The sequence below is a fragment of the Streptomyces rapamycinicus NRRL 5491 genome (genome assembly GCF_024298965.1).
Taxonomy (GTDB): domain Bacteria; phylum Actinomycetota; class Actinomycetes; order Streptomycetales; family Streptomycetaceae; genus Streptomyces; species Streptomyces rapamycinicus.
In genome coordinates, this window is record NZ_CP085193.1 from 4,690,394 (window position 1) to 4,802,907 (window position 112,514).

The 112,514-nt window shown below is 70.6% G+C and carries 102 protein-coding genes and 4 pseudogenes (2 of these 106 running past the window's edge); 52 read left to right on the plus strand and 54 right to left on the minus strand.

The genetic code is table 11. From position 1 onward, the window contains the following. The 10 genes from LIV37_RS19220 to LIV37_RS19265 all read right to left on the minus strand — a co-directional run. Window positions 1-205: the start of a DEAD/DEAH box helicase gene (locus LIV37_RS19220; protein WP_020868773.1), read on the minus strand. 1,328 nt of this gene lie to the left of the window's left edge; the window shows 205 of its 1,533 coding nt (coding positions 1-205); it begins with the start codon at window positions 203-205; its stop codon lies off the left edge, out of view. Window positions 206-528: 323 nt separating this feature from the next. After that, window positions 529-732 (minus strand): cold-shock protein, encoded by a 204-nt coding sequence (locus tag LIV37_RS19225; RefSeq protein WP_020868774.1) that lies wholly within the window; start codon window positions 730-732, stop codon window positions 529-531. A gap of 416 nt (window positions 733-1,148) precedes the next feature. Next, window positions 1,149-1,487: a MerR family transcriptional regulator gene (locus tag LIV37_RS19230; protein WP_020868775.1), complete on the minus strand. Its 339-nt coding sequence runs from the start codon at window positions 1,485-1,487 to the stop codon at window positions 1,149-1,151. A gap of 878 nt (window positions 1,488-2,365) precedes the next feature. Then, window positions 2,366-5,116, minus strand: coding sequence for a bifunctional YncE/alkaline phosphatase family protein (locus LIV37_RS19235; RefSeq protein WP_020868776.1), 2,751 nt, complete (start codon window positions 5,114-5,116; stop codon window positions 2,366-2,368). Window positions 5,117-5,122: 6 nt separating this feature from the next. After that, the gene (locus tag LIV37_RS19240) at window positions 5,123-6,499 is read right to left on the minus strand and encodes an ABC transporter permease (protein ID WP_020868777.1); all 1,377 of its coding nucleotides are present in this window, start codon (window positions 6,497-6,499) and stop codon (window positions 5,123-5,125) included. Then, window positions 6,496-7,437: an ABC transporter ATP-binding protein gene (locus tag LIV37_RS19245; protein ID WP_020868778.1), complete on the minus strand. Its 942-nt coding sequence runs from the start codon at window positions 7,435-7,437 to the stop codon at window positions 6,496-6,498. The genes LIV37_RS19240 and LIV37_RS19245 overlap by 4 nt, the downstream gene beginning before the upstream one ends. A 161-nt stretch (window positions 7,438-7,598) precedes the next feature. Continuing rightward, on the minus strand, window positions 7,599-9,071 hold the full coding sequence (locus tag LIV37_RS19250; protein ID WP_020868779.1) for a GntP family permease: 1,473 nt from the start codon (window positions 9,069-9,071) through the stop codon (window positions 7,599-7,601). A 178-nt stretch (window positions 9,072-9,249) separates the two neighbouring features. Further along, window positions 9,250-9,663, minus strand: coding sequence for a RidA family protein (locus LIV37_RS19255; RefSeq protein WP_020868780.1), 414 nt, complete (start codon window positions 9,661-9,663; stop codon window positions 9,250-9,252). Further along, entirely contained in the window at window positions 9,660-10,481 is an 822-nt protein-coding gene (locus LIV37_RS19260; protein WP_020868781.1) for an IclR family transcriptional regulator, read from the minus strand. The genes LIV37_RS19255 and LIV37_RS19260 overlap by 4 nt, the downstream gene beginning before the upstream one ends. Beyond that, a complete protein-coding gene (locus tag LIV37_RS19265) occupies window positions 10,478-11,653 on the minus strand; it encodes a sugar kinase (RefSeq protein WP_020868782.1) in 1,176 nt (391 codons plus the stop codon). The genes LIV37_RS19260 and LIV37_RS19265 overlap by 4 nt, the downstream gene beginning before the upstream one ends. Window positions 11,654-11,798: 145 nt before the next feature. Here LIV37_RS19265 and LIV37_RS19270 point away from each other — a divergent pair, with 145 nt between their 5' ends. Then, entirely contained in the window at window positions 11,799-13,088 is a 1,290-nt protein-coding gene (locus tag LIV37_RS19270; RefSeq protein WP_020868783.1) for an alanine racemase, read from the plus strand. 333 nt (window positions 13,089-13,421) lie between these two features. Next, entirely contained in the window at window positions 13,422-15,029 is a 1,608-nt protein-coding gene (locus LIV37_RS19275; RefSeq protein WP_020868784.1) for an N-acyl-D-amino-acid deacylase family protein, read from the plus strand. 29 nt (window positions 15,030-15,058) lie between these two features. On the opposite strand, the gene LIV37_RS19280 is transcribed toward LIV37_RS19275, so the two are convergent. Further along, on the minus strand, window positions 15,059-15,961 hold the full coding sequence (locus tag LIV37_RS19280) for an SDR family NAD(P)-dependent oxidoreductase (protein WP_121824752.1): 903 nt from the start codon (window positions 15,959-15,961) through the stop codon (window positions 15,059-15,061). Between the two features lie 69 nt (window positions 15,962-16,030). Here LIV37_RS19280 and LIV37_RS19285 point away from each other — a divergent pair, with 69 nt between their 5' ends. Next, the gene (locus tag LIV37_RS19285; protein WP_020868786.1) at window positions 16,031-16,711 is read left to right on the plus strand and encodes a TetR/AcrR family transcriptional regulator; all 681 of its coding nucleotides are present in this window, start codon (window positions 16,031-16,033) and stop codon (window positions 16,709-16,711) included. A 22-nt stretch (window positions 16,712-16,733) separates the two neighbouring features. Here LIV37_RS19285 and LIV37_RS19290 read toward each other — a convergent pair whose 3' ends face one another. From LIV37_RS19290 to LIV37_RS19315, 6 genes are all read right to left on the minus strand, one after another. Then, window positions 16,734-17,372, minus strand: coding sequence for a TetR/AcrR family transcriptional regulator (locus LIV37_RS19290; protein ID WP_243146206.1), 639 nt, complete (start codon window positions 17,370-17,372; stop codon window positions 16,734-16,736). Further along, window positions 17,369-19,381: a CocE/NonD family hydrolase gene (locus tag LIV37_RS19295; protein ID WP_020868788.1), complete on the minus strand. Its 2,013-nt coding sequence runs from the start codon at window positions 19,379-19,381 to the stop codon at window positions 17,369-17,371. The genes LIV37_RS19290 and LIV37_RS19295 overlap by 4 nt, the downstream gene beginning before the upstream one ends. Window positions 19,382-19,807: 426 nt before the next feature. Continuing rightward, entirely contained in the window at window positions 19,808-21,670 is a 1,863-nt protein-coding gene (locus LIV37_RS19300; RefSeq protein WP_020868789.1) for an ATP-binding cassette domain-containing protein, read from the minus strand. Next, complete coding sequence (locus LIV37_RS19305) at window positions 21,670-22,584, minus strand: ABC transporter permease (RefSeq protein WP_185057979.1); 915 nt, start codon at window positions 22,582-22,584, stop codon at window positions 21,670-21,672. The genes LIV37_RS19300 and LIV37_RS19305 overlap by 1 nt, the downstream gene beginning before the upstream one ends. Next, window positions 22,581-23,540, minus strand: coding sequence for an ABC transporter permease (locus LIV37_RS19310; RefSeq protein ID WP_020868791.1), 960 nt, complete (start codon window positions 23,538-23,540; stop codon window positions 22,581-22,583). Before LIV37_RS19310 ends, LIV37_RS19305 begins: the two co-directional genes overlap by 4 nt. Beyond that, window positions 23,540-25,168: an ABC transporter substrate-binding protein gene (locus LIV37_RS19315; RefSeq protein ID WP_243146205.1), complete on the minus strand. Its 1,629-nt coding sequence runs from the start codon at window positions 25,166-25,168 to the stop codon at window positions 23,540-23,542. The genes LIV37_RS19310 and LIV37_RS19315 overlap by 1 nt, the downstream gene beginning before the upstream one ends. 289 nt (window positions 25,169-25,457) lie before the next feature. On the opposite strand from LIV37_RS19315, the gene LIV37_RS19320 reads away from it, so the two are divergent. Together LIV37_RS19320 and LIV37_RS19325 are read left to right on the plus strand one after the other, a co-directional pair. Continuing rightward, on the plus strand, window positions 25,458-26,669 hold the full coding sequence (locus LIV37_RS19320; protein ID WP_020868793.1) for a pyridoxal phosphate-dependent aminotransferase: 1,212 nt from the start codon (window positions 25,458-25,460) through the stop codon (window positions 26,667-26,669). A 71-nt stretch (window positions 26,670-26,740) separates the two neighbouring features. After that, window positions 26,741-27,151: an SCO4983 family protein gene (locus LIV37_RS19325; RefSeq protein WP_020868794.1), complete on the plus strand. Its 411-nt coding sequence runs from the start codon at window positions 26,741-26,743 to the stop codon at window positions 27,149-27,151. 143 nt (window positions 27,152-27,294) lie between these two features. Here the strand turns inward: LIV37_RS19325 and LIV37_RS19330 are convergent, their stop codons facing one another. Further along, the gene (locus LIV37_RS19330; protein WP_020868795.1) at window positions 27,295-29,184 is read right to left on the minus strand and encodes a phosphoenolpyruvate carboxykinase (GTP); all 1,890 of its coding nucleotides are present in this window, start codon (window positions 29,182-29,184) and stop codon (window positions 27,295-27,297) included. 254 nt (window positions 29,185-29,438) lie between these two features. Between LIV37_RS19330 and trhA the strand changes: the two genes are divergently transcribed. The 3 genes from trhA to LIV37_RS19345 all read left to right on the plus strand — a co-directional run bounded on the left by trhA (window position 29,439) and on the right by LIV37_RS19345 (window position 32,443). Further along, window positions 29,439-30,140, plus strand: a complete 702-nt coding sequence (trhA, locus tag LIV37_RS19335; RefSeq protein ID WP_121824751.1) for a PAQR family membrane homeostasis protein TrhA — start codon at window positions 29,439-29,441, stop codon at window positions 30,138-30,140. Between the two features lie 102 nt (window positions 30,141-30,242). Beyond that, complete coding sequence (locus tag LIV37_RS19340) at window positions 30,243-31,808, plus strand: MFS transporter (protein WP_020868797.1); 1,566 nt, start codon at window positions 30,243-30,245, stop codon at window positions 31,806-31,808. Further along, window positions 31,805-32,443 (plus strand): TetR/AcrR family transcriptional regulator, encoded by a 639-nt coding sequence (locus LIV37_RS19345; RefSeq protein ID WP_121824750.1) that lies wholly within the window; start codon window positions 31,805-31,807, stop codon window positions 32,441-32,443. The genes LIV37_RS19340 and LIV37_RS19345 overlap by 4 nt, the downstream gene beginning before the upstream one ends. Window positions 32,444-32,986: 543 nt before the next feature. Here the strand turns inward: LIV37_RS19345 and LIV37_RS19350 are convergent. Then, the gene (locus LIV37_RS19350; protein ID WP_020868799.1) at window positions 32,987-35,020 is read right to left on the minus strand and encodes a thioredoxin domain-containing protein; all 2,034 of its coding nucleotides are present in this window, start codon (window positions 35,018-35,020) and stop codon (window positions 32,987-32,989) included. A gap of 249 nt (window positions 35,021-35,269) precedes the next feature. Here LIV37_RS19350 and LIV37_RS19355 point away from each other — a divergent pair, with 249 nt between their 5' ends. The 4 genes from LIV37_RS19355 to LIV37_RS19370 all read left to right on the plus strand — a co-directional run bounded on the left by LIV37_RS19355 (window position 35,270) and on the right by LIV37_RS19370 (window position 41,671). Then, window positions 35,270-36,235, plus strand: coding sequence for a helix-turn-helix domain-containing protein (locus LIV37_RS19355; RefSeq protein WP_020868800.1), 966 nt, complete (start codon window positions 35,270-35,272; stop codon window positions 36,233-36,235). Window positions 36,236-36,507: 272 nt separating this feature from the next. Then, window positions 36,508-37,080 carry a TIGR03086 family metal-binding protein gene (locus LIV37_RS19360; RefSeq protein ID WP_020868801.1) on the plus strand — a complete coding sequence of 191 codons (573 nt, stop codon included), beginning with the start codon at window positions 36,508-36,510 and terminating at the stop codon, window positions 37,078-37,080. A 62-nt stretch (window positions 37,081-37,142) separates the two neighbouring features. Then, window positions 37,143-38,216: a hypothetical protein gene (locus tag LIV37_RS19365; protein ID WP_020868802.1), complete on the plus strand. Its 1,074-nt coding sequence runs from the start codon at window positions 37,143-37,145 to the stop codon at window positions 38,214-38,216. A 176-nt stretch (window positions 38,217-38,392) separates the two neighbouring features. Further along, window positions 38,393-41,671, plus strand: coding sequence for a tetratricopeptide repeat protein (locus LIV37_RS19370; protein WP_020868803.1), 3,279 nt, complete (start codon window positions 38,393-38,395; stop codon window positions 41,669-41,671). A gap of 128 nt (window positions 41,672-41,799) precedes the next feature. Here LIV37_RS19370 and LIV37_RS19375 read toward each other — a convergent pair whose 3' ends face one another. Both LIV37_RS19375 and mca read right to left on the minus strand, forming a co-directional pair. Continuing rightward, window positions 41,800-42,060: an RAMP4 family protein gene (locus LIV37_RS19375; protein ID WP_020868804.1), complete on the minus strand. Its 261-nt coding sequence runs from the start codon at window positions 42,058-42,060 to the stop codon at window positions 41,800-41,802. Between the two features lie 7 nt (window positions 42,061-42,067). Further along, the gene (gene mca, locus LIV37_RS19380; RefSeq protein WP_121824749.1) at window positions 42,068-42,940 is read right to left on the minus strand and encodes a mycothiol conjugate amidase Mca; all 873 of its coding nucleotides are present in this window, start codon (window positions 42,938-42,940) and stop codon (window positions 42,068-42,070) included. 97 nt (window positions 42,941-43,037) lie between these two features. Between mca and LIV37_RS19385 the strand changes: the two genes are divergently transcribed. Together LIV37_RS19385 and greA are read left to right on the plus strand one after the other, a co-directional pair. After that, entirely contained in the window at window positions 43,038-43,442 is a 405-nt protein-coding gene (locus LIV37_RS19385) for a DUF4307 domain-containing protein (protein WP_020868806.1), read from the plus strand. 188 nt (window positions 43,443-43,630) lie between these two features. Next, window positions 43,631-44,128: a transcription elongation factor GreA gene (gene greA, locus LIV37_RS19390; RefSeq protein ID WP_020868807.1), complete on the plus strand. Its 498-nt coding sequence runs from the start codon at window positions 43,631-43,633 to the stop codon at window positions 44,126-44,128. 99 nt (window positions 44,129-44,227) lie between these two features. On the opposite strand, the gene LIV37_RS19395 is transcribed toward greA, so the two are convergent. From LIV37_RS19395 to ilvA, 3 genes are all read right to left on the minus strand, one after another. Continuing rightward, window positions 44,228-45,034, minus strand: a complete 807-nt coding sequence (locus LIV37_RS19395; protein ID WP_020868808.1) for an ABC transporter permease — start codon at window positions 45,032-45,034, stop codon at window positions 44,228-44,230. Continuing rightward, complete coding sequence (locus tag LIV37_RS19400; RefSeq protein WP_121824748.1) at window positions 45,031-45,987, minus strand: ATP-binding cassette domain-containing protein; 957 nt, start codon at window positions 45,985-45,987, stop codon at window positions 45,031-45,033. The genes LIV37_RS19395 and LIV37_RS19400 overlap by 4 nt, the downstream gene beginning before the upstream one ends. Window positions 45,988-46,265: 278 nt before the next feature. After that, window positions 46,266-47,630 carry a threonine ammonia-lyase gene (gene ilvA / locus LIV37_RS19405; protein ID WP_020868810.1) on the minus strand — a complete coding sequence of 455 codons (1,365 nt, stop codon included), beginning with the start codon at window positions 47,628-47,630 and terminating at the stop codon, window positions 46,266-46,268. Window positions 47,631-47,883: 253 nt separating this feature from the next. On the opposite strand from ilvA, the gene LIV37_RS19410 reads away from it, so the two are divergent. The 3 genes from LIV37_RS19410 to LIV37_RS19420 all read left to right on the plus strand — a co-directional run bounded on the left by LIV37_RS19410 (window position 47,884) and on the right by LIV37_RS19420 (window position 49,325). Continuing rightward, window positions 47,884-48,384 carry a MarR family winged helix-turn-helix transcriptional regulator gene (locus tag LIV37_RS19410; RefSeq protein WP_020868811.1) on the plus strand — a complete coding sequence of 167 codons (501 nt, stop codon included), beginning with the start codon at window positions 47,884-47,886 and terminating at the stop codon, window positions 48,382-48,384. A 69-nt stretch (window positions 48,385-48,453) separates the two neighbouring features. Beyond that, window positions 48,454-49,074: a sigma factor-like helix-turn-helix DNA-binding protein gene (locus LIV37_RS19415; protein WP_020868812.1), complete on the plus strand. Its 621-nt coding sequence runs from the start codon at window positions 48,454-48,456 to the stop codon at window positions 49,072-49,074. Further along, the gene (locus LIV37_RS19420; protein ID WP_020868813.1) at window positions 49,071-49,325 is read left to right on the plus strand and encodes a hypothetical protein; all 255 of its coding nucleotides are present in this window, start codon (window positions 49,071-49,073) and stop codon (window positions 49,323-49,325) included. Before LIV37_RS19415 ends, LIV37_RS19420 begins: the two co-directional genes overlap by 4 nt. A gap of 106 nt (window positions 49,326-49,431) precedes the next feature. Here LIV37_RS19420 and LIV37_RS19425 read toward each other — a convergent pair whose 3' ends face one another. Then, the gene (locus LIV37_RS19425) at window positions 49,432-50,595 is read right to left on the minus strand and encodes a cystathionine gamma-synthase (RefSeq protein ID WP_020868814.1); all 1,164 of its coding nucleotides are present in this window, start codon (window positions 50,593-50,595) and stop codon (window positions 49,432-49,434) included. Window positions 50,596-50,715: 120 nt separating this feature from the next. On the opposite strand from LIV37_RS19425, the gene LIV37_RS19430 reads away from it, so the two are divergent. The 5 genes from LIV37_RS19430 (at window position 50,716) to LIV37_RS19450 (ending at window position 55,509) form a co-directional block, all read left to right on the plus strand. Beyond that, on the plus strand, window positions 50,716-51,813 hold the full coding sequence (locus LIV37_RS19430; protein WP_020868815.1) for a hypothetical protein: 1,098 nt from the start codon (window positions 50,716-50,718) through the stop codon (window positions 51,811-51,813). 173 nt (window positions 51,814-51,986) lie between these two features. Further along, a complete protein-coding gene (gene msrA / locus LIV37_RS19435; RefSeq protein ID WP_020868816.1) occupies window positions 51,987-52,646 on the plus strand; it encodes a peptide-methionine (S)-S-oxide reductase MsrA in 660 nt (219 codons plus the stop codon). Between the two features lie 100 nt (window positions 52,647-52,746). Continuing rightward, on the plus strand, window positions 52,747-53,253 hold the full coding sequence (locus LIV37_RS19440) for a hypothetical protein (RefSeq protein WP_148717826.1): 507 nt from the start codon (window positions 52,747-52,749) through the stop codon (window positions 53,251-53,253). 571 nt (window positions 53,254-53,824) lie between these two features. Further along, the gene (locus tag LIV37_RS19445; protein ID WP_251983292.1) at window positions 53,825-55,102 is read left to right on the plus strand and encodes an IS1634 family transposase; all 1,278 of its coding nucleotides are present in this window, start codon (window positions 53,825-53,827) and stop codon (window positions 55,100-55,102) included. Beyond that, window positions 55,099-55,509, plus strand: a complete 411-nt coding sequence (locus LIV37_RS19450; protein WP_243146203.1) for a hypothetical protein — start codon at window positions 55,099-55,101, stop codon at window positions 55,507-55,509. The genes LIV37_RS19445 and LIV37_RS19450 overlap by 4 nt, the downstream gene beginning before the upstream one ends. 283 nt (window positions 55,510-55,792) lie before the next feature. Here the strand turns inward: LIV37_RS19450 and LIV37_RS19455 are convergent, their stop codons facing one another. Continuing rightward, window positions 55,793-57,142: an NsdA family TPR-like regulatory protein gene (locus LIV37_RS19455; RefSeq protein ID WP_121824747.1), complete on the minus strand. Its 1,350-nt coding sequence runs from the start codon at window positions 57,140-57,142 to the stop codon at window positions 55,793-55,795. A gap of 236 nt (window positions 57,143-57,378) precedes the next feature. Here LIV37_RS19455 and LIV37_RS19460 point away from each other — a divergent pair, with 236 nt between their 5' ends. Further along, the gene (locus LIV37_RS19460) at window positions 57,379-57,663 is read left to right on the plus strand and encodes a hypothetical protein (RefSeq protein WP_020868819.1); all 285 of its coding nucleotides are present in this window, start codon (window positions 57,379-57,381) and stop codon (window positions 57,661-57,663) included. Between the two features lie 207 nt (window positions 57,664-57,870). Here the strand turns inward: LIV37_RS19460 and LIV37_RS19465 are convergent, their stop codons facing one another. Then, window positions 57,871-58,998: a transposase domain-containing protein gene (locus tag LIV37_RS19465; RefSeq protein WP_214663621.1), complete on the minus strand. Its 1,128-nt coding sequence runs from the start codon at window positions 58,996-58,998 to the stop codon at window positions 57,871-57,873. Between the two features lie 138 nt (window positions 58,999-59,136). Here LIV37_RS19465 and LIV37_RS19470 point away from each other — a divergent pair. Next, window positions 59,137-59,238: pseudogene (locus LIV37_RS19470) on the plus strand (IS5/IS1182 family transposase); the annotation flags it as partial. 4 nt (window positions 59,239-59,242) lie between these two features. Here LIV37_RS19470 and LIV37_RS19475 read toward each other — a convergent pair. Further along, the gene (locus tag LIV37_RS19475) at window positions 59,243-59,548 is read right to left on the minus strand and encodes a putative quinol monooxygenase (RefSeq protein WP_020868821.1); all 306 of its coding nucleotides are present in this window, start codon (window positions 59,546-59,548) and stop codon (window positions 59,243-59,245) included. 222 nt (window positions 59,549-59,770) lie between these two features. Here LIV37_RS19475 and LIV37_RS19480 point away from each other — a divergent pair, with 222 nt between their 5' ends. Then, window positions 59,771-61,204, plus strand: a complete 1,434-nt coding sequence (locus tag LIV37_RS19480; RefSeq protein ID WP_214663622.1) for an IS1380 family transposase — start codon at window positions 59,771-59,773, stop codon at window positions 61,202-61,204. Between the two features lie 233 nt (window positions 61,205-61,437). Beyond that, a pseudogene (locus tag LIV37_RS52610) lies at window positions 61,438-62,126 on the plus strand (replication initiator). Between the two features lie 215 nt (window positions 62,127-62,341). Here LIV37_RS52610 and LIV37_RS19490 read toward each other — a convergent pair. Then, the gene (locus LIV37_RS19490) at window positions 62,342-63,829 is read right to left on the minus strand and encodes a recombinase family protein (RefSeq protein WP_020868823.1); all 1,488 of its coding nucleotides are present in this window, start codon (window positions 63,827-63,829) and stop codon (window positions 62,342-62,344) included. A gap of 42 nt (window positions 63,830-63,871) precedes the next feature. On the opposite strand from LIV37_RS19490, the pseudogene LIV37_RS19495 reads away from it, so the two are divergent. The 3 genes and pseudogenes from LIV37_RS19495 to LIV37_RS52095 all read left to right on the plus strand — a co-directional run. Further along, a pseudogene (locus tag LIV37_RS19495) lies at window positions 63,872-64,003 on the plus strand (peptide-methionine (S)-S-oxide reductase MsrA); the annotation flags it as partial. Window positions 64,004-64,302: 299 nt separating this feature from the next. After that, window positions 64,303-64,656, plus strand: coding sequence for a DUF6247 family protein (locus LIV37_RS19500; protein WP_020868824.1), 354 nt, complete (start codon window positions 64,303-64,305; stop codon window positions 64,654-64,656). After that, on the plus strand, window positions 64,653-64,796 hold the full coding sequence (locus tag LIV37_RS52095; protein ID WP_020868825.1) for a hypothetical protein: 144 nt from the start codon (window positions 64,653-64,655) through the stop codon (window positions 64,794-64,796). The genes LIV37_RS19500 and LIV37_RS52095 overlap by 4 nt, the downstream gene beginning before the upstream one ends. Window positions 64,797-65,164: 368 nt before the next feature. On the opposite strand, the gene LIV37_RS19510 is transcribed toward LIV37_RS52095, so the two are convergent. Next, complete coding sequence (locus tag LIV37_RS19510; protein WP_020868827.1) at window positions 65,165-65,704, minus strand: DUF2231 domain-containing protein; 540 nt, start codon at window positions 65,702-65,704, stop codon at window positions 65,165-65,167. Between the two features lie 501 nt (window positions 65,705-66,205). Between LIV37_RS19510 and LIV37_RS51775 the strand changes: the two genes are divergently transcribed. After that, a complete protein-coding gene (locus LIV37_RS51775; RefSeq protein WP_274596673.1) occupies window positions 66,206-66,331 on the plus strand; it encodes a hypothetical protein in 126 nt (41 codons plus the stop codon). A gap of 293 nt (window positions 66,332-66,624) precedes the next feature. Here the strand turns inward: LIV37_RS51775 and fxsT are convergent, their stop codons facing one another. From fxsT to LIV37_RS19525, 3 genes are all read right to left on the minus strand, one after another. Continuing rightward, on the minus strand, window positions 66,625-69,018 hold the full coding sequence (fxsT, locus tag LIV37_RS19515; RefSeq protein WP_121824745.1) for an FxSxx-COOH system tetratricopeptide repeat protein: 2,394 nt from the start codon (window positions 69,016-69,018) through the stop codon (window positions 66,625-66,627). Between the two features lie 10 nt (window positions 69,019-69,028). Next, window positions 69,029-69,457, minus strand: a complete 429-nt coding sequence (locus tag LIV37_RS19520) for a hypothetical protein (RefSeq protein WP_020868829.1) — start codon at window positions 69,455-69,457, stop codon at window positions 69,029-69,031. A gap of 419 nt (window positions 69,458-69,876) precedes the next feature. Next, window positions 69,877-70,290: a RidA family protein gene (locus tag LIV37_RS19525; protein WP_020868830.1), complete on the minus strand. Its 414-nt coding sequence runs from the start codon at window positions 70,288-70,290 to the stop codon at window positions 69,877-69,879. Window positions 70,291-70,399: 109 nt separating this feature from the next. On the opposite strand from LIV37_RS19525, the gene LIV37_RS19530 reads away from it, so the two are divergent. The 3 genes from LIV37_RS19530 to LIV37_RS19540 all read left to right on the plus strand — a co-directional run bounded on the left by LIV37_RS19530 (window position 70,400) and on the right by LIV37_RS19540 (window position 74,155). Beyond that, window positions 70,400-71,812 carry a PP2C family protein-serine/threonine phosphatase gene (locus LIV37_RS19530; RefSeq protein ID WP_020868831.1) on the plus strand — a complete coding sequence of 471 codons (1,413 nt, stop codon included), beginning with the start codon at window positions 70,400-70,402 and terminating at the stop codon, window positions 71,810-71,812. Next, window positions 71,809-72,942 (plus strand): cobalamin B12-binding domain-containing protein, encoded by a 1,134-nt coding sequence (locus LIV37_RS19535; protein WP_020868832.1) that lies wholly within the window; start codon window positions 71,809-71,811, stop codon window positions 72,940-72,942. The genes LIV37_RS19530 and LIV37_RS19535 overlap by 4 nt, the downstream gene beginning before the upstream one ends. Window positions 72,943-73,561: 619 nt before the next feature. Beyond that, on the plus strand, window positions 73,562-74,155 hold the full coding sequence (locus tag LIV37_RS19540; protein WP_020868834.1) for a DUF4291 domain-containing protein: 594 nt from the start codon (window positions 73,562-73,564) through the stop codon (window positions 74,153-74,155). A gap of 38 nt (window positions 74,156-74,193) precedes the next feature. Here the strand turns inward: LIV37_RS19540 and LIV37_RS19545 are convergent, their stop codons facing one another. Further along, on the minus strand, window positions 74,194-74,892 hold the full coding sequence (locus LIV37_RS19545; RefSeq protein ID WP_020868835.1) for an SDR family NAD(P)-dependent oxidoreductase: 699 nt from the start codon (window positions 74,890-74,892) through the stop codon (window positions 74,194-74,196). Between the two features lie 90 nt (window positions 74,893-74,982). Between LIV37_RS19545 and LIV37_RS19550 the strand changes: the two genes are divergently transcribed. After that, window positions 74,983-75,861, plus strand: a complete 879-nt coding sequence (locus LIV37_RS19550; RefSeq protein WP_121824744.1) for a helix-turn-helix transcriptional regulator — start codon at window positions 74,983-74,985, stop codon at window positions 75,859-75,861. A gap of 78 nt (window positions 75,862-75,939) precedes the next feature. Here the strand turns inward: LIV37_RS19550 and LIV37_RS19555 are convergent, their stop codons facing one another. The 4 genes from LIV37_RS19555 to LIV37_RS19570 all read right to left on the minus strand — a co-directional run bounded on the left by LIV37_RS19555 (window position 75,940) and on the right by LIV37_RS19570 (window position 78,379). Continuing rightward, complete coding sequence (locus LIV37_RS19555; protein ID WP_020868837.1) at window positions 75,940-76,326, minus strand: nuclear transport factor 2 family protein; 387 nt, start codon at window positions 76,324-76,326, stop codon at window positions 75,940-75,942. Between the two features lie 166 nt (window positions 76,327-76,492). Further along, complete coding sequence (locus LIV37_RS19560; RefSeq protein ID WP_020868838.1) at window positions 76,493-77,245, minus strand: SDR family NAD(P)-dependent oxidoreductase; 753 nt, start codon at window positions 77,243-77,245, stop codon at window positions 76,493-76,495. A 91-nt stretch (window positions 77,246-77,336) separates the two neighbouring features. Beyond that, the gene (locus LIV37_RS19565) at window positions 77,337-77,768 is read right to left on the minus strand and encodes an Rrf2 family transcriptional regulator (RefSeq protein WP_121825373.1); all 432 of its coding nucleotides are present in this window, start codon (window positions 77,766-77,768) and stop codon (window positions 77,337-77,339) included. A 173-nt stretch (window positions 77,769-77,941) separates the two neighbouring features. Continuing rightward, window positions 77,942-78,379 (minus strand): nuclear transport factor 2 family protein, encoded by a 438-nt coding sequence (locus LIV37_RS19570; RefSeq protein ID WP_020868840.1) that lies wholly within the window; start codon window positions 78,377-78,379, stop codon window positions 77,942-77,944. A 135-nt stretch (window positions 78,380-78,514) separates the two neighbouring features. On the opposite strand from LIV37_RS19570, the gene LIV37_RS19575 reads away from it, so the two are divergent. Both LIV37_RS19575 and LIV37_RS19580 read left to right on the plus strand, forming a co-directional pair. Then, window positions 78,515-79,084 (plus strand): PadR family transcriptional regulator, encoded by a 570-nt coding sequence (locus LIV37_RS19575; RefSeq protein ID WP_020868842.1) that lies wholly within the window; start codon window positions 78,515-78,517, stop codon window positions 79,082-79,084. Further along, window positions 79,071-79,901, plus strand: a complete 831-nt coding sequence (locus tag LIV37_RS19580; protein WP_020868843.1) for an SGNH/GDSL hydrolase family protein — start codon at window positions 79,071-79,073, stop codon at window positions 79,899-79,901. Before LIV37_RS19575 ends, LIV37_RS19580 begins: the two co-directional genes overlap by 14 nt. Before the next feature lie 103 nt (window positions 79,902-80,004). Here LIV37_RS19580 and LIV37_RS19585 read toward each other — a convergent pair whose 3' ends face one another. Then, complete coding sequence (locus LIV37_RS19585) at window positions 80,005-81,201, minus strand: vanadium-dependent haloperoxidase (RefSeq protein WP_020868844.1); 1,197 nt, start codon at window positions 81,199-81,201, stop codon at window positions 80,005-80,007. A gap of 504 nt (window positions 81,202-81,705) precedes the next feature. Between LIV37_RS19585 and LIV37_RS19590 the strand changes: the two genes are divergently transcribed. Beyond that, window positions 81,706-83,205, plus strand: a complete 1,500-nt coding sequence (locus tag LIV37_RS19590; protein WP_020868845.1) for an FAD-binding oxidoreductase — start codon at window positions 81,706-81,708, stop codon at window positions 83,203-83,205. Window positions 83,206-83,343: 138 nt separating this feature from the next. Here LIV37_RS19590 and LIV37_RS19595 read toward each other — a convergent pair whose 3' ends face one another. Then, window positions 83,344-84,156, minus strand: coding sequence for a class I SAM-dependent methyltransferase (locus tag LIV37_RS19595; RefSeq protein WP_020868846.1), 813 nt, complete (start codon window positions 84,154-84,156; stop codon window positions 83,344-83,346). Between the two features lie 123 nt (window positions 84,157-84,279). Here LIV37_RS19595 and LIV37_RS19600 point away from each other — a divergent pair, with 123 nt between their 5' ends. After that, window positions 84,280-84,873, plus strand: coding sequence for a TetR/AcrR family transcriptional regulator (locus LIV37_RS19600; RefSeq protein WP_121824743.1), 594 nt, complete (start codon window positions 84,280-84,282; stop codon window positions 84,871-84,873). A gap of 113 nt (window positions 84,874-84,986) precedes the next feature. Continuing rightward, window positions 84,987-85,760: a vWA domain-containing protein gene (locus LIV37_RS19605; RefSeq protein ID WP_020868848.1), complete on the plus strand. Its 774-nt coding sequence runs from the start codon at window positions 84,987-84,989 to the stop codon at window positions 85,758-85,760. A gap of 54 nt (window positions 85,761-85,814) precedes the next feature. Here the strand turns inward: LIV37_RS19605 and LIV37_RS19610 are convergent, their stop codons facing one another. After that, complete coding sequence (locus tag LIV37_RS19610) at window positions 85,815-87,170, minus strand: hypothetical protein (protein WP_148717824.1); 1,356 nt, start codon at window positions 87,168-87,170, stop codon at window positions 85,815-85,817. Between the two features lie 223 nt (window positions 87,171-87,393). Between LIV37_RS19610 and LIV37_RS19615 the strand changes: the two genes are divergently transcribed. Next, the gene (locus LIV37_RS19615) at window positions 87,394-87,684 is read left to right on the plus strand and encodes a hypothetical protein (protein WP_020868851.1); all 291 of its coding nucleotides are present in this window, start codon (window positions 87,394-87,396) and stop codon (window positions 87,682-87,684) included. On the opposite strand, the gene LIV37_RS19620 is transcribed toward LIV37_RS19615, so the two are convergent. Beyond that, on the minus strand, window positions 87,685-88,590 hold the full coding sequence (locus LIV37_RS19620; protein WP_020868852.1) for a LysR family transcriptional regulator: 906 nt from the start codon (window positions 88,588-88,590) through the stop codon (window positions 87,685-87,687). 71 nt (window positions 88,591-88,661) lie between these two features. On the opposite strand from LIV37_RS19620, the gene LIV37_RS19625 reads away from it, so the two are divergent. After that, the gene (locus LIV37_RS19625) at window positions 88,662-88,934 is read left to right on the plus strand and encodes a CBU_0592 family membrane protein (RefSeq protein WP_020868853.1); all 273 of its coding nucleotides are present in this window, start codon (window positions 88,662-88,664) and stop codon (window positions 88,932-88,934) included. A 13-nt stretch (window positions 88,935-88,947) separates the two neighbouring features. Here LIV37_RS19625 and LIV37_RS19630 read toward each other — a convergent pair whose 3' ends face one another. Together LIV37_RS19630 and LIV37_RS19635 are read right to left on the minus strand one after the other, a co-directional pair. Further along, window positions 88,948-90,195, minus strand: coding sequence for a cytochrome P450 (locus tag LIV37_RS19630; protein ID WP_121824742.1), 1,248 nt, complete (start codon window positions 90,193-90,195; stop codon window positions 88,948-88,950). Between the two features lie 76 nt (window positions 90,196-90,271). Continuing rightward, window positions 90,272-90,511, minus strand: a complete 240-nt coding sequence (locus LIV37_RS19635; protein WP_020868855.1) for a hypothetical protein — start codon at window positions 90,509-90,511, stop codon at window positions 90,272-90,274. Here LIV37_RS19635 and LIV37_RS19640 point away from each other — a divergent pair. Next, the gene (locus LIV37_RS19640; protein ID WP_020868856.1) at window positions 90,510-90,914 is read left to right on the plus strand and encodes a hypothetical protein; all 405 of its coding nucleotides are present in this window, start codon (window positions 90,510-90,512) and stop codon (window positions 90,912-90,914) included. The two genes, LIV37_RS19635 and LIV37_RS19640, sit on opposite strands and share 2 nt — an antisense overlap. On the opposite strand, the gene LIV37_RS19645 is transcribed toward LIV37_RS19640, so the two are convergent. Then, entirely contained in the window at window positions 90,897-91,778 is an 882-nt protein-coding gene (locus tag LIV37_RS19645; RefSeq protein ID WP_020868857.1) for a class I SAM-dependent methyltransferase, read from the minus strand. The two genes, LIV37_RS19640 and LIV37_RS19645, sit on opposite strands and share 18 nt — an antisense overlap. A 47-nt stretch (window positions 91,779-91,825) precedes the next feature. Between LIV37_RS19645 and LIV37_RS19650 the strand changes: the two are divergent. Further along, a pseudogene (locus tag LIV37_RS19650) lies at window positions 91,826-92,410 on the plus strand (helix-turn-helix domain-containing protein). Between the two features lie 64 nt (window positions 92,411-92,474). Here LIV37_RS19650 and LIV37_RS19655 read toward each other — a convergent pair. From LIV37_RS19655 to LIV37_RS19670, 4 genes are all read right to left on the minus strand, one after another. Next, window positions 92,475-93,092, minus strand: a complete 618-nt coding sequence (locus LIV37_RS19655; RefSeq protein WP_121824741.1) for a GTP-binding protein — start codon at window positions 93,090-93,092, stop codon at window positions 92,475-92,477. Beyond that, window positions 93,040-93,453 carry a DUF742 domain-containing protein gene (locus LIV37_RS19660; RefSeq protein ID WP_121825371.1) on the minus strand — a complete coding sequence of 138 codons (414 nt, stop codon included), beginning with the start codon at window positions 93,451-93,453 and terminating at the stop codon, window positions 93,040-93,042. Before LIV37_RS19660 ends, LIV37_RS19655 begins: the two co-directional genes overlap by 53 nt. A 190-nt stretch (window positions 93,454-93,643) precedes the next feature. Next, on the minus strand, window positions 93,644-94,114 hold the full coding sequence (locus tag LIV37_RS19665) for a roadblock/LC7 domain-containing protein (protein ID WP_020868862.1): 471 nt from the start codon (window positions 94,112-94,114) through the stop codon (window positions 93,644-93,646). Then, on the minus strand, window positions 94,095-96,701 hold the full coding sequence (locus LIV37_RS19670) for an ATP-binding protein (RefSeq protein WP_121824740.1): 2,607 nt from the start codon (window positions 96,699-96,701) through the stop codon (window positions 94,095-94,097). The genes LIV37_RS19665 and LIV37_RS19670 overlap by 20 nt, the downstream gene beginning before the upstream one ends. Before the next feature lie 530 nt (window positions 96,702-97,231). Between LIV37_RS19670 and LIV37_RS19675 the strand changes: the two genes are divergently transcribed. Continuing rightward, window positions 97,232-98,371, plus strand: a complete 1,140-nt coding sequence (locus tag LIV37_RS19675; RefSeq protein ID WP_020868864.1) for a substrate-binding domain-containing protein — start codon at window positions 97,232-97,234, stop codon at window positions 98,369-98,371. Window positions 98,372-98,464: 93 nt separating this feature from the next. Here LIV37_RS19675 and LIV37_RS51780 read toward each other — a convergent pair whose 3' ends face one another. Further along, window positions 98,465-99,292 carry a calcium-binding protein gene (locus LIV37_RS51780; RefSeq protein ID WP_020868865.1) on the minus strand — a complete coding sequence of 276 codons (828 nt, stop codon included), beginning with the start codon at window positions 99,290-99,292 and terminating at the stop codon, window positions 98,465-98,467. Window positions 99,293-99,777: 485 nt separating this feature from the next. On the opposite strand from LIV37_RS51780, the gene LIV37_RS19690 reads away from it, so the two are divergent. Beyond that, on the plus strand, window positions 99,778-100,368 hold the full coding sequence (locus LIV37_RS19690; protein ID WP_148717823.1) for a hypothetical protein: 591 nt from the start codon (window positions 99,778-99,780) through the stop codon (window positions 100,366-100,368). Between the two features lie 25 nt (window positions 100,369-100,393). Here LIV37_RS19690 and LIV37_RS19695 read toward each other — a convergent pair whose 3' ends face one another. The 3 genes from LIV37_RS19695 to LIV37_RS19705 all read right to left on the minus strand — a co-directional run bounded on the left by LIV37_RS19695 (window position 100,394) and on the right by LIV37_RS19705 (window position 102,873). Then, window positions 100,394-101,569, minus strand: coding sequence for an RNA polymerase sigma factor (locus LIV37_RS19695; protein WP_121825370.1), 1,176 nt, complete (start codon window positions 101,567-101,569; stop codon window positions 100,394-100,396). Between the two features lie 5 nt (window positions 101,570-101,574). Further along, a complete protein-coding gene (locus LIV37_RS19700) occupies window positions 101,575-101,994 on the minus strand; it encodes a YciI family protein (RefSeq protein ID WP_020868868.1) in 420 nt (139 codons plus the stop codon). A 63-nt stretch (window positions 101,995-102,057) separates the two neighbouring features. Beyond that, window positions 102,058-102,873, minus strand: a complete 816-nt coding sequence (locus LIV37_RS19705; RefSeq protein ID WP_020868869.1) for a FadR/GntR family transcriptional regulator — start codon at window positions 102,871-102,873, stop codon at window positions 102,058-102,060. Window positions 102,874-103,280: 407 nt separating this feature from the next. Between LIV37_RS19705 and LIV37_RS19710 the strand changes: the two genes are divergently transcribed. The 6 genes from LIV37_RS19710 (at window position 103,281) to LIV37_RS19735 (ending at window position 110,950) form a co-directional block, all read left to right on the plus strand. After that, a complete protein-coding gene (locus LIV37_RS19710; protein WP_020868870.1) occupies window positions 103,281-104,867 on the plus strand; it encodes an ABC transporter substrate-binding protein in 1,587 nt (528 codons plus the stop codon). After that, a complete protein-coding gene (locus tag LIV37_RS19715; RefSeq protein WP_020868871.1) occupies window positions 104,867-105,817 on the plus strand; it encodes an ABC transporter permease in 951 nt (316 codons plus the stop codon). The genes LIV37_RS19710 and LIV37_RS19715 overlap by 1 nt, the downstream gene beginning before the upstream one ends. Window positions 105,818-105,926: 109 nt before the next feature. Further along, window positions 105,927-106,757, plus strand: a complete 831-nt coding sequence (locus tag LIV37_RS19720; RefSeq protein WP_121825368.1) for an ABC transporter permease — start codon at window positions 105,927-105,929, stop codon at window positions 106,755-106,757. Then, window positions 106,754-107,944 (plus strand): ABC transporter ATP-binding protein, encoded by a 1,191-nt coding sequence (locus tag LIV37_RS19725; protein ID WP_020868873.1) that lies wholly within the window; start codon window positions 106,754-106,756, stop codon window positions 107,942-107,944. Before LIV37_RS19720 ends, LIV37_RS19725 begins: the two co-directional genes overlap by 4 nt. Continuing rightward, window positions 107,941-108,996, plus strand: coding sequence for an ABC transporter ATP-binding protein (locus LIV37_RS19730; protein WP_020868874.1), 1,056 nt, complete (start codon window positions 107,941-107,943; stop codon window positions 108,994-108,996). The genes LIV37_RS19725 and LIV37_RS19730 overlap by 4 nt, the downstream gene beginning before the upstream one ends. An 88-nt stretch (window positions 108,997-109,084) precedes the next feature. After that, window positions 109,085-110,950, plus strand: coding sequence for a gamma-glutamyltransferase family protein (locus LIV37_RS19735; RefSeq protein WP_020868875.1), 1,866 nt, complete (start codon window positions 109,085-109,087; stop codon window positions 110,948-110,950). A 354-nt stretch (window positions 110,951-111,304) separates the two neighbouring features. On the opposite strand, the gene LIV37_RS19740 is transcribed toward LIV37_RS19735, so the two are convergent. Further along, window positions 111,305-111,667 (minus strand): DUF1330 domain-containing protein, encoded by a 363-nt coding sequence (locus tag LIV37_RS19740; protein WP_020868876.1) that lies wholly within the window; start codon window positions 111,665-111,667, stop codon window positions 111,305-111,307. Between the two features lie 333 nt (window positions 111,668-112,000). Here LIV37_RS19740 and LIV37_RS19745 point away from each other — a divergent pair, with 333 nt between their 5' ends. Beyond that, a protein-coding gene (locus LIV37_RS19745; protein WP_020868878.1) for a PucR family transcriptional regulator crosses the window boundary here: on the plus strand, window positions 112,001-112,514 show its beginning. Its footprint extends 1,031 nt past the window's final position; the window shows 514 of its 1,545 coding nt (coding positions 1-514); the start codon lies at window positions 112,001-112,003; its stop codon lies beyond the right edge, outside the window.

A 112,514-nucleotide genomic window follows, 5' to 3' on the forward strand; every position in this document is an offset into this window, starting at 1 on the left:
GGGCGAACTCGCCCGAGGCCGCGGCGGACCGCCGACCGTGGCCACCCGAGCGGCTCGGGCCACCGGAGCGGCTCGGCCGCCCTGATCGGCTCGGGACGGGCGAGCCGAAGCGACTGCCCCGGCCCGAACCGGTGCCGGAGTTGAAAGCGGGGCCGCTGGTGCGGCGGGTCCGGGAGGTGCGGTGGTTCGTACGTGTGGGGTTCATTTGAGAACCTTCCTTGATACGGCACGTATCAAGGAATTCCCGCAGCGGAAGTGCAGCGCGGGGAATCACGAGAACGGGCCGAAATGAAATGCGAAAGCGAAGACGCCATGCGGTGAATCCGCTGTGGGACGCAGGTGATGAAATGGGTGACGTAATATCGGGGTGAGATGCCGGACGTCGATGGGTGCGGCCCGGGAGGGCGTGCCCCCTGGAGAAGAGCTGGGCGCGTTTCTGTCCCACAGGAGGCATCACTGAGGGAAATCCCGTAGCTGGGGCCCGCACCCCGAGGGATGCGGGCCCCAGCTACGAAGTGCGCGTCAGCGTCAGGCGGGCACGATGTTCTCGGCCGTCGGGCCCTTCTGGCCCGGGGCGATGTCGAAGGTGACCTTCTGCCCTTCGAGCAACTCGCGGAAGCCCTGGGCAGCGATGTTCGAGAAGTGGGCGAACACGTCAGGACCTCCACCGTCCTGCTCGATGAAGCCGAAGCCCTTGGCCGCGTTGAACCACTTCACAGTGCCAGACGCCATGTCATATCTCCTTGTGGGGCAGTACGCCGGCACCCGCAATCCACGGATACCGGGTCGCCGCGATGATGCCCCGACCGGAGAAAAACCGGAAATACAAAACGCTTCCCGCAGCTAAATGCTGGCGTGAGCGTTGAAGTTTTTGGGAACCACAACTGCAACTGAGATCGACAGTAGCATGCGGTAGTGGCCCGTGCACGGCCGATGGAGCAAATCCGTTCGCTGCGATAAACACGCTGTCCGCGCGACATATTTAACCCTCGTCTCGCGGCAATAGATATTGACCCACACGCGACACAGTGTTCCAGCAAGAGCGGTCGTCACATACGGCTCGGTGGGCGCGACTACTGCGGCGGCGCCCTCCTCCGCCCGGGGGCCGGCCCGCGGTATGCTCCGCGCGCAGGCGGGACTGGGCCACCTCAGCCTGCGGTCGTCGGGTTCTCTGAAGCGGCGGCGTGGCGGTATTCGGCGTTGATGCGCTGGGCTTCTTCGAGCTGGTCTTCGAGGATGACGATGCGGCAGGCGGCCTCGATGGGGGTGCCCTGGTCGACGAGCTCCCGGGCGCGGGCGGCGATGCGCAGCTGGTAGCGGGAGTAGCGGCGGTGGCCGCCCTCGGAACGCAGCGGGGTGATGAGGCGGGCTTCGCCGACGGCGCGGAGAAAGCCCTGCGTGGTGCCGAGCATTTCGGCGGCCCGGCCCATCGTGTAGGCGGGATAGTCGTCGTCGTCGAGACGGTCGAACGATTCGCCTGCTGTCATTTGCACCTCTCTGTGGAACGGGTGGAGGGGCCCGGGTGCCATATGGCACCCGGGCCCCGAAGGAACTGCTACACCATCTGCCGGCCCTGGTACTGCGCCGGCCTTCTGTGTCCGCTGACCCGACCTGGAAGTCGTCGGGGCTGCGGGGATCGCGGTTGCTTGACCGGAGACCACCTCACTATCGATGTCCTGCGGTACCCGGGCTCAAGACTCCGCCCGGGCGATCCTGATGGCGCCTGGCTCCTCCGTTCTTCCCTCTGGGATCAATCACTTGCCTACTACTGTCCTGCGCATTGCTCGGTGGCCTGTCACAGCACCACTCTTCGGCAGCCAGCCCCGTTGCCCGTCCTGCGTTTGCTCTGGCTTAGAACCCCGCTGCCGAACCTCCCGGTGCGCGCGTCCGCAGCCGACGCCTTCACCGAGGTGCTGCTCACTTAACTTCACTGCTGAGTACTGCTACTGCGTGAACTGCGGTACTGCTCGCGGCGGCCCCTGATCACTGCGGGCCACCTGGTCCGGCCGCCAGTCCCGTCGCCGTCCTGCAACAACCGTGGCTTCGAAACTCCACCGCCGCACCGTCCTGCGTACTGCAACTGCGGTTGACGCTGCCCGGCAGTTCGTGTCTCCGGGCCCTGCTGTCTCTCTGGCTACGAGAGAAACCATAACCAAGCCACCGCCCAATGTCTACTCCAGCCAGGACAGATTTTCGTGACCCAGGTGGAGAGATAGTCGGCACAGGCCACGGGACGGGTACCCGGCGGTCCCGCTACGGCCAGGCGCGGCGCCGGCCTCGTCGCAGAGGGTGCGGGCCACCACGTAGGTGGCCCCTGACCGGCGACGATGCCGGCCAGGGGCCACCCGATACGTGAGAGCCCGCGTCAGCCGTCGTTCTCCGCCGACGGGATGTAGGCCCCCGGCACGTCCTGAGGAGCGTAGATCTTCTTCTCACCCGGGTAGGGCTTCGCCCAGTTGTGTGTCTCGTACCAGGTGAGGTGGTTCATCTGGGCGGGGGGAGCGTAGTCCGGAACGGCGTGGGGACCGGTCAGCCGCTGCTTCGACTTCCACTGGTCCCATTCGGCGGCGACATCCTTCATGTCCGCCGGCACCGAGGCCGACGGCACGGCCGCTGCCTTCAGGCTCTGCGCCGCGGGGGTGTCCAGACCACAGGACGGCGCGGTCTTCACACCGTCGGTCAGCGAGGTCCGGTTGGGCAGCGCCTTGAACGGCGTGAAGTCCGGGCGTTGGGTGAACGCCGAGGCCATCGGGGTGGCCGCGGTGTCCTTCTGGTTCATCGGCTGGATCCCGAGGATCTGCTCGATGGTCCGGATCATATTGATCTGCGAGTAGTAGTGGCTGTCCACCGTGGAGTGCCTGGCCCAGGGGCTGATGATCTGGACCGGGGCACGGTGGCCGTCGACGTGGTCGAGACCCGCCTGGGAGTCGTCCTCGACGACGAAGATCGCCGAGTCCTTCCAGTACTTGCTGTGCGAGATCTTGTCGACGATCTGGCCCACGGCGAGGTCGTTGTCGGCGACCTGGGAGGCAGGGCTCACCGGGCCACCGGTGTGGTCGCTGGAGAGCCAGAACATGTTCAGGTTCGCCGGACCGTTCTTCTCGAAGTCCTTCTTCCAGATCTGTGCCCGGTAGATGTCCGGGACGCTGGTGTCGAACTTCGGGAAGCCGTGCACCGACACGTCGTTGAGCGAAGGGATCGGCGAGGTCGAGTTCAGCGGGTAGTCGGTGTCCTGACCGGTCGCCGCCATGTTCTTGCTGTCGCAGTACAGGTTCTGCCAGCTGGCGCCCGACGGCTTGGTCAGGAACTGCTGGAACTCACCGAAGTTCCGGACGGACTTTCGGGCCGCCTGCGCACCGGTCCAGATGAAGCCGGTCTTCTGGTGGCCGAGGGCGTCGTCCTCGGTGTCGTAGCTGCGGGTGTACTCACCGGCCGAGGACTCGGTGTACTCCGGGTTGTCCGACTGCATCAGCCAGTTGTGGCCCTCGGCGGAGTTGGTGCCAATGTCGTACGTGTTGTCGAACAGACCGAACTGCTTGGCCAGGGCGTGCTGGTTCGGCGTGACGTTCTCGCCGAACTCGGTCAGCGACGGGTCACCGTTGCCCTGCGGCATGTCACCGAAGACCTGGTCGTAGGTCCGGTTCTCCTTGACGAGCAGGAAGACGTGCTTGATCGTCGAGGGGTCGCCGAGCTTGACCGGGACCGGCACCGGCTTGGCCGGGGTGCCGTCGGTCTTCTTGAGGGACTCGCCGTTCCAGCCGTTCTGCTTGAAGACCTTGCCGGTGTAGGACCTGATCACGCTGTCGTCGGGCAGCGTGAACTTCTGCAGGCTCGACGTCGTGTCGTGGGTGCCGTGACCGCCGGTGGCCTTACGGCGGGCGTCGATGCCGCGGGTGTTGGAGACGTACACCTCGTTGCCGGAGGTGGTGATCTCCGAGGGGAAGTAGTCCGTGGGGAGCAGGCCGACGTAACTGACCGGCTCCTGCGCGGAGGTGTACTTGTAGACGGCGACGGCGTTGGCGCGGCCGAGGGTCACCAGCAGATGGCCGTCGTCGGTGAGGGTCACCGCGTCGGGCTCGTAGCCCACCTTGGCCTTGGCCCACGGCTGGGTGGAGATGGTCTGGACGACCTTGTCCTTCGCCGTGTCGATGACCGACACGTTGTTGTCGGCGGTGTTGGTGACGAACACCGCGCCGTTCTTGGCGTACACGGCGGTTGGGTGCAGACCGACCTCGATGCCGGCGACCGCGGCGTCCTGGTTCGCCAGGTCGATGACGCTGACCGTGCCGCTGGTGGTGGCGGCGGTCTTCTGGTCGGCGAGTACCTGCGTGCCGTACGAGTTGATCGTGGGATCGCCGGGCTTGGCCGGGCGACCGCCCTCGTTGCTCACGTAGAGCTTGTCGCCGACGACGACCATGCCGCGCGGGGCGTTGCCCACGTTCCAGCTCCGCTGGATGGTCCCGGTCGCGGCGTCGATGGCGACGACCCGGTTCTGGCCGTTGACCGCGGAGTACGCGGTCTTGCCGTCGGCCGAGAACGCCGCCGCGCCCACCAGGGCGTGCTTGGACCCCTGCGCCGGGATGCTGACGGTCCTCGGGCTGGAGACGCCGCCGTCCGCGTTCACGGTGAACACGGTGTAGCCGTCGGGCTGGCCCAGCCACAGCTGCTTGCCGTCGGGCGAGTACGTCGGGCCTTCCTGGCCCACGTTGTTGCCGCTGATGCGGGGGTTCGACGACGCGGCGTTGCTGACGAGCTGTTGCGTCTTCCAGTTCTTCAGGTCCACGATGGCCAGGGCCGCGCCACCGTCGGTGACCGAGGCAGCCATGTGCGTGCCGTCCGGGCTGACCGAGGACGACATGATCTTGCCCTGGTTGATGACAAGACGGTCGCCGTACGGGGCGATGTACTGGTTGCTGGAGACGACCTGGCCATCCTTGGTGACCTGACCGACCTGGTCCGTGCCGAACTGCTGGGTCTGCCCGAGCGCCGTGCCGGCGGCTACGAGGGCGACAGCGGTGGTGCCCGCCGTCAACAGCGGTATCCGGCGGCCGATGCGTCTGCTGATGAGGCTGATCCGAGCTTCCTCGACGAGTTTGCGGCGGCGAGTTACCTGCATTGAGGGTTATCCCTTCGAGGTGGTGTCGAGCAGTTCGACGTTGCCGTCGAACTGCCACAGCGGGTTCGGTGCGTCCCCATCGGGGGTCCGCACCAGGAAGTAGCCGTTCACTTCCTTCGGTCCATCGCCATCGGCCATGAACCGCCCGTCCGGAGTGACATCGAGTTGGTAGATGGCTTGTCCGGTGGCCTCGACGCCGGGAAGATGCCAGGTCACGACGCAGCGCCAGTCATTGCCCGGGCCTTCCGCCGCGACCCTGGTGCTTCCCTTGTCGCACGACGCCGTGGCCTTCAACCGGTCCTCGGTGACGGCGGGCCGGTTGAGCTGGTCGGTCTGCATGCGGTACAGGTGCGCGAACGCCGTGGCGAGCGAGCGCTGCACCTTGTCCTGCTCGATCCCGGAGCCCGTCGCCGAGGTCGTCGCGGCGACGACCGCGAACGACGCGGCGGCCACCCCGACGAGCGGCAGGACTCCGACGGTGATCGCGCGGCGGCCCGAGCCGTCGTGGGCCAGGTCGGTGAAGTCGCGCCGTACGAAGAGCACATACGCCAGCGCCGTCGCGACCACGGCCCAGAGGAGGCTGACAACGATGCCGATCAGCAGCGGGCCGAGTTGCCGGGGGCTGGTGAACAGACCGTTCCAGGAGATGAGGGCGTAGCTCGGCAGGGCGACGCGCACGGCCACCGGGAGCGGCAGCATCTGGGCGACCGCCATCGCGAGCGAGACGAGCACGGGCACCAGCAGCCCCATCGGGGACCGTCCCAGCGTGACCGACCCGAGGAGGCCGAGTGCGGCGAGCGCCAGGGTCGGGGCGAGGACAGAGACCCAGGAGAGCAGGACCGAGATGGCGGCGTCCGACGGTGCCAGGAGGTGGCCGTCGAGACCGACCAGCGGCTGGTCGCCGACCGCGAGGAGGCCGCCGACGGCGCTGGAGACCGCGAGCCCGGCCACGAGCAGCAGCAGGACGGCGAGACTGGCCACCGCCTTCGCCACGAAGATCCGCCGGGGCGAGCGGACCGCGACGAGCAGGTGGCGCCAGGTGCCGAGCCGGTCCTCGGAGGCGAACACATCACCGGCCACGACTGAGGTCAGCAGCGGGAGCGCCCAGGTCCCCGCGAAACCGAGCATCACCAGCGGCGCGGCCCATCCGGAGGCGAGCATCCAGCGCCCGAAGAGGGTGTCGACGGGAAGCGTGCTCTGCTGGCTCACCCCGGTGACGAAGAGGGCGGGGGCGATCCAGCAGGCGAGGACCAGCAGGCGGATCCGCCACTGGGAGACGAGCTTGACGAGTTCGAAGCGACAGGCGCGGGTGACGGGGACGCGACGGCCCCCGGTCACCTGCTCGGGTTCCGGTTGACGGCGCTGCGTGGGGGTCGCGGTCATCCGCCCGCCTCCTGCCGCTCGGTGAGGGCGAGAAACGCGGCTTCGAGCGGCGACACCACGGGAGTGAGCTCGCGCGGCGCGACGCCCCCCTCCACGAGCCGCACCACGAGTTGGTCGAGGGCGGGCACCAGGGCGCGTACGACGAGCGGTTCGGCATCCTGCCGTACCCCGGCGTCGTCGACGACCTGGATCCCCGGCGCGTCGTCCGCCAGCCGGCGCGCGGCCCGCGGGTCGGAGGTGAGGAGCCGGTAATCGAGTTCACGGTTCTCGGTGGCCAGCTTGGACAGCGGGCCGGAGAAGACGACGCGTCCGGCGGCGAGGATGGTCACCTCGGAGCACAGCGCCTCGAGGTCGTCCATGTTGTGGCTGGAGAGCACGACGGCGGTTCCGTCGGCCGCGAGCCGGCCCAGGACACCGTGCACGTGCTTCTTGCCCGCCGGGTCGAGGCCGTTGGACGGTTCGTCGAGCACGAGCAGCCGGGGCTTGGTCAGCAGGGCGGCGGCGAGCCCGAGGCGCTGGCGCATGCCGAGGGAGAAGCCGCGGGTACGGTCGTCGGCGACGTCGGTGAGACCGACCTCGGCGAGTACGTCGTCGATCCCCGCCGTGCGCGCGTCGTGGCCGCGGAGCGCGGCCAGCGCGGCGAGGTTCTGCCGTGCGGTGAGCGAGGGGTAGAGGGCGGGGCCGTCCACGAAGCCGGCGACACCGTCGGGAGCGTCGAGTGCCCGCTCGACCGGTGCACCCAGGACGTCCAGGCGACCGCCGTCGGGCACCGCGAGCCCCAGCAGAAGGCCGAGCAACGTCGTCTTTCCGGCGCCGTTCGGTCCGACCAGGCCGTGGATCTGACCCTGCGTTACATCGAGATCGATGCCGTCCAGGGCGACGACATCACCGAAGCTCTTCGTGACACCGCGAGCCCGGATTGCGCGGAGTTCTTCCATGGGTCCCTTCCTTCAAATGCCTCAAGGACCCTATGGATTGATCATGCCGAACAAAGGGATGGAGAGTTGAATGTATGTAGAACAATCTAGAGGCGACGGCCCCCGAATCCCGGCGGTTTCCGCCGGGATTCGGGGGCCGTCGCCATGCGGGGCGCAGTCCGCTAGATGACGATGCTCAGCAGGGCCGCCACCACGAAACCGGCCACCGACAGCACCGTCTCCAGCACCGTCCAGGACTTCAGCGTGTCGCTCTCGGTGATGCCGAAGTACTTCGCCACCATCCAGAAGCCGCCGTCGTTCACATGCGAGGCGAAGATCGAGCCCGCCGAGATGGACATGATGACCAGCGCCAGATGGGCCTGCGAGTAGTCGCCCTCGGAGAGCATCGGGGTGACGATGCCCGCCGTCGTGACGATCGCGACCGTCGCCGAGCCCTGGGCCACCCGGAGCACCACCGAGATCAGCCAGGCCAGCACGATGACCGGCAGGCCCGCGCTGTCGAAGGCGTCGGCCAGGGCCTGGGCGACACCGCTGCCCTTGAGGACCGCGCCGAAGACGCCGCCCGCGCCGACCACCAGGAGGATGTTGCCCACGGGCTTGAGGGAGGCGGTGGAGACGGTCTCCAGGGACTTGCGGGACCAGCCGCGCCGGATGCCCAGCAGGTAGTAGGCGAGGAGCAGGGCGATCGTCAGCGCCACGAAGGGGTGGCCGAAGAATTCGATGACCGAGCGGCCGGTGCTCGGGTCCAGCGCCACGGAGGAGAACGTGGCGCAGAGGATCAGCACGAGCGGGGTACCGATGATCGCGAGCACCGTGGCCACCGAGACCGGCTGCTCGGCCGGGGTGGCGCCGGAGGCGCGCTGCTGGGCCGCGACCGCCTCCCGGGACTCCTCGGCCGCCTCGACCATGTCCTGCGGTACGGGCACGAAGATGCGCTTGCCGATCCAGGCGGCGTAGCCCCACGCGGCCAGCACCGACGGGATGCCCACGATGACGCCCATCAGGATGACCCAGCCCAGGTCGACGTGGAGCAGTCCGGCCGCGGCCACCGGGCCGGGGTGCGGCGGCAGGAAGGCGTGGGTCATGGACAGGCCCGCGAGCAGCGGCATCGCGTACAGCAGGATCGACTTGCCGCTGCGCTTGGCGGCCGCGTAGACGATCGGCGCGAGGACGAAGATGCCGACGTCGAAGAAGACGGGTATGCCGAAGATCAGGCCGGTGAGCCCCATCGCGAGCGGCGCCCGCTTCTCCCCGAAGAGGGCGAGCAGCCGGGCGCTGAGCGCCTCCGCGCCGCCGGAGACCTCGAGGATCGCGCCGAGCATGGTGCCCAGGCCGATGATGATGGCTATGTGGCCGAGGATGCCGCCCATACCGGATTCGATGAGCGAGACGGCGTCGGACTTCTGGACCGTGCCGAAGAGTTCGGTGACCGAGAGACCGGCGGCCAGACCGACCGCGATGGAGACGCCGAGCAGCGCCACGAAGGGCTGCAGCCGGACCTTGATGATCAGGTAGAGCAGAAGGGCGATGCCGAGGGCGGCGACGGTCAGCAGACCGGCGGTGCCGTGGATGAGGGCGAGCAGACCACCGGTGTGCGGTGGGGTCTCGGCAGCGGGAGCGGCCGCGAGCAGCATGGGGAACTCCGGGATGTGGGTAGGGGGTATCGCCGCACGGCGGGGGGCCGCGCGCTGGGAAAACCTGGGTGCGGGTGATCAGGGCTCGAGCTTCCGGCGACGGGGACGGTGAGGACGAGTCAGGGGTGGAACCCGCGGCGGGCGGGAGGTGCTCCCGCCCGCCGCGGGGCTTTCGGGGTCAGCCCAGGACGGCGAGGGCGTCGATCTCGACGAGCAGACCGGCCGGGAGGCCGACGTAGACCGTCGTACGGGCGGCCGGGGCCTCCTTGAGGTCGGCGAAGAACTCGTTGTAGATCTCGTTGAGTTCGGCGAAGTGGCCGGTGTCGGTGAGGTAGATCCGCACCATCACCACGTCCTCCCAGCTCGCGCCGCCCTCCTCCAGCACGGACTGCACATTGCGCAGGGTCTGGAGGGTCTGCTCGCGCAGGGTCGGCCCGACGGGGGTGGGGGCCTGGCCCGGGACGGCGGGGCCGAAGCCGACCTGACCGGCGACCTGGAGGATGTTGCCCTTCTTCACGCCGTGGGAGAACTTGGCGGGCGGGGCGGTGTGCGTGGCCGGGGTGATCGCGGTCTTCTGGATCTTCTCGGTCATGAGGAGGTCTCCTCGGCTTTCTTATCGGGTGTTTCCGCTGTTACTTGGGAGGGGTTCTGCGAGGCGTGGGACACCGGGGCGCCGCCCGAGTACTCCCGGCTGATCTCCTCCGCCGTGCGGCGCACCAGCGGCAGCAGGGAGAGGAGTTCCTCGGCGCTGACGACGACGTTCGGCGCCGACACCGAGCAGGCGGCGACGACCCGTCCGTCCGCTCCCCGGATCGGTGCCCCGACGCAGTTGATCGACTCCTCGTGGCCGCCGAAGTCGGTGGCCCAGCCCTGGTCGCGCACGGTCGCCAGTTCCTTGAGGAACGCGGCGGCGTTCGGCGTCGAACGGGACGTGTACGCGGGGTAGCTGAGCCGCTCGGCCAGGGTCCGCCGCTCGGCCTCGGGCAGATCGGCCAGCAGCAGCTTGGCCACGGCGGCCACGGTGATGGCCACGGGCTTGCCGATCCGCGAGTACATCCGCACCGGGTAGCGGCTCTCCACCTTGTCGATGTAGAGCACCTCGTTCTCCTCGTACACCGCGAGGTGGACGGTGTGCCCGCACCGTTCGTTGAGCGCCACCAGATGGGGGTGGGCGATCTCGCGGACGTCGAGGTTCTCTACCGCCTCCTGCGCGAGCGCGAAGAGGCGGGCGCCGAGGCGGTAGCGCTGGTCCTGCTGGCGGTAGACCATGCCGTGCTCATGGAGGGTGCGCAGCAGCCGCAGCGCGGTCGACTTGTGCACGCCCAGCCGCGTGGCGACCTGCTCCAGATTGGCCGGCCCCTCCGCCAGCAGCGGCAGGATGCTCAGCGCTCGGTCGACGGTCTGGCTCATGAGTCGGGTACCTCCACCGCTGCGGTCTCGGCCCACTTTTCGGCGGGACTCGGCAGATCTGTCCAGCCGGGGCCGAATCGCAGTGTGCCCCACCGCGCGGCATCGAGTGCCACCAGGTGGTCGGCGTGCTCACGGGAGGGCGGGCTGCCGAGGTCGCCGGGGACGGTGAGGGCGGCGGCGGCCATGAGGTGGCCGTGGCGCAGCCGTTCGGCGACGGGCAGTCCGCGCAGGGTGCCGGAGAGGAAACCGGCGGCGAAGGCGTCACCCGCGCCGACGGGGGCGACGACGTCGACGCGCGGGGCGGGTTCGAAGGTGACGATGTCCGTGCCCGTGCCGGTGCCCTCGTCCGGGCGGCGGGCGTAGGCGGTGGCCCCCGCGCCGCCCTGCTTGACGACCAGCACCTCCGGCTCGGGCAGCGCGGCCCGTATGGCCTCCGGGCCGCGCACTCCCCAGACCGCCTCGGCCTCGTCCTCGCCGACGAAGACGACGTCGCAGCGGCGGGCGAGGTCGAGCAGGACGGCGGGGCCGCTCTCGCCGTCGGCCCCCTCTTCCTCGTTCCTCTGCCAGAGCGAGACCCGGTAGTTGAGGTCGAAGGAGACGAGGGGACGGCCCGGGGCGCGGGCGGTCAGCTCGCGCATCAGCGCCCGGCAGTCGCCGGAGAGGGCCGGGGTGATCCCGGTCAGATGGAGCACCCGGCCGGACCAGGCCCGCTCCCGGGGGATGAGCGCGGGGGACATGGCCGCGGCGGCGGATCCGGCCCGGTAGTAGAGCACCTCGGCGAGCGGTTCCGAGACGGCGCCGCCGCCGTCCCCGTCAACCGTCTCGGAGCCGACGGCACGCTCCCCCGCCGTACGGAAGTAGATCCCGGTGGGGCGGCGCGGATCGCGCTGGACGTACGCCGTGTCCACACCGGTGGCCGCGATCTCCCGTACCAGGTGCTCGCCGAAGCCGTCCGTACCCACTCGGCTGATCCAGCGCGCGCTGTGCCCGGCGCGGGCCAGGCCACAGGCGACATTGGACTCGGCGCCGCCGATGCCCCGGGCGAACGAGGGGACATCCGACAGCCGGCCCGGACGGGACGGCACGAAGGTCACCATCGACTCGCCGAGACATACGACGTCGACGACAACAGCGACGCCGTCGGCGGCCTCGGCGCTGGGGAGAGGGGACACGGTTGGTCTCGCTCCTCGTGGGTGGACGGATGGGGGTCAGCCACACACCGTTGACCCGGTGCTGGGCGGGATGTTAGACAGCGCTAAGCGTTATGCGCAATGAACGTTGCAGAGATTGCAACCGGAATCGTTATGGAGGCGCTCCATGGCCACCGACCACCGCGACCAGGCCGTCGCCGCCCTCGCGCGGGAACGCGTCGACCACCGCTTCAAGGGGCTGCCGCCGAACGCCGAGGGCCTTACGGTCGGCGAGCTCGCCGCCGAGCGGCGCTCCCTGTTCACCGGTGGCTTCACCACGCCCGTACTGGCGCTGTCGGCCGAGGCCCTGGAGCACAACCTGGTGGCGATGGAGCGCTACTCCGCCGCCCACGGGCTCGCCTTCGCCCCGCACGGCAAGACCTCCCTGGCCCCACAGCTCTTCGAGCGCCAGCTCGCACACGGGGCCTGGGGCATCACCGCGGCCGTCCCCACCCAGGTGCGGATCTACCGGGCCTTCGGCATCCAGCGGATCTTCCTCGCCAACGAGGTCGTCGACGCCGCCGCCCTCCACTGGCTCGCGGCCGAACTCGACGCCGACCCCGAATTCCGCTTCATCGCCTACGTCGACTCGGTGCGCGGCGTGGAGCTGATGGACGCCGCCCTGCGGGAAGCGGGCGCGCGACGGCCGGTCGATGTGGTCGTCGAACTGGGCGGCGGCGAGGGAGCGCGCACCGGGGTCCGCACGGAGGCGGAGTGCGCGGCGGTCGCCGACGCGGTCGCGGCCGCCGGGCCCCTGCGGCTGGTCGGGGTCGCCGGATACGAGGGCGAGGTGCCGAAGCCGGACGGCGAGCGGGTACGGGCGTGGCTGCGCCGCCTCACCGCACTGGCGGCGGACTTCGACGCGGCGGGCCGCTTCGAGGACGTGGACGAGGTGGTCGTCAGCGCGGGCGGCAGCGCCTGGTTCGACGCGGTGGCGGACGTCTTCGCGGAGCTGCCCACGCTGTCGCGCCCGGTGCTGAAGCTGCTGCGCTCGGGCGCGTACGTCTCCCACGACGACGGCCACTACCGGCACATCACCCCCTTCAACCGCGTCCCGGAGGAGGGCGAACTGCACCCGGCCTTCCGCCTGTGGGCCCAGGTCGTCTCGCGCCCCGAACCCGGCCAGGCCTTCCTCAACGCGGGCAAGCGGGACGCGGCCTACGACCTGGACATGCCCGAACCCCAACTCATCCGCTCCGCCCGGGACACCACCACCCGCCCCGCCACGGGCCTCACCATCACCGCCCTCTCCGACCAGCACGCCTGGGTCTCGGTCGCGGACGACACGACCCTGGAGGTAGGCGACTGGGTGGCCATGGGCCTCTCCCACCCCTGCACCAGCTTCGACAAGTGGCAACTGATCCCGGTAGCGGAGTCGGACGGCACGGTCACGGACTACATCCGCACCTTCTTCTAACCCACCCGCCCTTCCCCGGGGCTCCACTCCGAACCCCGCCGGTGGCCACCCCCGGACCCCCGTGGGGTCCCTGCCCACCAGGATCTCGCCCCGGGGCAGGAGCCCGGAGGGCGCCGGACAATGGGCGCCCGGCAGGGCCCGGGCGCAGGGCACTCGGCTCACGGGCCGCTGGGCCCGGGGCTGGGGTGGGGGTGCGAGGGTTGCGGGCCGCTAGGCCTGTGGCGGGGTGGCGGTGCGGGGGACCCAGAGGGTCCCCCGCACAAGTAAGGGCGGGTGGGTGGGGAAACGGAAAGCGCGCCCCAGGCGCGGTCGGCAGGAGGAGAGGGCAACCCCATGGAGCTGGTCATTCGCGGTGCGGACGTCATCGACGGCACCGGGCAGGCCCGGTATCGGGCAGACGTGGCCGTCGACGGCGGCCGGATCGCCGCCATCGTGCCCGAGGGGCGTGGGGCGCGCCCCACCGCCCACCGCATGGTGGAGGCCGACGGCCTCGCCCTCTCCCCCGGCTTCATCGACATGCACGCCCACAGCGACTTGGCCCTGCTCCGCGACCCCGACCACTCCGCGAAGGCCGCCCAGGGCGTGACCCTGGAGGTCATCGGCCAGGACGGGCTCTCGTACGCGCCCGTGGACGACCGCACGCTCGCCCAGATCCGTACCGCCATCACCGGCTGGAACGGCGACGGCTCGGACATCGACTTCACCTGGCGCACCGTCGGCGAGTTCCTGGACCGCCTCGACCACGGCTTCGACGGCCAGGGCATCGCGGTCAACGCCGCGTACCTCATCCCCCAGGGCACCGTCCGCATGCTCGCACTCGGCTGGGAGGACCGCGATGCGACGCCCGCCGAGGTCGAGCGGATGAAGGCGCTGGTGGCGGAGGGTCTTGAGCAGGGGGCGGTCGGCCTGTCCTCCGGGCTCACCTACACCCCCGGGATGTACGCCTCCGACGCCGAACTCACCGAGCTGTGCCGGGTCGTGGCCGCGTACGGCGGCTACTACTGCCCGCACCACCGCTCGTACGGCGCCGGCGCCCTGCGCGCCTACGAGGAGATGGTGGCTCTCAGCCGGGAGGCTAGCTGTGCGCTGCACCTCGCCCACGCCACCATGAACTTCGACCTCAACAAGGGCCGCGCCCCCGAGCTGCTCACCCTCCTGAACGCCGCGATCGCCGACGGCGCCGACATCACCCTCGACACCTACCCCTACCTCCCCGGCTGCACCACGCTCGCCGCGATGCTGCCGAGCTGGGCGGCCGAGGGCGGCCCGGACGCGGCCCTCGCGCGGCTGCGCGACGACGCAGAGGCCGAGCGCATCCGGCACGTCATGGAGGTAGAGGGGGCGGACGGCTGCCACGGGGTGCCGATCAACTGGGACACCATCGAGATCTCCGGTGTGAACGACCCGGCCCTCACCGAATACGTCGGGAAGACGGTCGCCGCGAGCGCCCGCGAGCGAGCCGAGGCCCCCTGGGTCACCGCCCGCCGCCTCCTCCTGGACGACCACCTCGGCCCGACGATCCTCCAGCACGTCGGGCACGAGGAGAACGTTCAGGCGATCATGAAACACCCCGCCCACACCGGCGGCAGCGACGGCATCCTGAACGGCGCCAAGCCGCACCCCCGCGCATACGGCACCTTCCCCCAGTACCTGGGCCGCTACGTTCGTGAGCTGGGCGTTCTCACCCTGGAGGAGTGCGTGGCCCACCTCACCGCCCGCCCCGCGGCCCGCCTCCGCCTCCCCGACCGGGGCCGGATCCGCGAGGGCTACCGCGCGGATCTCGTCCTCTTCGACCCGGAGACGGTCGCGGCGGGCTCGACGTTCGAGGCCCCGCGCACCCTGCCGACCGGCATCCCCCACGTCCTCATCGACGGCCGTTTCGTCATCGAGGACGGGCGGCGGACGGACGTCCTCGCGGGGCGCGCGATCCGCCGCGCGTAGCGCACCAGACCGTTGGGCGGCCGAGACCGTCAGGCGGCCACACCCTCGGCCGCGCCCCCGGCCGGAAGCTCCGCCGGGTACGGCTCGCCGAAGTCGGCCGAGCGGCTGACCTGCTCCCAGGCGGCCGCCTCGGCGAGCTGGCTCCGGGAGTAGTCCCGCGCCATGGTCGTCGCGTTCACGCCCAGCGGGAGATGGCTCGGGACCTCGCCACGGTGGACGGTCCGTACGATGATCTCGGCGGCGCGCCGAGGGTCCCCGGCCGCCCCGTCCGTGCTCTGCCGCACCCGCCGGTTCATCTCCCCGACGGTCGCGTCGTAGGCGTCGGGGATCGGGTGGACCGTCATGGAGGAACCGGCCCAGTCGGTGGCGAAACCGCTCGGCTCGACGACCATGACGCGCACGCCGAGCGGCGCGGTCTCCGCGGCGAGGACCCGGCTGAAGCCGTCCACCGCGAACTTGGCCGCCTGGTAGGAGGCGATGCCCGGTGATCCGCCGACCCGCCCGCCGATCGAGGAGATCTGCACGACGGTGCCGGTTCCCTGCTGCCGCAGGACGGGGAGCACGGCCTTGGTGACGTGGTAGACGCCCCAGAAGTTCGTCTCGAACTGGGCGCGGAAGTCCTCGTCGTCCGAGGTCTCGATGGGCGCCACATTCGCGTACCCCGCGTTGTTCACGAGCACGTCGACGCGCCCGAAGCGGGCGCGCGCCGCCTCCACGGCCTCGCGCGCCGCCTCGGGGCGGGTGACGTCCAGTGCGAGGGGGTGGATGCGGTCGCCGTACTCCCGATACGCCTCCGCGAGCGCCTCGGGGCGCCGGGCGGTGGCCACGACGCGGTCACCGGCCTCGAGGGCGGCGGTGACCAGGGCGCGGCCGAGACCGCGCGACGAACCGGTGATGAACCAGACCTGTGAACCCATAACCTTTGAACTCATACCGTTAGTACAACACCGTTCTCTTATTTACGCAACACCGTTCCGTTAAAAGTTCCTATGATGTCCGGCATGACTACGCCTGCCTTCCAACGTGCGCGCAGTGCCCAGGCCAAGCAGGCGCGGGAAGAGGCGATCCTGGACGCGGCCCGTGCCCTCGCCCGCGAGCGCGGGGTCCGGGACGTCACCCTCACCGACATCGCCGGGGCCGTGGGGATGCACAAGTCGGCCCTGCTGCGCTACTTCGAGACGCGGGAGCAGATCTTCCTCAGGCTCACCGCGGAGGGCTGGCGGCAGTGGTCCGCCGAGCTGCGCGGCGATCTTGAACGCCGGACGCACACCACGGCCCCGGAGATCGCCGAGGCCGTCGCCGCCACGCTGGCGGCCCGGCCGATGTTCTGCGACCTGCTGGCCCAGGCGCCCATGAACCTCGAACGCAATGTGTCGATCGACTCGGTGCGCGACTTCAAACTGGTGACGTTCGAGGAGATCGGGCTGATCGGCGACGAGCTGCGACGGCTGCTCGGACTGACCGAGCTCCAGACCGTCGACCTCGTCGCCACGGCGACCAGCCTGGCCGGGGCGCTCCGGCAGATGGCCGCCCCCGGCCCGCGCCTGCGGGAGCTCTACGAGACCGACCCCCGCCTCGGCCACGCGATCGTCGAGGTGGAACCCCGCCTGCGCCGCGTCCTCACCGCGTTCCTCAGCGGCCTCGACGCGGAGCCCTCGGCGACGGGCTCAAGCGGCGCCTAGCGCGCACCGGGACGTTCCCGCCTCAGCCCCGCAGTTCCGCGTCCACGAAGCGCCGCAGGTGGCGGCGGGCGTCGGTCACGCTCAGGGCCGGGACCTGGCGGAGGCGGCGCAGGGCGAGGCCGTCGGACAGGGCGGAGAAGCGGAGGGCGAAGTCGGCCGGGTCGTCGCAGTGGAACTCGCCCTCGGTCCGGCCCCGTTCCACCAGGGCCCGGATCTCGCCGTGCCAGTTCTCGTACCGTTCGGCCTGGCCACGGGCGAAGGTCTGGTCCCGTTCGCCCGCGTTCCAGTAGTCGAACCACATCCGCCAGTGCCGGTCCGTGTCCTCCGTGAAGAGCGCGTCGATGAGCAGCCGCAGCCCCTCCGCGCCGCTGGTGGCCTGCCCGGCGGCGTCGCTCAGCGCGGCGTAGTAGCGCTCTATGTGCAGCACCATCGCCTCGGAGAGGACTTCCTGCACGCTCTCGAAGTGGTACGTGACCGTGCCGACCGACACCCCGGCCGCGGCCGCCACCTCGCGCACCCCCACCGCCTTGGTGCCGCGCTCGGCGATGAGCGGCACCGCGGCCTCCACGATCAGCCGGCGGCGCACCTCGGTGGGCTGCCGGGTGCGGGCGGACGCGGCGACGGCGCGGCGCGGTGGGCGGCGTTCGGATCGGGACGTCACGCGGACGTCCTCGGCGTGGTGCGGTGCCATGCGCGCGTGGCCACTGTCTCTCCGTTCGCCCGTGCCTCGATGCTGCTGTCCATGATGAATTCCTCCGCCGTGGCCCGCAGTTCCATGGCGGTGACGACTTCCGCCTGCCAGTCCCCGCGCCGCAGCCGGATGGTCCACCGAGAGCTTGCCACGGCCGACAGCGGATCGCCGGAGCGGATGCGGTAAGTCTCGCGGGCGCTCTCCTCGTAGCGCAGTCCGTCCGGATAGGTGCGGGAGCCGCCGTAGTTCGGGTCCACCTCCAGCACCCACTCGCCCGTGGCGACGTCATGGGTGACGGTGCGTTCGGGGCGGGGTTCGGCGGGCGGGTCGACGGTCACGGGGAGCGGCGGGGCCTGCTCGGGCTCCTCGAAGGTGATCGGCGGGCGGCCCGCGTCGGCGCCCGGATCCCGTACGGGCAGCAGCAGCGCGCTCCGACCGGGCCGTACGGTCAGTTGGCCGCGTTCGCCGTGCGGCCAGACCCACGGCCAGTACGCGTCGGAGACGGCGACCCTGACGCGGTGGCCGGGCGGGAAGGCGTAGCCGGTCCCGTTCAGCTCGAACTCGACGTCCTCGTATGTCCCCGGCTCCCACTCCACGGGCCGCTCCCGGCCGTGCCGGGACATCAGGTTGAGCACGCCGCGGGTGACCAGGGTGGAGGAGCCGTCGGGGGCCACGTCGCAGACGCGCGCGATGACATGGGCACGCGGGGTGGCGCTGTCCAGCCGCAGCCGTACGCGGGGGCGGCCCAGGATCTCCACCCGCTCGGTGAGCGGCGCCGAGTCGAAGCAGACCGAACGGCCGTCCTCCGCCCGCTGGTCGGGCGGCAGATCCGTGGCGTTGCCGAAGGGGAAGAAGCGGCCCGCGTCCAGCCCGGTGTGCGGCGGCGAGCGCACGATCACCGGCTCGTCGGCCGGGCCGCCGAGGGGACGTTCGTCCCAGCTGACGGACGGCGACGGCCAGGTGCCCTCGCCGACCCATCGGCCCGGCATCGTCTCGTACGAGGTGGCGGGCGGTACGGGGTCGTTGATCCAGGCGCGGAGCCTCGGCTCGTCCAGCACACCGGTCGGCTCGTCCTTGAGCCAGTGGTCCCACCAGCGCAGGGTCTCCTGGAGGAAGCCGATCGCCGGGCCCGGCGGCAGCCCCCGGTCGGGGTACTGGTGCGACCAGGGGCCGATCAGCCCCCGTACGGGCGCGTCGAGGCGCTCCAGCAGACGCAGCACGGTGTCCCGGTACGGATCGGCCCAGCCGCCGACCGCGAGCACGGCGGCCTCGATCGCGCCGTAGTCCTCGCAGACGCTGCCGTGCCGCCAGTAGTCGTCCCGCTCCTGGTGGGCGAGCCAGGTGTGCAGATACGGCTCCAGCGCGTCGAGCCGCTCCCGCCACATCGGCAGCCAGCGGTCCTCGCCGACGGAGGTGGGGTGCGGGGGGCGGGCCGTGAACGCGAGCATGGTCCCGGCCCACGCGAGCATGTCGATGCCGAGGACGGCGCCGCCGGTGTAGTGGACGTCGTTGTCGTAACGGTCGTCCGTGGAGCAGACGGTGACGATCGCCTTCAGCGGGGCGGGGCGCAGGGCGGCGATCTGGAGCGAGTTGAAGCCGCCCCAGGAGATGCCGAACATGCCCACCTTGCCGGTGCACCAGGGCTGCGCGGCCAGCCAGTTCACGACGTCGACGCCGTCGGCGAGCTCGGTCGCCGTGTACTCGTCGAGCATCACGCCCTCCGAGTCCCCGCTGCCGCGCAGATCGACCCGTACGGAGGCGTAGCCGTGCCCGGCGTACCAGGGGTGACGCTGCGCGTCGCGCGGGGCGGTCCAGTCGCTCTTGCGGTACGGAAGGTATTCGAGCAGGGCGGGGACGGGGGCGGTCTCGGCGTCCGCCGGGCGCCAGATGCGTGCGTGCAGCCGCGTCTGCCCGTCCCGGGTGGGGATCCACGCGTCCTCGACGCATACCTCGCGGTCGAACGTCTCGCGGTACTTCACGTATCTCCTCTACCTGGTGTTGTGGTGGGGGTGGGGGTGCGCGCGCGGGTGCGGGTGCGAGTACGGGTACGGGTACGGGTGCGGGTGCGCCTGCGGCGGGCGACTCCCCCACCCCGCCCCTCCCCGAACCCGGAGGCGCCGCCCCCGGCCCCCGCTCCTCAATCGCCGGAGGGGCTTGGTCTGCCCCTTCCCGAACCATGGGCTCCGCCCCTGGGCCCCGCTCCTCAATCGCCGGAGGGGCTTGCGGGTTGTGGGCAATCGTTCCGCCGAGGGGGCGCCTCCCAGCGGTAGCTGGGGGAGGGACGGGCGGGCACAACCCGGCCACCGGCGTGCAGGCGGCGGCGATACCTCGGGGGGCAGCTCTTGGGGCGGAGCCCCAGCGGGGGCCGGGGCTGGGCCCCGGTTCGGGAAGGGGCGGGGTGGGGGCTAAGCATCCGCCGACCGCCACCTGCGCACCCGGTGGCCACCGCCCAGGTCGTCCCAGACGCCGTCCGGTTCGGCGCCGTCCTGCCAGGCGTCGGCCGCCTCGACGACGGCCTCGGCATCCGGGTCGGGTTCGAGGGCCGCGGCTATCAGTTGGCGGGTGTAGGGGTGGCCCGGAGCCGCGAAGACCGCGTCCGTCGGGCCCTCCTCCACCACCACCCCGTGCCGCAGCACCACCACCCGGTCCGCGATCCCCCGCACCACCGCCAGGTCGTGGCTGATGAACAGGCAGGCCAGCTCACGCTCCCGGCGCAGGTCGTCCAGCAGGCGCAACACATCGGCCTGTACGGACACGTCCAGCGCCGTCGTGATCTCGTCCGCGATCAGCAGATCGGGCTCACCGGCCAGCGCCCGGGCGATGCCGATGCGCTGGCGCTGGCCGCCGGACAGCTGGGCGGGGAGCCGGTCGGCGAAGTCGGGGTCGAGGCGGACGTCGGCGATCAGCTGACGGGCGCGCGACGCCGCCTCGCCCCGGGACCCGGCCGTACCGAAGAAGCGCAGCGGCCGCCGTACGGCATCGCCCACCGAGCGCCGAGGGTTGAGCGAGGTGTCGGCGTTCTGGAAGACGAGCTGGACGGTGCGGCGCAGGGCGAGCGGGCGCCGCCGCGCGGGGGCGCCCAGGTCCCCGTCGCGACCGGACGAGCCGCCGGGCAGGCCACCTGACGGGCCACCGGACCCGTCACCTGACGAACCGCCGGGCGGGACACCGGACCCGTCACCTGACGAACCGCCGGAAGAACCGCCGACCGAGCCACCCGACCCGCCGCCCCCGCACGCGGCCCTCATCGTTCCGCCCGACGGCTCCCGCAGCCCCGCCAGCGACCACGCGATCGTCGACTTACCGCTCCCCGACTCCCCCACCAGCGCCAGCACCTCACCGCGCCGCACGCTGAAGGACACCCCGTCCACGGCGCGGCTGGCCCCGTAGTCGATCGTCACCTCTCGTACGTCGACCACGTCCACCGCGCCCACTGAGTCCGCCCTCGGCCGGATCTCCCGCGTACCGTCCTCGCCCACCACCGCGAGCCCCGCGTCCGCGATGCGCGGGACGCTGGCCAGCAGTCGGCGGGTGTACGGGTCGGCGGGGGCGGCGAAGAGCCGTCGGGTGGGGGCGGCCTCGACGACCCGCCCGGCGTTCAGCACGCACACCTCGTCGGCCATCCGCGCGACCACGCCCAGGTCATGGCTGACCAGGACGGCGGCGAGGCCGAGTTCCTCGCGGAGGGCGCTGATCAGGTCCAGCACTCCGCGCTGGGTGATCACATCGAGACCCGTCGTGGGCTCGTCCAGTACGAGCACCTTGGGCCGGGCCGCGATCGCCATGGCGATGGCGACACGCTGCTGCTGCCCGCCGGAGAGTTCGTGCGGATAGCGGCGGGCGAGCTCGCGCGGGTTCGGCAGCCGCACCTGCTCCAACAGGTCGGTGACGGGCACCTCGCCACCCGCCTCCGCGATCTGCCGTCCGATCCGCATGGACGGCGTCAGGGCGTGGCCCGCGTTCTGCGCGACCATCGCGACCGTGCCGCCGCGCAGCCGCCGCAACTCCCGCGCGGTCAGCGCGAAGACGTCCTCGCCGTCCACCGCGACGCGCCCACCCGTGATCCGGGAGCCGTGCCGCAGATGCCCAAGAAGCGTCGCGGCGACCGTCGACTTGCCGCTGCCGGACTCGCCGACCAGGGCCAGCGTCCGGCCGGGGCTCACCTCCAGCGACACCTCCTGGACGACGGGCACCTCGCGCCCGCCCGAGCGGTACGCCACGGACAGCTCGTCCACCGACACGATGGGGGCCTTCGGCGACGTGGTCATCAGACGCCCTCCCTGATCCGGTCCACGCCCCACGCCTTCGACAGGCCGTCGGCCGCGAGGTTGAGCCCGACCACCATCGTGGCCAGGCCGATGATCGGCGCGAGGCTGGCCATCGGCACCACGGTGATCGCGGTGCGGTTCTCCGAGACCATCAGCCCCCAGTCGGGAGTGGGCGGATCCGCGCCGAAGCCGAGGAACGACAGCGAGGAGATCAGCAGCACCACCCACGACGCCCGCATCGCGAACTCGACGCACACCACATCGCTGATGTTGGGCAGCACCTCGCGCCGCAGAATCGCCCAGGTGCTCTCGCCCCGGGCCCGCGCCGCGGTGACGTAGTCCTGGGGTACGACGGTGAGCGCGGCACCCCGCACCACCCGCACCACCTGGGGTACGCAGACGACGGCGATGGCCAGCACGATGACCGAGGACCCGGTGCCCAGCGCGGTGACGATCACCAGCAGGACGAGGATCGCGGGGATGGACAGCACCGCGTCCAGGACGCGCATGACCACATCGTCCAGCCAGCCGCCGCGCAGCGCGGCCGCACAGCCGAGGACGGTGCCGATGGCGATGGTGATGAGGGTCGCGGTGACGGAGACGCCGAGCGCGTACCGCCCGCCGTACAGCACCCGGGTCAGCACATCGCGCCCGTACTGGTCGGTGCCCGCCCAGTGGTCGGCGCTCGGCCCGAGCAGCGCGTGCGAGGCGTCGCCGGTGGTGGGGTGGTACGGGGTGAGCAGCGGGGCGAGCAGCGCGACCACCACGTGAACGGCGACGATCGCGAGCCCGATGACGGCCGGGCGGGAGGAGCGCACCGTGCGCCAGGTGCGGGCGGCGAAGCCGGGCCGTACGGGCGCCGGGCCCGCGGCGGCTGCCGGGACCGCGCCCACAGGCTCCTTCACAGAGCTCATCGGATCCTCCCTCCTCGGGTGCGGAGCTTGGGGTTGAGGGCCATGGACCCGAGGTCGGCGGCGAGGTTGCAGACGACGTAGACGACCGCGCTGATGAGGGCGATGGCCTGGATGACCGGCAGATCGCGGTTCTGGACGGAGGTGAGCATCAGCTTCCCGATGCCGGGGTAGTTGAAGACGTTCTCGACCACGGCGACGCCGCCCACCAGCCAGGCCACATTGAGCGCGATGACGTGCAGCGTGGGCAGCAGGGCGCTGGGCAGCGCGTGCCGGGTGACCACGCGCCAGGTGGTCAGCCCCTTGAGCCGGGCCGTGGTGACGTATTCGCTGGCCATGACGTCGATCACCGAGGTACGGGCCATCCGCACGATGTACGCGGCCATGACGATCGCGAGCGAGGCGGCGGGCAGCCACACCGCCGGGAGCAACTGTCCGAACCCGGCCCCCGGCCCGTACAGCACCACGGCGGGGAGCACCGGCACGGTGACGGAGAAGGCGAGCACCAGCACCGTGGCCACGACGAATTCGGGGACGCTCATCCCGACCAGGCTGACCGTGGAGATCAGATGGTCGGGCCAGCGGTCGCGGTAGAGCCCGGCCACGACGCCGAGGACGACGGAGCCGGTGACCGCGAAGAGGACGGTGACGACGGCGATCATGGCGGAGTTGCCGAGGTACTGGGCGACCTCGCCGCCCACGGGCTTGGTGGTGACCAGTGAGGTGCCGAAGTCGCCGTGCAGGGCGCCCTTGATCCAGTCGGCGTAGCGCTCCCAGGCGGGCTGGTCGAGGCCCATCTGCTTGCGCAGCGCGGCGACCGCGTCGGGGGTGGCGTCCCTGCCGAGCACCTGCGTGGCGACATCGCCGGGCAGCGCCTGGACGGCCAGGAAGACCATGACCGAGGAGAGCAGCAGGGTGCCGAGCGCGGCGATCACGCGGCGGAGGAGGAAAGAGAACATCACGCCCCCTTCAGCCCGATGTGCAGATAGTCGAACTCGAAGCCGTGCTCGGCGTAACCGCGCACCTTCCGGGAGATCCCGACGAGCCGGTCGGCGAACATCGGGGTGATCGCCCCGCCCCGCTCGACGACGAGCGTCTGCGCCTGTCCGTACAGCTCGCGGCGGCGGCCCTCGTCGATCTCCCGGCGGGCCCGGTCGAGCAGCGCGTCGAACTCCTTGTCCGACCAGGCGGTCTCGTTGTACGAGGAGCCGCCGCGGAAGACCTGGTTGAGCAGCTGGTCGACGGGGCGCCCGGTGTACCAGTAGGTGGCCATGAGCGGCTTCTTCATCCAGATCTGGGTGTAGTACGAATCCGCGGCCGCGGTCTTGACCCGGATCCGGATGCCCGCGCGCCCGGCCGACTCCTGGTAGGCGAGGGCCATGGGCGTGAAGATCGGGTCGTACGAGGAGGTGTAGAGGTCCACCGCAAGCCGCTCGTGCCCGGCCCGTTTCAGCAGGTGGCGGGCCTTCTCGGGGTCGTGGGCGGGGTGGGTGGCGATATGGGCGGGGTCGTTCGGCGGGACGGGGTTGTCCCAGCCGGCCGTGCCCGCGCCCTGGAGGGCGGCCTTCAGGATGTGCGCGGGGTCGTAGGCGAGCTTCATCGCCTGCCGCACCCGCGGATCGGTGAAGGGCTTCTCGGTGGTGAGCATCGGCAGCACGTACCACTGGGCGTTCTCGGCGCGGGCGATGGTGGCGCGGTCGGAGGCGGCGACGACCCGGGCGGTGGCGAAGTCGAGATTGGTCTGGGAGAGCAGATCGACCTGCCCGGCGAGCAGGGCGTTGGAGCGGGCCTGCATATCGGCCACGGTGTAGAAGTCGATCGTGTCCAGGACCGGGCGCCCGGCCCAGTGGTCGGCGTAGGCGGTGACCCGGCCGGGCCCGGCGGCGGTGAAGGAGACGAGCCGGAAGGGGCCGGTGCCGATGCCGGTGCGGCCGATGGAGCCGGCGCTGCCCTCGGGGACGACGTAGCAGTTGTAGTGGGTGAGCAGGCTGGGGAACTCGGCGTGCGGGCTCTTCAGGGGGACGACGAGGGTGTGGGCGTCGGGGGTGCGCAACCGCCCCGGGTCGACCAGCGGGGACAGCACGGGGGCCTGCGGGGACGCGGTCGCCTTGTCGAGGATGTGGCGCAGGGTGTAGGCGGCGTCGGCGGAGGTGAAGGCGCGGCCGTCGTGGAAGGTGACGCCGCGGCGCAGCCGGAAGGTCCAGGTGGAGGCCTTGGCGTCGGGCTCCCAGGACTCGGCGAGGTCGGGGGCCACGGTGCCGTCGGGCGCGATCCGCACGAGGCGGTTGTAGAGCGCGCCGAGGTATTCGTACGCGGACAGCGCGCTCGCGGGGTCGAGGGTCTCCGCGTCGGAGGCGGGCGGCCGGGCGATGCGCAGGGTGCCACCGCGGTCGGGCCGCCCGGCCGGGCCCCGGGTGGGCACGGCCCTCGACGGGGAGGCGGAGGCGGCTCCCGAGCAGCCGGTCAGCGCGGCGGAGCCGCCGAGCGCGGCGACGGCCGCCGCGGCGGTGGTGAGCACCGACCGCCGCGGTATCCCGGCCCCGCCGGGGGCTGGGCGGTGGGAGATCTCGGGCATCAACGGGGACATGAACGAGGGCACCCTTCCCTTATTCGTTCAGCGGAACGATTGGGTGAAGTGCGTGAACGATAACCAGGCAACCCGTTCGGGCCAACCCTTCTTTCGCGGAAATTAACGCCAGAAACAGAGTCGTTATCCGGCGCGGAGCGCGGTGCGGGGCGCGACGCGAAGCCCGGTGCGGCGTACGGATCCCGGGCGGCGCGCGGGGTCGCGGCCCCACCGCCCTGCGCCCCCGTACACCGTCCACGTGGCGAAAAACACCGAGCGGCCCCGGATACACCGCCGTAAGGTGGCCGACATGCAGGTGATCCAGTCCACGAAGCTCGCCAACGTCTGCTACGAAATCCGTGGCCCGGTGCTCGAGGAGGCGATGCGGCTGGAGGCGGCAGGACACCGCATCCTCAAGCTCAACACCGGAAATCCGGCGACCTTCGGCTTCGAATGCCCCCCGGAGATCCTCGAGGACATGCTCCGGAACCTCGGCGACGCCCACGGCTACGGCGACGCCAAGGGACTGCTGTCCGCGCGGCGCGCGGTGATGCAGCACTACCAGACCCAGGGCATCGACCTCGACGTCGAGGACATCTTCCTCGGCAACGGCGTCTCGGAGCTGATCCAGATGTCGATGCAGGGGCTGCTGGACGACGGGGACGAGGTCCTCGTCCCCGCCCCCGACTATCCGCTGTGGACCGCCGCGGTCTCGCTCGCCGGGGGCACCGCCGTCCACTACCGCTGCGACGAGCAGTCGGACTGGCTGCCGGACCTCGCCGACATCGAGCGCAAGGTCACCGACCGCACCAAGGCGCTCGTCATCATCAACCCGAACAACCCCACGGGCGCCGTCTACGGCGAGGAGATCCTGCGCGGCCTCACCGACATCGCCCGCCGCCACCAGCTGATCGTCTGCTCCGACGAGATCTACGACAAGATCCTCTACGACGACGCCACCCACACCCCGACCACCGCCGTCGCCCCGGACCTGCTGACCCTCACCTTCAACGGGCTCTCCAAGGCGTACCGGGTGGCGGGCTACCGCAGCGGCTGGCTCGCGGTCTGCGGCCCGAAGTCGCACGCCGCCAGCTATCTGGAGGGGCTGACCATCCTGGCCAATATGCGGCTGTGCGCCAATATGCCGGCGCAGCACGCGGTGGCCACGGCGCTCGGCGGCCGCCAGTCGATCAACGACCTGGTGCTCCCCGGCGGCCGGCTGGTGGAGCAGCGGGACACGGCGTACGACCTGCTGACCCAGATCCCGGGCGTCACCTGCGTGAAGCCCAAGGGCGCGCTGTACGCGTTCCCGAAGCTGGACCCCAAGGTCTACAAGATCAAGGACGACCGGCAGATGGTCCTGGACCTGCTGCGGGCCGAGAAGATCATGATCGTGCACGGCACGGGGTTCAACTGGCCGGAGCCGGATCACTTCCGCATCGTGACGCTGCCCGCCAAGGAGGATCTGGCCGACGCGGTGACCCGGATCGGAAACTTCCTGGACGGATACGGCCAACCCTGATCTTTTAGTTACTGCTCAATCTTAGACAGAGTCTAAGTTAGGATGGCCTCCTCACCCCTTGGAGGCCATCCATGTACGAACCGATCCGCACCAAGTCGGTCCACAGCATGGCCGAGCCCACGCCCGACTTCCCGCACCGCTCCCGCGAGGAAGAGCTGGACATCCGGCTGGCCGGACATCTGACCGCACTGCTCACCGTGACGGACGAGCTGCGCACCCTCACCCCGGACCCCACCCTCGACGACGCCGCCCAGCGCCTCGCCGAGCAGGCCACCCGCCTGCGCGACGGCCACGCCCCGCTGCGCGCGGCACCCACGGCGGCGGCCATGGACCCGGCGCATATCGCCGCCCTCCACCAGCGCGCCCACACCCTGGCCGGATGGGCCCTGGTCGTGGCCACGTCCCGTGACGACACGGCGGCCACGACGCTGGCGGCCGAGCGCATGCGCTGCCACGCGACCGCCCTGGGCCTGGCGGCCTGAGCGGGCTCGGCCGAGCCGAGACCGAAACCGAGGCCGAAGCCGAGGTGAGCTGACGGCCGAGATGAGCCGACGGCCGAAGAGGGGCGGGCGCACGGGCGGGGCCCGCGCCTGAAGCACGGGCCCCGGCCCACGGAGCGGGCGGCTCAGCCCAGGCGCTTCACCAGCGCGTGGTACTCGTCCCACATCTCCTTGGGCGTGTGCTCGCCGAAGGTGTTGAGGTGGTCGGGCACCAGCCCGGCCTCGTCACGCCAGACCTCCTTGTCGACCGTGAGCAGCAGTTCGAGCGAGGCGTCGTCGAGGTCCAGACCGTCGGTGTCCAGCGCCTCGGGCGTCGGCAGCACCCCGATCGGGGACTCCACACCCTCGGCCTTGCCGTCCAGGCGGTCGACGATCCACTTCAGCACCCGGCTGTTCTCGCCGAAGCCCGGCCACACGAAGCGCCCGCCGGCGTCCTTGCGGAACCAGTTGACGTAGTAGATCTTCGGCAGCTTGGCGGCGTCGGCGTTCTTGCCGACCTCCACCCAATGGGCCATGTAGTCGCCCATGTTGTAGCCGCAGAACGGCAGCATGGCGAACGGGTCGCGGCGCAGCTCGCCGACCTTGCCCTCGGCCGCGGCGGTCTTCTCGCTCGCCACGTTGGCACCGAGGAAGACCCCGTGCTGCCAGTCGAAGGACTCGGTCACCAGCGGAACGGCGCTGGCCCGGCGGCCGCCGAAGAGGATCGCCGAGATCGGCACGCCCCTGGGGTCCTCCCACTCGGGCGCGATGATCGGGCACTGCCCGGCCGGCACGGTGAAGCGGGCGTTGGGGTGGGCCGCGGGCGTCTCGCTCGCCGGGGTCCAGTCGTTGCCCTTCCAGTCGGTCAGATGGGCGGGCGGCTCCTCGGTCATGCCCTCCCACCACACATCGCCGTCGTCGGTGAGCGCCACGTTGGTGAAGACCGAGTTCCCCCACAGGGTCTTCATCGCGTTGGCGTTGGTGTGCTCACCGGTGCCGGGCGCGACACCGAAGAAGCCCGCCTCGGGGTTGATCGCGTACAGCCTGCCGTCCTCGCCGAACCGCATCCAGGCGATGTCGTCGCCGATCGTCTCGACCGTCCAGCCCCGGATGGTCGGCTCCAGCATCGCCAGGTTGGTCTTGCCGCACGCGCTCGGGAACGCCGCCGCCACGTACTTCGACTCGCCCTCCCGTCGCCCGCCACCACCCTCAAACGAGGACCTTTGGTCCGCTGCCTTGTTGGGCGGCGGGGTGAGCTTGAGGATCAGCATGTGCTCGGCGAGCCAGCCCTCGTCACGCGCCATGACGGAGGCGATGCGCAGGGCGTAGCACTTCTTGCCGAGCAGGGCGTTGCCGCCGTAGCCGGAGCCGTACGACCAGATCTCCCGCGACTCCGGGAAGTGCGAGATGTACTTGGTGGGGTTGCACGGCCAGGGCACATCGGCCTGGCCCGGCTCCAGCGGGGCGCCGAGGGTGTGGACGGCCTTGACGAAGAAGCCCTCGTCCCCGAGGACGTCGAGGACCTCCTGCCCCATGCGGGTCATGGTGCGCATGGAGACCGCCACGTAGGCGGAGTCGGTGATCTCGACGCCGATCGCGGACAGCGGCGAGCCGAGGGGGCCCATGCAGAAGGGCACGACGTACATGGTCCGGCCGCGCATCGAACCCCGGAAGACGCCCTGCTCCCCCGAAAAGATGGCGCGCATCTCGTCGGGGTGTTTCCAGTGGTTCGTCGGGCCGGCGTCCGCCTCCTTCTCGGAGCATATGAACGTACGGTCCTCGACGCGCGCCACATCACTCGGATCGGAGGCGGCGTAGTACGAGTTGGGGCGCTTGATCGGGTCAAGGCGCTTGAAGGTGCCCTTCTCGACGAGCTCCGCGCACAGGCGGTCGTACTCCGCCTCCGAGCCGTCGCACCACACCACCCGATCCGGCTGGGTCAGGGCGGCGATCTCGTCGACCCAGGAGACCAGCTCCTGGTGGTTCGTGGGGCTCGGGGTGGTCGTGAGGGAGGAAGCCACATTGCTGGGCGCCACGATCGCTCCATCCCGCCGGAACCGCACGCGCTCCGGCGTCTTGATTGAGGGTTTGGACGGATATGTGCACTCATATCCGTTTATGGAGACAGCTACCCCTTGGGGGCTGCGACCCGGATGCTCAGCTCATCCGGTGCCGACCGCGCTCATTTGATCATCCGACTGTACGGGCCATCTGTCCAGTGGGCGCCTTGGTGACCATCACCACTCGACATGGACCGGTAACTTACGGTGGCGTAGGTAGCATGAGCGCCATGACTGCCGCCGCGCCCGATGCCGCCGCTGAGAATCCCCCAGGGCCCGAAACGGCCCCGCCGCTCCCCCTGAAGCCGATGCTGCGCGGCTGGCTGCACGCCGGCATGTTCCCCGCGGCGCTGGTCTCGGGCGTGGTGCTGACGGCCCTCGCCGACAGCCCGCGCGGGCGGCTGGCCTGCGCCATCTACACGCTCACCGCCTGTGCGCTGTTCGGCACCAGCGCCCTTTACCACCGCGGCAATTGGGGACCGCGCACCGCCGCGGTGCTGCGGCGGCTGGACCACGCCAATATCTTCCTGATCATCGCGGGCACCTATACGCCCTTCACACTGCTGCTCCTGCCACACGGCAAACAGCAGATGCTGCTGTGGCTGGTGTGGGCCGGGGCGCTCGCCGGAATCGCCTTCCGGGTCTTCTGGGTCGGCGCCCCGCGCTGGCTCTACACCCCGTGCTACATCGCGCTGGGCTGGGCGGCCATCTTCTTCCTGCCCGACTTCCTGCGCACCGGCGGCATCGCCGTGATGACCCTGATCGTCGTCGGCGGGCTGCTCTACAGCGTGGGGGCGGTGGTCTACGGCACCAAGCGGCCCAACCCCTCGCCCCGCTGGTTCGGCTTCCACGAGGTGTTCCACAGCTTCACGCTGGCCGCCTTCGTCGTGCACTACGTCGGCATCTCCCTGGTGGCCTATCAGCACGCCTGACCACCCGGCAGGCACCCCCGACAGACCGATAGACACTCCTGATTGACAGCCCACATCTTTTGAGAGTTACTGTCATTTGACGGTAACTCTCGGAGGTGTGCCATGTCCGCTGCCCCGGACCCACGCCCGGATCCACGCCCGGACGCGCGCCCGGATCCACGCCGCTGGTGGACCCTCGCGGCCCTCGTCGCCAGCACCCTGGTGATCGGATTCGACACCACGATCCTCAACATCGCCCTGCCGACCATGGCCTCGGCCCTCCACGCCGACATCGGCGAACAGCAGTGGATCGTCGACTCCTACACGGTCGTGTTCGCCGCCGCGATGCTCCCGACGGGTCTCCTCGGCGACCGGTTCGGCCGCCGCCGCATGCTCATCACCGGTCTGCTGATCTTCCTGGCCGGGGCGCTCATCGGAGCGCTGGTCTCCACCCCCGCCCCGGTCATCGTCGCGCGCCTGGTCATGGGGCTGGGCGCCGCGCTGGTCATGCCGCTGTCCATGGCCGTCCTGCCCACCTTCTTCGGCCCCGGCGAACGGTCCAGGGCGATCGCGGCCCTGAGCGCCGCGATGGGGCTCGGCATGCCGCTCGGCCCCCTCGTCGGCGGCTGGCTCCTCGACCACTTCTGGTGGGGATCGATCTTCCTGATCAACATTCCCCTCGTCGCGATCGCCATCCTGGCCTGCCTCTTCCTGCTCCCCGAGACCCGCGACCCGGCGGCCCCCAGGATCGACCTCGTCAGCACCGCGCTGAGCGTCGGCGGACTCATCGCGCTCGTCTGGGGCCTCATCGAGGCCCCGTCCCGGGGCTGGACCCATCCGCTGATCCTCACCGCCTTCGCCGCGTCCGTCGCCCTGCTCACCGGGCTCACCCTGCGCGAGCGGCAGTCGGTGCGGCCGATGCTGGACCTGGGGCTGCTGTTCCGGCCCGCGTTCCTGTGGAACGCCGTCGCCATCACGCTGGTGGGCTTCTCGCTGCTCGGGCTGCTGTTCGTCCTGCCGCAGTACCTCCAGGCCGTCCTCGGCAACGACGCCTTCGGCACCGGGCTGCGGCTGCTGCCGATGATGGCCGGACTCCTGCTGGCGGCCCGCGCCGCCACCCCGCTCGCGGCCCGCTTCGGCCCCCGGCCCGTCATCAGCGGCGGGCTGCTGGTGAGCGCCGCCGCCGCGTTCCTCGGTTCCCGTACCGAGGTGGGCGACGGCTACGGCACGACCGCGCCCTGGCTCACGATCACCGGACTCGGCTTCGGCCTCGGCGTCGTCCCGGCCATGGACGCGGCGCTCGGCGCCCTCTCCCGGGACCGCGAAGGCACCGGCTCCGGGCTGCTCATGACGCTGCGCCAAGTGGGCGGCACCATCGGCGTCGCCCTGCTCGGCAGCCTGCTCGCCGACGCGTACGGCACCCGGCTCGACACCACCGGGCTGCCGTCCGCCGCGGCCGACGCGGCGGACGGCTCGGTGGTCGCGGCCCACGCGGTGGCCGCGCGGCTCGGCGATCCGCACCTCGCCGCGTCGGCGGACGCCGCGTTCGTCCACGGCATGGACGTGGCCCTCCTGGTGACCGCGTTCACCTCCCTCGCGGCGGCGGTACTGGTCGCGATCCTCCTGCCCCGCACGGTCGCCGCCGATCAAGGCGCCATGGTCCAGGAGACCGCCGATGCCCGACAATGAGAGCCATGGCTTCCGCACGTACGACGTCCGCACGACCCAAGCTCGGGCTGCGCGAACGCAAGAAGATCCAGACCCGGCAGGCGATCCGGCGCGCCGCCTACCGGCTGTTCACCGAGCAGGGGTACGACGCGACCCCGGTGGACCGCATCGCGGAGGCCGCCGACGTCTCCCCCAGCACCGTCTTCCGCTACTTCCCCACCAAGGAGGACATCGTCCTCTCCGACGAGTACGACGATGTGCTGCTCGCCGCGCTCCGGGACCGGCCGCTGGACGAACCGCCGGTCGCCTCGCTGCGGCGCGTCCTGCTCGACCTGTTCCGGCAGTTCGCCGGTGACGAGCGGCGCGAGATGCTGGTCCGCCTCACCCTGATCCGCCAGGTACCGGGGCTGCGCGCCCGTATGAGCGAGAGCATGTCCCGGACCGGCGCCCTGCTCGCCGAGGTCCTGGCCGAGCGCAGCGACCGGTCGCCGGAGGACTTCGAGGTGCGGGTCGTGGTCGGAGCCGTCCTCGGCGTCCTCCAGGAGGCGCTCTTCCACTGCGCCGACCAGGGCGCGGCGGAGGACTCGGCGCTGGCGGCCATGGAGGAGAGCATCGACCGCGCCCTGAACATGCTGTCCCAGGGCCTCCCGCTGTAGCCGGTGCCCGGCACCCGGGCCCGTCGCGGGCCCGGACCGGCTGCATCGCGGATCCGGACCGGCTCCGTAGCGGCCGCGGTCCCCGCCCCGTCCCGGACCCAGCCAGCCCCGCCGCGGCTCCGGAGTACGGGGTGTCCGGCGGATCTTTCCCCTACCCGCCCCTTCCCGACACCTGACAATATGCGGCTCCGCCGCGTGGGGGCTCCGCCCCAGACCCCGGCCGGGCGACCCCGATGTGCGCGGGCGATGCCGACCGCGATCAGCCCGTCGGTGCAGGCGTTCACGGCGGCGACGGTCGGCCGTCAATCCCCGGGGGTCCACGCGGCGGAGCCGCACATCGATGCTGCGGGAAGGGGCGGGGACAGCCCGCCGCAGGCGTCACGACCCGCCGGACACCCCTCAGCCCCGGACCGGCCTGGACCCCAGCCCCATCACGGGCCCGGACCCCGGCGCCGTCGCGGGCCCGGACCCCAGCCCCATCACGGGCCCGGACCGGCCCCGGGCCCGCGCGCCGTACGTCGGCGGGTTCGGCCCCGCCCCCGGTCAGCCCCCCAGCTTGGCCGTCAGTGCCTCGACATCGGCCGTGGGCGCGTCGCAGGTGAAGCCGCGGCAGACGTAGGCCGCCGGGCGGCCCTCCAGGAGGGGGCGGTCCTGGAGGAGCGGGATCTCGCCGGAGCCGGGCTCGCCGACCGCGACGACCGCCCCGGGGGCGGTGGCGAGCAGCGCGGCGCGGTGCAGGGCGCGGGTCGCCGGGTCGTCGCCGGGGCCGACCACGGCCACCTCGCGCGGCCCGTCGAGCCGGGCCTCGGCCACGGCCAGGCCCCAGCCGATGAAGCGGGGCACCCGGGGGCCGAGGGCCCGCACCACGGCGAGGGCGCGCTCGGCACCCTCCCGATGGCGCGTTCCGCCGGTGATGGCGGCGTAGGACAGCAGGGCCCCGGCGGCGGCCGTCCAGCCGGACGGCGCCGCGTTGTCCGTCGGGTCCTGGGGGCGGCGGATGAGCGTCTCGGCGTCATCGGCGGTGTCGAACAGCGTGCCGTCCTCATCGGTGAACCGGCTCAGCACGGTGTCCAGGAGCAGCCCGGCGAACTCCACCCATGCGCCGTCGCCGCTGACGGCGGCGAGCGCGAGGAAGCCCTCGGCCACGTCCCCGTAGTCCTCGAGCACGCCCGCGTGGCCGCCCGCGGTGCCGTCGAGCGAGGTGCGGGCAAGCCGCCCGCGCTGGTCCATGTGGATGCGCACCAGCAGATCGGCGGCCTCGGTCGCGGCGTTCACCAGGTCGGGGCGGTCGAAATAGGCGCCGGTCTCGGCGAGCGCGGCGATGGCCAGCCCGTTCCACGCGGCGACGATCTTGTCGTCGCGGCCGGGGCGGGCCCGTAGCTCCCGGGCGGCCAGCAGCCGCTCCCGTACGGATGCGACGCGGGCGGCGTCCGTCAGCCGCTCCCCGTCGGGCAGCTGGAGCACGGAGGCCCCGTGCTCGAAGGTGCCCTCCCGCGTGACGCCGAAATACCCGGCGGCGAGCTCCGCGTCGGCCTCCCCCAGCACCTCGCGCAGCCGCTCGGGCGTCCACACGTAGTACGCGCCCTCGACGTGCCTGCCGGTGCCGTCGTCGCTGTCGGCGTCCAGCGCGGAGGCGAAGCCGCCCTGTGCGGTGCGCAGCTCGCGGACCATGAAGTCCGCCGTCTCCAGGGCGACACGGCGCGCGAGGTCCGAGCCGGTGGCCCGCCACAGATGGGCGTAGACGCGGCACAGCAGCGCGTTGTCGTACAGCATCTTCTCGAAGTGCGGCACGGTCCAGGTGGCGTCGACGGAATAGCGGGCGAAACCGCCGCCGAGCTGGTCGTAGATACCCCCGCGGGCCATCGCCTCGCAGGTGGCCGACACCATCTGGAGCGCGCCCTCGGAGCCGGTGCGTGCGTGGTGGCGCAGCAGGAACTCCAGCGCCATGGACGGCGGGAACTTCGGCGCGCCGCCGAACCCGCCGCGGGCGGCGTCGAATTCGCGGGTCAGGGCCATGAGCGCGCTGTGCAGATCCTCCTCGCCGGGCGGCTGTGGCGCGTCCGAGCCCAGGGCGATACCGCCGCGCTGGGACAGGTCCTCCACGATCCGGCCGGCGACGTCCCGCACCTCGTCGCGGCGGTCCGACCAGGCGGCGCTCACGCCCTCCAGCACCTGCCGGAAGGACGGCGTCCCGGGCCGGGGGCGGGGCGGGAAGTACGTGCCGAAGTAGAACGGCCGGGCATCCGGGGTCAGGAAGACCGTCATGGGCCAGCCGCCCTGGCCGGTGGCGGCCTGCACCGCCTCCATGTACACCGCGTCGACGTCCGGCCGCTCCTCGCGGTCGACCTTCACGGAGACGAAGTGGGCGTTGAGGTAGTCGGCGGTGTCCTTGTCCTCGAACGACTCGTGCGCCATGACATGGCACCAGTGGCACGCTGAGTAGCCGACCGACAACAGCACGGGTACGTTACGCCGCTCCGCCTCCGCGAACGCCTCTTCCCCCCACGGCCACCAATCCACCGGGTTGGCGGCGTGCTGAAGCAGGTAGGGCGACTGGGAGCTGGCCAGGCGATTCATACCGGCATCGTCGCACGCCCCGGACCGCCCGGCCCAGCGCACCAGGCCGGGAGCCAGGGCTCCCGGACGGCCCCGGAACGCACCCACCGCCGCGACGGTTCGGCGAGGGCCGACCACGCCGTCCCGCACCGGCGGCACGCGCGCCGCGGCGATCCCTGTGAGGCCGGAGGCGCCACGCGCGCCGCGAGCTCCGTGGCTGCTACTCCCAGGGGCAGGCTGGATGCGGAGCGCGTGGCCATACTCGGTCGCATGGACGACACAACGCGCGGCAAGTCCCTCCTCGGTGAGTTCCTGTCCACGCGTCGGGCGCAGTTGACCCCGGCCGACGTGGGGTTGCCGGACTACGGCGACCGGCGGCGGGTGCCGGGGCTGCGGCGTGAGGAACTGGCCCAGCTGGCCGGTGTCAGCGTGGCCTACTACATCCGGCTGGAACAGGGGCTGTCGCTCAACGCCTCGCCGCAGGTCCTCGACGCACTGGCCACGGCTCTGCGGCTGGACGAGGCGGAGCGGCGCCATCTGCACACCTTGTCCGGTGACGCCAGGCAGCGCCGCCGTCGGCTCCCCGCCGAGCGCGTCACCGCGGCGGTGCGCCAACTGGTGGACGCCCTCGGGGACTCACCCGTGGTCGTCCTCGGCCGGCGCTCGGACATCCTGGCGTGGAACCGCGCCGGGCATGCGTTGTTCGCCGGGCACCTGGCCCCGGACAGCCCGGATCGAGCGGCCACGCGGCCCAACACCGCCCGGCTGGTATTCCTGGACGCCCACACGCGGGACCTGTACGTGGACTGGCCCAGGAAGGCACGGGACGTGGTGGGCAAGCTGCGGCAGGCGGTCGGCGAATATCCGGATGACCCGCATCTGGCCTCCCTCATCGGCGAGTTGACCATGCGCAGCCCGCAGTTCGCCACACTGTGGGCTCAGCACCGGGTGCGCGCCTGGGACATGGCCGAGTACCGGATGCGCCATCCGATGGTCGGGGAGCTGGATGTGCTCCAGCACTCGCTCCCGGTGCCCCGGGGGCAGGGGATCCGGCTGGTGGTGACGACGGCGGCGTCCGGCTCCGCCGCCCAGGCGGCACTGCGGTTGCTCAACCAGACCCTCCAGCCCGCCGCCGGCATGTCGGCAACCGCCCGCCCCACCGCGGACATGTCGGCGACCGCCCACCGCGCCGCCGACACCCCCGCACGCGTCGTTCCTCCCGTGCAGCACTCCTGATTCGGCCGTCCGGCCGCCGCGACACCGCGGTCCGCTCAGAGCGTCACGCCTGAACATCACCCGGCAGCCCCGGCCCCGGCCCGAGACCGGCGGGGAGTGCCGCGGGGTCCTCGTCACACGCGCCTTCCCGCCGCCGATGACGCTGCCATCCCGCTTTCCCTCCCCCGTGTCCCCCGCCCGCGCGTCCCCCGCCCGCCGGCGCCACCCATCCGGTGCCCGCACGCGACGGGCGAGTACGCGCATCCCTCTTTCACCCCTACCGGAGGTTCCCCATGTCCACTACACCCGTCACGGCTTTCACCGAGGTCATCGACACCGTCGCGCACCTGGTCGAGGCGGTGGAGGAGCAGCAGTGGAGCGCGCCCACGCCCTGCGTCGACTGGAACGTCCAGCAGCTGGTCGACCATCTGGTGGCGGGACAGCACACGTTCGCCGTCGTGATGGGGGCGCGGCCGCCCCTGCCGGCGCTCGATGCCCACCCCGCTCCGGAAGCGCTCAAGCAGACGTTCCGGACATCGGCCGCCGCCCTGGTGTCCGCCTTCGAGGGTCCGGGAGCGCTGGAGCGCACGGTGCGGGCCCCGATCGGTGAGGTGCCCGGCGCCGTGGCGCTGCGTCTGCAGACCATCGAGCACCTGGCGCACGGCTGGGATCTGGCCCGGGCCATCGGCCGGAAGGCCCTGTTCGACGAGGCCACGGTCGAGCGGGAGACCGAGTTCGCCCGCGGCCTCATGGCACAGCTGCCGTCCGGGCCGGGCGCTCCGTTCGCGCCGTCCCGGACCGCTCCGGAAGACGCCCCCGCGCTCGACCGGCTGGCCGCCCTGCTCGGACGCGACATCACCGAGTGACCCCCACGCGGCTCACCGCAAGTACACGTCGGCTCCAACTCTCCCGAGGAAGAAGGACAACAATGAAGAAGACGAAGCTGAAGATCGCCTTCGCAGGTGCGGCACTTGTCGCCGCCGCGGCCACCGGGACGGCGATGGCCACGAGCGGTTCCTCTGCCGGATCCGGCGCCGAGCGGACACAGACCCAGGCCGAGCGGAGCAAGCAGGCGACACCCAGCGTCATCAAGGCCGACGGCCCGAACGTGTTCCCGCACTCCCTGGACTACGACCCGCGGTCGAAGACGTTCTTCGCCGCCTCGCTGAAGCAAGGCAAAGTCACCGTCTTCGGTCCGGACGGAAAGGTGCGCACCCACATCAACGACCCAGCACTGGTATCGGCGCAGGCCGTCAAGGTCGACCGCGAGCGGGACCGCATCCTGGTCAGCAATGCGGACTACGGCATCGCCGACCGTTCCGACAAGGACAACCCCTTCAAGGTCGCCGGTGTGGGCAGCTACGACCTGAAGACCGGGAAGCAGGATTGGTGCGTCGATCTGACCGCGGTCACCAACGACGGCAAGAAGCACCTGATCTCCGACGTGACGGTGGCGCCCGACGGCACCACCTACGCCGTCGACGAGTTGACTCCGACGGTGTTCCGCATCGACGAGCAGGGCCGCGCCAAGGTCTTCCTACAGAACGACCTGCTCCAGGGCAAGCTAGACATTCCCGACTTCCTCAACGATGTCGGCATGACAGCGGTCGAGTGGGTGGAGGGAAACCAGCTGATCATCTCCATGGCCGACGGCTCCCTGGTACGAGTGCCCGTCGACGATCCCGAAGAGACACAGAAGGTGAAGCTCGACAAGCCGCTGTCGTCTCCCCCGGCCGGCATGGAGCTCCTGAAGGACGGCTCGATCACAGCGGTCAGCAGCGGTCTGCTGACCGGCAAGCCCGCCAAGATCCAGCATGTGAAGCCCCGCGACGGCTGGAAGGAAGCCGCGGTGAGCGTCACCGACACCGTCAAGGACCCCATCACCAGCGACATCACCGTGGGACCGGGCGGGACGACGTACGCGCTCAGCGGTGGGCTGGCCCAGTTCCTCGCGGGCAAGCCCAACGACGGATTCACCCTGACCCCCGTCAAAACCGGTTGAGCCGGTAGTCGTTCGACCGGACGGCCTGCGAGCGCCACTCCCACGACCTGCCCCGGAGCCATCCTCCCCCACCCGGCGAGGCGGGCGAAGTTATCCACAGGGGAGTTATCCACAGGGCTGCCGGATAGGAGCCAGAAACGGAAGACTGAGGGCACTGCTGCAGGAGGGGGATCACCATGCCGGCGTCACTGGCGGTGCTGCGGGACGGCCACCGGACGGAAGTCGAGCGGCTGCTGTCGCGGGCCGTGGAGGAGGAGGTGCGCCGCTCGGGCGGGCGCACCGACGGCGGGGTGCTGCTCAGCCGGGCGCGCGGCGCGCTCGACGAGATGACCGCGGCCGCCGCGGAGGAGTACGGGGCGTATGTGCGCGCGCTGGACGAGTCGGACGCGGGCAGCAGACCGCTCTCCGCCCGGCTGTCGCGCGGGCAGCTGGGCACCCCGGCGCTGGCCGCGGCGGTCGCCGCGGTGGCGGCCTTCGGCGCGGATCTCGGGTACGGCACCTCGGCGGGCACGGCGCTGGGCGCGGGGGTCACGGCCGCCGTGGCCGGGTCGGCCGCGGCCGTGGTCAAGCTCACCGCGAGCCACTGGCCGGCCGCCCACCGCCAGGCCGCGCTGCGCAACCAGCCCGGTGGCGCCGAGCAGTTGCGGCTGCAGTGGCTCACGGCGGTCGAGGTGCGGGGCATCCGGCCGTTCATCGACCAGCACCGGATGACCACGGCCGCCACTCGCCAGGGCGGCGGTTCGGCGAAGCGCACCGCCTCCGCCGCCGGGCAGCCGAAGCTGCGCGGCGCGGACCGCAGCCAGGCGGCCCGCAGGCGCACCGTGCTGGAGCAGTCCTTCGCCCATCTCCCCGAGGCGGACGGCCCGTTCGCCGGGCGCCATGCGCAGATCTCACAGATCGCGCAGTGGGTGCGGCAGGCCCGCGCGGCCACCGAGACCAAGCCCACGGTGGTGCTGCTGGAGGGTCCGCCGGGCTCCGGCCGGACCATGCTGGCCGTGCGGGCGGCCCACCATCTGCGCGATGAGTTCCGCGGCGCGTGCCTGGTCGATCTGCGCGGCGACAGCCCCGAGCAGGCCCCGCTGCCCACCCGCGACGCGCTGCTGCATCTGCTGAACCGGCTCGGCGCACCCCGCGACCAGCTGCTCTTCCGCGAGCGCTCCTCGCAGGACCAGCACGTCAGACGGCTCACCGAGCTGTATCACCAGTATCTGACCGGGCTGCCGGTCACCATCGTGCTCGATGACGCCCGCGACGCCGAGCAGGTGCGCACGCTGATCCCCGAGCGGTCCGACGGCCTGGTCCTGATCACCTCGCGCACCCCGCTCGGCCTGCCGGACGACCTCGCCGCCTGGGTGCACCGGATCGAGGTGGGCCCGCTGGACGAGCCGGGCGCCGAGGAGCTGCTGCGGGCCTCCGCCGAGGAGCCCACCGGCGCGGGCCCCTACGACGGGCAGTCCGTGGAGCGGATCGCCGAGCTGTGCGGGCGGCTGCCGCTGGCGCTGCGGATCGCGGGCTCCTCGCTCGGCCCCCGTTCCCCCACCGTCCTGGTCACCGATCTGGAGGCGTACGGCCCGGTGGGCGCGATCGAGCGCACCCTGTGGCTGCGCTACACCGACCAGCAGGAGGGCGCCCGGCGGCTGCTGCGCCGACTGGCGCTGGCCGGGCGGGCCAGCCTGGGCGGCGCGGCGGCCGCGGCGCTGCTGGACGCAGATGAGCAGGAGGCCGGCCGCCATCTGGAGGCGCTCGGCCGGGCCGGGCTGATCCAGCATGTGCGCGGCAGCCGCTACCGCCTCCACGACCTGGTGCGCTCCTTCGCCCAGGCCCGGCTGCTGGACGAGGAGCAGCCGGAGCAGCGCACCGCCGCGCAGGAGCGGCTGATCCGCAGCTATGCCGAGCTGGCGGACTCGGTGATCCGGCTGGTCGACGGCAAGACCTCCACCCGTGCCGACATCTTCGGCAAGGGCGCGGCCCATGGCTTCGCCTCGCTGGACGCGGCGCTGCGCTGGCTGGACGACGAATCGAGCTTCATCACCGCCGCGCTGCGCCATGCCGAGGGCGTGGACCAGTCCGCGGTACTGCACCTCCTGGGCGCGCTGTGCGACTACTGCCTGCTGCGCGGCGATCTCTACCGGCTGGGCGAGATCAGCGAACTCACCCAGGCCGTCGACCAGGGGCTGCTGATGCGGTCCGTGCAGTGGCGCACCGGTATCGCGGCCCGCCAGCTCGGCGAGCTGGACCAGGCGCGTACCACGCTTTCCTCGGTGGTGGACCTGTATTTCGAGGCCCAGCACCAGGCGGGCGCGGCCCGCGCCCTGTGCAGTCTCGGCATCACCCTGCACCACCAGGGCAATCTCGCGGCGGCCGCGGCGAAGCTGCGCGAGGCGCTGGAGCTCCAGCGGGCCGAGGAGCTGCGCGGCGACCGGGCCTGGACGATGCACGCCCTGGCGGCGGTGGAGCGCGACCGCGGCGGGCTGGCCGAGGCGCTGGAGCTGCTGGGCGAGGCCCTGGAGCTGCATGAGGAGAGCGAGAGCCTGCACGGCCAGGCGTGGGCGCACTTCCAGCTCGGCCAGGCCTGTCTGCGGATGGGCGATGTGCCGCGCGCCGAGACCGAGCTGGGGGAGGCGCTGGACGCCTACAGCCGCACCCATGATCAGCGCGGTGAGGCATGGGCGCTCACCCAGCTCGCCCGGGCCCGGCTGGTGGCCGGGGAGGCGTCGGCGGCCGTCGACCAGCTGCGCCAGGCCCTCACCCGCCACCGGGAGAACGAGGACGCGCGCGGTGAGGCATGGACGCTGTACTACCTGGGCCAGGCGCTGGAGGAGCGCGGCGACCACGACTCGGCGGTGCGCGAGCTGGAGCGGGCCCGCACGATGTTCAGCCGGATGCGGGATGTGTACGGGCTGGCGTGTGCCCGGCATCACTCGGCGCGGGTCACCCGTGATCTGCGGGCGGCACAGACGGGCTCGCTGCGCAACAGCGGCTTCGCCCGGCAGCTGCTCCAGGACGCGCGGCAGGACTTCCACCGGGTGGGCGTGGCCCATGGCGAGGCATGGTCCTGTGTCGAGCTGGCGGTGATCGACGCGGGAAACGGCAAGGCGCCGCAGGCGCTGGAGCTGGTGGACGAGGCGGCCGCGCTGTTCGCGGGGTACGGGGACCGGCGGGGCCGCTCCTGGGCCCGCTTCCTGCGCTGCACCCTGCTGCCGTTCGCCTCCGCGGGCGGCTCGGTGATCGGCACGGCGGTGGCCCAGGAGGAGCTGGCGGAGCTGCTGCGGGAGATGCGCGCGGAGGGCACGGCGGGCGATTCCCGGCTGGAGGGGTGCGCGGAGGCGTTCGCGCTGGTGCTGGAGCGCGGCGTCGAGCCGGAGACGGGGTGGCAGGCATGGCAGCTCGGCATGGTGCCGAGCCGCCACTCGCGCGAGGTCATGGCCGTGCTGCCGGACCGGCCTCGCACCTGACCGCTCCGCTGGACGTGCGCTGAGATGCCGTCGATCGGCCGCGGCACCGTCGTGGCCGGTCGCGCCCGCGCGGCGGCCGGGCGTGGGGCCCCGCTCGCGCGGGACACTCGGTCAGGCCCGGCCAGGGGTCAGGCCGTGCGCTCCTCGCCCTTGGTGCCCTTGGCACCTTCGGTGGAGGCGGCCGCCGGAGCCTTGCCGGGCTCCTCCGGCGTCTCCTCGAAGTTCACCCGCTTCATGTGCTTGTTCATGGACTTCATCAGCAGCCACACCGCCCCGCCGATCACGGCGAAGACGATGAAACCGAGGACGCCCGGGGTCACCTTGTTCTCGTCCAGGTCCTTGGCGAGCGGGACGAGATGCGTCATGGCGAGGGTGCTGGTGGCGCTCATCATGGGCTCAATTGTTGCGGATGCCCGCGAAGAGGTCGTCCTCGGGGAGGGAAGTGTCCACGAGCGACTTCGCGAGCTCGTACTCCTCGGTGGGCCAGACCTCCTTCTGGATGTCCATGGGCACCCGGAACCAGCCGCCGTCGGGGTCGATCTGCGTACGGTGCGCGATCAGCGCCTTGTCGCGGATCTCGAAGAAGTCGGCGCAGGGCACATAGGTGGTCAGGGTGCGCTCGGGCCGGTCGAACGTCTTCCAGCGCTCCAGCCACTCCCCGTACGGCGAGTCCAGCCCGCGGGCCAGCAGCGCCTCGTGCAGCGCCACGGTGCGCGCCCGGTTGAAGCCCTGGTTGTAGTAGAGCTTCTGCGGCTGCCAGGCCTCCCCCGCCTCCGGGTACTTCCCGGGGTCACCGGCCGCCTCGAAGGCCACCATCGAGATCTTGTGGGTCATGATGTGGTCGGGGTGCGGATAGCCGCCGTTCTCGTCATAGGTGGTGATCACCTGCGGCTTGAACGTGCGGATCAGCTTCACCAGGGGCTCGGCCGCGGCCTCCACATCCTGCAGGGCGAAGCAGTCCTCGGGCAGCGGCGGCAGCGGATCGCCCTCGGGCAGTCCGGAGTCCACGAAGCCCAGCCACTCCTGCCTGACGCCGAGGATCTGGCGCGCCTCGTCCATCTCCTTTGCGCGGACCTCGTGAATGTGCTCCTCGATGTAGGGGTCACCCTGGAGCTTGGGGTTGAGGATGGAGCCGCGCTCCCCGCCTGTGCAGGTGGCGACCAGCACGTCCACCCCCTCGGACACGTACTTGGCCATGGTGGCCGCGCCCTTGCTCGACTCGTCATCCGGGTGCGCGTGCACGGCCATCAAACGCAGCTGCTCAGTCAAGTTCGATCCTCAGTGATTCGTCGTGGGAGACGGCTTCTATAGTGACCTAAACCGGGGACGAATAATTCCGATGTCTCCCCCAGCAGGAGGAACGCCCATGGCCGCGGTGCGCGAGGGGCTGCCCGACGGGCGTTACGGCCGGTCCGCGGACGCGCGTGCCGACCGGACGCTGAAGATCGTCGGCGCCGTGCTCGGTGCCGGGCTGCTCGCCCTGATCGCGTGGTTCGGGTACGACTACATCGCCGGTCAGGACGTCAGCGGCCGGTTGACCGGTTTCAAGGTGGTCGCCGACGACGCCGTCGAGGTCCGGCTGGAGATCACCAAGGACACGGACGCGACGGGTGTCTGCACGGTGCGTACCCTGGACGAGTACCACGACGAGGTGGGCCGGAAGGACTTCACCTTCGGCCAGCCCCGGGAGGACATGGTCAAGGTCGTGACCGTGCGGACCACGGCCCGGGCGACCAGCGCCGAGTTGATCGGCTGCGAGCCTGTTCGATAATCGAACTGGACGTGTCGGGTGCCTGCCCCGATCTGACCAGCGCTGACGCGTTTCCTACGCATTGCGCCCAGTTCCCTCCTCCCCGTTTCTTGCCGGAATTGTTAGGCTCGTGGTTTCGCCCGGCTACGAAGGCGCACCCTTCTGAGTAGGGCGTTCATTTGTATTCCCAGTACCGACGAGGAGCACCTGTGACCCAGACCAGCGAGAACGTCACCTGGCTGACCCAGGAGGCGTACGACCAGCTCAAGGCAGAGCTGGAGTACCTGTCGGGTCCCGCACGTGTCGAGATCGCGAAGAAGATCGAGGCTGCCCGGGAGGAGGGTGACCTCCGGGAGAACGGGGGTTACCACGCCGCCAAGGAGGAGCAGGGCAAGCAGGAGCTCCGAGTGCGTCAGCTGACGCAGCTCCTGCAGCAGGCGAAGGTCGGCGAGGCACCCGCGGACACCGGCGTGGTCGCCCCCGGCATGGTGGTCACCATCGCCTTCGACGGCGACCCCGACGACACCCTGACCTTCCTGCTCGCCTCCCGTGAGTACGCGAGCGCGGACGTCGAGACCTACTCGCCGCAGTCCCCGCTGGGTTCGGGTGTGAACGGCAAGAAGGTCGGTCAGGACGCCGAGTACGAGCTGCCCAACGGCCGCACCGCCTCGGTGCGAATCCTGGAGGCCAAGCCCTACCAGGGCTGAACGCCCGGTGCGGAGCCCCGGCCGAACGGCCGGGGCTCCCCCTCGCCCCCGTGCTCCCGGAAAGAACCGCTCAGGCGGCGCGCTCCCGGAAGAACCGGCTCAGGCGGTCGCCGAGCGGTACTTGCGCACCGCCAGCGTCCGGAAGACCACGATGATCAGGGCCGAGTAGATCAGCGACGCCCAGACCGGATGCTGCATCGGCCAGGCGCCGGACTGGGACAGACCGGGGTCGCCGAAGAGCTGACGGCACGCCTGCACGGTGGCGCTGAACGGGTTCCATTCGGCGATGTGCCGCAGCCACGGGGTCATCTGGCTGGAGTCCACGAAGGCGTTCGAGATGAACGTGACCGGGAACAGCCAGATCAGACCGCCGGAGGTCGCCGCCTCCGGGGTGCGGACGGACAGCCCGATCAGCGCCCCGATCCAGGTGAAGGCGTACCCCAGAAGAAGCAGCAGGCCGAAGCCACCCAGGATCTTCCCGATGTTGGTCGAGTCCGCGGAACCGGGGCGCCAGCCCACGATCAGCGCGACGACGGCCAGCACCACCAGGGTGAGCGTCGTCTGCACCAGATCGGCGAAGGTCCGGCCGGTGAGCACCGCGCCCCGGGCCATCGGCAGCGAGCGGAACCGGTCGATCAGCCCCTTGTGCATGTCTTCCGCGATCCCGGCGCCCGCGCCCGCGGTGGCGAAGGTCACGGTCTGCGCGAAGATCCCGGCCATCAGGAAGTTCTTGTAGACGTCCGGGTCGGTGCTGTTGCCGATCTTCATCGAGCCGCCGAAGACGTACGTGAAGAGAACCACGAACATCACCGGCTGAACCAGCCCAAAGAGGACCATTTCCGGAATTCTGGTCATCCTGATCAGATTCCGCCGGGCGATGACCAGGGAGTCGTTCATCGTGCTCATTTCGCCTCCCCCTTCCCGGCGCCATGGCCGGTGAGCGAGATGAATACGTCGTCCAGGGTCGGGCGGCGCAGCCCGATGTCGTCGATCTCGACACCACGGGTGTCCAGTTCGCGGATGACCTCGGCGAGCAGCTTGGCGCCGCCCACGACCGGGACGGTGACCTTACGGGTGTGCTCCTGCACCGTCGTCTCGCCCTTGCCCAGGACCCGCAGGACCTCCTCGGCGGCCGAGATGTCCTCGCGCTCATGCACCACGACCTCCACGCGCTCGCCGCCCGTACGGGCCTTGAGCTGGTCGGAGGTGCCACGGGCGATGACCCGGCCGCGGTCGATCACGCAGATGTCATGCGCCAGATGGTCCGCCTCCTCCAGATACTGCGTGGTCAGCAGCAGCGTCGTACCGCCGGCCACCAGCTCCTGGATGACCTCCCACAGCGCCTGTCTGTTGCGCGGGTCCAGACCGGTGGTGGGCTCGTCCATGAACATCACGGGCGGGCTGACCACCAGGGCCGCGGCGAGGTCCAGCCGTCGGCGCATTCCGCCGGAGTACGTCTTGGCGGTGCGGTCGGCCGCATCCGCGAGGCCGAACCGCTCCAGCAGCTCACTCGCGCGGGCTTTGGCCTCCCGCGCTCCCATCTGGTAGAGCTGGCCGGCCATTTGGAGGTTCTCACGGCCGGTCAGATATTCGTCAACGGCGGCGAACTGGCCGGACAGCCCGATGGAGCGACGGACTTCGTTGGGGTTCTTGAGTACGTCCACCCCCGCGACCACCGCCGTCCCGCTGTCCGGGCGCAGCAGCGTGGTGAGCACGCGCACCGCGGTGGTCTTGCCGGCGCCATTGGGGCCGAGCAGTCCGAGCACGGTTCCTTCCGGTACGTCGAGATCGACGCCGTCCAGAGCCTTTACGTCACCGAAGGTCTTCACCAGACCCTCGGCGTGAATAGCGCCTGGCATGTTGGCACTCCCGGGGTTGGGTCAGTTCCACACTCAATCAAGGCATAAGTCCGCCCATATGGGCAGCGCTCGGCAGCAACTGGACGGCAATCGTAACCGAGACGCGATACATCGCGACATACGCGAGGCGAACAAAATGAAGAATGCGAGCCGCGAGGGAACACGGGGGAACCCCTACCCCCGCGAGAGAAGACCCGTCCCCGGGCTCAGGCCCAGACCCGTCCCCGGGCTCAGGCCCAGACCCGTCCCCGGGCGCAGACTCGGACCCGTCCCCGGCGTCAGGCCATCACCGTGTACCCGGCGCCGCGCAGCGCCTCCCGGACGTCGTCGCAGTGCTCCGGCCCCTTCGTCTCCAGGTGCAGCTCCACCTCGGCCTCGCTCAGCCCGAGCCGCGGGTTGGTGCGGACATGGCTGACGTCGAGCACATTGGCATCCAGCGTCGACAGCACCCCCAGCAGCGTGGCCAGCGCCCCCGGCCGGTCGGTGAGCCGCAGCCGCAGCGACAGATAGCGCCCCGCCGCGGCCATGCCGTGCCGCAGGATGCGCTGCATCAGCAGTGGATCGACGTTGCCGCCCGAGAGCACCGCGACCACCGGGCCCTCGAAGGACTCCGGCGCCGACAGCAGCGCGGCCACCGGGCTCGCGCCCGCGGGCTCCACCACCAGCTTCGCCCGCTCCAGGCAGAGCAGCAGCGCGCTGGACAGCTCGTCCTCGGTGACCGTACGGACCTCGTCGACGAGGTTCTCGATGATCTGGAACGGCACATCGCCCGGCCGCCCCACCTTGATGCCGTCCGCCATCGTCACGGGCGCGTCGATCGTCACCGGCCGCCCGGCCGCCAGCGACGGCGGATACGCCGCGGCGCCCTCCGCCTGCACCCCCACCACCCGCACATCCGGCCGCAGCGCCTTCACCGCCACCGCGATCCCGGCGGCCAGCCCGCCCCCGCCGATGCCCACCACGACGGTGCGCACCTCGGGGCACTGCTCCAGGATCTCCAGCCCCACCGTGCCCTGCCCGGCGACGATGTCCGGGTGGTCGAAGGGGTGGATGAAGACCGCGCCCGTGCGCTCGGCGTACTCCTTCGCCGCCCGCATCGTCTCGTCCACGATCTGGCCGTACAGCCGCACCTCGGCGCCGTAGTCCCGGGTGGCCGCGATCTTCGGCAGGGGTGCGCCCTCGGGCATGAAGACCGTCGAGCGCACCCCCAGCAGCGAGGCCGCGAGGGCGACGCCCTGCGCATGGTTCCCGGCGCTCGCCGCGACCACCCCGGCCGCCCGCTCCTCGGGGCTGAGCCCCGCGATCCGCACATAGCCGCCGCGCAGCTTGAACGACCCGGTGCGCTGCAGGTTCTCGCACTTGAAGTGGACCGGCGCGCCGACCAGCCCGGACAGATAGCGGCTGCCCTCCAGCGCGGTGAGCCGGGAGACCCCCGAGAGCGTCTTCTGCGCGCTGCGGACGTCGTCGAGGGTGATCGTCGCCTCGGGCCCCCCGGAGGCGGAACCTCCGGATACGGAACCCGCGGACGCGGACAGGGACGGGGACGCGGGGGCCGGGGCGGACGCAGGGGCGGGAGAGGTGAGGTGCGAGGCCGGGCCGGGCCCGGAGCCGGGCCCGTCCTCGTCGCCGTGTCGTGCAGCCATGGTCCCCAGTCTGGCAGCTCACCCCCGGCAGGCCCCGGCGGGCCGAACCGTCGGCGCGCGGGCGCCGGGCCGCCCATGGCGGGTTGATGCCAGGCGAGGGTCCGCCGACGGGCCACGGCGCCCGGGAACGGCTCAGAACGGCAGGTTGTGGCTCGATGGCCGTCAGGTTTCTGCAGCCCCCGTACGGGCGGGCTCCCAGCCGCGTACTCTGTGCCACATCCCACAGACCACCGCATGAAGTGAGCCCTAGGCCATGCCCACCCAATCGGACATGACGACTCAACTCGACACCGGCGTACTGGACGCGCTCCAGCATCAGGTCGCCGTCTTCGCCCGCCGTGCGGAACAGACCCGGCTCGGCGGCGTCGGCCAGGCCCGCAATTCCATGGACCGAGCCGCGTATCTGCTGCTCAACCGGCTCGACCAGGAAGGCCCAATGGGGGTCAAGGCGCTCGCGGGGAGCATGGGCATCGACTCGTCCACCGTGACCCGCCAGGTCGCCCCGCTGGTCGACTCCGGCATGGTCAAGCGCACCTCGCACCCCGAGGACGGCCGCGCGGTCGTGCTGCAGCTCTCCCCGCGCGGCAAGGCCCGCCTGGAGGAAGTGCGTTCGTCACGGCGCGATCTGATGTCCCGCGTGACCGGGGACTGGACGGCGGAGGAGCGCGATCTCTTCTGCGACCTCCTGACCCGCTTCAACGCCGCCCTCTCCGCCGCGCACGCCACGGTGCCCCAGGCGGCGCCCGCCACCTGACCCCGGCGCAGACATCTTGACCAGGTGCCTGTGCCTGCCGTGTCCTAAAAGGAACGGGAGGCGGAGGGCGTGGTGCGAGAGCGGCGGGCAGCACGGGATGGCCGCCGGGCCCGGGAGTTCGAGGCATTCGTCGCGGGCGCGGGTGGCCGACTGCTGCATGCGGCCACGCTGCTCACGGGGGAGCCGACGGGGGACACCGAAGCCGCCGAGCGCCTGCTGACCGCCGCGCTCGCGCGCACGTACGCCCGCTGGGACCGGCTGCGCGGCGAGGATCCGTACGACCACACCCGCCGGACGCTGGCCGCCCTCTTCGCCCACCGGGGCCACCGCTACCGCCGCCCGCGCGGCGGCACCCTGGCCCGGCTCACCCCGCAGGAGCGGCTGGTGCTGGTGCTGCGGCTGTACGAGGGGGTCGCGGAGGAGCAGACGGCGGCGGCGCTCGGGCTCCCGGTCGAGCGGGTCCGGGCGATCTGCACCCGCGCGGTCACGGCGATGCGCAGCGCGGCGGCCCGGCGCGGCACGACTGGAACGCGACCGTCCGCCGGAACGGTACCCTCCGGCGGAACGCCATCGTCCGCCGGCCCCACCGGCCCCACCAGCCCCACCGGCAGCCGGGCGGCCACCCGCGCGACGGAGGCCGGAGCCGACGCCGGGGCAGGAGCCGAAGCGGGGGCCGGGGCCGCCCCATGAGCTTCCCCGACCGCAAGGAGACCGAGGTCCGCCGAATGCTGGAGGGCCCGCATCCGGCGCTGCCGCCGGATCTCGCGGGCCGGGCGGCCGAACGAGGACGGCGGATGCTCCACCGCTACCAAGTGGTGCGCACCATCGGCTGGCTGCTGCTGCTCGCCGCGGTCGTCGCGTTCGGCGTATGGGCGGCGATCGTCGAACCGTGGGCCGCGCCGCCGCCCACCGACACCACCCCTCCCCTCGAGGGTTGGTGACCACTCAAGGGGGAGTCACCACTTGAGAGGTGGCGACCACCCGTGACTTGAGAGGTGGCGGCCACCCGCAAAATCCGCAGCCCGGGCGCCGGCCCGGAACTGGTCGTCAGCCCAGAGCCCGGCCCAGGTCCATCAGCAGATCGTCGACCGACTCGATGCCGACCGACAGCCGTACGAGATCGGCCGGCACCTCGAGCGCCGAGCCCGCCGCCGAGGCGTGCGTCATCCGCCCCGGGTGCTCGATCAGCGACTCGACACCGCCGAGGGACTCCCCCAGCGTGAACAGCCGCGCCCGGTCGCACACCTCGACCGCCGCCTCCTCGCCGCCCGCGACCCGGAACGACACCATGCCGCCGAAGGCCCGCATCTGCTTGGCCGCGATCTCGTGCCCCGCGTGCTCCGGCAGCCCCGGGTAGTAGACCTGGGTCACCTTGGGGTGCGCGGTGAGCATCTCCGCGATCCGCGTGGCGTTCGCGCTGTGCCGGTCCATCCGGACGGCGAGGGTCTTGATGCCGCGCATCACCAGCCAGGAGTCGAAGGGCCCGGCGATGGCGCCCATCGCGTTCTGGTGGTAGGCGAGTTCGTCGCCGAGGCCGGTGTCGGAGACGATCAGCGCGCCGCCGACGACGTCCGAGTGCCCGCCCATGTACTTGGTGGTGGAGTGCACCACGACGTCCGCGCCGAGCGCGAGCGGCTGCTGGAGGTAGGGGCTGGCGAAGGTGTTGTCCACCACCAGCCGGGCCCCAGCGGTGCGGGCGACATCGGCGACGGCGGCGATGTCGGTGATGCCGAGCAGCGGGTTGCTGGGTGTCTCGACCCAGATCACCTTCGTACGGGGGCGGAGCGCGGCCCGTACCGCCGCCGGGTCGGAGCTGTCGGCGACCGACCACTCCACGCCCCAGCGCTCCACGACCTTCGCGAACAGGCGGAACGTACCGCCGTACGCGTCGTTCGGGATCACGACATGGTCGCCCGGCACCAGGAGCGTGCGCAGCAGGCAGTCCTCGGCGGCGAGGCCCGAGGCGAAGGCCAGGCCGCGGCGACCGCCCTCCAGCGCCGCCAGGTTCTCCTCGAGCGCGGTACGGGTGGGGTTGGCGGAACGGCTGTACTCATAGCCGCCCCGCAGACCCCCCACCCCGTCCTGCTTATAGGTGGAGACCTGGTAGATCGGCGGGACGACGGCGCCGGTGAGCGAGTCCGCCTCCTGGCCCGCGTGGATGGCGAGCGTCTCGAAACTCTGAGGATGCCCCTGGGGGTGCTGGTGGCTCATGGGCCCGAGCGTAACGCCCGACGCGCCCGTGCTGGATTCAACGACCGCCGGGGCGCATAGGCTGGACCACAAGCCGTTCCGCACCACAAGCCGTTACGGGCCTTCACACGGGGACACCTCATGGAGCTTCTGATCTTCCTCATCGCCATCGTCATGATCGGCGGGCTGATCGTCCTACCGGCGGTGCGGCGGATGCGCGGGGGCCGCGGGGCCGTGCGGGGCGCCATGCGCGCCTCGGACCCGCAGGAGTACGGCTTCGTCCCGCGCGAACGGCTGGACGTACGGCTGCCCGGCCCGGACCGGCAGCTGATCGACGCGCTGGAAGAGGTCCAGGCCCGGCAGGACTGGCAGCCGGCCGCCCGTCTGCTCGCCCTCACCGAGGCCACCTCGGAGCTGCGCTGGCAGCGGGTGCAGACGCTGGCCGGAGCGGCGGCCTTCGAGCTCGCCCAGGCCCCCGGCCAGGGCGGCATGTGGCTGCGCACCTGGCGGGTGGCGGCCCCCGAGGACCCGGGCGCGGCGGCGGTGCACGCGGAGTTCCTGGTCCGCCAGGCGCTGCTCGACCCGTCCTCGCAGGACTTCCGGATGATCCTGGAAGAGGCCCGGGACGTCTGCCACGAGGCGGCCCGGCTGGCCCCGGAGGACCCGGTGCCGCACATCGTCGAACTCGGCGTGGCCCGCGGTCTGGCCTACCGGCAGGCCGACTTCGAGGAGCTGTGGACCAAGGTCACCAAGCTCGCCCCGCACCACATGGGCGCCCACCTGGCCGCCCTCCACTACTGGTGCGAGAAGTGGCACGGCTCCCAGGACCGCGCCGACGCCTTCACCCACGCGGCCGCCGCCTCCGCCCCCGCGAAGAGCCTCCTCCCCGCCCTCCCCCTCTTCGGCGTCTTCGAGCACCTTCCGGAGGCCAACCTCGTGCGCACCCTCTACCGCAGCGAGGTGATCACCAAGGCGATGGAGGGCGCCCTCTACGCCGTCCGCCAGGCCCCCGCCGACCACCCGGTGCTGCCGCACGTCCGCCACCTGCTGGTCTTCTTCCTGGTCCGCGCGGAGCGCTACGCGGAGGCCCTGGAGCAGCTGCGCCACGTGGACGGCCACGTGGGCGCGGTCCCGTGGTCGTACGGGGTGGACCCGGCGGCCGAGTACACGGTCTACCGGGCGCTGGCGGTGGCGGGCTGGGAAGGCGGCGGCGGCACCCCGGCGACGCTGCCGCAGTGACGCTGCCGCGACGAGGAGGCCGTACGGGGCCCGGAATTCCCATGGCCCCGTACCCGTTGAACTAAGAGCGCCGCGCACTCGAAATACGCCGAAGAACGCGAAGAACGCGAAGAACGTACGACTACGACGAAGGACGTGGCAGCCGCCGCACCCGTCCCGCGAGGAGCCCGAAGATGCTGTTCAGCCGCCACCGGAACCACCTCCCCACCGCCGAGGAGGCGCTGAAGGGCCGCCCCGAACCGGGCTTCCGCGTCCCAGACCGCCACACGGTCCTCGGCAACCCCCTGACCGGCCCGTACCCGGAGGGCCTGGTGGTCGCCGACTTCGGCCTGGGCTGCTTCTGGGGCGCGGAGCGGAAGTTCTGGCAGGCCCCCGGCGTGTGGACCACGCTCGTCGGCTACCAGGGCGGCCACACCGAGAACCCCACCTACGAGGAGGTCTGCAGCGGCCTCACCGGCCACACCGAGGCCGTCCGCGTCGTCTTCGACCCCGAGATCACCTCCTACGCGGCCCTCCTGAAGGTCTTCTGGGAGTCCCACGACCCCACCCAGGGCTTCCGCCAGGGCAACGACGTCGGCACCCAGTACCGCTCCGCGATCTACGCCCACTCCCCCGAGCAGCAGTCCGAGGCCGAGTCCTCCCGCGCCGCCTACCAGTCCGTCCTGACCGGCTCCGGCTACGGCGAGATCACCACCGAAATCCTCCCCGCGGGCCCCTTCTACGCCGCGGAGCCATACCACCAGCAGTATCTTGACCGCAACAAAAACGGCTACTGCGGCATCGGCGGAACCGGGGTCGCTTGTCCGGTCGGCGTGGCTCCGGCCGAGGGATGATCACGCAGCGGCTACTCCCGCATCCGAGCGGGCTGGCAGCTGACCTACTCGTGACCACACCCGTCAGCGCCAACGAGAGCCCTCTAACCAGGAGCAAGACATGGGGGACGTCTGGAACGTAGGCACGACGCTCGCAACGCTACTCATCGCGCTCGTATCTTGTCTTGCCCCGCATCACAGGACGTTGAAGGCAGACAAGGAAGCCGCAACCATACGGGCACGGTCCACTGCGGGCCGTGCCTCCCTCGTCACCGCTTCAGCACGCCAGCGGAGCGATACCACCATAGACGTGTTGATCACTAATGGCGCACCGAGCCCCATCGCCGACGTGGATCTGCTCGATGTGCGCGCAGAAGCGGCAGAGTCAGATGGCACCTGGCGCCTCACGCCGAAATTCTCACCGAATACCGCAACAGCCTGCGTCTTACAGCCAGGAGAGTCTCTGACATCGCATGTGCAGCTGCTCGATCCGGCAGGTGCGCTTCTTGCACCCAGGTCAGGCATGAGGTTCTTGATCACCTTCGGTTTCCGAGACCTGGACGGCCAGTGGTGGAAGCGTGACATCGGCCAGCCACCAGAGCGCTGTGAGACACGTCCTGTCGCCTGACCCGCTAGCCATGCAGACCGACCCTCAGGCATTCAGTCTGATGGCATCATGGACACTCGGAGACTTTCCGTCCTTTCCCCGCCCCTGCTGACTGATCTTGGCTTTCTGGCCTACCCCCCGTAGGTGGCCTCACCGACGCATGTCGAGAACAACATGTAGGCCGTGCTCACCTCTTCGATGTGATGCGTCCAGCGCTGCATCCTCGGTGTCTGCTCGTCCCTGGCGTCCTCGGGATGAGCGATAAGTGACACTACGGCTTCGGAAGCACGGTCCAGACAGTTGTGAACGGCTGCTGCCGCGTTAATAACTTGGGGTTGGGCACACGGCCACACGTCGTCCTGTTGGCTGAGCCAGACTGCCCTGATCGCTTTGGCGAACGTTTCCTGCGTGACGTGTTGGCCGTCTCGTAGGGCTTGTATCGCCTCGTCCAGGGCCTCGATCGCCGTGCTGACCCTGCTCCTGAACGCGGCGTAGCTCTCTAGTCCCGTACTTCGCGGGTCGTTGATTCGTATGGTGTGACTGGCTTGGGGGTGTCCTGGGCCGGTGGTGTGGCGTTCGGTGGGGTGTGTCGATGACTTCCCGGTCCCCGCGGCCACGGTCTGAGCGTCAGCGCCTTGATGTGGTGGTGACGTCCGTGGTGGAGAAGCGTCTGGGCGCTCTGCCTGTCGCTGCCGAGTTTCTGCGCCGGCTGGATGTCGCAGGGATCGTCGATGGGGTGTGTCCGGGTGGTGCGAGCGCGCATCTGTCCCATGGGCAGGTGATTGAGGCACTGGTGGCCAACCGTCTGACCTCGCCAGCACCGCTGGTGCGGGTCGGTGACTGGGCCCGCACCTGGGCGGTGGAGGAGGTCTTCGGCATTGAGCCGGACCTGCTCAATGACGACCGTCTGGCCCGGGCTCTGGACGCGATCGCACCGGCTCTGGAGCAGATCGCGGGCACCGTCGGGGCACGGGCGATCGCCGAGTTCGGGATCGAGGTGTCGAGACTGCACTGGGACATGACCAGCATGTCCGTCCATGGTGCCTATCCCGCCGATGACCAGGACGAGCAGTACCCGGTCATCAGCTACGGGCATCCCAAAGACCGGCGGGTGGATCTGAAGCAGGTCCAGGCGGGGCTCGCGGTGTCCGCCGATGGCGGCATCCCCGTCCACGCCCGTGTCTTCGGCGGCGGTGTCGCCGAGGTCAGCCAGGTCGTCGGGGCGATGAAGGACCTGCGGGCGATGGCCGGCGAGCGGAAGTTCTGGATGATCGCCGATTCCAAACTGGTGTCCTACCCGAACGTCACCGCACTGCTGGCGGCCGGGGTGGACTTCATCGCGCCGGTCCCGGCCGCGCAGGTCAAGGACGAGGTCTATGCCGCCTTGGACCTCACGCAGGCACAGCTGGCGGACTGGGTGCCCGAGCGGGACGAGGGCAAGCCGGCCGGTGAGCGGGAGGCATACCGGGTGCTGGAGGACATCCACACCCTGGCCGGGCCCCGCAAGCGGGACCCGGTGCACCGGCCGCGCCGGATCCTGGTCCACTCCACCGCTGTCGCGGCGGGCCAGCGCAGGGCCCGCCAGAAGCGTCTGGCGGGGGCCAGGGAGGAGATGGACAAGCTCGCCGGTGCGGCGGGCGGCCGCCACTACAAGACCCGGGAGAAGGTCATCGCACGAGCCGGGGTCATCGCCGCCAAGCGCCGTGTCACCGCCTGCCTGCGCTGGAGCACCGTCACCGACGAGCACGGCACTCCCACCCTGGCCTGGCACTTCGACCAGGACGTCCTGAATGCCGAGGCCGCCGTCGACGGCTGGTACGCGCTGCTGACCAGCATCCCCGCCAACCAGGCCGACCCAGCCCAGGTTTGATCCGCTACAAAGGCCAGGGCACGGTCGAGCGCCGCTACCACGACTTCAAAGGCCCCCTCGCGGTCGCGCCGGTCTTCGTCCAGCACAACCGGCGCGTCGCCGCCCTGATCCAGGTCATCTGCCTGGCCCTGCTGGTCTTCTGCCTCATCGAACGGCAGGTCAGATGCGCACTCGGCCCCGAACAGACCATGACCGGCCTCTACCCGGACAACCGCCGCGTCCGCCCCACCGGCCGCATGATCTTCTACCACCTCGGCGAACTCACCCTGCGGACCGGCAACGTCACCGACCCACCATCCAGATCACACGCGGCGTCCAACTCCACCTCCTCGACCTCCTCGACACCGACATCACACGAACCCGCTGGCCACAGACCTAAATGGGCGACCCGCGAAGCCCGGGTCTAGTCGCCTTTCCTCGTGTCTGTGGCCCCTCTCCTCCACAGCCGTTTGGATGACCGTTTCACGCGCCGACCGCCCCGCCAGTACGGCACCAATGGCCGCTCCAGCGGCGCTTGAGAAGCCAGCAACACCAGCGGCCCACACCGCCGCAGCCCCCTGATCCATGAGGAGCGATTTTGCCGCATGCATGCCATGCAGTCATCCCTGCCGCCACATGCTCCGCTACCTCGCCTACCCCAGACCGCAGACCCACTGACTCTGCCAGGGGCCTGCGGTACCGGTACTACCTTCAGGCGGCGGTCAGCTCGCGCGCTCGCTCGTTGAAGTCCGCGACCAAGCGGTGCCTACCGAACGGCCTCATACGCTTCTGCAAGTCCTGGACCGCCTCGACCGCTCGCGACGACTTGACCTGCTGCGTGAGAGAGATCGTCCGTACTCCCGCAGCGTGCGCCGCTTCCAGATCCTTGTCCTGGAGATGCGAAGCAGCCAGCGCCGCATGGGACATGGCACCGCGACGGGCACGCTTCTGCTTACGGGCATGGTCGATTGACCTGCGGGCGTGTTCCTTGGCATTCTCCGGCTCGCCAAGATCGCGGAAGGTGTTGGCGTGCTCCCCATGCAGGTACGCCGGATCGATGAACGCGGCCCACTCCTGTTCCTCTCCAGGGCGCGCACTCTCGTACGCGGTCTCCGACTTCGCGACCGCCGAGACTGCCGCACGCTTGTCACCGAGCTTGGCGCAAGCGCGCGCTTCCAGCGCCCAGAGATCGGCGAGGCATGCAGGGGATGCCGACGTGGTGAGTCCCGCGCGGCCCGACTGGGCGAGCCTTCGGCCCTCCTCGGGATGCCCGAGAAGCGTGGCCTGATCCGCCATCCCGGCCAGCACATGCGCGCCGAGGGCCGGGTTGCGTGACTCCTCGGCGAGACGGAGCGACTGGATCAGGTAGCGCTGCGCCGCCCCGTGCTCCCCGTTGTCGTACGCCATCCAACCCAGCAGATACGTCTGCTCAGCGGCGGCCTCGCAGAGAGCACGCCGAACCCGCTCGGTGTGGGTGCGACGGAGCAGCGGGAACACATGGGCGTTCATGTACGCGGCCAAGGTGAGGCGGCCCGAACCGCCACCCTGGAAGATGTCCATCTGCTGGAAGACGCCGAACATGTTCCGAACGGCGCTGACTTCCTCCAGCCTCACCCGGGGTCCAGGCTTGGGCTGCTGATCGAGCGTGCTCAACAGCCAGTCCCGGCTTGGTCCGATGCCCGCCACGGCGGCGAACGGTGCTGAGGCCAAGAACTTACGACGGTCCACGTCGGCCCTCCCCAAGTCGGCAACGGCTTCCACGGTAGCCAGGAAGGAAGGGCTGTACACAAGCCCTCTGTCCGCCGTCGCGCTGTCGCCGAGCCCCAGATCGTAGGTCGTGACTCGGTAGCCCATGGCCGCTGAGAACACATCCGTCAGGATGTCGGGTACCGGGGGTCGGGGTTGCTCTCCGGTCAGCCAGCGTCGAACGCTCGTGGCATCCGGGGCAATATGCGGCTGTCCCCATTGCTTGGCTTGAACTCTTGTTCGTCGGGCTAACTCGCCTTGGCTCATTCCGGATCGGTCCAGCCAATCGGACAGCTTTTCGTTCGGCGTTTTCATGATTCACGGCCTTCGGTCATGAACGAATGCGGAACCAACACCTTTCAACACCCCTACAGGCGCTACCCGCTGAAGTGCCACAGGGGTTGCCTAGGTGTACCCCCGCGACCGGGCGAACGGTCCGGGGGCGTGGTCAACGCTGCGAGGAGCGCCAACATGAGAGAGCGTATCGCCGGTCGGGTCGAACAGGCGTGGTTGTTCGCACATCGCTGTACCGAGCCAGAGGTGGTGAACCGATGAGCGCACGCCCCCGACTTCTCCCCTGGTCCGATCCGAGTGGCAAGCCGTGCTACCTCGTCACCGATCACCACGGTTACGTCTCGCAGGTCGCCGACGAGATGGAGGACGTACAGCTACGCACAGGAACGGAACTCCTCGCTATCGGCCTGGAGATGCTGAACGAAAAGAAGGTGAGCGCCGGGGAATTACGGTTCCTTGCAAACCGTCTCTGCGAGGCGCTGCGCGATGCCTTGCGGGTGGCCGAGAGCAGAGGCAAGCGGCTGCCCGAACCCGAGGAGTGAGGCGCGGTGCCCGGTCGGTGCGCTGTGGGCACGCCGCCGGCCGTAGAGGCTTTGGACGGGAGCTGCCACGGGGCGAGAGAACAGGGGGCCTTACGCTGGCCCGGCGAATCGGGCGGGTCTGTGATCCTGCCCGCGTTTGCGACCGATTGGCCCCCTGTTCTTCGAGGCTCGCCCCGTGGTGGCTGTCTAAAGCCCAAGGCCATGAAGTTATGGGCTGATCAGCTGTGTCAACAGGATGTCGATGCTGATGGTGGCCTTATAGGTGCGTCGATCGACGCGCAGGCTCTTGTACGCGTAGCGGGACATGGGGCGTTTGACGGCGCGGGGGCTGAGGCGCAGACGGCGTGCGGGAAGGAGGTGCTCCAGGACCGCCCGCCCGATGGCGCCTATGAGGTCGACGGTGGTGTCGGCGAACACGTTCGCGGCTTGGATGACCTGGTCACGGGCGGTCTGAAAGGCGACGCTGAAGCTGGCCCGGTCCGGGTCGGTTCCAGGAACGGTGCAGGTGGTGTCGGCGATGGCGATCTCGCACTCGATGATGCGGACCTCCATGGTGCCGATCCTGGAGAGGAAGGAGCCATCGTCGAGCCGTCGCAGGACGGGCGGCTTGCGCGCGGCGGAGAGCCGGGCCAGGAAGTCGGCACCGGTGTCGTCCACGGCCTGCAGGAAGGCGTTGGTGGCGAATCCCCGGTCCAGCAGTACGACCATGCCCTGGCGCATCGAGCGCATCAGGCGACGCCCGAGGACGGGTTCGCCGGGCTTGCGGGGGCCGAAGACCGCGTCGATGACTGTCCGGGTGCCGCAGGCCACCAGGGCGATGAGCAGGACCTGCGGGTAGCCGGAGGCGGCGGTGTACTGGTTGGCGCCCTTGCCCAGCTTCGCCCGCACGTCCGGGTCGTCGGCGACGTCCAGATACGTGCCGTCGACGGCGACCACCAGCAGACCGGCCCAGCGGGCGCCGGCGGTTCGGACCGCGCTGGCCGGACCGCGGAGCAGGTCGAACAGGGCCCGCAGCGGGCGCACTCCCAGACGGCACCGGGCGTGCCACAGTCCGGTCGCGGTGATCTTCGGCAGAGGCAGGCTGCCCAGCGCGCCGGTGAGCTTGGACCACACAGCCGGGTAGCCGCACTCCTCGAACAGCGCAGCGGCCAGCAGCAGGTAGACCACCACCCGGGCGGGTAGTTTCCGCAGCCGCTGCTGGGTGGCGCCACACTCGATGAGGACCTCGTCGACCATCTCGAACGGCACGATCTGCGTCAGCTCGCCCAGATGCCCCGGAGCGAAGACACCCTCGGCTACCGTGATCTTGCGGGTGATGACACACTGACCTGACAGCGGAGCCTCCGGTGCTGTGAACGGCTTGTCTTGGCGGACCAGCCAGTTCTACCGGGGCTCCGCTCCCCGCGTCCGGGCTTCTTCCAGATCAGACGCCACTTGCAGCCACGCTCAGACCCGTAACTTCATGGCCTTGGGCTAAAGCAATGGCGCGGCATTGCCATGCGCACCGACAAACTCGCCACGAACTATCAGGCCGCACTCCATGTCGCAGCCATCTTCCTCTGGCTCAAACCGTGATCCATCAGTCGCCAGCGCCGAGGCCGCCAGCGACAACCAGTTCGCGACTGGTGAACTCGCCGGTGAGCATGGGCATGGCGGCAGCGATCGCTTCCTTGGCCTCCGGCAACCGCAGGGATGCGCCGTGGTGGTCCTTCGATTCCCAGACCTCCGTGACCACGATCGTGTCCGGGTCATCGGCGGCCAGGCCCACCACGTAGCTTCTGCAGCCGAGCTCGCGGAGACTATCGGCTCCGGAGAGCAGGATCGCAACCACGTCGTCGCGCTTGCCGGGCTGGGTCTTCATCGAGCCGATGTAGCCATAGACCATGTCATGCCGCCTTCGTCGGAGCTCCTGTTACTCGGCACCATCATGGCCGCCCCTTCAGGCAACGCGACCGGCACCCCGCCCCAACCCCGGGGCGCACGCATCGCCGGTAAAGATCCCCCAGACACGGCCTAGCCTCGCCGTTTCGCTAGGGTACGGCGGGTGATGGGGCAGAAATGCGAAAGTGCCTTCCTGACCTGGGACGATGAACCTTGCTGAGGGGTTCTGTCGGTCCAAGCGGAGGGCACTTTCTACGTGCAGGCTATCTTGCGTCCCCGGGTTCATGTCAGCACCGATGGTTCGGGGGTGGTCGGTCATGCCGGAGCACGGTTGCTGGCGGATCTTGCCGATGCCACCGGGCTGACCGCCGCGTACTCCACCGCGTTGCGGTCGCTTCGCCCGCGCGGGACCGGACATGATCCGGGCAGGATCATCACCGATCTCGCGGTGATGCTCGCCGATGGCGGCGAGACCATCACAGATCTGGCCGTACTGCGGGACCAGGCCGAGGTGTTCGGCCCCGTCGCCTCGACACCGACGGCCTGGCGGCTGCTCGCCGACGTTGCCGAGCGGGCACTGTCTTCTCTGCGCTCGGCCCGTGCCCAGGCCCGGGAAGCCGCCTGGCTGCAGGCCGCCGAACACAGTGAAAGCATTCCCGCAGTCCGTGCCGCGGGTCGCGTGCTGCCCGGTCTGGTCCTGGACCTCGACGCCACGCTGGTCACCTGCCACTCCGAGAAAGAGCAGGCCGCACCCACCTACAAGGGCGGCTTCGGCTACCACCCGCTGCTGTGCTTCCTGGCCAACACCGGCGAGGCCATGTCCGGCCGGCTGCGGCCCGGGAACGCCGGTGCCAACACCGCGAGCGACCACATCACGGTGCTCGACCAGGCGCTCGCGCAGATCCCCGACGCCCACCGGCACGGCACCGACATCCTCGTCCGCACCGACAGCGCCGGATCCTCGAAAGCCTTCCTCACCCACGTCCGCGACGTGCGGAAACGAGGAATCCGTACCTCCTTCTCGGTCGGATACGCCATCACCGAACCGGTCCGCCGCGCTGTCCGGGCCATTCCCGACCGCCTCTGGCATCCCGCCCTGGACCAGGACGGGACCATGCGTGATGGCGCCGAGATCGCCGAGCTGACCGGCATAGTCGACCTGAACGGCTACCCGGCCGGCACCCGCATCATCGTGCGCCGCGAGCGGCCGCACCCCGGAGCCCAACTGTCCCTGTTCGACCAGGACGAGGGCCTGCGCCACCAGGTGTTCCTCACCGACACCCCCTACTCCGGCGGCGGCTCCGCCCAGTTCCTCGAGGTCCGTCACCGCGGGCATGCCACCGTCGAGGACCACATCCGGTGCGGCAAGACCACCGGATTCGGCCGCTTCCCCTCCCGAGACTTCGGCATCAATGCCGTCTGGCTCGAACTCAGCCTCACAGCGATCGACCTGCTGGCCTGGACCCGCATCCTGCTCCTGGACGGCGAACTCGCGGCTGCCGAACCGAAGAAGCTCCGCTACCGGCTGCTGCATGTCGCCGCCCGCCTTACCCGCGGGGGCCGACGCCTGCGCTTGCGGATATCGGTGACCTGGCCCTGGAGACACGAACTGGCCACGGCCTTCCGCCGCCTCGCCGCACTGCCCCGCCCAGTCGGCTGACCGGCCAACCGCCCCTGCCCGCCCACGACCCGAAGGACCCCGGAGAACCCGACCACCGCGCCGGGACCCCGTCATGCCCAAAGCAACGAAACCACCCCGCCCACTCAACCGCTGACGATCAGCGAAGCCTCATCGCCCCAAGCGAAACGGCGAGGCTAGGTGCTCACCTGATGGTGTCGTTCGCGTAGGTCGCCGAGTACCAACAGCGCGCAGCCATCCACTTCCATGCCGTGGTGCGCCTGGACGGCCCCTCCGGTCCCGGCGCGGCCCCGCCCTCTTGGGCCACTCCGGAGTTGCTCGCCGACGCCGTACGCGCCGCTGCCGCTTCCATGACCGTCCGGGTCCCCGAGTCGGCCGCCTACGGGGCGGAAGCCCTCGGCTGGGGTGCACAACTCGACGTCCGGCCGGTCCGCTCGTTCGGTGACGGCGCCGGGGTGTCCGATGACGCGGTGGCAGCGTACGTGGCCAAGTACGTCACCAAAGGCGCCACCGACACCGCTGCCGGACTCGACCACCAGGTGAGCGGTCCGGAGGACATCCGTACGGCTCGGGTCTCCGGCCATGTACGGGCTCTGATGGGCACCTGCTGGCGCCTGCGCGGCCTGCCGGAACTGGAAGGCCGCGGCTGCGCACGTGGGCTCACACACTCGGCTACCAGGGACACATCCTCACCAAGTCCCGGCGCTACTCCACCACCTACGCCGCACTACGCGCCGAACGGGCCGAGCATCAGCGCACCGTTGCCGAGACAGCCAAGGAACACGCGGTCACGGAAGCAGCTTGGCGCTACGTCGGTTCCGGCCACACCCCCGGCGCCGCCCTCATCGCCGCTGGAATCGCCGAAGACCTCGCCCGGAACCGAGAAATAGCAAGCGAGGAAATAGCGCATAGCCTCCATGGGCAGCAGGGGTGCGACACATGACCCATATCAGCGCCCGCGAATGGGGACGAAAGCAAGCGGCCAACGCTCCCGCTTGGAGCGAAGAAGGGTGGCGTCGCATTTCCAGGATAATCGGTGTTGATCTCGTGGAAGACGATCGACGAGATCATAAATCGAGAAGGAAACATACACAAGGATAATCGCAGCGAACACCAAAGAGGGGCGCAACCGCCGCGCCCCTCTTCGTCGCATTGAGTCTAGCTTTCCGTCCACTTGGGAACGAGGAGGTCAGGGTTAAATGGGCGCCTACCCCCTCCGCCGACTGGAAGAACGATCACAGCATGCAGTGCTTCGCGGATGAGGGCACGCTTCTGGGCTATGTCGAGCTTTCCCGAATACCATTGCTCCCGGACGTCCTCTGTGACCACTGAAGCACGCTGAACCTGCAAGGCGTGCTGCGTCCGCTCCTTGCGGAGTTCCTTGATCCGGGACTCCATCTTGTGGTTCTCCGGGAAGAACAGCTCATCCGAGATCTGGTCTTCCTGCCAAGCCTGCAACATCTTCCGCTGCTTGACCATGAGGCGATCAAGCTCCTCCTGCCCACCCCACTCGGCATCTAGCTGGGTCTTGGCCGCAGTGCGCTCCTCCAGCTTCGCCAGGACCGCTTCCGTGATGTACTCGTCGACTTTGGCGCCGTTCCGGGCACTTCCACCACAGCCACCCATGGACCGACTCTGGCACTGGTAAACGTATCCGCCTGAGAGATCCGGCCTGACACTCACCCGCAAAGGGGCGTTACAGATCTGCCCGTCCCCTTTCGGCTTCCCGCATCGAAGAATCCCAGTGAGGAGGTACGAGGGAGTGCGGTAGTCCGTGACCGTACCGTCCGCTTTGATGTTAGGCCCAATTCGCGCCGAAAATAGAGCGTCGATGGCCATCCATTCCTTCGGCGTAATAATGGGCTCCCATTTTCCGACAACGGGGAGACCGTTAACATCTCGCACCAACTCCCCGTTGTGCTTGCGCCAGCCGCACAGCCGAGGATTCCACAGTGCTAGCTTGAGTGACCGGCTTCGCCATTCGTTGCCATGGACCGTCCGCACCCCCGCGTCATTCCATCGAAGCTGAATGGAGTGCAAGGATTTTCCCGCGATCACATCCCGCGCAGCTTGGGCCAAAAGCGCGGCCTCATCTGGCTCAAGCGTTAGCTTGTCGTCCTTCCACCCGAACGGCCGTTTCCCCCCGACAGGGATTCCCTCCTCCGCCCGCCGCCGATGCGAGCGACGGGTGCGCCGCTTGATCTTGCGCACTTCCGCCTTCGCGATGACAACACCGAACAGCCCCATGGACTCAACGTCTTCGTTGTAGAGATCCTTCAGCCCCTTGGCGTCCGCGTACACCCGCCCGTCTTCATAGGTCAGGGCATCCACGAAGCGCTCATAGTCACCGACGCGCCGCACCAATCGGTCATCCGCAACGACGATCGCGCCACGCACCGGCTGGGCATCCGGGAGGCGTCCGGCCTTGAGCGCCCTCAGCATGGCCTCGAAGTCGGGCCGCACAAGATCGGCTTTGGCCGCTGAAAGGTCGTTGTCCGTGTAGTAGTGAACGATCTTCAGGCCCAGCGTTGCAGCCGTCTCGTCGTTCACCCTGTGCTGATCTTCGACTCCGTGCCCGTCCCTGGCCAGATCTGCGGAGATCCGCGCGTAGGCCACCACCGGCACTAACTGAGAGTCGTTGGTCATACCGCCCCCTGTAGTCGTCCCGGACTAATATTGCCCGAGAGACAGGAGTACTACCAGCAGTACTTGGACAAGTACCCGGTCGGCTACTGCGGCATCGGCGGCACGGGCGCCAAGCTAAGTGACCCGTCCGACGGCGGCTCCTGCCCGACGGGAATCGCTCCGGCTGGTGACTGAGGGGACGCTCCTCCCGGCGACGCGACAGCGATGCCGAAGCGCTCCTCCCACCCGGTACGCCGCACCAGCAGGTGCCGGGGCGCTGGTCTTCACGCAGGACGGGCACCTGTCACGCCTGGAGACCTGCTCCGAGGCCGACGCCCCGCTCACCACATGGCCGGAGCCCCACTTCGCGGAGCACTCGGACACTGTCGCCGCCAAAGGCCGAGAGGCGCGCCCTCACTCGTTCGGGCGATGCGATCGGGCTCGCACTCGATACGCTGCTCCCATGGATCAGAATCTCGCCCATGGGAGCAGCAATGACCACCTCCGCCACTGGGCAGCCACTCATCCCTCAGCCGCCTGCCACTGTCACGGCCCTTCGCCAGGCCGTCGCGCAGATCGCCCCCGCCGCCCTTCATGCCTTCACGCGGGAGCTGGATCAGGCCGCCGACCAGTCGCGGCAGGCTTCCGACCTGGCCCCTCTCCAGCGGTTCATCGCCCAGTGGGCCGTCTACGTCCACATTCAGCGGCAGCCGAATATCGCGAAAGAGTTCCGTCACTGGGAGGACGCTGCCGAGACAGGCGACGCGACGCAGGCCCGACGTGCCGCGTCCGCAATCGGCAAGATCCTGGACGACGCACATGCCGCGCTCGGACTCCCATCTCGATGAGCGTCGGCTGGCGCTGGGAGTACGACCCCGATCACGCTCACGTGGCAGGCGGCATCCCCGCTCACGTGGTGACCGAAGTGGAGCGTCTCGCCGGGCAACTGGTCGACCTGGCCGACATGGGCGTCGATGTCAGCGACTAGGGCAACGGCCCGCGGGCCGGGGGGATACGCCGCATGGACGCGGCAGGCGGCTATTTCTTCTTCCTGGTGGCACCACGAGACCAACTGATCGTGATCGTCCGCATCATGCCACCGTTCCAAGACCTCTAGACGGGCGCCGGGGCACATGGCAACACAGGCTCGGCGGCACGGGCGTCAAACTGAGTGACCCGTCCGACGGCGGCTCCTGCCCGACAGGGATCGCCCCCGCTGGAAGCTGAGGGCCTCCGGCTCACAGCGAGGGCGACCGGGCGACCGGCCGGCCGACGCGGGACGCGTGCCCTGTGGCGGATCCGGATCGCTTCGGCGGCGGCTCCGGCCATCATTCAGTGGCAACCGGACCGAGGGTGTCAGTCGTCGTCACCATGTCCGCCGCCATCGGTGGTCTTGGAGAAGCCGTCGTGCCAGGCGGCCTTCGCTCCGGAGTCGCCGATCCGGTACACGTCCACCACGGCGCCCGCGGCCACCACGACGGAGAGCACCACTGCCGCTGCACGGACGATCAGAGCGGACCGGGAGGTGGCCGCCCGGGTCCGCTCCCCGGGGGCCGCCTCCGCCGACGCCGACCTGCGGGTCGTCCACCAGACCGCCGTCGCCAGCACGAACAGGCCCGCCGCCCAGGGAAGCAACCCATCGCCCAGTTCGGCGTGCCTGCGCACCAGGGCGTCGCTGTCGACGTGCTCCTCCAGCCACTCTCCGGCATTCGTGGCCACGGGCACGCTCGCCAGCGTCACGAGGGCCAGAAGTGGAAGCACCACCCCCATCCGCCGGGCCGCACTCGGCCATATCGCGCCCACCACGACCGCCAGGGCACTCAGGGGAACGAGCACGACGACGAAGTGCACGACCAGGACGTGTGCGGGCAGGCCGTTGACAACGGTGATGCTCATCTTTTTCCTCCAGAAAGTGACCACGAGAGGTCGGCGCGGGCACGGGCGCTCAGCCTGTCGGCCTATGAGGCGCGCCAGACTGTCACAGGAAGCTCTGAGCTTCCTCTGAACCCGTCCCTTCCGGAGGCCGCTCCGGAACCGAAAACGCCGCCCGGTCCGGCCACTGGAGCACAGGCCCGTCGGCACGGGCGTCTCCTGCCCGATCGGCGTGGCCCCTGCGGATGGCTAATCCGTCCGGTAGGGGTGGTTTTTGGGCCTGTCCGCGAAACGACCCAAGATCCCCCGTCAGCAGTACCTCCTGTTAATGCGTTCGCAGCTGCCTGACTGGTGAACTGGCGTACTTCCGCGCTGTTCCGGCCAATGCAGGGCTCTGCGTGCATAACAGTGGCGAATGCGTCACAACATGGAATACACACCCGGCCCCATGCCGGACGTCCCTGTTCCTCTTCGGGGCCGTAAAGGCCCTGGCCGTACCTTCCCGAGATTTCCGCCCTTCGGAACGTGAGCACGGACATCCACGGCTGCATCGAGACCCGCCATCCGTGTGCCGATCACGACTGGTACGACGACGAGCCGTGGCTGTACGCCATGGACCCGGCAGTGGCTGGGAGCACGTCTTCGCCGTGATGAAGGCCCTGGCAGGACGCTTCGGCCCACGAGGGGTTCGGCTGGTCGCCTACTTCGACTGATCCGCGCCGTACTACGGGGCACGCACGGGGTTTCTTGCCCGATAGGCGTGGCCGAAGCCGTCGGGTGACCACTGGCGTCACGTCACCCCTGCCAGACCGGCGTTGCCCCGCTGGAAGCTGAGGGCGCCGCCTCCGTCATTCGGGCGATGTGATATCTCGGACTCGATACGCTGAGTGCGGCTGCGTGCCGCTTCGGGCGCGGACCGGTCCGGGGTTGCGTGGCTGCCGTTGTCAGGCGGAGTCGGAGCGCGCCTGCCGCAGGTTGTCCCGCACGGTACGCGTCACGGGGTGGTCCTCGCCCAGGACTCGGACGCATGCGGTGAGGGTCTGTTCGTACAGCGGGATGGCGCGGTTCAGGTCTCCTGCTCCTTGGTAGGCGTGGGCGAGGTTGTTGCGGGAAGCCAGGGTGTCGGGGTGGTCTTCGCCCAGGATCCGCACCCGGTCGGCGAGGGTCTGCTCGTGCAGGGGGATGGCACGGTTCGGGTCCCCCGCCGCTTTATAGGCCCCCGCGAGGTTGTTGCGGGAAGTCAGGGTCTGGGGATGGTCTTCGCCCAGCACCCGGAGGTGGTCGGTGAGGCTGTGCTCGTACAGGGGGATGGCGCGGCCCAGATTCCCCGCCGCCAGGTAGATCCCCGCGAGGTTGTTGCGGGAGGTCAGGGTGTCGGGGTGGTCTTCGCCCAGGATCCGGATCCGGCCGTCGAGCGTCTGCTTGGACAGGCGGACGGCCCGGACCAGATCGCCTTTCAACTCATAGGAGTAGGCCAGGTTGTTGCAGGAGTTCAGGGTCTGGGGGTGGTCCTTGCCCAGAATCCGGATCTGGTCGCTGAGGGTCTGCTTCTGGAGGGGGATGGCCCGGTTCGGGTTCCCCGCCGCCTGATAGGCGGTGGCGAGGCTGTGACGCGAGCTCAGGGTGTTGGGGTGGTCATCGCCCAGTACCCGGATGTGGTCGGTGAGAGTCTGTTCGTACAGGGGGATGGCACGAGCGAGATTCCCCGCGTTGAGGTGGGCCCCTGCGAGGCTGTGACGATAGATCAGGGTGTGGGGGTGGTCTTCGCCCAGGATCCGGATGCTGTCGGTAAGGGTCTGTTCGTGCAGGGAGATCGCCTGGTTCAGGTTCTCTGCCATTTGGTAGGCCCTGGCGAGGCTGTGCCGACAAGCCAGGGTGGTGGGGTCGTCCTCGCCGTGGAGCCGGGCTGAGGCAGCGGCGGCCCGTTCGGCGTAGGCGGTGGCTTGGGCGGGTTGGCGCTGGCTCAGCAGGAAGCGGGACGTGCCGTGCAGGATGAGGGCGGTGTCCGTAGTGTCTGTGCGGAAATGGGCGGCATGGGTCTCGATGTGGGGGAGCAGGTCGCGCCAGCGTGGCCATTCCGTCGGGTTGGTCTCCGGATCCTGAGGGAGGGCGGCCATGAGGAGGGATGTGCTGGTGGCGCGGGCTTCGGTGATGGCGCCTTCGGTGCGGTGGGGGTCGTCAGGGTCGGGGGTGCGGGCGACGGCTTGAACCAGGCGGTGCGTGGCCACGGCGGTCTCGGTGAGCGTGATCATGCTGAAGTCGGCGAGGAGGGCCAGGGCGTCGGATTCCGCGCCAGGGTCCTCGGCAAGGCCGTCCAACAGGTCGCGGGGGATCTCGTTCGGAGCGAGCCAGGCCATGATCTGAAGCAGGCGAACGGCCAAGGGATCACGGTTGGCGATCGTGTCGACGGTGACGCGCCAGGTGCGGGCGATCGTGGTGCTGTGAGGGTCGCCGTTGCCGGGGGTGGCGAGCATGCGGGCGGTCTGCGCACGGAAGCGTTCCAGGTAGCCGGAGAAGGTGCTGCGTGTACGGCGGACGTACGTACCGGCCTGCTCCAGTGCCAGAGGCAAACAGCCCAGTTCCGCGGCCAGTTCAGCGGCGGCCGAGTGCTCGGCGGCACCGTTTCGACCGGCCAAGTGGCACAGCAGGCCGACGGCGGCCTCCAGGCCCAGCACGTCCAGGTGCAGCGGCTCGTCGGCCAGCGCGTCCCAGCCGTGGCTGAGGCGGCTGGTGACGAGGTGGCTGCCACCGGTCAGCCTGGCCAGATAGGGGGCGAGGTGGTGAGGGTCGGTGGCGTTGTCGAAGACCAGAAGCCACCCGGAATGGGTCTCCAGCCAGGCCAGGGCCCATTCGGCCAGGACGTCGCTCGCGATGGTGCTGGCATCGATTCCAGGAGTGAGACGGGCGGTGAGCTGGGCGAGGGACGCGGTGATGGTCTCGGGGATCTCGGCATTGATCCACCAGACCGCCGTGTACTCGGTGCGGTGACCATGGGCGTAGTGCAGGGCCAGGGAGGACTTCCCGATTCCGCCCAGACCGGAGACGGTCTGTGTCACTACCTGCGTGGCGGCCCGCGCGTTTCCAGGGTGCAGGGCACGTTTCAGGTTGGCCGTTTCCTCCTCCCGGCCGACGAATCGGTGGGAGACGGGCCGTGGAAGGTTGTGCGTCCCGTGTGGCGTGGGCAGGCCTGCCGGTGACGGTAGTGCCACCGGGGTTTGGACACGCACGTCTCCTGCGTGGACGGTGCCGTAATTGGTGCCCACGGCAGGTGACCGGCTCCCAGAGGTGGCTGGACCGGGCTGGGGCGGTAAGGCGGGCTGCGTGATATCTCCGGTCACGAGAACGGGCTCAGGAGTGGTCGCCGGTGTGGATGGTGCCGTAGTTGTTGTGCACGGCTGGTGACCTCTCCCCCGAGGTGGTCACGGTCACCGTGGCGGCTGCGGCCGGGCGGGCCCACCCAGCGATCTCGGCGGCGAGCGTCGGATCCGCGGCCAGCAGGCGGCGGATCTGGACGCGCACCATCGCCACCAGGTCCGCGTCATCGGGCGCACCGGCCAGTTCGGAGACGCTGTCCGCGATGGCGTCCTGTTCGGCAGTCGGCTGAGTATCGGGCGCGTCGCGGCCAGTGAGGCGGAGCAGGAGGCGCCGGCCGAAGGAAACGGTCGCGTCGGCGGCATCGCTCTCCACGCGGGCCAGTACTGCCGTGCCGTAGGCGGTGACGGCTGCGGTGGCGTACGGCGTGAGGTCTTGCGCGAGCTGGATCGCGTCCACGGACATAGCAACATCCCCCTGGAGATTCACGAGCCGCCGGCGCCCCGATACGCGGCGGTGCGGTGGGCCATCCAGCCTAGCCATCACTCCTGCCACTTCGGCCGAGGCGCTCTTTGCCACTTCGACCGGGACGCTCCTGCCACTTCGGCCGGGACGCTCCGGAGTATGCGCGGACGTCGTTGTCCGGGTGGGCGTCCACGACTTCCCACCCCTCGCGAGTACACAGCGCAGCGGCAGTCCTACTCCTGGTGCGCGATGCCCCAGACCCGCGCCGCCCCGGTCCTGGCTGCTCCTGACGTAGATCGCGTAGATCGCTGCTCGGCGTGGCCCCGCGGACGGCTGGCGGCGACTGGCGGCCGACGCGCCCCGTCCAAGCCCCCGCGGACTGCCGGGTTCCGGGAGTCGTACGTCCCGGGCTCGGCCGTTTACCGCCCCGCCGGGGCGGCTGCGGCAACGCCGTCGATCTCGACGAGTACGCCCTCGCGCACGAGTTGTGTGACCACCGTGGTCCGGGCGGGCAGCGGAGAGCGATCCGCGAAGAACTCCGCGTACACGCGGTTGAAGGCGGCGAAGTGGCCGCGGTCGCTGAGGTAGCAGGTGCACTTGACGATCAGGTCCTTGCCGCTGCCGGCCGCGGCGAAGACCGCGACGAGGTTGCGCAGGACCTGCCGCACCTGGGCATCGAAGTCGGCCGGTATCTCGTGCGTAACGGGGTCGAGCGGGCCCTGCCCGGAGGTGAAGATCAGCTCACCGACCCTGATGGCCTGGGACAACGGGGGCTCGGTGCCGTCGGAGAAGCGTACGAACGGGGCGTTCTCGGTGTGGATGCCTTCGATCATGGAGGCATTCTCCGTCACGGACGCCGTACCGCTACATGGCGAGACGCACGGAAGGGGAATAATAGGGCATTACGGGCGCAGTGGCGGAGCGTGCAAGAGGCGGTGGCGGATGACGGACGACGGCGACGGCGGGGGCAGGGGCGCATGGGGTCGTGCCCCGGCGCGGCTGAGCGAACTGCTGGGGCTCGTCGGGGCCGCGCTCCTCGACGAGCGCGACCGGTCCGCCTTCCCGGAGGAGACCACCCGGCGCCTGGGCGCGTCGCTCCATCACGGCCGTACCGTCCGCGCGCTCGTGGAGATGGTGATCCCGAAACTGGCGGACGCGTCCGTGGTCGTCCTGCCCGCGAGCGGACGACGTACGCACTGGCACCGGGCGGGTCCGGGCGATGGCCGGGCCGCCGGGGAGGTGGCGGTCGAAACACTCGAGCGGATACCCAAGGTCGCGGACGCGCTGCACGGGCTCCAACCGCGCCCCGCCGTCGTACGCCCCAAGGAGATGGCCGCGCTCGACGACATCCTGCCGGGTGAGCTCGTTCAGGGTGAGGAGGCGCTGGTGGTCCAGCTCGCCGCGGGAGGCGTACCGGCCGGTGCGCTGATCATGCTGCGCGGCCCGGAGCGTGCCCGCTTCCAGGACGCCGACATCGAACTGGCGCATCAGTTCGCCGTAAGGGCCGGACTCGCGCTGGCGACGGCGGCGCTCTACTCGCAGCAGGCCCACACCATCGCCGTCCTGCAAGCCAGCATGGCTCCGGAGCCGCTGCCGGTGGCCGACGGCCTCAGGCTCGGCGCCGCCTACCGGCCGGCCGCGGAGGCACTGCACATCAGCGGCGACTTCTACCACGTGGCCCCTTGCCCCGCGGGCGGGGTCAGGTTCTTCTTCGGCGATGTGTCCGGCAAGGGTGCGGAGGCCGCGGTGCTGGCAGGGCACGTACGGCAGAGCATGCGCACCCTGGCCATGGTCAAGAAGGGGCCCGATCCACTGGGCGACCTCCAGCTGCTCAACGACCTCGTCATCAGCGCCGGTCAACGCTTCACGACCCTGGTCACGGGCTCCGCCCGGCCCTGCGACGACGGCTCGGTGAAGGTGGAGATCGCCAGCGGCGGCCACCTCCCCCCGCTCGCGCTTCGTGGCGACGGGAAGGTGGAGGAGATCGTCTGCGAGGGCATGCTCGTCGGGGCGGTGCCCGATCCCAGTTTCGGCTGTACGGAGCTCCGCCTCGAACCGGGTGAGCTGATGCTTCTCTACAGCGACGGGGTCACCGAGGCACGAGGCGGGATGAGCGGACGGGAGATATACGGCGACGAACGCCTCGTCGACGCGCTGGCCAGCTGTGTCGGCATGCAGGCACCGTCGGTCGCCGAGCGGCTGGAGCTCCTCACGGCCGAATGGCTCGCCGGCCGCCCGCACGACGACATCTCCATCCTGACGCTTCAGGCACCGCCCCGCCGTGGCTCACCACCGCACCGTCAGCCCGCGGGCCCCGGCGGGTCCGCGAGCACCGGGGAGCCCGTGAGCCCATGAATGCCACCGGAATCACCGATGCCGTCCGGGCGGACTTCGACACCTGCCTGGCGGATGCGGACGAGGGCGGAGCGCTGGAGCTGGCCGTCGGTCTGGTGACGAGCGGCGTGAGCGCGGAGGACGTACTGCTCGGACTGGTGGCACCCGCCCAGGTGCGGGTCGGCGAGAGGTGGGAGTCCGGTGAGTGGACGGTGGCGCAGGAGCACGCGGCCACCCATGTCAGTAGGCTGACGGTGGACGCGGTGGCGTCCGCCGCGCCTGTGGGCGGCGGTTCACCGCGCCATGTGCTGGTGGCGTGCAGCGACGGCGAATGGCATGTGCTGCCCTCCCACATCCTCGCCGAGGTACTGCGTCTGCGCGGTTTCCAGGTGCGTTCACTGGGCGGCTCCGTCTCCCCGCACGAGCTCCTCTCGGACGTCCATCTGAACGGCCCCGACGTCGTCGCTCTCTCATGCACGCTGACGTTCAACCTCCCGCTCGCACACCGGCAGATCGAGACCTGCCGATGCGCCGGTGTCCCCGTCATGACGGGCGGCCCGGGGTTCGGCCCCGAGGGCACATGGGCGTACGCGCTGGGCGCGGACCTGTACGCGGCAGACGCCCGCGACGCGGCGGAAGCGCTGCTTCACCGCTGGCCGCCGGCGTTGTGCGGGGAGTCGTCGGTGCAGGCCGGTGCCGTGGAGGAGTACGCGGCACTCGTCAGACGACGACCCGAGCTGCTGGCGGACTTGGCCCATGTGCTGCGTGACGTGTTCCCCGGCTTGCGGGAACGCTCGGACATCCCGGGAGGCTCGGGCAGTTCGGGCGGCTCTGGCCCCTCAGGCAGCTCGTGCCACTCTGGCAACTCGGGCCCCTCGGGCAGGGAACACGAGGAGGGCACCGACTTTCTGGGCCGGTTGCTGGATTCCCTGGCGGCGGCCGTGTTCGTCGACGACGCCCGCGTATTCACCGGGCAACTCGCCTTCGCCGCGGCGTACTTCTCCGCCCGCTCGGTTGAGCCCCGCTGCCTCCTCGCGATGACGGATGCCCTGGCCGACCGTCTGCGCGGGTCGCCCCGGACCCTCGGCACACTCTCGGCGGGGCGCCGATACCTCGTCACGCGGGAGGCGGACTCCCGCCGCCCCGAATGAACCGGACCGGTGGGGCACTGCGCGAGGAGTGAGTCAGCGCAACCCGCCGGAGGCGAAGATGACGTCGCCGATGATCCATGCGGCGTCCTGGGAGGCGAGGAGGGCCACCACGGGGCCGATGTCGCGCCGGCACACCGATCCCTCCCGCCGTGGCGAACCGACACTGAAGTCACCCGAGCCGACGACACACGCTCATCGGCCTTCTCGTTCCGCTCGATCCCTTTGTCGACTCACTCGCCGAACGCATAGCGTCGCTGCCACCAGGCGTCATTCCAGCGGCGCTCGCCGCCGTCGACGCGGCTGAGACGTCACTTGAAGCCGGTCTGGACGCGGGAAACGCGCTACTGGGATCGCTGTTCGCCGAGCCCGCCGCAGCCGAGCTCGCTCGGGCCGCGCTCAAAGCCGGGGCGCAAACCCGTGACGGTGAACGCAACATCGAGGAGGTTCTGCGCTCACTCGACAGGCCGCGGAATCACGAGTGGAAGGTCTCCGACCTGACCACGATGGCGCCGGGAGCGGAGGCCGCGGACAAGTAGCGGACAAGTAGCTGTATGAGCCCAGGGGTCGGCCGCCGAAAAACAGTTGGCCACCTGAACCGGCCGACCCCACGCTGTACGTCATGGAAGATCCGCGACGCGGGATCCGTGCGGTCCATTCGGAATCCACGATTACCGTCTACCAGGCGTACTCCCCCGAGATCGGCCTGCCCGCGGCCAGCGAGGGCCGTTTCCCGGCCCGGTGGAAGCGGGACAGGATGACCTGGATCAAGCCGTCGTTCCTGTGGATGATGTACCGCTGCGGCTGGGGCTCGAAAGCGGGGCAGGAGACCGTCCTGGCTGTCGAGATCAGCCGTGCCGGCTTCGAGTGGGCGCTGCGCCACGCGAGCCTGTCGAGCTATGTGCGCGGGGTGCACCCCGACCAGGCCACCTGGCAGCGTGAGTTGAGGCGTGCGCCCGCTCGCGTGCAGTGGGATCCCGAGCGGGACCTGCGCCTACAGCCCCTGCCGTACCGCTCCCTGCAACTCGGTCTCTCCGGTGAGGCCGTACGGCGCTACGCGGACGAGTGGACGGTCGCCATCCGCGACGTAACCCCGCTCGCCCGCGAGATCCACTCCCTCGTCAGCGGTGGTGACCTGGACTCCGCCGCCCGGCTGCTGCCCCAGGAGCGTCCGTACCCCGCCGCGGACGGCCTTCTCGCCCACCTACGGGGATGACCGGGCCGGTGTGCCGAACAGCCGACCAGGGCGCCCGATCAGGACCAGCCGATCGGACCGGTGCGGTCGATGAAGCGTCCCGAGCCGGCGCCGGGCCCTTCGGTCGCGAGGCGGACGATCGCGTCGGTGCCCTCGGTGACGGTCTGGGGGCCGGTGCGGCCATTGAGATCGGTTGCCGTGTAGCCGGGGTCGGCGGCGTTGACGCGAATGTCCTTCAGCCCCTTGGCGTACTGGGTGGTCAGCATGGTGAGGGCCGCCTTCGAGGCGGTGTAGAGGGGCGCGACCACCGAGGACTCGACCCGGGCCGGGTCGTGGGTGATGGCGAGCGACCCCATCCCGCTGCTGACGTTGATGATGACCGGGTCCGGTGAGCGGCGCAGCAGCGGCAGGAAGGCGGTGGTCGTCCGCACCACACCGAACAGGTTGACCTCGAAGACGCTCAGAGCGTCCGCGCCGGTCAGGCCGCCGGGATCGCCATGCGGACCGTGCACCCCGGCGTTGTTGATCAGAATGTCGATCGCGCCCTCGTGCGCGGCGACGGCGGCCGCCGCGGCGGTGACGGAGGCGTCGTCGGTGACATCGATACGGACGAATCGCGCACCCAGCGTGGCGGCGGCCGCCGCGCCCCGCTCCTGATCGCGGGCCCCGACGATCACGGTGTGACCGAGTTCGATGAGGCGGCGGGCGGTCTCGTGGCCGAGCCCCTTGTTGGCTCCGGTGATGAACGTAGTGGTCATGGATCGATCGTCCGCGCGGCGCCGGGGCCGTACCAGGGACGCTTCGACCGTAGGAACGGCGGTACCAGAATGGGGAGGGGAAGGGGCAGGATGGCCGGTATGGCGACGAAAGAGGGAGTCGGACTGGGCGCGACGATCCGCGCCTGGCGGGAGCGGCTGTCTCCATCCGCCGTGGGGCTGCCGACGGGCCGGGCACGCCGCGCGCCCGGGCTGCGCCGTGAGGAACTCGCCGAACGCGCCGGTGTCTCCGTCGACTATGTGGTGCGCCTGGAGCAGGGGCGGGCCACGGCACCCTCGGCCCAGGTCGTCGCGTCCCTGACGCGCGCCCTGCGCCTGACCGCCGCCGAGCGTGACCACCTCTACCGCATGGCCGGGCTGGCCCCTCCCAATGACGATCGGATCCCGGATCGCATCCCGCCGGGCGTCCACCGCGTACTGCGTCGTCTCGGAGACGTCGCGGTCGCCGTATTCGCCGCGGACTGGCAGATGATCTGGTGGAACGCCGAGTGGGCGGCGCTTCTCGGCGACCCGTCGGCGTCACCACCGGCACTGCGCAACTTCGCCCGCGAGAGGTTCCCGATCGGCTCCGACCCCGTACGCATCACCGCGTGGCCGGTTATCACGCGGGACAGCGACGACTCGGATCTAGCCATCGTGTCCGACCTGCGCCGCGCCACCGGCCGCTTCCCCCATGACGCACGCCTGGCGGAACTGATCCGGGTGCTCACCACGGGCAGTCCGACATTCGCCCGGCTGTGGGCGAGCGGCACGGTGGCCGCACACCGCGAGGACCGCAAGACGGTCGAGCATCCCAAGGCCGGCCCCGTCGACGTGGACTGCGATGTCCTGACCGACGGCGATTCCGAGTTCAAGATCGTGATCTTGACCGCCGTGCCCGGCAGTGCGGATGAGGCCAAGCTGAGGCACCTTACGGCGACCGACGCCGACCCCGGCACCGCCCGGCACTGAACTCCGCCGACCGTGGTGTGAACGCGAGGTCCTGGCCGCCGTGTGCTCTGGGCCACGGGGCGCATGAGCACTCTCCACTCAGCCGGCGTTGAACGCCTTCTCGACGGTCAGCGTGTCCTCGTACAGGTGCATGCGGACGATCCGGTTGTCCTCGACGGTCAGGTGCGTGGCCGCCGATGTGGTGAACTCCTTCCCGGTGGCCACGACGGTGTGCGTCCAGACCGCGAGCAGTACCACGTCACCACCGTCGACGATGACGCGCTCCGGCACGACCTTGCTCCTGCCGGGCGCGAAGTGCGGCCACATCGTGGTGAAGTACGGCGCGACCTCCTCCCGGCGGGTTCGGCGGCCGGTCCAGGGCAGCGCGTCGCTGCCGGGGACGTGCCAGTCGATCTCCTCGGCGAACAGTTCCTGGATGCCGTCGGGGTCCTGCCTGCCGAGGCGCTCCACGAACGTCTCGGCCACGGTCCGTTAGGTCTGAGTATCTGTTGCCATCGCCCTTGTCCTTTGTCTTTTCGTTCGTATGGGTGTGTGCCTTGGCGCTCTCGTCGTCACCGGCGAGGAAGACGACCTGGTACGCGGCTCGGACGCCCGGGAGCGGCGAGTGCGCCCCGCGTCGCCGGCTTGGCGCCTAGAGCTGTGTGACGCCGCCGTCGACGAACAGTTCCGCGCCGGTGGTGAAAGTGCTTTGGTCGCCGGCCAGGTAGAGGGCGGTGGCGGCGACCTCGTCGGGATGGCCGGCGCGGCCGAGCGGGGTCGGTGGGGCGGGCTCGGCCGTGGTGGGCCGATCGCCGTGCGGGAAGGCGGCGCGGAGCTCGTCCCCGCCCGGGGTCTCGACAGGGCCGGGGGTGAGGGTGTTGACGCGGATTCCTCGGCCGGCCAGTTCCGCGGCCCAGGTGCGGGCGAGGCTGCGGATCGCGGCCTTGGTGGCGGCGTAGATGCCCAGGCCCGGGGCGGCCCGCAGGGCAGCGCTGGAGGAAAGCAGCATCACCGAGGCGTCGGTCGTCAGCAGCGGCAGCGCCTTTTGGACGGTGAAGACCGTGCCCTTGAGATTGATCGAGGTAGTGCGGTCGTACTCCTCCTCGGTGATCGCGCCGAGCGGGCCGTAGTCCCCGACCCCTGCGTTGGCCACCACGATGTCCAGGCGGCCGCTGCGGTTCGCGATCTCGGCGAAGAGCCGGTCGAGGTCGCCGAGGTCCGAGGCATCGCCCTGGATGGCGATGCCTCGGGCGCCGACCTGCGCGACGGCGGCGTCCAGTGCGGCCTTGCGGCGCCCGGTCAGGTAGACGGTCGCGCCCTCGTCGGCGAAACGGCGGGCGATCGCCAGGCCGATGCCGCTGGAGGCGCCGGTGACGAGGGCGGTCTTGTTGTCCAGCTGTCCCATGAGATCTCCAATTTCTTGATGTAACCATTTTGGTTACATCGATGGGCGCGAAATGCGATCCCCCCGATCAGGGGAAGTCGACGGTCCGAGGTCAGGCGGCTTTCAAGACGTCCCGCAGCACGTCCTCCAGCGTGGTCTTGGCCAGCTCCCCGCGCAGGGCGGCCTCCACATCGTCGTACACGGCGGTCATCGCCGGCCCGATGCCGTGGCCCACGACGCACTCGGGGTCCGGGGTCCCGCGATGCAGGGCGAAGACCGGTCCCGGCTCGATCGCCTGGTAGACGTCGAGCAGGGTGATCGCCGCCAGGTCCCGCGCGAGCATCCAGCCCGCCCCCGCTCCCCGCCGCGAATCGGCCAGACCGGCCTTGCTCAGCTTGGCCAGCAGGCGGCGGATAACCACCGGGTTGGTGTTGACGCTCGTCGCTATCTGCTCGGAGGTGGCGACCTCATGGCCACGCCGCTGATACAGCCCGATCCATGTCAGGGCGTGCGCCGCGATGGTCAGCCTGCTGTTGGCACTCACGTCGGACTCCACCTCCCCCATCCCTCGGCGCTAGTCGTAACCATAGTTGTTACTACTACATGCGGCAATTTCGGCGGGCCGACCGGACCGGCCTCGTCGGCCCGCTCGGCGCGCGTACCTGGCCTTCTTCACCCACGGCGGGACGGGCTCCCGGTTCCGCACGTCACGCGCGGCTACTGGCCGGAGGGCGCCGGTGCCGGTACGAGGCCGTCTTCGACCAGGCCCGCGAGGACCGCTTCGCCCAGGGCGTGGACGGCGGACTGGGGGCGGACCATGACGGTGAACTCCTTGATGCGGCCGTCGTCGGCGAAGTGCAGCAGGTCGATGCCGTGGATCTCCTTGTCGGCCACCCGGGTACGGAAGAGCAGCACCGCCGACTGGGCGGACGTGCCGTCGGTGCTGGTCTGCGCGGCGCCGGTGTGGTCGCCGATGTAGCGGAAGCCCTGGAAGGTGCGCAGCAGGACTCCGAAGAGGCCCAGCACCATCGGCTTGCCCTCGAAGGGGGTGAACTTGACGGGGCTGTAGAAGCGGATGTCCTCGGTGAACAGGTCGTCCAGGGCCGGGAGGTCCCGGTTGTCGATGGCGGTACGGAAACGGTCGGCAGTGGTCATCGCAAACCCGCCTGCTTTCGTAGTCATGGATGTGAGTAGTCATTTTCATGACTATCATGGTCGCGTGTCCGGCGACAGAGGCATGCGAGGCATACGAGGCATGCAGAGGCACGGAGACATGAAGGAGGCGATCCGATGGCCCTGCGGCACGCCGTGCTGGCGGCACTGCTCGATGGGGAGCTCAGCGGATACCAGCTGACCAAGGCGTTCGACATCGGCGTGGCCAACTTCTGGCACGCCCAGCCACAGCAGCTCTACACCGAGCTGACCCGCCTGGAGAGGGACGGGCTCATCGCGGGCCGGGAGGTGGTCCAGGAGACCCGCCCCACCAAGCGGTTGTTCCATGTGACCGATGCCGGGCTGGCGGAGCTGGAGGAGTTCACGGCGGCGTTCGCCAAGCCCTCCTTCATCCGTGACGATCTGCTCGTCAAGGTCCAGGCCGCCGACCACGTCGACAAGGAGACCCTGATCGCCCAGCTCACCGAGCGTGCCACCTTCGCCGAGGCCAAGATCGAGCTGTTCGGCAAGCTGCTGCGCAAGATGCGCGGTGACCGTACGGAGGAGGAGTTCCTGCGCCACGGCCACCGCATCGGCCCGTATCTGACATGTCTGCGCGGCCTGGCCCTCGAACAGGGCAACCGCGACTGGTGCGAGCGCACGATCACCGTCCTGCGAGAGAGGCAGCACAGCCGTGGCCGACACTGACGCGGCGTACAGCCGCTACGTCGCGCTGGGCGACAGCCAGACCGAGGGCCTGGGCGACGGGGACGACATCACAGGTCTGCGCGGGTTCGCCGACCGCCTCGCCGAGCACCTCGCCCACGCCAACCCCGGCCTCTCGTACGCCAATCTCGCCGTACGGGGCCGCCTCGCCGCGCAGGTCCACGCGGAGCAGCTCGCGCCCGCCCTGGCCCTCCGCCCCGACCTGGCCACGGTCGTCGCCGGGGTCAACGACCTCCTCCGCCCCCGCTTCGACGCCGACCACACCGCCCACCACCTGGAGGCGATGTTCGCCGCGCTCACCGCGCAAGGCGCCCACGTCGCCACGCTCACCTTCCCCGACCCCGCCCGCATCAGCCCCCTGGCGCGCCCCCTCACCCCGCGCGTGATCGCCCTGAACGAGCGCATCCGCGAGGCCGCCCGGCGGCACGGCGTCACGGTCGCCGAAACCGGCCACTATCCCGTCGTCACCGACCCCCGGCTGTGGAGCCCCGATCGCCTCCACGCCAGCTCCCTCGGCCACGAGCGCATCGCCGCCGCCCTCGCCCACACCCTCGACCTCCCCGGCACCGACGACACCTGGAGCCACCCGCTGCCCCCGCCGGTGACACCCGCACCCACCGGATGGCGCGCCGCCATCGACGAGCTCCGCTGGACCGCCGCCTTCCTCGGCCCCTGGCTCACCCGCCGCCTCCGCGGCCGCTCCTCCGGCGACGGCCGCACCGCCAAGCGACCGCGGCTGGGGCCGGTGCGAGCGGATGGGACGGAGTCCGTGAGCAAAGGCGGGGATGTTCAGCGCTGACCCGCCCGCGGGAGGCTGCCGCCGACTGGTCGGTACGCGTAGCGCGTACCGCGTCCAGCGCGGCGGCAACCTCATCTTGGGCGGCAGGCGCGGGGGTGTCGTTTCAGTGCTCTCGCGGGCGGTGCGGTCGTGTCGGCAGCAGCGCGTTGTCGGATACGCATTCGCCGACGTTGGTACCGATGGCCCTCCCGTCCTCGGCGTCCCAGCGGAAGTGCATGCCCAGCCAGAGGCGGCTGAACTCGCCCTCCTGGGCGACCTGGCTGAAGCTGTCCATCCGGCGGTACGCCTTGATGGTGTGCGGGTCCTCGGAGCGTGCGGTGAACGAGACGTCGTCCCGGCCGAAGAAGTGCTTCATCGTGCTTGCCCACGCGGCCGTGAAGTTGGCGTGCCCGGAGGTCCAGGCGGCGAAGCACGGGGTGAACGGTGCCCCTGAGCGGTCCGTGCTGAGCGGCTCCCATTTCGCGTTCGCGCCGCCTGTCGCCCGGATCGCGGACACCGGGCGCCACAGCTTGATCCGGGTGTCGAACTTGCTGTCCCAGGCCGCGATCCCGGCATCCGCCAAGGACAGCGCCGACAGCGCGAACAAGCGGGTGGTCTCGTACCTGGCGAGCTTGAACTTCTTGGCGAGGGTCCCGGTCAGTTCGAGCAGTTGCCCCGGGGGGTGGTAGGTGCCGTCCAGGTCATGGTCCCAGAACCAGCCGATGACGGTCTGGTCGTAGGTGCGCTCCTGGGAGTCGGCGCCACCGACCCGCCGCACCTCGTCGCGCTGGCGCGCGTACTCCGGGCTGGCCAGCAGTTTGGCGTAGGAAGTGAAGCCGCGCAGGGTGGAAGGCCGGAACTGCGAGCCGGAGCGGAGCACGAACGGCCGCACCTTGCCCCAGTTCGGGGTCACCGCGTCGCTCGGCTTCTTGCAGTCCTCCTCACCCGTCGGCCGCCAGGCTCCGGGTGTGGTGGTGTCGCCGCGGTAGACATCCGGGTTGTCCGAACCGTCGCCCGCCCGGGATTTGTTGATCTGCCGCACCACGCGGTCGACCACCAGGTGGTCGAGGGGGTCGTGGGAGTGGGGGGAGCGGCCGGTCCGGGCCTTGTACTGGGCGTCGATGTAGGCCTGATCGCCCGGGTACAGCTGGGAGATCATCCGGTACGCCGTGCGGTCGATCGGCCGCTCCTCTTCGTCCGCACGCGGCCGCGACGATGTGCCGGCGTACTTCAGCGGCCGGTTGAGGTACGGCTGGTACTTCAGGGTTCCGTACGTGTACTGACAGGCGCTCTCGGCGTTGTAGATCGCCGCGAATACCATCGCCCCGGACCTGGAGAGCTTGCCGGGCGAGGCGTCCCAGCCCCGCGCATTGCGGAACGTCTGGAGCAGGACCTTGTTCCAGGGCGTCCGCCGACACGGGTCTTCAAGCGTGGAAGCACGGACTTCGTGGCCGGCCGACGGCCATGATTGTGCTTGGGAGGCACGGCATTCCTTTCGACGTCGCTGATCAACAGCGGCAGCGTAATATCGGATATGCCATATAAAGGACAACCTCGCCGATATACCTCGGTGCTTGGTATTTGTGTACGCAGGACGCGTTGCCGCGGAATGCGTGACCCGCGTCGAACGCTCGGCTCTCTCGGCGGCACACCGCCCCGACCGGCACGGGGCCTCGTCCGCGGGGCCGGTCCTTTCGATCAATCTGGCCGTGGTCGCGAGCGTGTCGAGCCGGTCCACCGTGGTTGCCCTTGCTACCGTCCACTTCGCCTAAATCGCCCATAAAGGACCGATTCGCGTCTACTGACGGCCGAGAGGACACGGACCATGAACGACTTTTCCCGCCGCGGGCTGCTGAGGGTGACGGCGGGCGCCGGTGCCGGCGCGGTCGTCGTGTCGGGCGCCGCGGCCGCCGCTGCCCCCGCTGCAGGCGCCGTGACCGAGGCGTCCGGGAGCGATGCGCATTGCGCGCCCGCGGAGCTGACCGGCCGGATCGTCCGCCCCGAAGACGCCGGATACACGGACGCGCGCCTCGGCTGGGACCAGCTCTTCTCCCACTATCCGCTGGTCATCGTCTTCGCCCAGAACACCCAGGACGTGGTCAACGCCCTGACGTGGGCGCGGCAGAACGACGTGGCGGTGCGGGTGCGGAGCGGCCGCCACGCCCTTGAGGGCTGGTCGAACGTGGACAACGGGCTCGTGATCGACATCAGCGATCTGAAGTCGGTTCACGTCGACACCAAGTCGCGTATCGCGACGGTCGGAGCCGGGCTCAACCAGTTGGAAGCGGTGACCACCCTCGCGGAGCAGAACTTCGCGGTGACCACCGGAACGGAGGGCAGCGTAGGCCTGTCCGGTGCGACGCTCGGCGGCGGTTTCGGCTTCCTCACCCGCTGGCTCGGCATGGCCTGCGACAGCCTGGTGGGGGCCGAGATCGTCGTCCCGTCGGGTACCGAATGCGCCAAGGTGATCCACGCGGACCTGTACAACAACTCGGATCTGCTCTGGGCGCTCCGTGGCGCGGGGAACGGCAACTTCGGCATCGTCACGTCACTGACCTACAAGTTGGCTCCGCTGAAGAGCGTCACCTATCTCCAGGCGACGTGGCAGGGCATCGACAACCTTCGCCCCATCTTCGAGGCGTATCAGCGTACGGCGCCGACCACCGACGCCCGCCTCGGAACCCAGCTCGAAATTCACCGAAACCAGATCTTCCTGTTCGGGGTTCTCCCCGAAGGAACGCCGGACGAGACGAAGAAGCTGCTGGCCTCGATCCTGTCGATCGACAGCCCGGACATCACTACGCAGGTCGGTAACTGGGGCGACGTATACGCGGGATTCCAGATTCCGATCGAGCAGGAACCGGCGAACTGGAAATTCCACTCGCAGTTCACCAGAAAGCCGTTCCCGAGCGACGCGATCGACATCGTCGACTCGTTCATCAGAACCGCCCCGACGGATGACAGCAACTTCTTCGTCCAGGCTTTCGGCGGGAACGTCAGGAGGAGCCCCCGCGGCGGCACCGCCTTCCCGCACCGCGACGCGCTCTTCTACTCCGAACCCGGAGTCGGCTGGGGGGAGCGCAGTGACCAGCCGGGCGTCTGCGACCCGCTCACCTCGCAGTGCCAGGCCTGGATCGCCGAGTTCAGCCAGGCCCTGCGGACCTATGTGGACGGCGCCTACGTCAATGTGCCGAACATCGCACAGCAGGACTGGGAAACCGCCTATTGGGGGAACAACTTCGACCGGCTCCGCACCATCAAGGCGAAGTACGACCCCAACAACGTCTTCCAGTACGAGCAGAGCGTCCCGCCCGCGGTCTGCTGACCGAGCACGGCCAGAGCCCCCTCCCGATCGGGCGAATTCCAGGGGGCTCGGCCATGCCTACCCGTCCTGTGCAGTCGCTGAACGCGCGCCGATTTGTACGGCCGTTCGTCAGCACCTGCGCCCGCAAGGGCTCGGCGGTCAGGCCGGGGCAGTTCGGGTCGCCGTGATCACCACCGTCGTGTACGGCATCGTGAAGCCGCCGCCCATCGCGTCGATGGCCGCGCCGACGCCCTCCAGCACTTCCGCCAGTTCGGCCGGAGGGAGCTGGGTGAACGCGCCCTGGGTGGGGATCTGCTCGAGCCAGGCGTCCCGGGTGTAGGTCCACTCCCAGTCGAACCGCCACTGCTCCGGTTCGCCGAACGCGCCCGCCGCCCGTATCCCGTCGGCGGCCTTGGCGAGGATCGGCTGATACACGTCCGGGCCGCCCCGCGTCACCGCCCGGAAGTCGAACGGCGCGTCGGGCATCACCCGTCGGCAGACCGTGGCGAGGGCTTCCGCCAGATCGGCCGGGAGCTGGAACACGTTCCAGAACGCGGCCAGTCGGGCGCCGGGCCGCAGTACCCGGGCGGCCTTGGCCGCCCCCGCGACCGGGTCGATCCAGTGCCAGGCCTGGCCCGCGATCACGGCATCGAAGTGCCGCCCGGCCGGGTCCCAGGCTTCGAACGTCGCGACCTCGACCGCCGTCCCGAGCCGCCGCGCCACGTCGGCCATCCGCGCGTCCGGTTCGACACCGAGCACCGTACGGCCGGCCCGCTGGAACTGCCGGGCCGCGATACCGGTGCCACAGCCGACGTCGAGGATGCCGGGTGCATCGAGGACATCGGGGATGTCGGGGATGTCGGGGATGTCCGGGCCGGGGCCGTCGGTGGCGATCCGGTCCACCATGGCCTGGGGGTAGCGGGGCCGGGCCTGGTCGTAGCGTTCGGCATCCGAGCCGAACGACTCGGCCATCTGCCGATGTTGATGGGGCTCGTTCCCGGAGGAGGGTAAAGTGGGCATGCGCCCACTATGAGTGGGCACTTGCCCACTCGTCAACCGGGCGGGCCCACGAGCAAGGTGAGGGAGGGACGCACGGTGCCGACAGGGGTGGCCATGCGTGACGTACGCGAACAGTTGTTCCAGGCCGCCGAGCGAGTCCTGCTCCGGGACGGACCGAGCGCGCTGACCAGCCGGGCGGTCACCACGGAGGCGGGCTGCGCGAAGGGCGTCCTGCACCGGCACTTCGCCGACTTCGACGCCTTCCTCGCCGAGCTCGTACGGGACCGCATCGCCCGGCTCGACCACCAGTCCGCCGCCCTGCGCGGCTACGCCGGGACCGGCACCGTCGCCGACCACCTCGCCGACGCGCTCACGACCCTGTTCGAATCGGTCGCCGTGGGCCTCGTCAGCCTCGTCATCTCGCGCGACGAGCTACGCGCCCGCCTCCGCGAGACCACACCGACCGGCCTGCCGCTCCTGACGGAAGCCACCGCCATGATCGCCTCCTACCTCACCGCCGAGCGGGACCGGGGACGCATCGCGGCCGACGCCGACATCGACGCGCTCGCACCCACGGTGATCGGGGCCGGACACCTGCTCTTCGCCGACCGCGAAGCCACGCCCCCGGGCGCCGTGGCCGTCCGCAAGATGGTGACCACCGTCATCGCCGACGTCGTACGGGCGCCGTAGCTCCGACACGACGATGTCCGCGAGCCGCAGCGCCGATTGTTGTCGAGGTACGGCCCTGAGAGGGTTCGCCAAGAGCCAGACGTACTTCATCAGTTGAGGGACAATCACCCGCTATGGCCATCGATTACCGCAGACGTCCGAAAATCGACTACCGCAAGCGTCCCCAGGAGCCGACTCCCGCGATCAGTCTGGAAAAGGTCGCCGCTCAGGCCCCGGGGCTGGTCAGCCTCTACAAGTCCGCTGCGGTCTCCCTGGCCAAACACGATGCCGGCGGGCAACGGGCCGCGGTGTACCTGGTGCTGGACCGCTCCGGAAGCATGCGCAAGTACTACCGCAACGGATCCGTGCAGTACTTGGCGGAGCAGACACTCGCCCTCGCGGCGAACCTCGATGACGATGGGGTCGTGCCTGTCGTCTTCTTCTCCACGGACATCGACGGAACCGCCGAGATCAGCCTCGACGCCTACCAGGACCGGATCAACCCCCTGCACGACTCGATGGGCCACATGGGCCGCACCAACTACCACGTCGCCATGCAGGCCGTCATCGACCACTACCAGGCATCCGGGGCCGACGACCCGGCATTCGTCGTCTTCCAGACCGACGGCTCCCCCACATCCAAAGCGGCGGCGGAGCACGTGCTGTGCACGGCCGCGAAGCTGCCCATCTTCTGGCAGTTCATCGGGTTCGGCGACGACGAATTCCGCTTCCTGCACAGACTCGACGACCTGCCGGTACCGAACCGGCGCGTCGTCGACAACGCCGGCTTCTTCGCCGCCGGACCAACACCGAAAACCCTCTCCGACGCCGCCCTCTACGATCAGCTACTCCACGAATTCCCACTGTGGCTCAACTCCGCCCGCTCCGCCGGAATCCTGAAAAGCTGAGAACGGCTGCGGAGAGAGCGTGACGACTCGTCGCGCTTGTCTTGCGTCACCTGATCACCCCTGATCGGGAAGCGAACGGATCTCGTCCCCCATTCCGGGAGCGACAATCTCATGCCCGCGCCCAAAACTCTTGAATATTGCACTCCCATCACCTTTGCCGACCTTGTATGCATAGCAAACTTCCATCTGCCGACATTGCGAGCAGAAGAGGTTGGCCACAAAAGGCGACAGCGAGACAGGCCCTCCCGGTCCCAGCAAATAGAAGAGTTCGTTGCCGACGGGGCGATCCCATGTGAACGTTCGCCGCTCGAAGTCCGGGTGGTCGCCCATCGCGTCTTCCGCGACGACGTCAAAGGTTCTCAGCCTCGGCTGGTAGACACACGACACCGTGAACAACCAGGAAAGGTTTTTGAGGAACTGCGCCTTGGCCAGGGCGTGTTCGAGGTGGTGCGTGCACTCGGCCACGCGCAGGGCGGACTCGGGCTGACTCTTGGGCTTGTTGCCGTGAGCGGCTCGATTGCGTTCCTCCCGCAAGACGTCGAGGTGTCCAACGATTCCGGCGTCGTCCGGCGTGTCCTTGAGGGCATGATGAAGCCCGATCACCAGATCAGGGTGGTCGGCGGCAAGCGGCCGGAGTCTATCGAGCCACGTTGTCCATGTGCCGAACATGACACCTCTTCCGAGGTATGCCTTCCGGAGCGCGGATAGGTTGTTCTGTCCCAGTCCCTGCCCGTGTCCCTCACTGCCGGATCGACTTTCGATTCGTCCCTGGAGTAACGCCGCCGCGGTTAAGCTGACAGTGATGGCGAGGGTCTCCGCGGCATCGAGCAGTGCCTCGTACTTCTCCTTGGGGGTATACGCCTGCTGAAGCGCGCGGACGGCGCGAGCAACGGGATGTGGCAATGCGTTCCGCGCGTCCGCGAGTAACTCAGCGGGCACCACGGACCGCTCGACGCTCTCCGGGCGGCAGGCTGTCGACCGCGCCGACGGCGCAGTGGCCGAACCCAATGCCATTCCCGGGGACGCCTGCGGAGGCGGCGGCCCAAGAGGCGGTGCGGCGACGGTCTCTTGGGCAGTACGGGCTGGCGATGCCGGGACGTCGTATCGAGGTGACTGCTGGTGTCTGCTCCACCGCCAGCGCCTGATGACCAACCGGAGCCAGGCGGGGATGACCCCCAGGACGGCGACGAAGATGACGATGGCGAGCAGGGTGTCCAACCAGAGGGACAGGGGGGTCGGTTCGGTAGGCGGGGTGGTCGGGATGGAGATGCCGGCGATCAGGCCCCATCCGGCAGTGTTCCAAAACGCCCAATCACGGTAGAGGGGCGCGTCGTACAGCCTGAAGACAGAATTCCGTCGCTTGGGAAGAGGTGACGGCGGAGCCAACCGGGACGCTGCGTTGTCTTGCATGCGCATATGGTGCCCAGGTGTGGGTGACTGGTGACCATTGTGTGTGGGATTGTTACAGGGTGATGCTCCTGGAACTGGATGCGGCACCGCACCCCTCCGGGCATCGTTCCCGCTGGAAGCCGAGGGGGCCACTGCCTCGCTCATTCGGGCCCCCATCGGTCAGCCGTACTCCCGTCGGTACGATCAGTACGGAGCGGGAACCCATCCCGCAGGGGAGCAGGTCATGTCCGAGTCGACCGTGTCCGGCCAAAGTGACTCGCCCGCCGTCGCGCTGGGCCCCATCGCGCTTGTTCTGGGCGTGTTCTCCGTCGTGGGCGCGTGGGTGCCCACGCTCGTGCTCGTCGCCCTTCCGTGGACGGTCATCGCGGGGGCGCTCGCCATCGCGCTCGGGGCCATGGGTGTGCACCATGCCCGCCGCGGGGTCGGGCGTCTGTGGGCCGCGGTCGTCGGAACCGGCCTCGGTGTCGTTGGGTTCGGCGGCGTCATCGCCCTTTTGTGGTCCTTCGGCGGCTGACTACACGTTGGTGTCGAGCTCGGCGGCGGACGCGATGATGGCGTCGAGGACGGTGAGGACTTCCTTGCGGGGCTCGGAGCGGGTGGTGCGGTGCCGGGCGATCAGGCGGCGGGTCCCCAGGCCGGGCAGGGATACCGCCTTTACGCCGTCGGGCAGCACACCCAGCACGGCCAGGGCGGGCACGATCGCTATGCCCAGACCTCCCGACACCAGCGAGAGCGCGACGTCGTAGTCGTAGTAGCTGTGGAGCGGGGGCGCGGCCTTCAGTCCGCGCCGGGCCTGTTCGGTGGCGCTGTGGGCGGCCGCGTCCGGGTCGACCCCGAGCCAGGTGAGGTGCTCCAGATCCGCCGTACTGACCGGGAGCGGCGTCGCCGCGGGCATGATCACCACCCATGGTTCCTCGAGGACCGGCACATCGCGGGTGCCGCGCGCGGCCCGGTGTCCGAGGGGGCTCTCGGCCTCCAGAATGATCAGGTCGACCGCCCCCGATCGCAGCTCCTGCTGGGCCTTCTCGCCGTCCATCTCCCGGATCAGCAGTTCCAGACCGGGGAACTGTTCGCGCAGCCGGTGCACCAGCGGTACGAGCAGCATGCGGATCACCGTCTTGAAGGCGCTGATGACGACCGTGCCCGTCACATCCCCCTGCAGCGCCGCCAGCGCTTTGCGGGCGTCGGTCAACTCGGACTCGATGCGTTCCGCGGCTTCGGCGAGCACCCGTCCCGCCTGTGTGAGGACGGCTCCGCGGGGCTGACGGTCCAGAACGGTGACGCCGACCACATCCTCCAGGCGGGCGATCTGCTGGGAAACGGCCGACGGTGTCAGATGCAGCACATCCGCCGCCGCCAGCACCCCGCCGGCCCGGTGGACGGCCAGCAGAACGGCCAGTTTGCGGGCGTCGATATCCATTCAGTTCAGCTTAATGCCGGGGGAAGACAACTTCGATTGATGTGTATCCCCGAGACCGCCACCATGGCGGTATGGAGGAGTTGCTGCCCCCGGTCGCCACGGCATCCGGGTGGATCGGTGCCCTGTGCACCGCCACGGCCTACGCCCTGGTGTCACGTCGGCGGATCGAACCGGATTCGCGCACATCCCAATCGATCAACATGCTCGGTGGCGCACTGCTGGCCGTATCGGCGGCCGCCAATGGCGCCTGGCCATCGGTCACTTCGAACTTCGTGTGGGTCGTCATCGGCATGCAAACCCTCGTGGGCGTACGCCGCGGCCTGGGCGTGACCGACAGTCGGTAGCCCTCGACGACGGCTACCACACCACCGGGACCTGCTCGAAGCTGTCCGTGAGCACTCCGGCGCGGCGCGCCAGCTCGGAGGACGGGACGGCCAGGTCGAGGCCGGGCAGGCGGTCCAGGAGGATTTCCAGGGCGACGTGCAGTTCGGTGCGGGCCAGGGCCTGGCCTATGCAGGAGTGGGCGCCGGCGCCGAAGGCGAGGTGGCGGTTGGGGGTGCGGGTCAGGTCCAGCTGGTCGGGGCGGGGGAACATCCGCTCGTCGCGGTTGGCGGAGGCGACGACCGAAACGGTGGTGCTGCCCTTCGGGATCACCTCGCCGCCCAGTTGGGCGTCCTCCGTCAGATAGCGGGGCATGCCCGGGCCACGGTTGACGTCGAAGCGGAGCAACTCCTCGACGGCCGGGCGGACCAGCGTGCGGTCGTCCAGCAGGCGCTGCCAGCGGGAACGGTCGTCGAGCAGGACCGGGACCAGCTTTCCGATCACGCTGGACGTGGTCTCGTGACCGGCGTGCATCAGGCCCCGCGCGATCTGGACCAGGACCGCCCCGGGCGGGCGGGGGTCGGCGGCGTCGGTTATTTCGATCAGCTTGCTGAGCAGATCGTCTCCCGGTGCGCTCCGCGTCCGGGCCACATGCTCGCCCAGATACGCCAGAAGCTCCTCGCGGGCGGTGCGGGTCTCCCGCTCGCCGTAGCGGTCCCCGCCGAACAGGGCGCCCGACCAGTACGCGAAGCGGTCCCAGTCCGCCTCCGGTACGCCCAGCAGGGCGCCGACGACCCGCGCCGGGAACGGGTACGCGAAACCCGCCCAGAGGTCGGCGGGGGTCGGCCCGGCCTCCATGGCGTCCACCAGGGCGTGGCCGATGGTGACGATCCGGGGGCGGAGCGCGGCGACCCGCTTCGCGGTGAGCGCCTGGTCCACCAGGCGCCGCCAGCGCTGGTGCCGTTCGCCCGTACCGATTCCGTCCGGCCCCGCCTCGCTCGCGTCCCGGGGGAAGCGGGGATCGGACAGCATCGCGTGCACGTCCTCGTACCGGGTCAGCACCCGCACCGGGGCGCCGGTGGAGCGCAGCCTCAGCTCCGGGACCGGACATCCCTCCGCCCGTAGCGCCGCCCACTCCTTCGGGGGCTCGAGGGGGTGCTCCGCGGCGAACGGGAAGTCGCCGAGGGGGCAGCGTGCTTCCGCGCCTTCCGGCTTCGCGCTTTTCGCGCCTTCCGGCTTCGCGCCATCCGGTTTCGTCTCGTCCGCCACTTCTGCTTCACCCACGGAGCGCCTCCAGAGCCGTACGACGTGCGGCGAACAGTTACTCACCACTCATGGGTGAAGTCAAAGAGGCCGCCGGTCATGGCGGTTGGCGGCCTCGGTGGTGGTCTTCAGGTCGCTCGGACTCGAGCGGATCCGGGCGGTGGGGTCGACGCGTCTCCGGGACATCGGGGAGTGCCTGTCCGAGCAGGGCCGCGGCGGTGGTTCTGGCGTCGGAGACGGCCGACTCGGTGCGGTGGGGGTCTTGGGGGGCGGGGGTGCGGGCGACGGCCTGGACCAGGCGGTGGACGGCGACGGTGTCGCGGGTGAGGGTGATCATGCTGAAGTCGTTCAGCAGCGCCAGCGCGTCGCTCCGCGCCCGGTTCGTCGGTCAGGGCGGCGAAGAGGTCCCGGGGGATGTCCTGCGGGGCGAGCCAGGCCATGACGCGCAGCAGGTGCACGGCGAGCGGGTCGCGCTCGGCGACGGTGTCGAGGGTGATCCGCCAGGTGCGGGCGATGGTCGTGCCGTGCGGGTCGCCGTCGCCCGGTGTGTCGAGGAGCCGGGCGGCATGGGTGCGGAAGCGCTCGAGGTAGCCGGAGTACGTCCCGCGGGTGCGGTGGATGTACGCCCCCGCCTGTTCCAGCGCCAGCGGCAGGTGGCCGAGCTCGGCGGCCAGCTCCTCAGCGGCCGGCTCTTCGGCGGCGGCTCCTCAGCGGCCGGCTCCTCAGCGGCCGGGTGTTGATCCGGGTCCGGGTCGTCCGCACCCGCGACGTGGCGCAGCAGGGCGGTCGCCGCCGCCGGAGCGAGGACGTCCAGCCGCATGGGGTGGCCGTGGCGGGTGAGCTCGTGCCAGCCGTGGGTGAGGCGGCTGGTGATGAGGTGGTCGCCGCCGGCGGAGGAACGCCCGGGCGTAGCGGCCGGTGGGCTCGGGGAGCGGGGGACGCAGATCGATGGCGAAGGGGCGTTCCGTCACGATGCCGAATCCGGCGCGGGAGAGGCGAGGGCCCCAGTCGGAGCCCAGCTCCGGCATCCGCTCGGCGTGCTCCTGGGCCTGTACGGCGTGACAGCGGGCTTCCAGGCCGGGCCGCCCTCGGCCGATGTCGTCGGGGAGGAAGCGCGGGAAGCCCGCCATCTCGATCACGGCCAGGAGACCGCCGGGGCGCAGCCGCTCGAAGATCTCGCGCAAGCCACGGTCGGGGTCGGCGAGGTGGTGGACGGAGGCCGACGCCCACACCAGGTCCACGGGGCCGAAGTCCGGCCATGTGTCGTCCAGATCCGCCTGGACGGTTCGGACGCGGTCCGCCACTCCGTGTGCGCGGGCTTTGCCCCGCAGACGCTCCAGGAGGTCGGGGGATCGGTCGACGGCGATCGCCTCGGCGTCCTCGAAGCGCTGGAGCAGGGCGAGGGTGCCGGTGCCGGTGCCGCTGCCCAGGTCGAGGATGCGGCCGGGTGGGTCGTCCCGCGTCAACTGGGCCAGCTGAGACGTGACGTCGGACAGATAGGTGTGCAGGACTTCGGCGTCGAGGTCCAGGAGTTCGGCCCAGGCCGAGTCGTCCGCCCCGGCGGCGCTGTGTTGGTGGTGGTGCTCGTGGTGGTGGTCCGTCATGTTTCGAGCGTAAGCGGGGCTTGCCTCAGCGACATACCATCTCGCGTATGACGCAAGAGGACAGCGCTCTCGACACCCTGGTTCGCAAGCGGATCAGGGGACTGCGTTCGGCCATGGGCTGGTCGCTGGACGATCTGGCCGCCCGCTGCTATCTGAGCCCGTCCACGCTGAGCCGGATCGAGACGGGGCATCGACGGATCGGTCTCGATCAGTTGAGCGCGATAGCGCGGGCCCTGGGGACCGGTCTGGATCAGCTGGTGGAGTCGACCGCCGACGATGACGTGATCATCCGGCCGCAGCATGACGCGGCGCGCGGGCTGACCACCTGAATGCTGAACCGGCAGCCCGGGGTCATCGTGGCCAAGCTGCGCCTCACCGAACCGGCCCCCACCAGTGCCCAGGCGCTCAAGGTCCATCCGGGCAGGGACTGGTTCACGGTCCTGTCCGGGGCCGTCACGCTCGTGTTGGGAGATCGGAGGATCGTCGTCGAGACCGGGCAGGCGGCGGAGTTCTCCACGATGATCCCCCACGCCTTCGGAGCGCACGGCGGGCCTGCCGAGGCCCTGGGCATCCTGGACCAGGACGGGCGCCGGACCCATCTGCGGTCGCTGCCGGAGGAGGGCGACCCGTGATCCCGGTCTGCTGATCCCGGTCCGCTGATCCCGGTCGCGTCGTCGGCCGTTCCGTTACGTCCTGTCAGGCCTGGTGGGCGGCGGACTGGGCGCGGGAGAGGGCCACGTCGAGGACGACCAGGAGCGCGTCGCGGACCGAGCCCGTCTCGCGGGCGTCGAAGACGATCAGCGGAACGTGCTCGGAGATGTCCAGGGCCCAGCGGACCTCGTCCAGATCGTGCTGGACCTCGCCGTCGAAGGCGTTGATGGCGACGGCGAAGGGGATGTCCTTGTGCTCGAAGTAGTCCACCGCCGCGTAACAGTCGTCCAGGCGGCGGGTGTCCACGATCACCAGACCGCCGAGGGCGCCCTCGACCACGTCGTCCCACATGAAGCCGAAGCGGTCCTGGCCCGGTGTGCCGAACAGATAGAGCTTCAGCTTCGGGTCGATCGTGATGACGCCGAAGTCCATGGCGACCGTGGTGGTGGTCTTGCCGGGGGTGTGCGTGAGGTCGTCCACGCCCGCCGCGACCTCCGTGATCAACGCCTCCGTGGTCAGCGGCCGGATCTCGGAGATCGCGCCCACCGCCGTGGTCTTGCCGACCCCGAAGCCACCGGCGATGACCAGCTTGACCGGCAGTGGCGGTTCTTCAACCGCTGTCGCGGAGTGAGCCCCGTGAGTCGGGGACGGCACGGAGACCATCGATAACCCTTCGCAGTACGGAGATGTCGTGGACGGTCCCGGCGTCCGGGACGTGGACCGCCAGATGTCCGGCGGCGCACAGGTCCTCCGCGAGGACCCGGACCACGTTGAGATGCAGACGCAGCCGGGCGGCCAGTTCCGCCACCGACTGGGGGCGTCGGCAGGCGGCGACGATGTCGCGGCGTTCGAAGGCGAGCGACCGCAGGGCGGACAGCCCGTCCGGCGTGGCCACGATCTGGGTCTCGACCGGGAGCGGTGGCGCGGCGCCGCTCCCGGACACCCTGCCCGCGGTCAGCAGGAACGGGCGGACGGCGGGGGCACGGACGGCGGGCTCGGACGGCACGGCGGGCTCGGACGGCACGGCGGGCTCGGACGGCACGGCGGGCTCGGACGGCTCGGCGGGCTCGGACGGCTCCGGGGCGGCCCGGGCGCCGTCCTCCGTCTCCCGCCCTGCCGCCTCCTCCGCTACGGCTTCGTGCGCTGCCGCTTCGTGCGGTACTGGTTCACCGGCGACCATCTCGACCCCCCTCCTCCACGCGCCGCGCGACCCGTCAGCCGACGGACCCGGCGCTCTTCTTCAGCTCCATGACGAGCTGCGGGGTCAGCGCGGTCCCGGCCCGGTTGGCGAAGAGGGTCATCTCGTAGGCGATGTTGCCCAGCTTCGCCTCCTTCGTGGTCACCACGCCGAGCACGGCACCGCAGCCGATGGACGACACCAGTACATGGCCGCCCTCGAGATCGATGATGACCTTGTTGAGGTCGCCGAGGCCGTAGTTGCCGGAGGCACCGGCGGCGAGGCTGGTGACACCTGAGACGATCGCGGCGAGCCGCTCGGAGTCGGCCTGTTCCCGCAGTTGGGAGACGGCGATCAGCAGACCGTCGGAGGACACCGCGATGGCGTCGACGACACCGGCGGTCTGGGTGGCGAATCGGTCCAGCAGCCAGGTGAAGTCGGCCGCGGCGGCTCGCAGATCGGTGGCTTCGCGCTCAGCGGTACCGCTCTTATCTGTCGGCGTGGTCACTGCCCGACTCCTTCCGTGGTCGCTGATGTGTCGATGGCATGGCTTCGGCCGCGGTGGCGGCGGCGCTGTCCCGCTCCGCCCTGCGTACGGCCGCCTCGAACTCGTCGAGTTCGGAGCGGACCGCGTCGGCGTCGGCGGGACGGCGCGTCGCAGGGATCGCCCGGTCGGCCGGTGAGGTGGTCTTGTCGAGCGTCGCGCCCCGGACGCGGCGGCGGAGGGGGCGGGAGCCGGGGGCGGCGGCCGGGGTGGCGGTCGGCTCGTTCGCGGCGGACCACTCCGTCCCGGCCGACGGCTCCTTCGCGGCGGTCGGCTCGTTCGCGGCGGTCGGCTCGTTCGCGGCAGACCGCTCCGTCCCGGCCGACGGCTCGTTCGCTGGCTGCGCCACCTCAGCGGCCGACTCCGTGTCCGTACGGGACGCCGCCGGGACGCGCCGCGGCAGACCCGACTCCGTCACCGGCGCCGCCGGGCGCCGCTCGGGCTCGGTGGCGGAGGCCCGTACGGGCGGAGGCGCGGCGGCGGGCGCGGGCGCGGGCTCCCGCCCGGCCCCTGCCGCGCCCTTCCCCGAACCCGCGGCCGTGACCGAAGCCGCAACCGTCGGCTCCTCCCCCGCTCCCCGCGCCACCAGCAGCGTCGACGGCACCCACACACTGCCCGTGACCCCGCCGCCCGGGGTACGGCTCAGCGTGACCCGGATGCCCCAGCGCCGGGCGAGGCTGCCGACCACGAAGAGGCCGAGCACCTTGGTCGGTACGAGGTCGAGCCGCTCGCGCCGCACCAGGCGGGCGTTCTCCTCCCCGAGGCGTTCCGCGGCCAGGCCGAGGCCGTGGTCGATGACCTCGATCAGCGCGCCACCGTCCGCCGTGACATCGGTGCCGGGCCGGACGACGACCTCGACGGGGGTGTCGGACGGGGAGAACGAGACCGCGTTCTCCAGCAACTCCGCGAGCATCAGCGTGAGGTCGCCGGTGATGTCGGGCGCGACGGTGGCCTCGGTCTCGGACCGCAGGGACACCCGCTGGTATCCCTCGATCTGACCGAGCGCCGCGCGGATCACATCGGCGAGCGTCGTCGGCCGGGCGTCCAGCTCGGTCTCCCGGATCCCGGCGAGCAGCATCAGGCTGTCGGCGTTGCGCTGGAGGCGTACGGCGATGTGGTCGATGCGGTAGAGCCGCTCCAGGATGTCGGGTGCGGTCTCCTCGCGTTCGACGGCGTCGATCAGGGTGAGCTGGCGGGTGGTGAGGTTGCTGACCCGGCGGCCGACGTTGCCGAACATCTCGCCGACGTTGCGGCGGCTGAGCACCTGCCGCTCCAGCAGCGCCGCGGCGGTGACCTGCACCTGGTTGAACGCCTCGGCCAGATCGCCGATCTCGTCGCGCACCGGGACGGGGATCGGGCGGGGCCGCAGCGGGGTGGTGTCGGTCGTGTCGTCGTCCTCGACCTTGGCGAGCTCCTCGTCCGCCACCTCGACCACCTGGTGGGCGGCGCCGGTGAGGGCCGCCAGGGGGCGTACGACGGAGCGCCGGACCAGGAACGAGAAGGTCAGCCAGGCGGCGAAGCCGAGGACGGCGAGGGCGAGCAGGGCCAGCGCCTTGTACAGGGCGTCGTTGGAGACGTCGTCGGCCCGGTCGGCGATCTCGCCGATCAGCGAGCGGGCGATCCCGAGGCGGGCCTCGGCCTGCCTGTTGCCCTGGGCCATCGCGGTGCGCAGCTGCCGGGGCGACTGGCCCTGCAGCGAGCTGGGGTCGATCTGGAGCTCGGCGAACCGGTCCTCGATGCCGTTCTCCTCCGCGTTCCGCTCGATGCCGTCGAGGCGCAGCACCTGGTCGGGGTCGGCGACCCTGGCGAAACGTTCCGACTGTTCCTCGTAGACCCGGTGGGCGCCGACCGCGCGGGTGTACTCGGTGAGGCCGTTGGCGTCCTGGGTCTGGGCGGAGAACACCCCGCCCTCGAAGGCCGCGTGGGCGGCGTCCGCGCGCATCACGGCGTCGACCAGCTCGATGACGGAGGACGAGGGGCTGTCGGAGAAGTGGTCGAGTCCGATGCCGTCGATGAGATAGCCGACGGCCGCGGCGTACGCGGGGTCGATACCGGCGGCGGGCACCGAGCCCCGTTCGACCTTGTCCCGCAGCACGCTCAGGCGCTGGACGTAGTCGAGGGCCCGGGCCTCGTCCTTCGGCAGGGCGGAGCCGAACGCCGAACGCACATCGGCGGCCCGCTCATCGGTGACCCGCTGCGCCCGGCGGTAGTCGGCGGTGGACGGGAGGGTGGCACCGGGGCGGACCGCCTCCTGCTCGACGGAGAGCAGGAGCGCCTCCCGGTGCTCGGCCTGTACGTCGTTGATCAGCCGGGCCACCTGGCCGCTGTCGCGCACCCGCTCGGCGATCCGGTCGGCGTCCAGGGCCTGCCGCACCTGGCCGTTCACGGCGAGGCCGAGGAGCGCGCCGACGACCGTCAGCGGCACGATCACCAGGACGTTGAGCTTCCGCCGGAACGGCCAGCGGTCGAGGAACGCGCCGAGGGCTTCCGCCTTACGACCCGTCGTGCGACCCGCCTGGTCGGCCGGCGGGTCCGCCGTGTCCACAGACACCCAGGTCCTCCTTCGATGTGCTCCTGAGCGGTGACCGAGGTGTTGTTGCCGCCGATCGCCGACACCGGGAAACGGGACGACGGCGAAGGCGATTCCGGCCGGAATGCGAGCGATTGATTCGCGCCACATGCCTGACCGGGCGTGAACACTACCGCCTGCGCGCACACGCGCAAGGGATGGCCTCTCAACGGCCACGGAATTTCCACGGTTTGCTGGGTTTAGGTCATCTACGTATCCCGCGGCGCCCCGCCAGCCGCCCAGCCGGTGGCCGGGAGGTGGCCGCTCGGTGGTCATGGGGTGGAGGCCGAGGGTGGTGCGAGGGCTGGCTTGTTCACGACTGTGCTCGATGGGGCGGCGGGTGCCGAAGGGGGCTGCCCGGCGCGGCGCCGCCACCCGTACCCTGTCTGCTCCCAGCCCCTGGCCCACCCCTCGGTCCATCCCGCCCCCCACCCCGCTCCACCCCGGCCCATCCCCGGTCCACCCAACCGGCCCGAACTCTCCGTACCACTCCATGCCCTGCGAGGAGACCCGTGCACCCCACCCGCAAGGCGGCCCTGACGGCCACCGCGCTGCTGGCCGTGGCCACCGCCGGCTGCGAGCCCGGCGCCGCCTCCACCACGACCCACCGGACCTCCGCGAAGCCCGGCTGCCCGACCGTCCTCTCCAGAGCCAAACAAGCCGTCAAGAAGGCGGAGGCCGTCGACGCCCCGTGGAAGGGCCCCACCACCGGGCCCGGGGCGGCCGGTCACGGCAAGAGCGTCGTCTTCATCGCCCATGACCTCTCCAACCCCGGTCCGGCCGGAGTCGCCCAGGGCGTGCGGGAAGCCGCGTCGCTGCTGCGGTGGAGTGCCCGCACCATCAACGGCCAGGGCACGCCGGAGGGTTACCGGTCCGCCTTCAAGAAGGCGCTCGCCCTCAAGCCGGACGGCATCGCCATCGCCGGTTTCGACCCCGGCAGCGTCGCCGACGAGATCAAGGAGGCCAAGGCTGCGGGCATTCCGGTGCTCGGCTGGCACGCCGCCCCGACCCCGGGCCCGGACGGGAGCCCGGATCTCTTCACCAACGTCACCACCCGGGTCGAGGACGTCGCGAAGATCAGCGCCGACTGGATCATCGCCCGCTCGGGCGGCCGCGCGGGCGTGGTGCTGTTCACCGACGGCACGGTCCCGTTCGCGAAGCACAAGTCGGACCTGATCAAGAAGGAGCTCGCCACCTGCTCCGACGTCAAGCTGCTGAGCTACCGGAACATGCCGATACCCGAGGTCAACAAGCGCGCCATCGGGGAAGTCCGGTCCCTGCTCTCACGCTTCGGCGACAAGTGGACGTACTCGGCCGCCATCAACGACCTGTACTTCCGGCACACCGCCGCCGCCCTGCGCGCCGCGGGCAAGGACGGCGCGGGCGCCCCGTTCAACATCGGCGCGGGGGACGGCGACCCGTCGGCCTTCCAGCGCGTCAACGGCGAGCGGTTCCAGGCGGCCACGGTGCCCGAGCCCCTCACCGAACAGGGCTGGCAGATGGTCGATGAGTTCAACCGCGCCTTCGCGGACAAGCCCGCCAGCGGATACGTTCCGTCGGTGCACATCACCACCGCCGCGAACAGCGGTGGCGCGCTGTCGTGGGACTCCGAGGGCTATCGGCAGGCGTATCGCGAGATCTGGGGCAAGTAGGCGACGGGGAGGGGCGAAGGGACGCAGGCGAAGGGGAGGGCCGGAGCTCGTGAGGGGAGCCCCGGCCCCGGTGAGACCTAGTGCCGCCCGGTCTCAGTCCTGGTGCACCTCGTTGCTGCCCGGGCCGCCGGAGAGGGTGTCATTGCCCTGGCCGCCCCACAGCACGTCGTTGCCGCTGTTGCCGTAGATCGTGTCGTCGCCGTCCTCGCCGTACAGCGTGTCGTCGCCCTGGTCGCCGTAGATGGCGTCGGCACCCTTGCCGCCACGCAGGATGTCCTTGCCGGTGCCCCCGCGCAGGACGTTGTCCTCGGAGCCACCGGTGATGGTGTCGTTCCCGGCGTCACCGTGGCATTCCTGCGCGCAGTTGGTGATGGTGTCGTCGCCGTCGCCGCCGTAGGCGCCGAAGCCCATGACGCCGCCGCCACCGTCGATCTTGTCGTTGCCGTCCTCGCCGTAGAACGTGGGCGCGGCGCTGCCCTGGAGGACGTCGTTGCCGGCGCCGCCGTGAATTCCGGCGTAGGCCGAACCATCGGGGTCGATCTTCGCGGTGTCGTCGCCGTCACCGAGATCGACGTCGAAGTTGTCGGAGTCGTCGGAGTTCTGCGGGATTTCCACCGCGCACTGGGCGACGGTGTGATCGCCCGCGGTCGGGTAGGTGCACTCGTCCCAGTTCGCCGCCTCCGGATCGATGGTGATGTCACCCTGGTCGCGGAAGGTGAGGACGTAATAGGACTCGAATTCACCACGGCTGACGATCTGTTCGGAGACCGTCAGATTGTTCTTCTGTCCCGCGGCGGCCTTGTACCAGAGCTCGCCGTCCTCGTGGACGAGAGAGCCCGAGGTCGTCGGGGCCGCCTGGGCGGCGGGCGCCGCGAACGCGGCTCCCCCCAGGGCGAGAGCGAGGGTGGCCGTGGCGGCCATGGTCCGATACCTGCGCATAGGGAATTGGCCCTTCGTGCGATGAGTGCCGATCGGGCCGGTGAGAAATTTCGGTTGAGTCACCGGCACCGGCTGTCGGCAATTTGGTGTCTTCGATCGCCCCGATAGACCGTGCTGGACGGCAAGCGGTTGCTCCGGAAATCCCCTAGCTTCCCGCGCGTTTCCCGCAGCCGCAGGTCATCGAGTTATCCGAAGGGAGTTGCACAAGGAATAACGACATCGCCGTAACCGGCCTTTCCTGACCGCTTAACCCCTTGTTCACCCTGCTGGCCGCGGCGGACGGCCTCATCCGTCCGCCCGGGTCGCCGCGGAGGTCATCGCACGGGAGGCGGCGCAGGGAAACTGATCCGGATTCCAGTAAACATTTCCTGGAGAACATCTCCGGAATCTGTGGAGCTTCGGCGTATCCGCCTGCCAAGATCTTCCCTCATGCCTTCCCCGTTCACTCAGGAATATCAGGGATTCTCGTGCGGAAAATGAATGCGGCCGCCACCGTGGCCGTCGCGGTACTGGCTCTGGCGCTGACCGGCTGCGGCAAGGACGACGACAAGGGCGACCAGTCGTCCGGCGCCTCCGACAAGACGGCGTCCGCCCAGAAGGCGGACGACGCGGAACGCGGCACCGCGTCCGCCACTCCCACCGGTGCGAGCCCCAGCCCGAGCCGTACGAAGCCCGCCAAGAGCCCCAGTGCGAGCCCGAGCAGCCCCCGGGCCACCCGCACCGCCGACGGCACCACTCCGGCCCCGCGCCGCACCGCCCCGAAGACGCAGGCCCCCGCGCCGACCCGTGCGGGCGCCCCGGCGAGCGTGCAGGGCACGTGGTACTCCACGGTGCGCGACCCGAACGGTAAGCCGCTCGTGATGACCGTGAGCGGCGGTTCCCTCTCCGTGGGGTACCAGGGCAAGTCCTGCCCCGGGACGATCAGCGCGAGCATGGCCGTGACCATGACCTGTCAGGGCGAGACCATCTCCGGTGGCCACGCCGTGGTCAGCGGGGACGGCCAGAGCCTCACCATCAACTGGCCGCAGGGCAACCCCGACCGCTACGTCCGCCCGTGAGCCGACATTTCGCTGGTGCGGGCCGTCAGCGGGACCGGCCGGTGTTGAGCCGGGCGGCCTGGCGGGTCAGGTAGTCGCGTTCAGCGAGGTTGGCCGCCTTGTGGGCCGCCTCGGCGTACAGCCGGGCCGCCGTCGCCAGGTCACCATCGCGCTCGTGGAGGTACGCCGCCACCGCCGCGCGGCGGGGCAAGGGGTGTCCCCCGCTCGAAGAGCTGGGGGAAGCCGCGTCCAGTTCCGCGAGCGCGGCCAGCCCGGCGCGGTGGCCGTCGGCCTCGCCGACCGCCACCGCGCGGTTGAGCCGGACGACCGGGCTGTCGGTCAGACCCGCGAGCTCGTCGTACCACTCCACGATCTGCACCCAGTCGGTCTCCTCGGCGGTGGGCGCGTCCGCGTGGAGTGCCGCGATGGCGGCCTGGGCCTGGAACTCGCCCAGCCGGTCGCGGGCGAGCGCCGCCTGGAGGATCTCCACCCCCTCGGCGATCGCCTTGGTGTCCCACCGGGAGCGGTCCTGCTCGGCGAGCGGCACCAGGCTGCCGTCGGGCGCCGTCCGGGTGGCACGCCGGGCGTGGTGGAGCAGCATCAGGGCGAGCAGCCCCGCCACCTCGGGGTGGTCGATCGCGGTGGCGAGCTGCCGGGTGAGCCGGATGGCCTCGGCGGCGAGGTCGACGTCGCCCGAGTAGCCCTCGTTGAAGACCAGGTACAGCACACGCAGCACGGTGGCGACGTCGCCGGGCTGGTCGAACCGTATGCCGGAGACGGTGCGCTTGGCCCGGCTGATGCGCTGCGCCATGGTCGCCTCGGGCACCAGATACGCCTGGGCGATCTGGCGGGTGGTGAGCCCGCCGACCGCGCGCAGCGTGAGCGCGACGGCGGACGACGGCGTCAGCGACGGGTGAGCGCACAGGAAGTACAACTGGAGCGTGTCGTCCGCGGAGGCCGTGGGCCCGGGCGCCGGTTCCTCCTCGACGAGGTCCTCGCGCCGGCGGCGGGCCGCGTCCGCCCGGGTCGCGTCGAGGAACTTGCGCCAGGCCACGGTGACCAGCCAGCCCTTCGCGTCCCGCGGGGGGTCGGCCGGCCACACGCGGACCGCCTCGATGAGCGCGTCCTGCACGGCGTCCTCGGCCGCCGCGAAATCGACTCCGCGGCGGACGAGGATGCCGAGCACGCCCGGCGTGAGGCTCCTGATCAGGGCCTCGTTCATCTGCGTCACTTGAAGGTGCACTCCGTGGTGCTGGGCTTGGCGGCCAGGAACGGGCGCACCTCCAGCCACTCGTGGATCGGCTTCCCGCCCTTCCCCGGGGCGGCCGACAGCTCACCGGCCAGCTCGACGGCGCGCTCGTGGCTGTCGACGTCGATCACCATCCAGCCCGCGATGAGGTCCTTGGTCTCGGCGAACGGGCCGTCGGTGACCGGCGGCCGGCCCTCACCGTCGTACCGCACCCACGACCCCTCCGGGGCGAGCGCCTGACCGTCGACGAACTCGCCGGTCTTCTCCAGCCGGGCCGCGAAGTCGTTCATGTACTGCACGTGCGCCGAGATCTCCTCCGGCGTCCACTGGTCCATCGGCACGTTGTTCACCGGAGCCGGGGCGCCGCGGTAGTGCTTCAGCAGCAGGTACTTGGCCATCGTCGTTCTCCTCGATGCGGATGCGGCCCATTGTGGTCGCGTTCACCCCGGGGACGGAGCCGGTCACGCGTTCTCGACATCCCCGTCCGAAATTTTTTTGGGATCTCGCGGACCGGCCTCATCGGGATCTCGCGGGCCGGCCTCGACAGCCTCGGCTCCCGCCGAATCCGCCCGCGCCTCCGTGCGCCGCCGCTGCTCCTCGATCCGGTGCAGCACCGAGTCCAGATGCGCCTCGGAGGCCGCTCGGGCCGCCTCCGGGTCGCGGGCCTCGATCGCCCGCAGGATGGCCTGGTGCTCCTCGATGGTGGCGCGCCGGCGGGCGGCGGACAGCGAGGTCTTACGCCGCCCGGGCTCGCCGATCTCGTAGACCCGGTCCAGCAGCCGCAGCAGCAGGGGGTTGCGGGTGTACTGGGCGATGGCGCGGTGGAAGGTGCGGTCCAGGTCGGTGAACTCCTGCCGGGTGGGCTCCCGTCGCATCGCGTCCAGCAGGGCGTGCAACTGGACGATGTCGGAGGGGGTGGCGCGACGGGCGGCCCGCGCGGTCACCGAGGGCTCGATGCACGCGCGCACCTCCATGACCTGCAACAGCTCCGCCGTGGCAGCGAGCCCCGAGGCCAGGACGTCGCCGCGCGGTGTGGCCCCGGGGTCGAGCACGACGGTGCCGGAGCCGGGGCGCCGGGCGACCAGTCCGCGCGAGGCGAGGGCGCGCAGCGCCTCGCGGACCGAGCCCCGGGAGACGCCGAGGCTCTCGGCGAGCTCCCGCTCCGGGGGGACGCGGGAACCGGGCGCCAGCTCTCCGCTCAGGATCAGCCGCTCCAGGCCGACGGCCAGCGCGTCCGGCCTCGACAGGGTGGAGTGCCGCAGTTGCCGCCAGTCCATCTCCTGGCTTTCCTCCGCCTTCTTCAGCTTTCTTCAGCTTTCCGGTCCCGCCGGTGGTCCAGAGTCTCATACGCGGCGGGCGCCGACCCCGGCGTCCGCCCGGCGTCCGCCCGGCGTCCGCCCGGTCGCCGACGCGCGGGTCCCGGCCACCACCGCGAGTGGATTTAACCAGGTGGTGACGGGCGGGCAACCGGAGCCACCGGGTCCGCACGCTAGCGTCTGCCGACATCAATTTGGTCCTACCAATGGACCAACTGCTGTCCCTGCGCCATCCTGGCCGCACCGCAGCGCGCGCCCCGACGTCCCCAGCAGTGAGGCACCCCGCCATGCGCCAAAGAACGAGCGGACCCAGCGACCGGCCCCCCCCCACCCCCCACCGACCGCGCGCCGCCGCCCTCGCCGCCCGGATGCTGTGTGTGCTGGTCGCAGGCGCCACCGCCGGCTGCGCCTCCCTGGCCTCCCCCACGGCCGAGGTGGGCGCCGACCGGATGACCGACCCCCGGCCCGCCCGCGACGGCGGAACGCTCACCATCGCCCTCAAATCGGACCCGGACAAGCTGGATCCCACCCTGGCCAGCACCGCCGTGGGCCGGACCGTGTTCACCGCGATGTGCGAGAAGCTCTACGACGTCGACGCCGAGAACCGGATCGTGCCGCAGCTCGCCGCCGCCCCGCCCACGACTGGCGACGGGGGCCGCACCGTCACCATCAAGCTGCGGCGCGGCGTCCGGTTCGCCGACGGCACCCGCATGGACGCCAAGGCGGTCAAGACCTCCCTCGACCGGCACCGGACGCTGACCGGTTCCGTCCGCGCGAGCGAGCTGAAGCCCCTCACCTCGGTCCGGGCGGTCGGCGACGACACCGTACGGCTGCGGCTGGCCAAGCCGTACGTCCCGCTGCTCGCACTGCTCGCCGACCGCGCGGGCATGGTGATGTCCCCCACCGCGCTGAAGCGCCACGGCAAGGGCTTCGCGAGTCACCCCACCTGCGTCGGCCCGTTCCGCTACGCCGAGCGCGTGGTGGGCGACCGCATCGTGCTGGACAAGGACCCGAACTACTACGACGCCGACGCCGTCCACCTGCGGCGGGTGATCTACCGCACCATCACCGACGGCAACGTCCGGCTGGCGAACCTCCAGTCCGGCGACATCCAGATGGGCGACCAGATGGACCCGGTCCAGGTGGGCAGGGCGCTCACCGAACCCGGGCTGCAGCTGTTCCACTCCCCCTCGCTGGGCTACTACGGACTGACCCTCAACATCGGCAACACCAAGGGCGCCGGGGCGCCGCCGGGCCGGATCGACACCCCGATCGCGCGGGATGCGCGGGTGCGCGAGGCGTTCGACCTCTCCCTGGACCGCGACCTGATCAACACCATCGTCTTCCAGGGCCGCTACCGGCCCACCTGCGGCCCGCTCCCCTCCGGCACCCCGTACGCCACCGGGTCCCGCTGCCCGGCCCGCGACCTGGCCAAGGCCAAGCGGCTGCTCAAGGCCGCCAAGGTGACCACCCCGGTCCGGGTGCGGCTGCAGATCAGCACCACCCCGGAGGACAACCGGCTGGGCCAGGTCATCCAGGCCATGGCCAAGGAGGCGGGCTTCGCGGTGAGCCTGACGCCCACCGAGTTCGCCACCGGTCTGGAGCACTCCCGCGCGGGCGACTTCCAGGCGGCGACCACCAACTGGTCGGGGCGGCTCGACCCGGCGGGCAACATCGACGTGTTCGCCGGCACCGGCGGCGCCCAGAACTACGGCGGGCTCTCCGACCCCGCCATCGACCGGCTGATCGCCGAGGGCGGCGCCACGGCGGCCGAGCCCGCCCGCAAGAAGATCTACGCCCGGCTGGTGGAGCGCGTCCGCGCCGCGCACACCGTGCTCTATCTGATCCAGCCCACGAACTACGTCTCCGTGACGAAGAAGGTCGCCGGGCTGAAGGTCTTCGGCGACGGGCTGATCCGGGTCAAGGACGCCGGATATGTGAAGGGAGGGAGCTGATGTCGTATCCGATCCGCCGTCTCGGCGAATCGCTGATCACGCTCTTCCTGGTCAGTGTCGTGGTCTTCGCCGGCGTACGGGCGCTGCCCGGCGACACCGCCACCGCGCTGGCCGGGGAGGAGCCCACGCCCGAGGCGATCGCCCAGATCCGCGAGAGCTACGGGCTCGACGACAACATCGTGGTGCAGTACGTGCGCTATGTGCGGCACGCCGCCACCGGCGACCTCGGGGTCTCCTCCCGCACCGGGCTGCCGGTCCTGGACTCGGTGATGGAGGCGCTGCCCGTCACCCTCGAACTGTCCGCCCTGGCCCTGCTGCTCGCGGTCGTGGTCGGCGTGGGCGCCGGGGTGGTGGCGGCGGTCCGGCGCGGCCGGCCCGAGGAGTGGCTGGTCAACGCGGTGGCGCTGCTGGGGCTTTCGGTGCCCGCCTTCTGGCTCGGCATCGTGCTCGTCCTCGCCTTCGCCATCGCCGTCCCGGTCTTCGCGGCCTCCGGTTTCGTGCCGTTCGGCGTGGACCCGATGGAGAACCTGCGCCATATGGTGCTCCCGGTGATCGTCCTCGGCTCCGGTCTGGCGGCGGTCGTGATGCGGCAGACACGCGCGGCCATGCTGGGCTCGCTGTCCGCCGACTACGTGCGCACGGCGCGCGCCAAGGGGCTCTCCCGGCGTCAGGTGATCATGGGCCATGCCCTGCGCAACAGCCTGGTCACCGTGGTGACCGTGCTCGGCCTTCAGCTCGGGCACCTCATCTCGGGCGCGGTGGTCACCGAGCAGATCTTCGTCCTGCCGGGCTTCGGCAAGCTCACCATCGACGCGGTCTTCTCCCGCGACTACGCGATGGTGCAGGGCGTGGTGCTGTTCACCTCGACCGCCTACATCCTCGTCAACCTCCTGGTTGACCTGGCCTATTCGGTGATCGACCCCCGTATCCGGCTCGGAGGTGCCCAGTGAGAATCCGGCTCGGAGGTGCCGAGTTGAGCATCGGCCCCGGAGGTGCCCAGTGAGCGCTGCCGCCACCCTTCCCGCCGCCGAGGAACGGGAGCGGGCCCCGCTCGCCCCGCTGTCCCGGCTGCGGCTGCTGACCCGTAACAAGCTGGCCCTCACCGGGGCCGTGGCCGCCGCGATCCTGGTGCTGATCGCGGTGTGCGCACCGCTCATCGCACCGTACGACCCGGCCCGCCCCGACTTCGCCGCCGCCCTCCACGAGCCGGGCTGGGCCCACTGGCTGGGCACCGACGACCTGGGCCGCGATCAGCTCTCCCGCGTCGTGTACGGGGTGCGGGCCTCGCTGCAGATCGGGCTGCTCGCGGTGGCGCTGGCCTTCGCGGCCGGGGTGCCGCTCGGGCTGATCGCGGGCTACTACGGGCGGTTCGCCGACTCGGTGGTCTCCCGGCTCACCGACACGCTGCTCGCCTTCCCCTTCCTGGTGCTGGCGGTGGGCCTGGCCACCATCCTCGGGCCGTCCCTGATGAACGCCACGATCGCGGTCGGCGTCTCGCAGATCCCCGCCGTCATCCGGATCACCCGGGCGGAGACGCTGCGGCTCAAACACCTCGACTACGTGGCGGCGGCCGTGGCCAACGGCGGCGGGGACAGCACCGTGCTCTTCCGCCACATCCTCCCCGGCGCCCTGTCCGCGCTGACCGTCCAGGCCACCGTGGGCATCCCCACCGCGATCATCGGCGAGGCGCTGCTGAGCTTCCTCGGCCTCGGCGTCCAGCCGCCGTCCCCCTCGCTCGGGGTGATGCTCTCCAGCGCCCAGGCGTACATCGCCGCCGCGCCCTGGATGGCGGTCTTCCCGGGCCTGGCGATCATCGCCGCGACGCTCGCGTTCAATCTGCTCGGGGACGGGCTGCGCGACATCCTCGACCCCCAGGGAGACAGCCGATGACCACGTCCGCCGCGCCCCCTGCCCTGAGCGTGCGGGACCTGTCCGTGGTCTTCCGCACCCCGACCCGCGTGGTCCACGCGGTGGACGGGCTGTCGTACGACATCGCCGCCGGTGAAGTCCTGGCCGTGGTCGGCGAGTCCGGCTGCGGCAAGTCCGTGACCTCCACCGCCGTGATGGGGCTGCTGCCGCCCACGGCGAGCGTCGGCGGCTCCGTCCGGCTGGGCGGACGGGAGTTGGTGGGGGCGGACGAGAGCGAACTGCGGGACGTCCGCGGCCGGGAGATCGCGATGATCTTCCAGGAGCCGATGACCTCGCTGAACCCCGTCCTCACCATCGGCCGCCAGGTCGGCGAGGTCCTCAGGCGCCATCAGGGAATCGGCCGCCGTGAGGCGCGCGAGCGGGCCGTGGACCTGCTCGACCTCGTCGGCATCCCCGCCCCCGCCCAGCGGGCCCGCGACTATCCGCACCAGCTCAGCGGCGGAATGCGACAGCGGGTGATGATCGCCATCGCGATCGCCTGCGACCCCGCCGTGCTCATCGCCGACGAGCCCACCACCGCCCTGGACGTCACCGTGCAGGCGGGCATCCTGGAGGTGCTGCAGTCCCTGCGGGAACGGCTCGGCACCGCCATCGTGCTGATCACCCACGATCTGGGCGTGGTCGCCGACACCGCCGACCGGGTGCTGGTGATGTACGCGGGCCGGGGCGTCGAACAGGCCCCGGTGGACGAGCTGTTCGGCGCGCCCCGCCACCCGTACACCCGCGGGCTGCTCGGCGCGGTGCCGGTGCCCGGCAGGCGGCGGGCGGAAGGCGGGCGGGGACGGCTCCAGGAGATCCCCGGACTGGTGCCGAGCCTCACCGAACAGCCCGACCACTGCACCTTCCAGCCCCGCTGCTCCTACGCCGACGAGCGGTGCGGAGAGCAAAGGCCCCCGCTGCGGGCGCTGCGGGCGCCGCGGGCGCCGCGCGAGCGGGACGAGAGGCGCGAGGGGTACGAACGGTACGGGCGCACCGGGCAGCCCGAGCGCTCTGGGCCACCCGAGCGGCCCGAGCCGCACGGGCAATCCGAGCGGCCCGAGCCATCCGAGCGGCCCGAGCCGCACGAGCCGCACGAGGCCGCGTGCTGGTATCCGGTGCCGATACACCCTGAACACCGCGAACGCCCCGAAGAGGAGGCCGCCTCATGACCGCCACCGTCGCGCCCGCGCAGGCGTCGCGGGATGACGCCGTGCTCGACATCAGCGGCCTCGTCCGCCACTTCACCGGCCCCGCCGGCACCGTCAGGGCGGTCGACGGGGTCAGCCTCAGCATCGGCCGGGGCGAGATCGTCGGCCTGGTCGGGGAGTCCGGCAGCGGCAAGTCCACGGTGGGGCGGTGCGCCGTACGGCTGGACCGGCCGACCGCGGGCCAGGTGACGATCAACGGCCGCGATGTGACCCGTCTTTCGAAGCGGGCGCTGCGTCCGCTGCGCAGGGACTTCCACCTGGTGTTCCAGGACCCGTCCTCCTCGCTCGACCCCCGGATGACCGTGGGCGCCATCGTCGGCCAGCCGCTGCGGCTGCACCGCCTGGCCTCCGGCGACGCCCTGCGTGACCGGGTCGCCGCGCTGCTGGCCCAGGTGGGGCTGCGGCCCGAACTGGCACGGCGGCGGCCGCATGAACTCTCCGGCGGGCAGCGGCAGCGGGTCTCCATCGCCCGCGCGCTGTCGGTCGATCCCCAGCTGCTGGTGGCCGACGAGCCGACGTCGGCGCTGGACGTCTCCGTCCAGGCGTCCGTGCTCAACCTGCTGGCGGACCTCCAGCGGGAGCGGCGGTTCGGCTGTCTGTTCATCACCCATGACCTGGCCGCCGTCGAGTACCTCGCCGACCGGATCGCCGTGATGTACCTGGGGCAGCTGGTGGAACAGGCCCCGGCCGACGAGTTGTTCGCCGACCCCAAGCATCCGTACACCCAGGCCCTGCTGTCCGCGGCCCCGGTGCCCAACCCGGCCGCGCAGCGGTCGCGTGCCCGGATCGTGCTCAGCGGGGAGCTGCCCAGCCCGCTGGATCCGCCGAGCGGCTGCCGCTTCCACACCCGCTGTCCGCTCGCCGTCGACCGCTGCCGCACCGAGCCGCCCGTGCTACGGCGACTCGCGGGGGGCGGCGGCCGTCGCCAGGTCTCCTGCCATCTGGTGGCGGACGACGGCACCGCGCCCGACGCCTCGGCCCCTGAGGCCCCTGAGGACGCCGCTGTCCTCTGAGGGCCATGAGTCCTGCCCCCATGCCCGCACACCCGCACCCGCACCCGCACCCGCACCCGCATTCGTACGAGACCAGGAGCCTGCCGACATGTTCACCACCCGGCCCACCTTGCAGGGCACCCATGGCATGGTGTCCTCCACCCACTGGCTGGCCTCGCAGTCCGCCATGGCCGTCCTGGAGGACGGCGGCAACGCCTTCGACGCGGCCGTGGCCGCCGGGTTCGTCCTGCATGTGGTCGAGCCACATCTGAACGGCCCCGCCGGTGAGGTGCCGATCATCCTCGCCCCGGCGGGCGGCGAACCCACCGTGCTGTGCGGCCAGGGCCCGGCCCCCGCCGGAGCCACCATCGACCACTACACCGCGCTCGGCCTCGACCTCGTCCCCGGCACCGGCCCGCTCGCGGCGGCGGTGCCCGGTGCGTTCGACGCCTGGATGGTGCTGCTGCGCGACCACGGTACGAAGCGGCTCGCCGAGGTGCTGCGGTACGCCATCGGCTACGCCGAGCACGGCCATCCGGCGGTCGAGCGGATCGGGGAGACCGTCGAGACGGTGCGGGAGCTGTTCGAGACCGAGTGGACGACCTCGGCCGAGCTGTATCTGCCGGACGGGAAGTCCCCCACCGCCGGGCGGCTGCTCACCAACCCCGCGCTGGCCGCCACCTGGCGGCGGCTGATCGCCGAGGCGGAGGGGGCGGGGCCGGGGCGCGAGACCCAGATCGAGGCCGCCCGCCGGGTCTGGCGCGAGGGCTTCGTCGCGGAGGAACTGGCGGACGCGGCGGCCCGGCCCGCGATGGACTCGTCCGGGCACCGCAACGCCGGGACCATGACCGGGGACGACCTGGCCGCCTTCGAGGCCACGTACGAGCCGCCGCTCCGCCACTTCTGGAACGGCTGGACCGTGTGCAAGGCCGGGCCCTGGAGCCAGGGGCCGGTACTGCTCCAGCAACTCGCCCTGCTGCCGTACGGGCTGAACGAGGCAGACCTGGGCACGCCCGACTTCCTGCACCTCCTGATCGAGGGCGGCAAGCTGGCCATGGCCGACCGCGAGGCCTGGTACGGGGACGCCGCCGACGTTCCGCTGGCCGAACTGCTCTCCCGTCCCTACAACGACGAACGGCGGGCGCTGATCGGCGAACAGGCCTCGTACGAACTGCGCCCCGGGCACCCCGGGAGCCGTACGCCACGGCTGAGCAAGCAGGCGCTGGCCGCCGTGGCCCGCGCCGCGTCCGGGGCGGACGGACCGGCCGCCGGGCCCGGCGGCGGCGAACCCACGGTCGGCGGAGGCGACCTGGGCCTGGGGCTGGGCGGCCCGGCCGCCGGCGAACCCGCCGTCGACCGGGATGGGGTGACCCGGGGCGACACCTGCCACCTCGACGTGGTCGACCGCTGGGGCAACATGGTCGCGGCCACACCCAGCGGCGGCTGGCTGCAGTCCAACCCCGTCATCCCCGCGCTGGGCTTCCCGCTCGGCACCCGGCTCCAGATGACCTGGCTCGACCCCGGCCTGCCCAACTCCCTCACCCCCGGCCGCCGCCCCCGCACCACGCTCACCCCATCGCTCGCGCTGCGCGGCGACACCCCCGTCATGGCCTTCGGCACTCCCGGCGGCGACCAGCAGGACCAGTGGAGCACGCACTTCTTCCTCGGCGTCGCGCTACGGGCGCCGGTGCGCTCCGGACTGGATCTGCAGGGCGCCATCGACGCCCCCAACTGGCACCAGGAGTCCTTCCCCGGCTCCTTCCACCCCCGGGCGATGACGGCGGGCCGGGTGGTCGTCGAGCCCCGCATCGGCGAGCCCGCCATCGCGGAACTCCGCCGCCGCGGCCATGACGTCGTGGTCGGCGACCCCTGGTCGGAGGGCCGCCTGTGCGCGGTCGCCCGCGACCCGGAGACGGGCGTCCTGCTCGCCGCCGCCAACCCGCGCGGCGCGCAAGGCTACGCGGTGGGGCGCTGACCACCGCGGGGGCGTTCGACGGATGGTGACGCCTGCGGCGGGCCGCTTTCCCCTACCCGCCCCTTCCCACAACTGGAGCTCCACCCCAGCCCCCGGCCGCACCGCAGATGACACAGTCGGCCTCCCCGGCCGGTGCGCCGACCGCGGCGACGGTCGGCTCGCATATCGGTGGCGCGGACCGCCGCCCAGTCATCCGCCACGCAGGCGCCCCGACCGCCATCAGCCCCCGGTGCAAGCCTTCACGGCGGCGAGGGCCGACTCGTCGCCCCCCCCGGGGGCCTGGGGCGGAGCCCCAGTTGCGGGAAGGGGCGGGTAGGGGCGGGTAGGGGAAAGGTCCACCACGCGGCGTGTGCCCTAGCGGGCGTACCCGGTGGGGTCGGCGGACCTGAGCTTCTCGGCTCGTTCCAGCGGGTCGTAGCCGGGGCCGACACCATCGGCCAGGATCACATCGCCGTCGGTGTGGTCGGTGCGCAGCGCCAGGATGTCCTGGTAGGCGGGCGACGCGTACCACTCGCGGGCGTCCGCCATCCCGCCCGGGAACTCGATCAGCACCACGCTGCCCGGCCACTCCCCCTCGACCACCTCCAGCGTGTCGCCGTGGATGAGGAACCGGCCGTGGAAGGGGTCGAGGGTGGCCTGGATCCGCTCCAGGTACTCGATGACGTCGGGGTGCGGGCTGCGGCCGTGCAGATGCGCGAGCGCGTAGGCGGCGGGCATGGCTCCTCCAGGTGCTCCAGGCCGATCGGTGGACACGGATCAGCCTGCCGCGGCCCGCCCGGAGCGTCGATTACCCCCGAGGTCATGACCGCGGCCCCGGGACTCAAGCGCGTCCTCGCTCCGCTGACGTGCCGTCATGCGCCGCTGGAGGAGGGGCGCGAAGAGGGTGCCGAGGATGCCGACAACGGCGGTGATCATGGTGGTTATGACGGTGGGCACCGGCCGAGCCCAGCCGCGCCCCCTTCCGGTGGTCTCCGCCGTCTCCACAGGTTTTCCACAGGCAGGGCCGGGCCCTTTCCGAAACCCAGGCGATCAGAACTAATGTGCTGTTTCATGCACACCCCGCCCTCCGACATGCCCTTCGATCGGGCCGACCGCGCCGACCGCGCCGATGACGTTCTCGCCCTCGCCCGACTGGCCACCAGGCGCGGGGCGGTGCGGGAGATGCTCGGCTGGCTGGCCCGGCGGACCGGGGGTCCGGCCGTGCTGGTCGGGGACACGGGGCGGGTGCTGGCCGGGCCGGGCGGGGAGCACGACCCGGCGGTGGCGCGGCTCGCCGTCGGCGCCGCCGCCGAAGCCGCCGTCGAGCTGCACCGGCGCGGGGCGGCCTCCGCCGTGCTGGGCGGGGGCGAGGGGCCCCCGGTGCATCTGATCGCGCTCGACACCGGCCCCAGGACGTATCTCGCCGTCGTCGGGCCGGACGCTCCGCACTGCGGAATGCTGCTCGCCGACGCCGCCCGCACCCTCGCCCTGTGCTGGCGGCTGGAGCAGTCCGAGCGGGCGCGGCGGCGGATCGAGTCGGCCGAGGAGCACAGCCGGGAGGCGGTGCTGCATCTGCTGATGGTGG

Excerpts from the sequence above, each read along its gene's own strand:
- LIV37_RS19225 (WP_020868774.1), bottom strand. The coding sequence starts at position 732 with ATGGCGTCTGGCACTGTGAAGTGGTTCAACGCGGCCAAGGGCTTCGGC.
- LIV37_RS19230 (WP_020868775.1), bottom strand. The coding sequence starts at position 1,487 with ATGACAGCAGGCGAATCGTTCGACCGTCTCGACGACGACGACTATCCC.
- LIV37_RS19235 (WP_020868776.1), bottom strand. The coding sequence starts at position 5,116 with ATGCAGGTAACTCGCCGCCGCAAACTCGTCGAGGAAGCTCGGATCAGC.
- LIV37_RS19240 (WP_020868777.1), bottom strand. The coding sequence starts at position 6,499 with ATGACCGCGACCCCCACGCAGCGCCGTCAACCGGAACCCGAGCAGGTG.
- LIV37_RS19245 (WP_020868778.1), bottom strand. The coding sequence starts at position 7,437 with ATGGAAGAACTCCGCGCAATCCGGGCTCGCGGTGTCACGAAGAGCTTC.
- LIV37_RS19250 (WP_020868779.1), bottom strand. The coding sequence starts at position 9,071 with ATGCTGCTCGCGGCCGCTCCCGCTGCCGAGACCCCACCGCACACCGGT.
- LIV37_RS19255 (WP_020868780.1), bottom strand. The coding sequence starts at position 9,663 with ATGACCGAGAAGATCCAGAAGACCGCGATCACCCCGGCCACGCACACC.
- LIV37_RS19260 (WP_020868781.1), bottom strand. The coding sequence starts at position 10,481 with ATGAGCCAGACCGTCGACCGAGCGCTGAGCATCCTGCCGCTGCTGGCG.
- LIV37_RS19270 (WP_020868783.1), top strand. The coding sequence starts at position 11,799 with ATGGCCACCGACCACCGCGACCAGGCCGTCGCCGCCCTCGCGCGGGAA.
- LIV37_RS19275 (WP_020868784.1), top strand. The coding sequence starts at position 13,422 with ATGGAGCTGGTCATTCGCGGTGCGGACGTCATCGACGGCACCGGGCAG.
- LIV37_RS19280 (WP_121824752.1), bottom strand. The coding sequence starts at position 15,961 with ATGAGTTCAAAGGTTATGGGTTCACAGGTCTGGTTCATCACCGGTTCG.
- LIV37_RS19285 (WP_020868786.1), top strand. The coding sequence starts at position 16,031 with ATGACTACGCCTGCCTTCCAACGTGCGCGCAGTGCCCAGGCCAAGCAG.
- LIV37_RS19300 (WP_020868789.1), bottom strand. The coding sequence starts at position 21,670 with ATGACCACGTCGCCGAAGGCCCCCATCGTGTCGGTGGACGAGCTGTCC.
- LIV37_RS19305 (WP_185057979.1), bottom strand. The coding sequence starts at position 22,584 with ATGAGCTCTGTGAAGGAGCCTGTGGGCGCGGTCCCGGCAGCCGCCGCG.
- LIV37_RS19310 (WP_020868791.1), bottom strand. The coding sequence starts at position 23,540 with ATGTTCTCTTTCCTCCTCCGCCGCGTGATCGCCGCGCTCGGCACCCTG.
- LIV37_RS19315 (WP_243146205.1), bottom strand. The coding sequence starts at position 25,168 with ATGTCCCCGTTGATGCCCGAGATCTCCCACCGCCCAGCCCCCGGCGGG.
- LIV37_RS19320 (WP_020868793.1), top strand. The coding sequence starts at position 25,458 with ATGCAGGTGATCCAGTCCACGAAGCTCGCCAACGTCTGCTACGAAATC.
- LIV37_RS19325 (WP_020868794.1), top strand. The coding sequence starts at position 26,741 with ATGTACGAACCGATCCGCACCAAGTCGGTCCACAGCATGGCCGAGCCC.
- trhA (WP_121824751.1), top strand. The coding sequence starts at position 29,439 with ATGACTGCCGCCGCGCCCGATGCCGCCGCTGAGAATCCCCCAGGGCCC.
- LIV37_RS19340 (WP_020868797.1), top strand. The coding sequence starts at position 30,243 with ATGTCCGCTGCCCCGGACCCACGCCCGGATCCACGCCCGGACGCGCGC.
- LIV37_RS19345 (WP_121824750.1), top strand. The coding sequence starts at position 31,805 with ATGAGAGCCATGGCTTCCGCACGTACGACGTCCGCACGACCCAAGCTC.
- LIV37_RS19350 (WP_020868799.1), bottom strand. The coding sequence starts at position 35,020 with ATGAATCGCCTGGCCAGCTCCCAGTCGCCCTACCTGCTTCAGCACGCC.
- LIV37_RS19355 (WP_020868800.1), top strand. The coding sequence starts at position 35,270 with ATGGACGACACAACGCGCGGCAAGTCCCTCCTCGGTGAGTTCCTGTCC.
- LIV37_RS19360 (WP_020868801.1), top strand. The coding sequence starts at position 36,508 with ATGTCCACTACACCCGTCACGGCTTTCACCGAGGTCATCGACACCGTC.
- LIV37_RS19365 (WP_020868802.1), top strand. The coding sequence starts at position 37,143 with ATGAAGAAGACGAAGCTGAAGATCGCCTTCGCAGGTGCGGCACTTGTC.
- LIV37_RS19370 (WP_020868803.1), top strand. The coding sequence starts at position 38,393 with ATGCCGGCGTCACTGGCGGTGCTGCGGGACGGCCACCGGACGGAAGTC.
- LIV37_RS19375 (WP_020868804.1), bottom strand. The coding sequence starts at position 42,060 with ATGAGCGCCACCAGCACCCTCGCCATGACGCATCTCGTCCCGCTCGCC.
- LIV37_RS19385 (WP_020868806.1), top strand. The coding sequence starts at position 43,038 with ATGGCCGCGGTGCGCGAGGGGCTGCCCGACGGGCGTTACGGCCGGTCC.
- LIV37_RS19395 (WP_020868808.1), bottom strand. The coding sequence starts at position 45,034 with ATGAGCACGATGAACGACTCCCTGGTCATCGCCCGGCGGAATCTGATC.
- LIV37_RS19400 (WP_121824748.1), bottom strand. The coding sequence starts at position 45,987 with ATGCCAGGCGCTATTCACGCCGAGGGTCTGGTGAAGACCTTCGGTGAC.
- ilvA (WP_020868810.1), bottom strand. The coding sequence starts at position 47,630 with ATGGCTGCACGACACGGCGACGAGGACGGGCCCGGCTCCGGGCCCGGC.
- LIV37_RS19410 (WP_020868811.1), top strand. The coding sequence starts at position 47,884 with ATGCCCACCCAATCGGACATGACGACTCAACTCGACACCGGCGTACTG.
- LIV37_RS19420 (WP_020868813.1), top strand. The coding sequence starts at position 49,071 with ATGAGCTTCCCCGACCGCAAGGAGACCGAGGTCCGCCGAATGCTGGAG.
- LIV37_RS19425 (WP_020868814.1), bottom strand. The coding sequence starts at position 50,595 with ATGAGCCACCAGCACCCCCAGGGGCATCCTCAGAGTTTCGAGACGCTC.
- LIV37_RS19430 (WP_020868815.1), top strand. The coding sequence starts at position 50,716 with ATGGAGCTTCTGATCTTCCTCATCGCCATCGTCATGATCGGCGGGCTG.
- msrA (WP_020868816.1), top strand. The coding sequence starts at position 51,987 with ATGCTGTTCAGCCGCCACCGGAACCACCTCCCCACCGCCGAGGAGGCG.
- LIV37_RS19440 (WP_148717826.1), top strand. The coding sequence starts at position 52,747 with ATGGGGGACGTCTGGAACGTAGGCACGACGCTCGCAACGCTACTCATC.
- LIV37_RS19445 (WP_251983292.1), top strand. The coding sequence starts at position 53,825 with ATGACTTCCCGGTCCCCGCGGCCACGGTCTGAGCGTCAGCGCCTTGAT.
- LIV37_RS19455 (WP_121824747.1), bottom strand. The coding sequence starts at position 57,142 with ATGAAAACGCCGAACGAAAAGCTGTCCGATTGGCTGGACCGATCCGGA.
- LIV37_RS19460 (WP_020868819.1), top strand. The coding sequence starts at position 57,379 with ATGAGCGCACGCCCCCGACTTCTCCCCTGGTCCGATCCGAGTGGCAAG.
- LIV37_RS19475 (WP_020868821.1), bottom strand. The coding sequence starts at position 59,548 with ATGGTCTATGGCTACATCGGCTCGATGAAGACCCAGCCCGGCAAGCGC.
- LIV37_RS19490 (WP_020868823.1), bottom strand. The coding sequence starts at position 63,829 with ATGACCAACGACTCTCAGTTAGTGCCGGTGGTGGCCTACGCGCGGATC.
- LIV37_RS19500 (WP_020868824.1), top strand. The coding sequence starts at position 64,303 with ATGACCACCTCCGCCACTGGGCAGCCACTCATCCCTCAGCCGCCTGCC.
- LIV37_RS52095 (WP_020868825.1), top strand. The coding sequence starts at position 64,653 with ATGAGCGTCGGCTGGCGCTGGGAGTACGACCCCGATCACGCTCACGTG.
- LIV37_RS19510 (WP_020868827.1), bottom strand. The coding sequence starts at position 65,704 with ATGAGCATCACCGTTGTCAACGGCCTGCCCGCACACGTCCTGGTCGTG.
- LIV37_RS19520 (WP_020868829.1), bottom strand. The coding sequence starts at position 69,457 with ATGTCCGTGGACGCGATCCAGCTCGCGCAAGACCTCACGCCGTACGCC.
- LIV37_RS19525 (WP_020868830.1), bottom strand. The coding sequence starts at position 70,290 with ATGATCGAAGGCATCCACACCGAGAACGCCCCGTTCGTACGCTTCTCC.
- LIV37_RS19530 (WP_020868831.1), top strand. The coding sequence starts at position 70,400 with ATGACGGACGACGGCGACGGCGGGGGCAGGGGCGCATGGGGTCGTGCC.
- LIV37_RS19535 (WP_020868832.1), top strand. The coding sequence starts at position 71,809 with ATGAATGCCACCGGAATCACCGATGCCGTCCGGGCGGACTTCGACACC.
- LIV37_RS19540 (WP_020868834.1), top strand. The coding sequence starts at position 73,562 with ATGGAAGATCCGCGACGCGGGATCCGTGCGGTCCATTCGGAATCCACG.
- LIV37_RS19545 (WP_020868835.1), bottom strand. The coding sequence starts at position 74,892 with ATGACCACTACGTTCATCACCGGAGCCAACAAGGGGCTCGGCCACGAG.
- LIV37_RS19550 (WP_121824744.1), top strand. The coding sequence starts at position 74,983 with ATGGCCGGTATGGCGACGAAAGAGGGAGTCGGACTGGGCGCGACGATC.
- LIV37_RS19560 (WP_020868838.1), bottom strand. The coding sequence starts at position 77,245 with ATGGGACAGCTGGACAACAAGACCGCCCTCGTCACCGGCGCCTCCAGC.
- LIV37_RS19570 (WP_020868840.1), bottom strand. The coding sequence starts at position 78,379 with ATGACCACTGCCGACCGTTTCCGTACCGCCATCGACAACCGGGACCTC.
- LIV37_RS19575 (WP_020868842.1), top strand. The coding sequence starts at position 78,515 with ATGGCCCTGCGGCACGCCGTGCTGGCGGCACTGCTCGATGGGGAGCTC.
- LIV37_RS19585 (WP_020868844.1), bottom strand. The coding sequence starts at position 81,201 with ATGGTATTCGCGGCGATCTACAACGCCGAGAGCGCCTGTCAGTACACG.
- LIV37_RS19590 (WP_020868845.1), top strand. The coding sequence starts at position 81,706 with ATGAACGACTTTTCCCGCCGCGGGCTGCTGAGGGTGACGGCGGGCGCC.
- LIV37_RS19595 (WP_020868846.1), bottom strand. The coding sequence starts at position 84,156 with ATGGCCGAGTCGTTCGGCTCGGATGCCGAACGCTACGACCAGGCCCGG.
- LIV37_RS19605 (WP_020868848.1), top strand. The coding sequence starts at position 84,987 with ATGGCCATCGATTACCGCAGACGTCCGAAAATCGACTACCGCAAGCGT.
- LIV37_RS19610 (WP_148717824.1), bottom strand. The coding sequence starts at position 87,170 with ATGCAAGACAACGCAGCGTCCCGGTTGGCTCCGCCGTCACCTCTTCCC.
- LIV37_RS19615 (WP_020868851.1), top strand. The coding sequence starts at position 87,394 with ATGTCCGAGTCGACCGTGTCCGGCCAAAGTGACTCGCCCGCCGTCGCG.
- LIV37_RS19620 (WP_020868852.1), bottom strand. The coding sequence starts at position 88,590 with ATGGATATCGACGCCCGCAAACTGGCCGTTCTGCTGGCCGTCCACCGG.
- LIV37_RS19625 (WP_020868853.1), top strand. The coding sequence starts at position 88,662 with ATGGAGGAGTTGCTGCCCCCGGTCGCCACGGCATCCGGGTGGATCGGT.
- LIV37_RS19640 (WP_020868856.1), top strand. The coding sequence starts at position 90,510 with ATGCTGAAGTCGTTCAGCAGCGCCAGCGCGTCGCTCCGCGCCCGGTTC.
- LIV37_RS19635 (WP_020868855.1), bottom strand. The coding sequence starts at position 90,511 with ATGATCACCCTCACCCGCGACACCGTCGCCGTCCACCGCCTGGTCCAG.
- LIV37_RS19645 (WP_020868857.1), bottom strand. The coding sequence starts at position 91,778 with ATGACGGACCACCACCACGAGCACCACCACCAACACAGCGCCGCCGGG.
- LIV37_RS19655 (WP_121824741.1), bottom strand. The coding sequence starts at position 93,092 with ATGGTCTCCGTGCCGTCCCCGACTCACGGGGCTCACTCCGCGACAGCG.
- LIV37_RS51780 (WP_020868865.1), bottom strand. The coding sequence starts at position 99,292 with ATGGCCGCCACGGCCACCCTCGCTCTCGCCCTGGGGGGAGCCGCGTTC.
- LIV37_RS19695 (WP_121825370.1), bottom strand. The coding sequence starts at position 101,569 with ATGAACGAGGCCCTGATCAGGAGCCTCACGCCGGGCGTGCTCGGCATC.
- LIV37_RS19700 (WP_020868868.1), bottom strand. The coding sequence starts at position 101,994 with ATGGCCAAGTACCTGCTGCTGAAGCACTACCGCGGCGCCCCGGCTCCG.
- LIV37_RS19705 (WP_020868869.1), bottom strand. The coding sequence starts at position 102,873 with ATGGACTGGCGGCAACTGCGGCACTCCACCCTGTCGAGGCCGGACGCG.
- LIV37_RS19710 (WP_020868870.1), top strand. The coding sequence starts at position 103,281 with ATGCTGTGTGTGCTGGTCGCAGGCGCCACCGCCGGCTGCGCCTCCCTG.
- LIV37_RS19715 (WP_020868871.1), top strand. The coding sequence starts at position 104,867 with ATGTCGTATCCGATCCGCCGTCTCGGCGAATCGCTGATCACGCTCTTC.
- LIV37_RS19725 (WP_020868873.1), top strand. The coding sequence starts at position 106,754 with ATGACCACGTCCGCCGCGCCCCCTGCCCTGAGCGTGCGGGACCTGTCC.
- LIV37_RS19730 (WP_020868874.1), top strand. The coding sequence starts at position 107,941 with ATGACCGCCACCGTCGCGCCCGCGCAGGCGTCGCGGGATGACGCCGTG.
- LIV37_RS19735 (WP_020868875.1), top strand. The coding sequence starts at position 109,085 with ATGTTCACCACCCGGCCCACCTTGCAGGGCACCCATGGCATGGTGTCC.
- LIV37_RS19740 (WP_020868876.1), bottom strand. The coding sequence starts at position 111,667 with ATGCCCGCCGCCTACGCGCTCGCGCATCTGCACGGCCGCAGCCCGCAC.